The organism is Arthrobacter sp. NA-172 (genome assembly GCF_043952055.1).
Taxonomy (GTDB): Bacteria; Actinomycetota; Actinomycetes; order Actinomycetales; family Micrococcaceae; genus Arthrobacter.
Genome location: NZ_JBINOT010000002.1, coordinates 1 through 113906, shown reverse-complemented (window position 1 = coordinate 113906; position 113906 = coordinate 1). Strand labels below are relative to the sequence as shown.

Annotated in this window: 104 protein-coding genes and 10 pseudogenes (1 of these 114 running past the window's edge); 48 read left to right on the top strand and 66 right to left on the bottom strand. The window is 60.9% G+C overall.

Features of this window, described 5'->3' with window-relative positions:
- A protein-coding gene (locus ACF0H6_RS12910) for a carboxyl transferase domain-containing protein (RefSeq protein ID WP_395250055.1) crosses the window boundary here: on the top strand, positions 1–1095 show its 3' portion. Its footprint begins 504 nt before the window's first position; only the last 1095 of its 1599 coding nucleotides appear in the window; its start codon lies beyond the left edge, outside the window; the stop codon is at positions 1093–1095.
- A gap of 90 nt (positions 1096–1185) precedes the next feature.
- On the opposite strand, the gene ACF0H6_RS12905 is transcribed toward ACF0H6_RS12910, so the two are convergent.
- The 11 genes and pseudogenes from ACF0H6_RS12905 to ACF0H6_RS12855 form a co-directional block, all read right to left on the bottom strand.
- Positions 1186–2253, bottom strand: a complete 1068-nt coding sequence (locus ACF0H6_RS12905) for a quercetin 2,3-dioxygenase (protein ID WP_395250054.1) — start codon at positions 2251–2253, stop codon at positions 1186–1188.
- A gap of 1829 nt (positions 2254–4082) precedes the next feature.
- Positions 4083–4217: a hypothetical protein gene (locus ACF0H6_RS12900; RefSeq protein ID WP_395250053.1), complete on the bottom strand. Its 135-nt coding sequence runs from the start codon at positions 4215–4217 to the stop codon at positions 4083–4085.
- A gap of 777 nt (positions 4218–4994) precedes the next feature.
- Entirely contained in the window at positions 4995–5663 is a 669-nt protein-coding gene (locus ACF0H6_RS12895; protein ID WP_395250170.1) for a M20/M25/M40 family metallo-hydrolase, read from the bottom strand.
- The gene (locus ACF0H6_RS12890; protein WP_395250052.1) at positions 5660–6292 is read right to left on the bottom strand and encodes a M20/M25/M40 family metallo-hydrolase; all 633 of its coding nucleotides are present in this window, start codon (positions 6290–6292) and stop codon (positions 5660–5662) included. Before ACF0H6_RS12890 ends, ACF0H6_RS12895 begins: the two co-directional genes overlap by 4 nt.
- Positions 6273–6590: a hypothetical protein gene (locus ACF0H6_RS12885; protein ID WP_395250051.1), complete on the bottom strand. Its 318-nt coding sequence runs from the start codon at positions 6588–6590 to the stop codon at positions 6273–6275. The genes ACF0H6_RS12890 and ACF0H6_RS12885 overlap by 20 nt, the downstream gene beginning before the upstream one ends.
- Positions 6591–6763: 173 nt before the next feature.
- Positions 6764–7213 (bottom strand): hypothetical protein, encoded by a 450-nt coding sequence (locus ACF0H6_RS12880; protein WP_395250050.1) that lies wholly within the window; start codon positions 7211–7213, stop codon positions 6764–6766.
- 103 nt (positions 7214–7316) lie between these two features.
- Complete coding sequence (locus tag ACF0H6_RS12875) at positions 7317–8591, bottom strand: MFS transporter (protein WP_395250049.1); 1275 nt, start codon at positions 8589–8591, stop codon at positions 7317–7319.
- The gene (locus tag ACF0H6_RS12870; protein WP_395250169.1) at positions 8588–9178 is read right to left on the bottom strand and encodes a nitronate monooxygenase; all 591 of its coding nucleotides are present in this window, start codon (positions 9176–9178) and stop codon (positions 8588–8590) included. The genes ACF0H6_RS12875 and ACF0H6_RS12870 overlap by 4 nt, the downstream gene beginning before the upstream one ends.
- A complete protein-coding gene (locus ACF0H6_RS12865; RefSeq protein WP_395250048.1) occupies positions 9070–9579 on the bottom strand; it encodes a hypothetical protein in 510 nt (169 codons plus the stop codon). Before ACF0H6_RS12865 ends, ACF0H6_RS12870 begins: the two co-directional genes overlap by 109 nt.
- 456 nt (positions 9580–10035) lie before the next feature.
- Positions 10036–10797 carry an IclR family transcriptional regulator gene (locus ACF0H6_RS12860; RefSeq protein WP_395250047.1) on the bottom strand — a complete coding sequence of 254 codons (762 nt, stop codon included), beginning with the start codon at positions 10795–10797 and terminating at the stop codon, positions 10036–10038.
- 1126 nt (positions 10798–11923) lie between these two features.
- A pseudogene (locus ACF0H6_RS12855) lies at positions 11924–12524 on the bottom strand (TetR/AcrR family transcriptional regulator).
- A gap of 123 nt (positions 12525–12647) precedes the next feature.
- Between ACF0H6_RS12855 and ACF0H6_RS12850 the strand changes: the two are divergent.
- Positions 12648–14616: pseudogene (locus ACF0H6_RS12850) on the top strand (primary-amine oxidase).
- An 18-nt stretch (positions 14617–14634) separates the two neighbouring features.
- The gene (locus ACF0H6_RS12845) at positions 14635–15093 is read left to right on the top strand and encodes a hypothetical protein (RefSeq protein ID WP_395250046.1); all 459 of its coding nucleotides are present in this window, start codon (positions 14635–14637) and stop codon (positions 15091–15093) included.
- Between the two features lie 298 nt (positions 15094–15391).
- Here ACF0H6_RS12845 and ACF0H6_RS12840 read toward each other — a convergent pair whose 3' ends face one another.
- Positions 15392–15880, bottom strand: a complete 489-nt coding sequence (locus tag ACF0H6_RS12840; protein ID WP_395250045.1) for an Lrp/AsnC family transcriptional regulator — start codon at positions 15878–15880, stop codon at positions 15392–15394.
- Between the two features lie 596 nt (positions 15881–16476).
- On the opposite strand from ACF0H6_RS12840, the gene ACF0H6_RS12835 reads away from it, so the two are divergent.
- Entirely contained in the window at positions 16477–16914 is a 438-nt protein-coding gene (locus tag ACF0H6_RS12835; protein WP_395250044.1) for a hypothetical protein, read from the top strand.
- 374 nt (positions 16915–17288) lie between these two features.
- Here the strand turns inward: ACF0H6_RS12835 and ACF0H6_RS12830 are convergent, their stop codons facing one another.
- The 12 genes and pseudogenes from ACF0H6_RS12830 to ACF0H6_RS12775 form a co-directional block, all read right to left on the bottom strand.
- Entirely contained in the window at positions 17289–18725 is a 1437-nt protein-coding gene (locus tag ACF0H6_RS12830) for an aspartate ammonia-lyase (protein ID WP_395250043.1), read from the bottom strand.
- Positions 18725–20047 (bottom strand): dihydroorotase, encoded by a 1323-nt coding sequence (locus ACF0H6_RS12825; RefSeq protein WP_395250042.1) that lies wholly within the window; start codon positions 20045–20047, stop codon positions 18725–18727. The genes ACF0H6_RS12830 and ACF0H6_RS12825 overlap by 1 nt, the downstream gene beginning before the upstream one ends.
- Complete coding sequence (locus ACF0H6_RS12820; protein ID WP_395250041.1) at positions 20047–21408, bottom strand: Zn-dependent hydrolase; 1362 nt, start codon at positions 21406–21408, stop codon at positions 20047–20049. The genes ACF0H6_RS12825 and ACF0H6_RS12820 overlap by 1 nt, the downstream gene beginning before the upstream one ends.
- 138 nt (positions 21409–21546) lie before the next feature.
- A complete protein-coding gene (locus ACF0H6_RS12815; RefSeq protein WP_395250040.1) occupies positions 21547–22017 on the bottom strand; it encodes a hypothetical protein in 471 nt (156 codons plus the stop codon).
- Between the two features lie 134 nt (positions 22018–22151).
- Positions 22152–22589: an IclR family transcriptional regulator gene (locus ACF0H6_RS12810; protein WP_395250168.1), complete on the bottom strand. Its 438-nt coding sequence runs from the start codon at positions 22587–22589 to the stop codon at positions 22152–22154.
- Between the two features lie 174 nt (positions 22590–22763).
- A pseudogene (locus tag ACF0H6_RS12805) lies at positions 22764–22916 on the bottom strand (helix-turn-helix domain-containing protein); the annotation flags it as partial.
- A gap of 61 nt (positions 22917–22977) precedes the next feature.
- Entirely contained in the window at positions 22978–24513 is a 1536-nt protein-coding gene (locus ACF0H6_RS12800; RefSeq protein WP_395250039.1) for an amidohydrolase family protein, read from the bottom strand.
- Positions 24514–24555: 42 nt separating this feature from the next.
- On the bottom strand, positions 24556–25539 hold the full coding sequence (locus ACF0H6_RS12795; protein WP_395250038.1) for an ornithine cyclodeaminase family protein: 984 nt from the start codon (positions 25537–25539) through the stop codon (positions 24556–24558).
- A 3-nt stretch (positions 25540–25542) separates the two neighbouring features.
- Entirely contained in the window at positions 25543–26289 is a 747-nt protein-coding gene (locus ACF0H6_RS12790; RefSeq protein WP_395250037.1) for an SDR family NAD(P)-dependent oxidoreductase, read from the bottom strand.
- On the bottom strand, positions 26286–27044 hold the full coding sequence (locus ACF0H6_RS12785) for a hypothetical protein (protein WP_395250036.1): 759 nt from the start codon (positions 27042–27044) through the stop codon (positions 26286–26288). Before ACF0H6_RS12785 ends, ACF0H6_RS12790 begins: the two co-directional genes overlap by 4 nt.
- Positions 27045–27063: 19 nt before the next feature.
- Positions 27064–27807: an MFS transporter gene (locus ACF0H6_RS12780; RefSeq protein ID WP_395250035.1), complete on the bottom strand. Its 744-nt coding sequence runs from the start codon at positions 27805–27807 to the stop codon at positions 27064–27066.
- Positions 27804–28397 (bottom strand): MFS transporter, encoded by a 594-nt coding sequence (locus ACF0H6_RS12775; RefSeq protein WP_395250034.1) that lies wholly within the window; start codon positions 28395–28397, stop codon positions 27804–27806. Before ACF0H6_RS12775 ends, ACF0H6_RS12780 begins: the two co-directional genes overlap by 4 nt.
- A gap of 301 nt (positions 28398–28698) precedes the next feature.
- Between ACF0H6_RS12775 and ACF0H6_RS12770 the strand changes: the two genes are divergently transcribed.
- Complete coding sequence (locus ACF0H6_RS12770; RefSeq protein WP_395250033.1) at positions 28699–29175, top strand: hypothetical protein; 477 nt, start codon at positions 28699–28701, stop codon at positions 29173–29175.
- A gap of 696 nt (positions 29176–29871) precedes the next feature.
- Here ACF0H6_RS12770 and ACF0H6_RS12765 read toward each other — a convergent pair.
- The 5 genes from ACF0H6_RS12765 to ACF0H6_RS12745 form a co-directional block, all read right to left on the bottom strand.
- Positions 29872–30555: an amino acid permease gene (locus ACF0H6_RS12765; protein WP_395250032.1), complete on the bottom strand. Its 684-nt coding sequence runs from the start codon at positions 30553–30555 to the stop codon at positions 29872–29874.
- Positions 30456–30773 carry a hypothetical protein gene (locus tag ACF0H6_RS12760; protein ID WP_395250031.1) on the bottom strand — a complete coding sequence of 106 codons (318 nt, stop codon included), beginning with the start codon at positions 30771–30773 and terminating at the stop codon, positions 30456–30458. The genes ACF0H6_RS12765 and ACF0H6_RS12760 overlap by 100 nt, the downstream gene beginning before the upstream one ends.
- Before the next feature lie 22 nt (positions 30774–30795).
- Entirely contained in the window at positions 30796–31359 is a 564-nt protein-coding gene (locus ACF0H6_RS12755; protein ID WP_395250030.1) for an amino acid permease, read from the bottom strand.
- Between the two features lie 670 nt (positions 31360–32029).
- Positions 32030–33091 (bottom strand): pyridoxal phosphate-dependent decarboxylase family protein, encoded by a 1062-nt coding sequence (locus ACF0H6_RS12750; RefSeq protein ID WP_395250029.1) that lies wholly within the window; start codon positions 33089–33091, stop codon positions 32030–32032.
- Positions 33092–33638: 547 nt separating this feature from the next.
- The gene (locus ACF0H6_RS12745; protein WP_395250028.1) at positions 33639–35048 is read right to left on the bottom strand and encodes an aldehyde dehydrogenase family protein; all 1410 of its coding nucleotides are present in this window, start codon (positions 35046–35048) and stop codon (positions 33639–33641) included.
- Between the two features lie 493 nt (positions 35049–35541).
- On the opposite strand from ACF0H6_RS12745, the gene ACF0H6_RS12740 reads away from it, so the two are divergent.
- Positions 35542–37020 carry an APC family permease gene (locus ACF0H6_RS12740; RefSeq protein ID WP_395250027.1) on the top strand — a complete coding sequence of 493 codons (1479 nt, stop codon included), beginning with the start codon at positions 35542–35544 and terminating at the stop codon, positions 37018–37020.
- 60 nt (positions 37021–37080) lie between these two features.
- Here ACF0H6_RS12740 and ACF0H6_RS12735 read toward each other — a convergent pair whose 3' ends face one another.
- Together ACF0H6_RS12735 and ACF0H6_RS12730 are read right to left on the bottom strand one after the other, a co-directional pair.
- On the bottom strand, positions 37081–38040 hold the full coding sequence (locus tag ACF0H6_RS12735) for a helix-turn-helix domain-containing protein (RefSeq protein ID WP_395250026.1): 960 nt from the start codon (positions 38038–38040) through the stop codon (positions 37081–37083).
- A gap of 390 nt (positions 38041–38430) precedes the next feature.
- Positions 38431–38577: a hypothetical protein gene (locus ACF0H6_RS12730; protein WP_395250025.1), complete on the bottom strand. Its 147-nt coding sequence runs from the start codon at positions 38575–38577 to the stop codon at positions 38431–38433.
- A gap of 76 nt (positions 38578–38653) precedes the next feature.
- Here ACF0H6_RS12730 and ACF0H6_RS12725 point away from each other — a divergent pair, with 76 nt between their 5' ends.
- Complete coding sequence (locus tag ACF0H6_RS12725; protein WP_395250024.1) at positions 38654–39154, top strand: hypothetical protein; 501 nt, start codon at positions 38654–38656, stop codon at positions 39152–39154.
- Positions 39155–39187: 33 nt separating this feature from the next.
- Here ACF0H6_RS12725 and ACF0H6_RS12720 read toward each other — a convergent pair whose 3' ends face one another.
- The 6 genes from ACF0H6_RS12720 to ACF0H6_RS12695 form a co-directional block, all read right to left on the bottom strand.
- Positions 39188–39586 (bottom strand): heme-binding protein, encoded by a 399-nt coding sequence (locus ACF0H6_RS12720; protein WP_395250023.1) that lies wholly within the window; start codon positions 39584–39586, stop codon positions 39188–39190.
- A 231-nt stretch (positions 39587–39817) separates the two neighbouring features.
- Complete coding sequence (locus ACF0H6_RS12715; RefSeq protein ID WP_395250022.1) at positions 39818–40408, bottom strand: flavin reductase family protein; 591 nt, start codon at positions 40406–40408, stop codon at positions 39818–39820.
- A 71-nt stretch (positions 40409–40479) separates the two neighbouring features.
- Positions 40480–41946: an aldehyde dehydrogenase family protein gene (locus tag ACF0H6_RS12710; protein WP_395250014.1), complete on the bottom strand. Its 1467-nt coding sequence runs from the start codon at positions 41944–41946 to the stop codon at positions 40480–40482.
- Positions 41947–42217: 271 nt separating this feature from the next.
- On the bottom strand, positions 42218–42529 hold the full coding sequence (locus ACF0H6_RS12705) for a hypothetical protein (protein WP_395250021.1): 312 nt from the start codon (positions 42527–42529) through the stop codon (positions 42218–42220).
- Positions 42516–42893, bottom strand: a complete 378-nt coding sequence (locus ACF0H6_RS12700; protein ID WP_395250020.1) for a Rieske (2Fe-2S) protein — start codon at positions 42891–42893, stop codon at positions 42516–42518. Before ACF0H6_RS12700 ends, ACF0H6_RS12705 begins: the two co-directional genes overlap by 14 nt.
- 542 nt (positions 42894–43435) lie before the next feature.
- Entirely contained in the window at positions 43436–44365 is a 930-nt protein-coding gene (locus ACF0H6_RS12695) for a LysR family transcriptional regulator (protein WP_395250019.1), read from the bottom strand.
- Between the two features lie 67 nt (positions 44366–44432).
- Here ACF0H6_RS12695 and ACF0H6_RS12690 point away from each other — a divergent pair, with 67 nt between their 5' ends.
- The 6 genes from ACF0H6_RS12690 to ACF0H6_RS12665 all read left to right on the top strand — a co-directional run bounded on the left by ACF0H6_RS12690 (position 44433) and on the right by ACF0H6_RS12665 (position 51653).
- Positions 44433–44810 carry a Rieske (2Fe-2S) protein gene (locus ACF0H6_RS12690; RefSeq protein ID WP_395250018.1) on the top strand — a complete coding sequence of 126 codons (378 nt, stop codon included), beginning with the start codon at positions 44433–44435 and terminating at the stop codon, positions 44808–44810.
- The gene (locus tag ACF0H6_RS12685) at positions 44797–45108 is read left to right on the top strand and encodes a hypothetical protein (protein WP_395250017.1); all 312 of its coding nucleotides are present in this window, start codon (positions 44797–44799) and stop codon (positions 45106–45108) included. The genes ACF0H6_RS12690 and ACF0H6_RS12685 overlap by 14 nt, the downstream gene beginning before the upstream one ends.
- Positions 45109–45130: 22 nt before the next feature.
- A complete protein-coding gene (locus ACF0H6_RS12680; RefSeq protein ID WP_395250016.1) occupies positions 45131–46357 on the top strand; it encodes an amidohydrolase family protein in 1227 nt (408 codons plus the stop codon).
- A 506-nt stretch (positions 46358–46863) separates the two neighbouring features.
- A complete protein-coding gene (locus tag ACF0H6_RS12675) occupies positions 46864–48153 on the top strand; it encodes an MFS transporter (protein ID WP_395250015.1) in 1290 nt (429 codons plus the stop codon).
- 364 nt (positions 48154–48517) lie between these two features.
- Positions 48518–49984 (top strand): aldehyde dehydrogenase family protein, encoded by a 1467-nt coding sequence (locus ACF0H6_RS12670; protein WP_395250014.1) that lies wholly within the window; start codon positions 48518–48520, stop codon positions 49982–49984.
- Between the two features lie 1174 nt (positions 49985–51158).
- Positions 51159–51653 (top strand): transposase, encoded by a 495-nt coding sequence (locus ACF0H6_RS12665; protein ID WP_395250167.1) that lies wholly within the window; start codon positions 51159–51161, stop codon positions 51651–51653.
- A gap of 89 nt (positions 51654–51742) precedes the next feature.
- Here ACF0H6_RS12665 and ACF0H6_RS12660 read toward each other — a convergent pair whose 3' ends face one another.
- Positions 51743–52051 (bottom strand): hypothetical protein, encoded by a 309-nt coding sequence (locus tag ACF0H6_RS12660; protein WP_395250013.1) that lies wholly within the window; start codon positions 52049–52051, stop codon positions 51743–51745.
- 26 nt (positions 52052–52077) lie between these two features.
- Here ACF0H6_RS12660 and ACF0H6_RS12655 point away from each other — a divergent pair, with 26 nt between their 5' ends.
- Positions 52078–53553 carry an MFS transporter gene (locus ACF0H6_RS12655; RefSeq protein ID WP_395250012.1) on the top strand — a complete coding sequence of 492 codons (1476 nt, stop codon included), beginning with the start codon at positions 52078–52080 and terminating at the stop codon, positions 53551–53553.
- A 330-nt stretch (positions 53554–53883) separates the two neighbouring features.
- Here ACF0H6_RS12655 and ACF0H6_RS12650 read toward each other — a convergent pair whose 3' ends face one another.
- Positions 53884–54057, bottom strand: coding sequence for a hypothetical protein (locus ACF0H6_RS12650; RefSeq protein ID WP_395250011.1), 174 nt, complete (start codon positions 54055–54057; stop codon positions 53884–53886).
- Between the two features lie 558 nt (positions 54058–54615).
- Here ACF0H6_RS12650 and ACF0H6_RS12645 point away from each other — a divergent pair.
- Positions 54616–54846: a hypothetical protein gene (locus tag ACF0H6_RS12645; protein WP_395250010.1), complete on the top strand. Its 231-nt coding sequence runs from the start codon at positions 54616–54618 to the stop codon at positions 54844–54846.
- Positions 54843–55772: a DMT family transporter gene (locus ACF0H6_RS12640; protein ID WP_395250009.1), complete on the top strand. Its 930-nt coding sequence runs from the start codon at positions 54843–54845 to the stop codon at positions 55770–55772. Before ACF0H6_RS12645 ends, ACF0H6_RS12640 begins: the two co-directional genes overlap by 4 nt.
- A 337-nt stretch (positions 55773–56109) precedes the next feature.
- On the opposite strand, the gene ACF0H6_RS12635 is transcribed toward ACF0H6_RS12640, so the two are convergent.
- Entirely contained in the window at positions 56110–57519 is a 1410-nt protein-coding gene (locus ACF0H6_RS12635) for an aldehyde dehydrogenase family protein (RefSeq protein WP_395250008.1), read from the bottom strand.
- A gap of 499 nt (positions 57520–58018) precedes the next feature.
- On the opposite strand from ACF0H6_RS12635, the gene ACF0H6_RS12630 reads away from it, so the two are divergent.
- The 5 genes from ACF0H6_RS12630 (at position 58019) to ACF0H6_RS12610 (ending at position 63119) form a co-directional block, all read left to right on the top strand.
- Entirely contained in the window at positions 58019–59248 is a 1230-nt protein-coding gene (locus ACF0H6_RS12630; RefSeq protein WP_395250007.1) for a branched-chain amino acid ABC transporter substrate-binding protein, read from the top strand.
- Positions 59249–59326: 78 nt separating this feature from the next.
- Positions 59327–60346, top strand: a complete 1020-nt coding sequence (locus ACF0H6_RS12625; RefSeq protein WP_395250006.1) for a branched-chain amino acid ABC transporter permease — start codon at positions 59327–59329, stop codon at positions 60344–60346.
- Positions 60343–61545, top strand: coding sequence for a branched-chain amino acid ABC transporter permease (locus tag ACF0H6_RS12620; RefSeq protein WP_395250005.1), 1203 nt, complete (start codon positions 60343–60345; stop codon positions 61543–61545). Before ACF0H6_RS12625 ends, ACF0H6_RS12620 begins: the two co-directional genes overlap by 4 nt.
- On the top strand, positions 61538–62419 hold the full coding sequence (locus ACF0H6_RS12615) for an ABC transporter ATP-binding protein (RefSeq protein WP_395250004.1): 882 nt from the start codon (positions 61538–61540) through the stop codon (positions 62417–62419). Before ACF0H6_RS12620 ends, ACF0H6_RS12615 begins: the two co-directional genes overlap by 8 nt.
- A complete protein-coding gene (locus tag ACF0H6_RS12610) occupies positions 62412–63119 on the top strand; it encodes an ABC transporter ATP-binding protein (RefSeq protein WP_395250166.1) in 708 nt (235 codons plus the stop codon). The genes ACF0H6_RS12615 and ACF0H6_RS12610 overlap by 8 nt, the downstream gene beginning before the upstream one ends.
- A gap of 558 nt (positions 63120–63677) precedes the next feature.
- Here ACF0H6_RS12610 and ACF0H6_RS12605 read toward each other — a convergent pair.
- Both ACF0H6_RS12605 and ACF0H6_RS12600 read right to left on the bottom strand, forming a co-directional pair.
- Positions 63678–64166, bottom strand: a complete 489-nt coding sequence (locus ACF0H6_RS12605; protein ID WP_395250003.1) for a glutathione peroxidase — start codon at positions 64164–64166, stop codon at positions 63678–63680.
- A gap of 89 nt (positions 64167–64255) precedes the next feature.
- Positions 64256–64462 carry a hypothetical protein gene (locus tag ACF0H6_RS12600; RefSeq protein ID WP_395250002.1) on the bottom strand — a complete coding sequence of 69 codons (207 nt, stop codon included), beginning with the start codon at positions 64460–64462 and terminating at the stop codon, positions 64256–64258.
- 1084 nt (positions 64463–65546) lie between these two features.
- Between ACF0H6_RS12600 and ACF0H6_RS12595 the strand changes: the two genes are divergently transcribed.
- Positions 65547–66797: a pyridoxal phosphate-dependent decarboxylase family protein gene (locus ACF0H6_RS12595; protein ID WP_395250001.1), complete on the top strand. Its 1251-nt coding sequence runs from the start codon at positions 65547–65549 to the stop codon at positions 66795–66797.
- 121 nt (positions 66798–66918) lie between these two features.
- Here the strand turns inward: ACF0H6_RS12595 and ACF0H6_RS12590 are convergent, their stop codons facing one another.
- Positions 66919–67983: an IS110 family transposase gene (locus ACF0H6_RS12590; RefSeq protein WP_395250000.1), complete on the bottom strand. Its 1065-nt coding sequence runs from the start codon at positions 67981–67983 to the stop codon at positions 66919–66921.
- A 322-nt stretch (positions 67984–68305) separates the two neighbouring features.
- Between ACF0H6_RS12590 and ACF0H6_RS12585 the strand changes: the two genes are divergently transcribed.
- The gene (locus ACF0H6_RS12585) at positions 68306–69340 is read left to right on the top strand and encodes an IS110 family transposase (protein WP_395249999.1); all 1035 of its coding nucleotides are present in this window, start codon (positions 68306–68308) and stop codon (positions 69338–69340) included.
- A 176-nt stretch (positions 69341–69516) separates the two neighbouring features.
- Here the strand turns inward: ACF0H6_RS12585 and ACF0H6_RS12580 are convergent, their stop codons facing one another.
- Together ACF0H6_RS12580 and ACF0H6_RS12575 are read right to left on the bottom strand one after the other, a co-directional pair.
- Entirely contained in the window at positions 69517–70329 is an 813-nt protein-coding gene (locus tag ACF0H6_RS12580) for a bifunctional allantoicase/(S)-ureidoglycine aminohydrolase (RefSeq protein WP_395249998.1), read from the bottom strand.
- A gap of 531 nt (positions 70330–70860) precedes the next feature.
- Positions 70861–71456: pseudogene (locus ACF0H6_RS12575) on the bottom strand (enoyl-CoA hydratase-related protein); the annotation flags it as partial.
- Between ACF0H6_RS12575 and ACF0H6_RS12570 the strand changes: the two are divergent.
- Positions 71430–71645: a hypothetical protein gene (locus tag ACF0H6_RS12570; RefSeq protein WP_395250179.1), complete on the top strand. Its 216-nt coding sequence runs from the start codon at positions 71430–71432 to the stop codon at positions 71643–71645. The pseudogene ACF0H6_RS12575 and the gene ACF0H6_RS12570 overlap by 27 nt on opposite strands.
- 60 nt (positions 71646–71705) lie before the next feature.
- Here ACF0H6_RS12570 and ACF0H6_RS12565 read toward each other — a convergent pair whose 3' ends face one another.
- The 4 genes from ACF0H6_RS12565 to ACF0H6_RS12550 form a co-directional block, all read right to left on the bottom strand.
- Positions 71706–72845: a glycoside hydrolase family 15 protein gene (locus ACF0H6_RS12565; protein WP_395249997.1), complete on the bottom strand. Its 1140-nt coding sequence runs from the start codon at positions 72843–72845 to the stop codon at positions 71706–71708.
- A 330-nt stretch (positions 72846–73175) separates the two neighbouring features.
- Positions 73176–73529 (bottom strand): trehalase-like domain-containing protein, encoded by a 354-nt coding sequence (locus tag ACF0H6_RS12560; RefSeq protein WP_395249996.1) that lies wholly within the window; start codon positions 73527–73529, stop codon positions 73176–73178.
- A 390-nt stretch (positions 73530–73919) separates the two neighbouring features.
- Entirely contained in the window at positions 73920–74336 is a 417-nt protein-coding gene (locus ACF0H6_RS12555) for a hypothetical protein (protein ID WP_395249995.1), read from the bottom strand.
- A gap of 188 nt (positions 74337–74524) precedes the next feature.
- The gene (locus tag ACF0H6_RS12550; protein WP_395249994.1) at positions 74525–75286 is read right to left on the bottom strand and encodes a FadR/GntR family transcriptional regulator; all 762 of its coding nucleotides are present in this window, start codon (positions 75284–75286) and stop codon (positions 74525–74527) included.
- Between the two features lie 153 nt (positions 75287–75439).
- Here ACF0H6_RS12550 and ACF0H6_RS12545 point away from each other — a divergent pair, with 153 nt between their 5' ends.
- The 3 genes from ACF0H6_RS12545 to ACF0H6_RS12535 are packed head-to-tail and all read left to right on the top strand — an operon-like array spanning position 75440 to position 75975.
- Positions 75440–75673 (top strand): hypothetical protein, encoded by a 234-nt coding sequence (locus ACF0H6_RS12545; protein WP_395249993.1) that lies wholly within the window; start codon positions 75440–75442, stop codon positions 75671–75673.
- A gap of 6 nt (positions 75674–75679) precedes the next feature.
- On the top strand, positions 75680–75817 hold the full coding sequence (locus tag ACF0H6_RS12540; RefSeq protein ID WP_395249992.1) for a hypothetical protein: 138 nt from the start codon (positions 75680–75682) through the stop codon (positions 75815–75817).
- Complete coding sequence (locus ACF0H6_RS12535; protein WP_395249991.1) at positions 75814–75975, top strand: hypothetical protein; 162 nt, start codon at positions 75814–75816, stop codon at positions 75973–75975. The genes ACF0H6_RS12540 and ACF0H6_RS12535 overlap by 4 nt, the downstream gene beginning before the upstream one ends.
- 725 nt (positions 75976–76700) lie before the next feature.
- Here ACF0H6_RS12535 and ACF0H6_RS12530 read toward each other — a convergent pair.
- The 7 genes from ACF0H6_RS12530 to ACF0H6_RS12500 all read right to left on the bottom strand — a co-directional run bounded on the left by ACF0H6_RS12530 (position 76701) and on the right by ACF0H6_RS12500 (position 82647).
- On the bottom strand, positions 76701–77111 hold the full coding sequence (locus ACF0H6_RS12530) for a DUF6228 family protein (protein WP_395249990.1): 411 nt from the start codon (positions 77109–77111) through the stop codon (positions 76701–76703).
- A gap of 14 nt (positions 77112–77125) precedes the next feature.
- A complete protein-coding gene (locus ACF0H6_RS12525) occupies positions 77126–78088 on the bottom strand; it encodes a hypothetical protein (protein WP_395249989.1) in 963 nt (320 codons plus the stop codon).
- 493 nt (positions 78089–78581) lie between these two features.
- Entirely contained in the window at positions 78582–78932 is a 351-nt protein-coding gene (locus ACF0H6_RS12520; RefSeq protein WP_395249988.1) for a helix-turn-helix domain-containing protein, read from the bottom strand.
- Complete coding sequence (locus ACF0H6_RS12515) at positions 78925–79059, bottom strand: hypothetical protein (protein WP_395249987.1); 135 nt, start codon at positions 79057–79059, stop codon at positions 78925–78927. The genes ACF0H6_RS12520 and ACF0H6_RS12515 overlap by 8 nt, the downstream gene beginning before the upstream one ends.
- A 121-nt stretch (positions 79060–79180) precedes the next feature.
- Positions 79181–80248 (bottom strand): tyrosine-type recombinase/integrase, encoded by a 1068-nt coding sequence (locus tag ACF0H6_RS12510; protein ID WP_395249986.1) that lies wholly within the window; start codon positions 80246–80248, stop codon positions 79181–79183.
- A 424-nt stretch (positions 80249–80672) separates the two neighbouring features.
- Positions 80673–81080, bottom strand: a complete 408-nt coding sequence (locus ACF0H6_RS12505) for a hypothetical protein (protein WP_395249985.1) — start codon at positions 81078–81080, stop codon at positions 80673–80675.
- A 52-nt stretch (positions 81081–81132) separates the two neighbouring features.
- Positions 81133–82647, bottom strand: a complete 1515-nt coding sequence (locus ACF0H6_RS12500) for a DUF5597 domain-containing protein (protein ID WP_395249984.1) — start codon at positions 82645–82647, stop codon at positions 81133–81135.
- Positions 82648–82897: 250 nt separating this feature from the next.
- Here ACF0H6_RS12500 and ACF0H6_RS12495 point away from each other — a divergent pair, with 250 nt between their 5' ends.
- The 3 genes from ACF0H6_RS12495 (at position 82898) to ACF0H6_RS12485 (ending at position 86574) form a co-directional block, all read left to right on the top strand.
- Entirely contained in the window at positions 82898–84673 is a 1776-nt protein-coding gene (locus ACF0H6_RS12495) for a family 43 glycosylhydrolase (protein ID WP_395249983.1), read from the top strand.
- Positions 84670–85998, top strand: coding sequence for a glycoside hydrolase family 140 protein (locus ACF0H6_RS12490; protein ID WP_395249982.1), 1329 nt, complete (start codon positions 84670–84672; stop codon positions 85996–85998). Before ACF0H6_RS12495 ends, ACF0H6_RS12490 begins: the two co-directional genes overlap by 4 nt.
- 153 nt (positions 85999–86151) lie before the next feature.
- Positions 86152–86574 carry an alpha-L-rhamnosidase N-terminal domain-containing protein gene (locus ACF0H6_RS12485; RefSeq protein ID WP_395249981.1) on the top strand — a complete coding sequence of 141 codons (423 nt, stop codon included), beginning with the start codon at positions 86152–86154 and terminating at the stop codon, positions 86572–86574.
- A gap of 232 nt (positions 86575–86806) precedes the next feature.
- On the opposite strand, the gene ACF0H6_RS12480 is transcribed toward ACF0H6_RS12485, so the two are convergent.
- The 5 genes and pseudogenes from ACF0H6_RS12480 to ACF0H6_RS12460 form a co-directional block, all read right to left on the bottom strand.
- On the bottom strand, positions 86807–87106 hold the full coding sequence (locus ACF0H6_RS12480; RefSeq protein WP_395249980.1) for a DUF4193 family protein: 300 nt from the start codon (positions 87104–87106) through the stop codon (positions 86807–86809).
- Positions 87107–87153: 47 nt separating this feature from the next.
- Positions 87154–87356: pseudogene (locus ACF0H6_RS12475) on the bottom strand (cold-shock protein).
- Positions 87357–87675: 319 nt separating this feature from the next.
- On the bottom strand, positions 87676–88251 hold the full coding sequence (locus tag ACF0H6_RS12470) for a hypothetical protein (protein WP_395249979.1): 576 nt from the start codon (positions 88249–88251) through the stop codon (positions 87676–87678).
- Between the two features lie 95 nt (positions 88252–88346).
- Positions 88347–88619 carry a hypothetical protein gene (locus ACF0H6_RS12465; RefSeq protein WP_395249978.1) on the bottom strand — a complete coding sequence of 91 codons (273 nt, stop codon included), beginning with the start codon at positions 88617–88619 and terminating at the stop codon, positions 88347–88349.
- Positions 88620–89847: 1228 nt separating this feature from the next.
- On the bottom strand, positions 89848–90039 hold the full coding sequence (locus ACF0H6_RS12460; protein ID WP_395249977.1) for a substrate-binding domain-containing protein: 192 nt from the start codon (positions 90037–90039) through the stop codon (positions 89848–89850).
- A gap of 342 nt (positions 90040–90381) precedes the next feature.
- Here ACF0H6_RS12460 and ACF0H6_RS12455 point away from each other — a divergent pair, with 342 nt between their 5' ends.
- Both ACF0H6_RS12455 and ACF0H6_RS12450 read left to right on the top strand, forming a co-directional pair.
- Complete coding sequence (locus ACF0H6_RS12455; protein ID WP_395249976.1) at positions 90382–90714, top strand: hypothetical protein; 333 nt, start codon at positions 90382–90384, stop codon at positions 90712–90714.
- A 208-nt stretch (positions 90715–90922) separates the two neighbouring features.
- Positions 90923–91984, top strand: a complete 1062-nt coding sequence (locus ACF0H6_RS12450) for a YhcG family protein (RefSeq protein WP_395249975.1) — start codon at positions 90923–90925, stop codon at positions 91982–91984.
- A 1412-nt stretch (positions 91985–93396) separates the two neighbouring features.
- Here ACF0H6_RS12450 and ACF0H6_RS12445 read toward each other — a convergent pair.
- The 4 genes and pseudogenes from ACF0H6_RS12445 to ACF0H6_RS12430 form a co-directional block, all read right to left on the bottom strand.
- A pseudogene (locus tag ACF0H6_RS12445) lies at positions 93397–93779 on the bottom strand (hypothetical protein).
- Between the two features lie 1165 nt (positions 93780–94944).
- A protein-coding gene (locus ACF0H6_RS12440; protein WP_395249974.1) for an IS3 family transposase occupies positions 94945–96088 on the bottom strand; the annotation gives its coding sequence in 2 pieces (ribosomal slippage) (positions 94945–95821 and positions 95820–96088; 1146 coding nt in all).
- A 333-nt stretch (positions 96089–96421) separates the two neighbouring features.
- A complete protein-coding gene (locus tag ACF0H6_RS12435) occupies positions 96422–98656 on the bottom strand; it encodes a family 78 glycoside hydrolase catalytic domain (RefSeq protein WP_395249973.1) in 2235 nt (744 codons plus the stop codon).
- Between the two features lie 551 nt (positions 98657–99207).
- A complete protein-coding gene (locus ACF0H6_RS12430) occupies positions 99208–99834 on the bottom strand; it encodes a TetR family transcriptional regulator (protein WP_395249972.1) in 627 nt (208 codons plus the stop codon).
- 354 nt (positions 99835–100188) lie between these two features.
- Between ACF0H6_RS12430 and ACF0H6_RS12425 the strand changes: the two genes are divergently transcribed.
- The 7 genes and pseudogenes from ACF0H6_RS12425 to ACF0H6_RS12395 form a co-directional block, all read left to right on the top strand.
- Entirely contained in the window at positions 100189–101355 is a 1167-nt protein-coding gene (locus tag ACF0H6_RS12425; RefSeq protein ID WP_395250165.1) for an ABC transporter substrate-binding protein, read from the top strand.
- Positions 101352–102296 carry a carbohydrate ABC transporter permease gene (locus tag ACF0H6_RS12420; RefSeq protein ID WP_395249971.1) on the top strand — a complete coding sequence of 315 codons (945 nt, stop codon included), beginning with the start codon at positions 101352–101354 and terminating at the stop codon, positions 102294–102296. The genes ACF0H6_RS12425 and ACF0H6_RS12420 overlap by 4 nt, the downstream gene beginning before the upstream one ends.
- A gap of 175 nt (positions 102297–102471) precedes the next feature.
- Complete coding sequence (locus ACF0H6_RS12415) at positions 102472–103212, top strand: carbohydrate ABC transporter permease (protein ID WP_395249970.1); 741 nt, start codon at positions 102472–102474, stop codon at positions 103210–103212.
- Between the two features lie 39 nt (positions 103213–103251).
- Positions 103252–104595, top strand: coding sequence for a beta-galactosidase (locus ACF0H6_RS12410; protein ID WP_395249969.1), 1344 nt, complete (start codon positions 103252–103254; stop codon positions 104593–104595).
- Positions 104495–105379 carry a beta-galactosidase trimerization domain-containing protein gene (locus ACF0H6_RS12405; RefSeq protein WP_395250164.1) on the top strand — a complete coding sequence of 295 codons (885 nt, stop codon included), beginning with the start codon at positions 104495–104497 and terminating at the stop codon, positions 105377–105379. Before ACF0H6_RS12410 ends, ACF0H6_RS12405 begins: the two co-directional genes overlap by 101 nt.
- 75 nt (positions 105380–105454) lie before the next feature.
- Positions 105455–105679: a hypothetical protein gene (locus tag ACF0H6_RS12400; protein WP_395249968.1), complete on the top strand. Its 225-nt coding sequence runs from the start codon at positions 105455–105457 to the stop codon at positions 105677–105679.
- A 279-nt stretch (positions 105680–105958) separates the two neighbouring features.
- Positions 105959–106606, top strand: a pseudogene (locus ACF0H6_RS12395) (DUF4038 domain-containing protein); the annotation flags it as partial.
- A 59-nt stretch (positions 106607–106665) separates the two neighbouring features.
- On the opposite strand, the pseudogene ACF0H6_RS12390 reads toward ACF0H6_RS12395, so the two are convergent.
- Positions 106666–106815 (bottom strand): annotated as a pseudogene (locus ACF0H6_RS12390) (aldehyde dehydrogenase family protein); the annotation flags it as partial.
- On the opposite strand from ACF0H6_RS12390, the pseudogene ACF0H6_RS12385 reads away from it, so the two are divergent.
- The 9 genes and pseudogenes from ACF0H6_RS12385 to ACF0H6_RS12345 form a co-directional block, all read left to right on the top strand.
- A pseudogene (locus ACF0H6_RS12385) lies at positions 106815–106958 on the top strand (recombinase family protein); the annotation flags it as partial. The pseudogenes ACF0H6_RS12390 and ACF0H6_RS12385 sit on opposite strands and share 1 nt — an antisense overlap.
- A gap of 509 nt (positions 106959–107467) precedes the next feature.
- On the top strand, positions 107468–108118 hold the full coding sequence (locus ACF0H6_RS12380; RefSeq protein ID WP_395249967.1) for a TetR/AcrR family transcriptional regulator: 651 nt from the start codon (positions 107468–107470) through the stop codon (positions 108116–108118).
- A 628-nt stretch (positions 108119–108746) separates the two neighbouring features.
- Positions 108747–110063 carry an ABC transporter substrate-binding protein gene (locus tag ACF0H6_RS12375; protein ID WP_395249966.1) on the top strand — a complete coding sequence of 439 codons (1317 nt, stop codon included), beginning with the start codon at positions 108747–108749 and terminating at the stop codon, positions 110061–110063.
- A gap of 211 nt (positions 110064–110274) precedes the next feature.
- Positions 110275–111216: an ABC transporter permease gene (locus ACF0H6_RS12370; RefSeq protein ID WP_395249965.1), complete on the top strand. Its 942-nt coding sequence runs from the start codon at positions 110275–110277 to the stop codon at positions 111214–111216.
- A complete protein-coding gene (locus ACF0H6_RS12365) occupies positions 111213–111983 on the top strand; it encodes an ABC transporter permease (protein ID WP_395249964.1) in 771 nt (256 codons plus the stop codon). Before ACF0H6_RS12370 ends, ACF0H6_RS12365 begins: the two co-directional genes overlap by 4 nt.
- Positions 111949–112326, top strand: a pseudogene (locus ACF0H6_RS12360) (ATP-binding cassette domain-containing protein); the annotation flags it as partial. The gene ACF0H6_RS12365 and the pseudogene ACF0H6_RS12360, both read left to right, overlap by 35 nt.
- Positions 112327–112517: 191 nt before the next feature.
- Positions 112518–113012 (top strand): ATP-binding cassette domain-containing protein, encoded by a 495-nt coding sequence (locus ACF0H6_RS12355; RefSeq protein ID WP_395249963.1) that lies wholly within the window; start codon positions 112518–112520, stop codon positions 113010–113012.
- Positions 113012–113353 (top strand): ATP-binding cassette domain-containing protein, encoded by a 342-nt coding sequence (locus ACF0H6_RS12350; protein ID WP_395249962.1) that lies wholly within the window; start codon positions 113012–113014, stop codon positions 113351–113353. Before ACF0H6_RS12355 ends, ACF0H6_RS12350 begins: the two co-directional genes overlap by 1 nt.
- A gap of 7 nt (positions 113354–113360) precedes the next feature.
- Complete coding sequence (locus tag ACF0H6_RS12345; RefSeq protein WP_395249961.1) at positions 113361–113831, top strand: ATP-binding cassette domain-containing protein; 471 nt, start codon at positions 113361–113363, stop codon at positions 113829–113831.
- Positions 113832–113906: the final 75 nt, after the last annotated feature.

Below are 113906 nucleotides of genomic sequence, written 5' to 3'. Positions count from 1 at the left end.
CTGACCTTCGCCCAGCCCCGCGCGCTGCTCGGCTTCTTGGGTCCTCGCGTCTACGAGGCCTTGGAAGGCAGGCCGTTTCCCGCTGGAATCCAGACGGCGGAAAACCTCCAGCGGTGCGGGCTGGTGGACGGCATTGTCCCGTTGGACAGGCTTCGTCAGCTGCTGAGGAAGGTGCTCGACTATGCGTGCGGAGTCTCTGACGTTCCTGGTTTTGACTCCGGCGCCGAACCTCCGGCTGCACCTACGGTCGATCCGTGGGCGAGCGTCCTTCGGACCCGGAACAAAGCGCGGCCGGGGGTCCGGGAGCTCCTGGATTTCGCCGCCAGCGACGTAGTGCTGTTCGAGGGCGCGGCAGACTCGCCCGGTGACCCGAAGGCTCCCGCTGGACTTAGCAGCGCGGTGCTCTTGTCCTTGGCTCGCTTCGGCGGTGTCCGCTGCGTCGTCGTCGGGCAGGACCGCCGCGCGCAGGCGGCGGGCGTCCTCATCGGTCCGGAAGCACTGAGACGGGCACGGCGGGGGATGCGTCTCGCGGCCGCGTTGAAGCTCCCGCTGCTCACCGTGATCGATACCCCGGGAGCCGAGTTGAGCGCAGAAGCCGAAGAAGGCGGCCTTGCCCGGGAGATTGCGCGCTGCTTGGCCTACCTTCCAACTCTTCCGGTGCCAACTTTGTCCTTCATCCTCGGAGAGGGCACCGGCGGGGCTGCGATTGCCCTCCTTCCAGCGGACCGGACCGTCTGCTCCCGACACGGTTGGCTGTCTCCACTGGCGCCCGAGGGGGCCAGTGCCATCCTGCATCGCGACACCGCCCGGGCCCCCGAGCTGACCCGAAGCCTTCGGACCAGCGCCCAAGAACTCCTTGAAAGCGGGGCCATCGACATGGTGGTAGCCGAGGAACCGGACGCCGCGGAGGAACCGGAGAACTTCTGCCGTCGGGCGGGACGTGCCATTGAGCGTGCGTTCGTGGACCTGCTGGACGACGCCGGTGGTACCACTGGTGAACGGGTTTGGGGCGGTGAACGGATTTGGGACGGTGAACGGATTTGGTCGAGGGCGGCCAGATACGGTGCGGTATTCGGCGTCGGAACCTTCCGCTAGCGGCACGCCAAGAGGCCCGGGCTCCTGTGGGGAGTCCGGGCCTCGGTGCTGCCTTGGCAGCAGATGTGGGCGGGTTTACGGGTCAGGGGATCAGAGGTCCAGGGCCGCCCGGCGCTGCGGGGGAGGCCCGACGACGGTCAGGTCCATTTCTGTCTGGGCCCGGCCAAAGCCTTCCATGTCCATGTAAGGCTCACCGCCTTCGGTGTACATGTAGTCCTCCGTGGGCTTGTTGAAGTATTCGAAGAAACCGTTGAAGACCGACGGCGTCAGGAAGCCGACCATCTGGGTGTTGTGGGAGTCGAAGGCGAAAGAATGGACGGTTCCAGCGGGGGCATGGAGGAAATCGCCCTTCGTCAGCAGGACCTCGCGGCCGTTGGCGTAGAGCCACATGCGGCCTTCCGTGCAGAGGAAGTTCTCCGTGTGTTCGGAGTGGAAGTGCAGCGGAATGTATGGCGACTTGGCGCCCTTGGTATGGACTGCGAAGTAGTTGGCTCCAGTGTTCACCGGCCGCGAGAGGTAGCTGAACATGGTTTGGTAGCTAACCAGCCGCTCACCTTCGCCCGCGCTGAGGAAATATGGACTCAGCGACGACGGCAGTCCGGCGTTCTGTTGCAGCGATGGCGCTACCCGTTCCACGTCCGGGAAGGTTAAGCCGAACTCGGCGCCGACTTCGGCCAGCTCGCGCTGGGTCACTTTGCGCCCGGGCCGGACCGGAGGGACGTGCGAATCGATGGGAGTGCCGACCCTCTCGTAGTAGGCCTCTGCACCGCCCGGCGTCATCCAGTTAAGGAACCGGGTGTAATGGCTGGCCATGCGGTACGCGTGTGGGGTTCCTGGAGGAATGACGACCGAATCACCGGGAGTCAGGACGCGGCTTTCGCCCGGGAGCCACACCTCGAGGATGCCGTCAAAGACGTACAAAGTCTTGTGCTCGATCGAATGGGTGACGAAGGGAGACTCGGCGCCCATGCCGCCAGCGACGTAGGCGGCACTGAAAATCCCGCCGGTGTCTGCTGCCCGGGCGATAACCGTCACCAGTTGGCCATTGACTTCGTAGCGGGCTCCTTCACCAGAGGCCATATAGTAAGGCACGGCCTCACCAGGCAGAGCATTCGCCACCGGCAACTGCTTGTTCATTTCCTCAAGACTGAGGGACATGGTTCCTTCTTCCTGCAGACACTGAATACCGAGGTGCTGTCTAGCATGACTTTCACATCATGCACTTCGGTCCTCGAGTTTCAATCATTGGAACAATATTCAACCTGAACCGGAAATGGTATGGGCTCGGCCTCGAGGCGGGGCGCGCGGATCGATTCTCCTGCGCGTTTCAGCCGTTAAGTGTGGCTCACGCTACGCCTCTACCCAGGGCCTCCCCAGAAGCACCCCTTGCAAGGTCCTTGCTGGGGTCAAGTTGGTACCCTGGCAGCCGCGGAACACACATCCAAGTCCGTTCTCCTGCTCCAGGGGGCCGAATTGGTTTTGCAGCGCCACGCGCGTCGTCGTGAGATCAGCGAAGGGCTGGATTTTGTGATGACCCATGACGCTGAGCTGCTCACCGGTCTTGAAGACGCGTGACCACCTACCTGGACATTGAGGACACTCCAGGTTATTGACCGATAGGGCTTTCACATCCGCGACGTCGGACTGCTCGCCTCGGCTCTGGGCTTTGGGCTGCCGCGGGTGGTCCGGTAGTGCCGGGGAACGCGTGTCGCCTCGCGCGGTTGACCGCCTCTTAACGGAACCGCCTAGGTTGCGCGGAGGGCCGCCCAGCGGTAATCGAAGAGCAGAATGGCAAACAGCGATTCGTCCTGTCCGCCTGTTCGGTCGCCGGCCGCCACTTGGTCTACCCGAGAGCAGGGAAGGTCGCGCTTCGAACAAGTTCCTCAACGTTCTCCACTCCATCGTCAGCTATGCCCGTAGGCGTAAAGCAGCGGTTACCAGCGAGGGGCGTCGCCGAGGTCCTGTTCTTCACCCAGTAGGGAGCAGCCGGTAGTCCAGCTTGTCGACAGAGATGGGATACCCCCGAGATCGCCAGTTGTTTCGACGCCGGAGCGACCCGCGATTTAGGCTGTTCGCGCCGATTCCTGCTCGGCGGCTTCGCTGCGCTTCGCAATGTCATCAAGGAGCCGGAGGGTAGCTAGGCAAGGCCAGAAAACCCAGTCGAGGAACTCCTCCCCGTAGTCTTTCTGTTGAGATTTATCGCGATGGCGAAGATTGAATTGGTTAGCGATTCTGAACAGGGCGCTCTCGTCCGCTCGCCGGGATATGGCTATTACGCCGCGATTCCGCCTCAGGGCGACTCTGGACGCCGGAATCACCACCGTCCGGGACCTCGGCGGCATCCTGGAGACCGCGGGCTCTGTCTGCTGGGTGCGTTTTGCCAGTTCGGAGGTGGTGATCGATTCGCCGATCAGACCTCCGGAAACATCGGATTCGTCACGAGCCGGGAGTTTTCGCAGCTACTTCCACTCCCGTACTTTCAACGCCGATAACGGATGTTTCGTCAGCCAGGGGCGATGCGCTGTCCTGCCAAGATGCGCGCCCAACGAGAAGTGTCAGATTGACACTTAAGACCCTTGGCGGCATGTGTCAGTAAACGGCAAAATACACCCTAGCCTGACATCCCCGACTGATAATTCGGATGGCGGTTCTGACGTCAGGTTGGGGTATATCCTAACCCGACTGTCAGGATCCTCAGTCTCCTGAACAACGCGTGCGAACAGCATCGATGGTGCTGAGTACATCAATCAAATGCCCGGCTTGAACGAAGTGGTGGGAGCTGCTGCTCCGGCAATACCCAGGGAGCAAGGTGTGCGCCTAGTGGTTGCCGTTGATGTCACGTTCTTTTCCAACGACCGCGTAAACAAGATCATTGGCCAAGGCGCAGAGAATTCGACTCGAGTGTCACCAGTAAGCCATAGCGACGGACACCTGACAGTACGACGCAATCCGGGATTCGCCAATGGTCCATTCGAGCATGGCAGTGCTCATAGTGCGAAGGCTATGGGCGGGACGGTCTCCCAAGAGAAGACTGGGCCGTCGTTGCAAATCAGGGGGCTTTCAGCCCCTTCGCTGCGGGCTCCGGAGGCGCAACCGTGGCAGTAACCAAGACCGCAGGCCATGTGGGCTTCGACGGAGAGCCGTGGACTTTGGAGCCCCAGCGCTGGGCAAGGTCTTCGCACAACCGGATCAGGCGGTCCGAACCACAGGTCATGATGACTTCCGGCGGGTTTATGTCCAGGTCGGCGGTGAGAGTAGCGAACAGGGCTTCCGGGGTGCTGGTGCCTTCCAGGTCGGTAACCTCGTACACCTGAGCCCCGTGACTGCGGTAGAAGTCGGCCCCGATCAACGCTGAGCGCTCCCGAGCGCTGGTAACAGCGATCGTCTCCACACCTTTGCTGGCGTTGACTTGGGCAACGGTAGTTAGCGAGCAGGTACCAATGCCACGGCCAACGAGCAGAACCCGGCGGACACTGTGCTCGATCTCGAAGGCCCTTCCCAAAGGACCGACAACGAACATTTCCTGGCCAGCTTCAAAGGACTGCAACCGTTTGGTTCCTGAACCGACGACGCCATAGAGAATCTCAACAATCCCCGTCACGGCATCGGCTGAGTATATGGCCATGGGTCGTGGCAGTGCTGGGGTCTTTTCTCCGCGCCGGGCAGCTGTGAGCATGAGGAACTGTCCCGGTTGAGCCGCTTCGGCAATGGCCGGGGCGTAAAGTGTCACCGCCATGTAGCGGTCACCCATTGGACGGTGGAGAAGAATACGGTGGTGGCCGGCGGTAGCTTTTGGCCGGGTGTTTCGTGGGAGCTTAGTCAGCTCCCAGTTGCCAAGTCCTGCTTCTTTGTCAGGCGAGGCGGCTGAGTCGTCGGAGGGGGTGGGCATCGCTGTTCTCCTAGAAGTTGCTGCTGTGGGATGAGGCGTCAAGGTGACGGAGGGAGGCGGCCAGAAGTTCTACACCGACCGCCAGATCCTCGTACTTGGTGAGCTCATCCGGGGAGTGGCTTATGCCGTGGTTTTGGCCGGAGACGAAAATTATTCCGCCCGGGCAACCGTGGTTAATCATCTGGGTGTCGTGGCTGGCGCCGGAAGGTAGGACCCGGTAGTCGATTCCAAGGTCTGCTGCAGCATCGGTGATCGCCGTACGGATCTTGACGGGCAGAACGACAGGCGAGGCATCGGCCAGGACTTCAACGGAAATTCCGGTGTCCCGGGAGCCGGCTATTTCGCAGGCCCGGGCAATGAGTTCGGTCGTGGAGAGCCGCTGGCGTTCTGCGTCGGTATCCCGGATGTCGATGTGTAACTGGCAGTGGCCCGGGATGGTCGTGATCGAACCGGGGTGTACATCCAGTTTGCCGACCGTGATACGGGTGCCGTGGTGACGTGAATCCTTTGCGAGTTCCTCCCCTGCTAGAACTATCTGGGCTGCTGTAGCCAGTGCGTCGGCCCGCAGGTGCATGGGGGTGCCCCCGGTGTGGGATGCCCGGCCGGTGATGTCAATCCGTACCCGGGTGCTGCCGGAAATGAGGTCGACGACGCCGACTGGCAACCCGGCGTCGGTCAGGACGCTGCCTTGTTCGATGTGGAGTTCAACGAACCCGGCCCATTCCTCTGGGTTCCATGCGGCGTCGGAGACTTTGCCCGGTCGATGTCGATGGCACGCATGGCGTCGGCGAGGCTGACACCGTCTTTGTCCTGCAGCCCTGGAAGGTCGTTGGCTTTGGTCAGGCCGGCAATGATGCGGCTGCCGGTGCAGGCCTGCCCGAAACGTGCGCCTTCTTCGGCGGCGAATGCCACGAACCTGAGAGGGTGGCGGAGCGGCGTGCCGCTTGTTGTCATGGCTCGTGCAATGTCCATGGCGGCAACAACACCTGCGATTCCATCGAACGCCCCGCCGTTGGGCACGCTGTCAAGGTGGGAGCCCGTCCCGAGTGCGGGCAGGTTGGGTTCCGTTCCGGACAGTTCGGCGATGGTATTTCCCGCGGCATCAGTCTTGACGGCAAGACCAAGGCCTTCCATGTAAACGGAGTATTCGGCATGGGCTTCGCGCTCCAACGCGCTGTAACCGAGCCGGGTAACGCCGGACCCGCTGCCGGGCTCCGAGAGGATTGCGAAGCGTTCGATCAGTGTTCGCAATCGTTCGGCACTGGAGCCCGGCAAGGTGGCGGCCGCCTCAGCCGTGGTCGATGACATGGTCATCCTTTGGTGTCTTTGGTCTCTGGGGGTCGTCGGTCAGGATGTGGGTGGGGATGCCGAGGCCGGTCGCGGACTCAGGCCCGGCAACGACAGATCCGATGCCGGAAACCTCTGTGCCCTGGGACTGGGCGAATCTGACAAGGGCACCGAGCCCGTGCGCTTCGGTCCAGTCGTAGCTAACGACGACGGTCCGCGTACCGCCGGTGAGTTCGCTGGAGAGACCCAGGGAGCCTTCGACCGAGTAGGCGTAGATTAGGTCTGCATCGAGTTCCCTCGCTACAACATGGCCCAGCACCGCTGATTCGACCTGGTCCCAGACCAGAACCGTGTCTGGGTTGGTTGGGGCCAGGACCTTGGCGAGTTCCTTACCGAGGATTTCGGCAACTCCGGGCGTTTGCAGCGACGTGATCTCGTGGGAGTTCTCTGCCGTGGCTACCTGGCGGGCTATGCCCAGGAATTCGGGGCGTGTTATCGGTCATGGTCGTTCTCCTTCGTGGTGGTGGAGATCTCAGCGAAACTGAACAATGTGTGCCTCGTCAAGGATGTTTGCTGCTCGCCGCTGGCCTGACCCAGAACGTACAGGGCCAAGGATGGCCGGGCACCGGCGGTGGCGAGGACGGCCAGCAGCTCAAGCTCGCTGCTTTCGGGCTGGTAGCCCACGAGAACGGTTCGTTCGGAACGGTGAAGTTCACCGACCACGACGCCGTCGGGGAGGCCAATCAGTGCGAAGCTGATGCCGGTGTGAAGTGACAGGGCCGCGGCCAGAGTGCCGTCAGTTCCGGACCGGGCTACCAGCCGGTCGGTACCTGCCGGGATGCGGCGAGCGAGTGCGTCTGCGAGCCGGCGGAGGATCGCGGGCCGCTGGAGAGCTACAGGGGCGCCTGCGTGCCCGCCTGTAGCCGGTTGCAGGGCCTCCAAGTCGGCAGCCAGATGGAGGCGTTGTGCAGCTGGGTCCTGGATGAGGGCCGGTGGGGTTGCTGCAGAAAGCCCTGGTCACTGCGTGTCCTTCCAGAGACTTAGGTTAAACAAGCTCCGCGCCCTTGCGTTCGGGCACGAGGAACATTGTGAAGAACGCGAGGATGTAGATGGCTGGCAAGAGTGCCAGGGCGAAAGCAAATCCGTACTGTGCGGCAATGATTGCAATTACGATGGGTGCGAAGCCGCCGATTCCCCGGCCTATGTTGAACAGCACGTTCTGTGCGGTGGCCCGGGCCTCTGTCGGGTAGAGCTCGGCGATAAGTGCCCCGTAGCCGCCGAGCATTCCGTTGCCGAAGGCGCCCATGATGAAGCCTCCGGCCAGGAGGATGGTGGGGTCTGTGATTTGGCTGTAGGCCAACACGGAAGCCGTGGCGCCGATCTGGAAGATCCAGAACGTCTTTCGCCGGCCGATGCGGTCCGCCAGCTGACCAAAAACAATGATGCCCGTCATCATCCCGACCACAGTGACCGCGGTCCAGATGGATGAGCTCGTGAGGTTGAGGTGGAACTGGGTGCTGAGGTAGCGCGGAAGCCAGGTCATAATGCCGAAGTATCCGAAGTTCTGTACGGATGTCAGGATGATCAGGGCGATGGTGACCCGGATGGCTTTCTTGTTTCCCACCAAGAGGCGTAGCGCGTTGCCCTTCACCTTCGGTGTGGAACTCCCTGAATCCGTGCGTGCCTTTTCAAGGAATTTCGGGGACTCGTGAAGGCGCTTGCGGATGATAACGGCGACGATGGCCGGGAACGCGCCGACGACGAACAGCCCACGCCATCCGAACGCCGTGATGATCGGGGCGGACAGCAAGGCGGCAGCCATGACGCCGCACTGGAATCCGAGCGCTACCCATGAGGTGGCGCGGGCACGCATCTTGGCAGGTACAGCTTCGGCGGCCAGTGTCATCCCGATACCGAACTCACCGCCGATGCCGATACCGGCGATGAAACGGTAAATGGCCAGATCGGTGAAGCCGGTAGCCAAGGCGGAAAGCCCTGTGAAGACCGCAAAGAGGATGACCGAGTAGGTCAGCATCCTGACCCTGCCAAATCTATCGGCGAGAAGACCGAAGACGATGCCGCCGGCAACGGCGCCCAGGAGTGTACTGGTGGTTAGTGCGCCGGCCTCAGTGTCGGTGATATGGAACGTGGCGATGATTCCTGACAGGGCGAAACTGAGGATCAGCAGGTCGAAACCATCCAGACCGTAGCCGATGGCGGAGGCGAAAACAGCTTTACGTCCGTATCGTTCCTCCTCCGTGCGGCCCGAAGGCTTTCCTCGTTTGATTTCCGTTTGGGACGGCATGGGGTTGTTGGTCATGAGAGGCCCCGGGAAGGGATCGGGGTGTCCAAGGTACCGATAAGATCGGATATTTTCGACACGTTCAGACGGTGGCACAACGGTTCGAGATCGGCGATGATCTCACTCATTGCTGTGGGTCGGGTAAAGGTTGCAGTACCTATCTGAACCGCTGTAGCGCCGGCGATCATGAACTCTGCAACGTCTTCGGCTGTTGTGATCCCGCCACAGCCGATGACAGGAATACTGACAGCCTGGACAGCGTCGCGAACAAGCTTCAGGGCCAGAGGCTTCACCGCAGGGCCGGTGTAGCCACCGGCACCGCTGCCAAGAACGCTGGTCCGCTTGAAAATGTTCACGGCCAGACCGGAGAAGCTGTTCGACACGGTCACCGCTTTTGCTCCGGCGTCTTCAGCTGCTTTGGCTATTTCCCCGATGGAGCTCACCGTGGGCGTGAGTTTGACGAATAAGGGGCGGTTGGTGAATTTCCGGATTCCGGTCACAACTTCAGCGACCCGCTGCGGCGACGTACCGATCGCAAGTCCCCCGTGCTCGAGATTAGGACAGGAAACGTTGACTTCGAAAGCTGCAACGTCTTCCCCGCCCAGCTGCCCTCGGCGATCGTGTAGTACTCCTGCATGAAGAGACCACCAATGCTAACGACTACGTTGGTTCCGCTTGCCTGGTACTTCCGGAGCAAGCCATTGCGGAACCCTTCGCTGCCGGGGCTGGGTATGCCGACGCTGTTGAGCATCCCGAAAGCTGTCTCGGTGAGCCGGTGCGCCGGATTTCCTGCACGCTGTTCCGCGAAGACGGTCTTCGTCACCACCGCACCCAGTTGCTCCAATGGCAGAAGCGGTGCGAGCTCCGGTCCGAAACAACCTGAGGCGGGCATGATGGGGTTGGCCAGCGCCACGTCCCCCAGATTTACTGCCAGGTCTACCCGGGCGAAAACGTCATCAGGCGCGCTTAGTTCCTGCTCTTTATCGACCACAACTCCATTTTCCATATGGCGAACGTCCTTCATCCGTTTAGTGAATATATGTTCAGCATGAGCCGCGTCACAACACTCGTCAACAGCCGGGATTGGTCTCTCTCAGGGCACAGAACCGAGGCTGCCGCGAGGTGAATGGATGGTCCGTGTGTCTTCCATGCCATGCATTCAGAAACGGGAAAAAGGACTGCCTGGTGGAAATCAAAGACAGGAAAGTTCCTAAAGAAATATTTGGCGGATGCGCGGACACGGCCAACGTCGGGTCATTTGGACCAGTGCTCGGAAACAAGGGGTGTCCGGAAGCGTCGGCAGGCCACGGGTTCTGCTGAGGGCAGCGCGGAAGTCGGATTGCACGACGCAGTGCGGCAAAACGCTTTTGGCTTCAGATTTCGGTGAACCGGATTCGCCTTTTGAGGTCGCCGCCCGGAAACAGCCCGGGCGATCGGGGCATAGGTCTCGTGACTGACCCTGTTAGGCGCCGGCTGCGACCCATCCGAGGTCGGCGGCCATCTCGTCGGCGGCTGCTCGGATGATCCTCACGGCTTCGTCACGGTCGAATTCTTCCAACATTCGTTGACCGGGAGCGGCGAGCGTGATGGAAGCGACCACTTCCCCAGTCGAGGATCGAACAGGCGCAGACACCGCCCAGACGTTTTCATCGAGCTCCGACTCGCAGATGTCATATCCCTCGGAGCGGATTCTGGCCAGGTGGTCCATGACGGCATTGACAGTGTTAGGTGTGTCGGCGGTAAAGGCAGTCAGCTCAGTATTGGCAAGGAGCCTCTGGATCCTGTCAGGCTGCTGCCAGGCAAGGAGAGTCCGTGCTGCAGCTGCGGCATGAAGGGGCATTGTCTGCCCAACACGCACATACAGCCTCAGCGGGAACTTCGATTCCGAGAGCGCGAGACACACCACTTTGTCACCGGCAAACTCGGACAAGAACACTGTCTCACCGCTGAGCCGGCTGGCCTCCGAAACGGCCTTGTGCGCCGTCACCAGTGGCGACTCCCTGGAATAGTCCGACTGCACCAGCTCCCTCAACACGGGTCCCAGAAAATATCGCCTATTGCTGCTGGAGCGGGTGATGAACCGCTGCTGTTCAAGCACGACGGCGGTCCGATGGGCACTGGCCACCGGTAGACCCAACCGTTCACTGATCTCACCTAGCGTCATCCCCTTCGGCGCCCGCGAGAGAACCTTCAATACTTCCAAGGCTCTGACAACAACCTGCATGAGACAACCCCATTTTTCGTGTGACGGAAAGCTACGCTCCACAATAGGTGTCACTGACTTAAAAGTCATTCTTCGCCATGGTCATCCACGAACGCCACTGCGCCACAACATTGGCGACGTCTAAACCCACGAAACCCGTGGCGGAGGTGAGGATCTCGAGAGCTCGACATCGCTGGGATCATCCACGGCACAAACCTGGCACAGCAGTTCGCCGACGCCATTCCCAAGTAGGACCTCAGTGGTTTGATGATCTCGCCGGGAGCAACGGCTCCTTCCTCGGACGAACAGCTGGAGTCGGTTGAACACAAAGGGACCGAAGAAGGCATAAGCGATTCACCGTAACGGTCGAGTCATTGTTCGTGGCAGTTCTGTGTTTTTAGGTGTTGCTGCTGTGTGCCTAGCCGTGCCTTCGTGACGGGGCCCTCTGCTGCCGTAGTCCATTGTTGCGGGAAGGATGCTTTCATGATGCGTTGCATCGCAAGCTCTCGAATCGACAGCTCCTAAACCCTGGCGTCTCGCCGACTTCCCGCGAACAACTCCACTCTTGACCCCATCCTGGTCCTCCCGTGGTAGATCCAAAATGGATGGGGTCAACGTTCACAGGTGGGTGCCAATCAAGCCGTCCTGGTGGGCTCCGATCAGACTGAAATAGTCAGCCAATAGGCAGCCGCATGCCGGATAGTAGTCCCGTATAGAGGCGCGGCTGGGATACTCGTGAAATTCACTTCGTGGACGACGCCATAACACCGCACAACGTGCCCAAGCGGAGGAGTAGTGGCTCGCCCACCACCACCCCTAGCATCTGCGCGAACCGGTCTGACGCGTTCAATGCGTCCACGCGCACCCCGCACTTCGCCGCCCGAAAGTCTCCAGGTATATCGGTGCCAAGTTCTATCCCTGCGGCCGGCGGGTGAAGGCCGAGGACGTTCCCTTCCCTCCCAAGGATGACCGCAGCCCGCCGGCCAGTCCGTCGTCTTGGAATGCGCGCGCAGGGCAGGCCTTCCGCACTCACGCCTAGCCCATCCGCAGCAAAGTTCCGGTTCCAGGATGTCGATGTGCACCAGGAGGTCGGGCGTCTCGACGGCGGGTATGGATGCGCGTGCACCCTAAGTATTCCACGCTGCGTTTATCGAGCATCCGACTGGGTCAGGAGGGCCAGGTAGCCCTCAAGCTGACTGTCGTGGCCAAAGTCCGTGCGTCCGGCTGGGGCGAGGGCGGCTTCAATCTGGGCGCCGAGCAGCATGTTCAGGAGCTGGCCTACCAGGGCCTCATCGTCGACGGCGGTATTGACATCTCCGGCCTCCCGCTTCTTCGAGGTAGCGGCGGATTGTGGTGAGCCATTCGTTCATCGACTGTTGATAGATCCGCGCCTTTTGGGGATCGTTGACTGCTTTCTGCCAGAAGGGGATCACGATCCGTGCCTCGCTGGTGCGCTCCTCATCGAGGGGGAGTTCCTCAAGGCAAAAGGCCCGCAGAGCAGGAAGGCCGGCCCGGCCCACGGTTACCCCGGCGATCCGCTGATTGGTCCGGTTGAAGACGTGGCTGAAGGCGAACTCCAGCAACGTGTCCTTGGTGGGGAAGTACGGCTTCAGGGCGCCGTTGGCGAAGCCCGCATCCATTGCGATTTCGCGCAGGGTGGCGCCTTCAAGCCCATTCCGGGCGATGATGCGCCAGGTGGCATCCACCAGTCCCAAGCGCCGCTCGTCATGGTCAACAATTTTTGGCACCGCAGCTGCTCCCCGAAAAATACTTTTCCAAAACCCTTGTGATCCATCTTACGTAGAGCTTAGTCTCTACACCTATAGAAAATAAACCGGCCGACCTCGAAACGGTCCGATCAAAGGTTTCCCATGACGTTCGCACCAGTTGAAACAACCTCAGCATTTGGCCTGGCCACGGCCCCCGAGATCCTTGAGATCCGGTCTATCCTGCAGCAGGGGGGCCTTCTCGGCCCGCAGCACAGGATTGCCTACCTCGGCCTGTTGGATCCGGATCAGCGAGGCACGGACCGGGCGCAGGACCGGCGCTTCCGGGTCTATATCCACGATGTCTCAGGGCCTGCGCCAACCGACGCTATCGTCTCCCTCACGCACCAGAAGATCGAAGCCGCCGTCGTCCTCGATACCAACGTCACGGGTGAACTTCCCATCCTCGAGCAGGAGTTCGAGCTCGTCGAATCCCTCCTCGCCACGGACGAACGTTGGCTCGCCGCACTTGCCGCCCGCGACCTGGAGGTGGAAAAGGTCCGGGTTGCCCCGCTCTCCGCCGGCTCCTTCGACTACACCGAGGAGAAAGGCCGCCGCATCCTGCGGGGCCTAGCTTTCGTGCAGAACTTCCCGGGGGACAGCGCCTGGGCACACCCCGTGGACGGCCTGTTGGCGCACGTGGATGTGGTCAACAAGGAAGTCACGCAGGTCATTGACCTCGGCGTCATGCCAGTTCCGGCAGAGCACGGCAACTACACCGATCCCGAACTGACCGGACCACTCCGCACCAGCCAGAAGCCCATCAGCATCACCCAGCCCGAAGGTCCCAGCTTCACGGTCACCGGGGGAAACCACGTGGAGTGGGAAAAGTGGAGCGTTGACGTCGGATTCGACGCCCGTGAAGGAGTTGTCCTCCACAACATGGCCTTCCAGGACGGCGAGAAGAAACGCCCCATCATCAACCGCGCCTCGATCGCCGAGATGGTGGTTCCCTACGGCGACCCGTCGCCCATCCGGTCCTGGCAGAACTACTTCGACACCGGCGAATACTTGGTGGGCCAGTACGCCAACTCCCTGGAGCTGGGCTGCGACTGCCTGGGCGATATCACCTACCTGAGCCCTGTCATCAGCGACGCCTTCGGCAACCCCCGCGAAATCCGCAACGGAATCTGCATGCACGAGGAAGACTGGGGCATCCTCTCCAAGCACTCTGACCTCTGGTCCGGCATCAATTACACCCGCCGCAACCGCCGCTTGGTGATCTCCTTCTTCACCACCATCGGCAACTACGACTACGGCTTCTACTGGTACCTCTACCTAGACGGCACCATCGAATTCGAAGCCAAGGCCACCGGCGTCGTCTTCACCAGTGCTTTCCCGGAAGGCGGCTCGGACAACATCTCGCAGCTCGCGCCAGGACTTGGAGCCCCCTTCCACCAGCACCTCTTCAGCGCCCGTCTGGACATGGCCATTGACGGCTTCAGCAACCGCGTGGAGGAAGAAGACGTGGTCCGCCAGGCCATGGGGCCGGGCAACGAGCGCGGCAACGCGTTCTCCCGCAAACGCACCGTCCTGACCCGCGAATCAGAGGCCGTCCGGGAAGCAGACGCACGTGCAGGCCGGGCCCTGGATCATCTCCAACCCCGAGTCCCGCAACCGATTGGGGGAGTCCGTTGCCTACAAGCTCCACTCCGAGAACCAGCCCACGCTACTGGCCGACCCCGGTTCTTCCATTGCCAAGCGCGCCGCCTTCGCCACCAAGGATCTCTGGGTCACCCGCTACGCCGACGAGGAACGCTACCCAACCGGCGACTTCGTCAACCAACACACTGGCGGTGCCGGCCTTCCCGCGTACGTCGCCCAAGACCGCGAGATCGACGGCCAAGACATTGTCCTCTGGCACACCTTCGGCCTCACGCACTTCCCGCGGGTCGAGGACTGGCCGATCATGCCCGTGGACACAGTCGGATTCAAGCTGCGCCCCGAAGGCTTCTTCGACCGCAGCCCGGTCCTGGATGTACCCGCCAACAGTTCCGGCTCCACTTGCCACAGCGCTGCTGCTGGCACCACGGCTGGCGAAGAACACGGCGAGCCTGCCGGGCACTGCCACTAATAGCCACGGGCTACTGAGATGACAACCACCGCGGGACGGGTCCGCTCAGCCGGACCCGTCCTGCATCCCCGGATCTGCGCAGCCCTCACGGCGGTTTCATGCCTGGTGCACCTGTGGCTCGCAGCTTCCGGGCACCATGACGCCTGGCTTGGCCTACTCATGATCGGACTAGCAGCCGTGTGCGTCCCGTGCACCGTCCACATCTGGCGACACAGCAAGGTCGGGGCTCTTCACCAAGTGACGGCTGCGGCCTTGGTCATGGTTGCCCTGCACGCTGTGTTGCTGCTCGGAGCGGGCGGTGCGGGACACGCCCATGGCGGCAGGCCGGCGTCGAACGCTGTTGACACAGACGGCGCCTCCGGACTGTTGCTGGTCATCGGACTGGAACTCACGACGGCGTTACTCGCCGCAACGCTGGTAGCACGGCTCCGGCAGGCACGAACTATTGATTTTTTGGACACTTCACTGGGCTTCTGAGCCTTATAAGTTCTCGGTACTGAAAGTCGTCAATCTGCCTGAAGTCAGTGGAACCCGGGTCAGAGTAGCTCCTTGTTCAGCCTGAGCAAGGGCTCATTCCTTCGACCATCTGTGACAATGTCCACTACGGCTGCTTTGGATGCGCGAGGTACTCGCAGCCTGAATGATCGCCGTGTCAACGTCGATCCAAAGTACCCAGTCGAAGGTCAAGCGGGAGCGGATGCTGTCCCTTCCCTGACCTTCGACTGCGCACTCTGATCGGCGGAGACCCGTTCGCGAGCTTTCCGGCTCTTGGAGCTTAGTCGCTGGGTCTGTTGTCTGGGCTCTCCGGCTTCAGGGTCCCAGGCTGTACGACTGGAGCCCAGCGCTTGGGGGACGAGAAGATAAACGATGTCGCGGAGCTGCCCTTATCGTGGAGCGAGTCGATGAAAGGTTCCAAGTCCCGGACAGTTTCCGCGACCACACGCAAGATGTGATCGTCCTGGCCCGCCACCCGATGATCCTCAAGGACATACGGGTCGGCGATAGCTTGGGCCGCAACCCCGTAAGACTGCCGCTTGCCGCTACTTTCAATGTGAATGAAAGCCTCTACCGCGTATCCAGCAGCAAGGGGATCGACGCGGGCACTGTAGCCGGTTATCACCCCATGCCGCTCCAGGCGGCGCACTCTGCTAGCGACCGCAGGGGCGGATAACCCTACGTGCCGCGCGAGCTCTCTATACCCAAGGCGTGCGTCTTCCTGAAGCAACCGCAACAATTCCCAATCTAGATCATCCAGGGTCACCATGTCTCACATCCTAGCTGCCCGACTTTCCAAATGGATAGTTTTTGGATATCAAACTTTACAAGCATCCTTGCTTCGGTCATGGCCTTTCCTCAAACTCCCGGGTCCCGTTGTGCCAGGCAGCAAGCCAGATGATGCTGTTGTCCGGCATCACGGCATCGACGGTCCCGGTCCAGACGATTTGTTCGCCCTTGTGAATCTCGATTTGGGGGCCCGTGAGGCGGCGCCAGTCTTCGCATCGTTAGGTCGTCATGGCCGGTTCATTCCTCGTTGAGAGACACACAAGGCTTCCGACGGACAGTTGGTTGGTACGGGTTGCTGGTCGGTTTCGGGTCCTTAGCAAAGTGGCAATGGGTGAAGACCCGGGTGCCACCACCCTCGGAAGCGTCCAGATTTCCCCTCATGGAACCATCCTCGGGCCATGACGGGACGCTTGGCGGCCGCCCAACACATGCTCAGACAGCAACGCATCCCCAATGCCAGGAACTAAAAGCCTGACTTCATGCATGACGTTGACGGATGAGCCCAAAAGGGACTTCAGCATGGGTTTGGACTGTATACCTGCCCACGCCTACCCGGGTAACCATAATCCCAGTCCTATGTTCCGTAGCCAATTCGAGGAGTCTCGTGAACGCTTCATCGATGGCTTCGTCCAGATCCGCCGCCTTTTCGACTTTGACATCAACTACCCCAGCGGGAAAGTTCTCAGTGGCGCCGGGCTGGGTGCGGGCGCCTATCTGTGCAGAAACACCATCCGGAGCCTTCCCCATGTTCATCTAACTTTCCTCGCCGTTAGCTCGAACGACCGGAGCAAGCCGTCCTTAACTTCATTCGTCCGGATGATGCCCTCCCCTGCCTGCACCTTCTTCTGGGGTTTACGGTTAGTCTGCTGGTTAGTGCAGATGGAAGCGGGGAACAAGCTGGCGCTGCCCGCGGGGAACAAGCTGGCGCTGCCCGCGGGGAACAAACTGGCGCTGCCCGCGGGGAAGAGTTGTTCGGGGCTGAACCTGGCAGTTCCGCAAAATGCCTTGAAGTGACTGATTCGAATCGAGCAGCGCGTCATCCTGCGGGCGTTGCCGTGGCACGCAGGGACAGTTGTGGCGTGAGCACCATGGATTGCCGTCATATTTGATTTCCTCCTTGAACCTGTACGTTGTGATCACCGGAGCATGGGGACGCCTCGTCCACAATCTGACCCAGGTCAGGCAGTACTAGACTTGTCTGGCGCTGGGTTCGTTGATCTGACTTCCTGTCTTCATTGGGTTGCTTTTCGTTCCTCGGGCCGATTGCCCGGGCACCCAGGAGAGACGGATTGTCGGGATGCCGATGGTGGATCTACGGCCGACCTACGCGCCAAGGTGGCCGTTTGTTGCATAGCGCACCCGGGAAAGGCCAGACCGATTCCTCACGACTACTTAAGGGTTAGGGTGACTAGGTTCTCCGGGCTTAGGATCGCGTCGACCTGAGCCTGGGTCATTAGTCCCTTTGCTACGGCGAGTTCGGAGACGCCTCGCCCACCGAGTAGTGCTTCTTGGGCGACCTCCGTCGCGTTTTCGTATCCGATGATTGGCGCGAACGCCGTCACCAGGCCAATGGAGTCTGCGACTCGTTGCCGGAGCAGGTCCCTGTTGGCTGTGATGCCGTTGACGCACTTCTCGGCCAGTACGACGGCGGCCGCTGACAGGTGGTCGAGTGAGGCGAAAAGGCTATGCGCGATGATCGGCTCAAAAGCGTTGAGCTGAAGTTGCCCTCCCTCGGCGGCCATTGTAATGGTGAGGTCGTTGCCGATGACTTCGTATGCCACCTGGTTGACGACCTCGGGGATGACCGGGTTCACTTTCCCAGGCATTATGCTCGAGCCGGCCTGCCGAGGGGGCAGGTTAATCTCGCCAAAGCCTGCACGGGGGCCGGACGAGAGCAACCGGAGGTCGTTGCAGGTCTTGGATAGTTTCACTGCGATACGCTTCAGGACGCCCGAGAGCTGGACGAAAACTCCGACATCGGAGGTGGCCTCGACGAGGTGTTCTGCCGAGACGAGGGTGTCGATACCAGTCAGCGCCCGAAGGTGGGAGATCGCACGATCGCGGTATTGGGGGTGCGCGTTCAGTTCGGTACCGATGGCTGTGCCGCCGAGATTGATCTCGTGCAACAGCAGTCGTGCCTCCGAGAGCCGCAGCCGGTCCTCCTCCAGGGTCACCGCGAATGCGGCAAACTCCTGCCCGAGCGTCATCGGCACGGCATCTTGTAATTGGGTTCTACCCATCTTGATCACGTCGGAGAACTCCACGGCTTTCGCTGCAAAGGCTAAGCAAAGAACCTCCATTCTCGCGAGCAGCTTCCCGACGTATCCGTCCAACGCGACTTTCATGGCGGTCGGGTAAACATCGTTCGTGCTCTGGCTGAGGTTCACCTGCTCCAGAGGGTGCAGCCGGTTGTAGTCGCCCCGTCCGAAACCGAGGTGCTCGAGGGCGCGATTGGCGAGTACCTCGTTCATATTCATGTTCGTGGACGTACCGGCACCGCCTTGGATCATGTCGACGATGAATTGCTCGGTCAGCAGACCGGCACGGACGTCCTCGCAGGCGGCCACGATTGCGGCGGATTCCTCTGTCCCTATCAGGCCCAACTCGCCGTTAGCACTGGCAGCAGCCTGCTTCACCGCGGCCAAAGCGCAGACGAAGGTGGGATACATGGACAGTTGGATGCCGCTGATTGGAAAGTTGTCGACCGCGCGGGCGGTGTGCACGCCCCAGTATGCGTCGACAGGGACTGCCAGGTCGCCGAGAAGGTCGTGCTCCGTACGCGTCTCCGCGCTGGATTCGGACCTCTGGTCGGTGGTGGTGTTCATCAATTGCCTTTTGTCTGGTTCTGGAAGAGCTCAGCACCGTGGGTCAGCCGCCCGCCGATGGCGGTCGCGATGACTTTCTTGCTGAATACCGAGTTGAGGAAGGGTGTGTTGGCCGACTTGGAATACGTGTCGTCGGTCATGGTCCAAGAGGCTGAAGGGTTTACCAGGGTGAAGGTCGCTTGCTCGCCGGCGCGGAGTGGGCGGCCCGCCAGGTGAGAGATGCGACCTATGGCGGCGGGGGCTGTCGACATCCGTGCAGATACTGCGTCCCAGCTCAGCGCACCGAGGTCTTCAAACACCTGGGCCACTACGGCGAGGGCTGTCTCGATCCCGGTCATCCCGAAGGCTGCCTCGCACCAAGGTCGGTCCTTGAGTCGACGAGCGTGCGGGGCGTGGTCGGTCCCGACTGCATCGATCGTCCCGTCGACGAGCGCGTCCCGGAGCGCCATCACATCGTGGGTGTTCCTAAGTGGCGGGTTGACTTTGTAGCGAGTGTCGCCGAGCGCAGCGAGTTCGTCGGTCAGCAGGAGGTGGTGAGGGGTGACCTCGGCCGTTACCGGCCACCCTTGACTCTTGGCCCAACGAACGACCTCCACCGATCGCGCGGTCGAAACATGGCATACGTGCAGATGTGCGCCAGTTTCGGCGGCGAGGATCGCGTCCCGTGCAATCACGGTTTCCTCGGCGACGCCGGGCCAAGGCTGAAGGTTGGTGGTAGCCGAGGCATGGCCCTCGTTGATCTGGCCGTTGCCGGCTAGTTGCCCGTGCTGGGCGTGCTGGGCGATAACGCTATTGCTGCTGGCGGCCAAGCGCATGGCTGCGCGGACCAGTCCGGCATCATCAACGCACTTTCCGTCATCGGAGAAGAGCGTTGCCCCGGCCTCGGCGAGGGCTCGGATCGGAGTCAGCGCACGACCTTCCAGACCCATTGTGATCGCACCGACCGGGTGGACCCGGGCGGACGCCCCGCGGGAGGCCTCGACGACAGCTTCCCACCGCTGGACACTGTCGGTTACGGGGGAGGTGTTCGCCATCGCGAAGATGTCGGTGAAGCCTCCGGCCGCGGCGGCGCGGGTACCTGTGCTGATGGTCTCCGATTCCTCGCCTCCTGGCTCGCGCAGGTGGGTGTGTAGATCCACCAGACCCGGAAGCATTACGAGGCCACTGGCGTCCCAGACTGGGGTCTGAGGTGCCCCTCCTGGCTCCTCGATGGCGTGAATGCGGCCGTTGCGGATGACGACGTTACTGGGGGTCCCGTCGCCAATCCGGACGCCGGTAAGGGTGAGATCGTTGAGAGTCGCAAGCTCGTTCGTGGCGTCCATCAGTTAACAGCCGTCTTGTGGTCCAAGCGGATGAGACTTGCGGCGAGAAGGTCGGCGCCACGGGCTATGTCCTCGGCGTAGGTCAATTCGTCGGGTGAGTGGCTGACACCGAAATTCTCGCTGGGAACGAAGATCATGCCGCTCGGACAGATGTGGTTGATCATTTGTGTGTCGTGGCTGGCTCCGCTGGGCATGACCCGGTACGGGACCTGGAGGGCTCGTGCAGCGGTGATGATTTCGTTTTTCACAGAAACCGGGAGCACGACGGGGGAGGCGTCGCCGATGTACTCCGCTTCAATTCCCACATGGCGTCTGGTGGCGATCTTGTACGCCTCAGTGAGAAGGGCGGAGGCGCTTGCCCGTTGCCGGTCGCCGTCGACGTCACGGATGTCGATCTGCAAGTGGCACATTCCGGGGATTGTCGTGATGGAACCAGGGTGAACCTCGAGCTTCCCTACCGTGATCCTCGTCCCACGGTGGGCCTCATCGTTAGCCAGCATTTCAGCGTGCAGGACGATCTCGGCAGCAGCGGTCAGCGCATCGGCCCGCAAATGCATAGGCGTGCCACCGGTGTGGGAGGCGCGTCCGTGGAGCGTAATGCCCAGTCGTGTGCTGCCTGAAATGAGGTCTACGACCCCCACATCGATTCCCGCGTTCTTGAGGACGCTGCCTTGCTCGATGTGCATCTCAACGAACGCTGCCCACTCCTGGGAATCCCAGCGGGCTTCACCGACCCGATCAGGATCCATGCCGAGTTCCCTCATGGCCTGGGCGATAGAGATGCCGTCGGCGTCGTGGAGCCGCTCCAGGTCCGCGCCACTCAGGAGCCCGGCTGCCAAGCGGCTTCCGGTGCACGCCTGGCCGAAGCGGGCACCCTCTTCACCTGCGAATGCCACGAACCGCAACGCTCCTCGGGGACGCCAGTCTGAGGAAACCAGCAGGCGCGCGACCTCCATTGCGGCGACGACGCCGGCAATGCCGTCGTAACGACCGGCATTGGGCACCGAGTCGAGGTGGGAACCGGTACCTACGACGCGGAACGATCCGGGGTCGACAGAAGTATCACGTAACTCCGCGATGGTGTTGCCGGCGGCGTCGCTGTGAACTGTAAGGCCGAGGCCGCGCATCTCCTCCGCAAACAGCTGGTGAGCCTCTCGCTCCAGCGCAGTGAAGCCCAGTCGGGACACGCCAGGGCCGGGGACCGCGCTGTCGGTAAGTTCGGCGAATCTCGCGATCCAAGCGCTGCAGCGCTCCGCTGATGCCTTCTCGAGTGAGTGCCCCACCTCAGCGGACTGTCCGGGAGATTCATGAAGAGCGATGTCAGATGTTCCGACGTCGGTGACGCCTCGGGCAAATTTCACGAGTACTGTCCTTTCGAGTCGCGCTCGTCTTGAAGGGCTGCGCGGACGTGATGTGAGGGTGGCAAGACGCACTCCGGTGGGCGTCCCAAGGTTGGTGGATTCGTTGTAGAGATGATCGGCTGTCTGGTGCTTCGGCTTCTAGGGAACCGTAAAGAGAGACGATGACGCACCGGCGAGCCCCTCGGTGCCCTTGTTGAAGACGGTGGCCATAACTGTGAGCGTGCCGCCGGCATCGCGGACACCACGGGCGACGGCGTCATGGCTGGCCTCGGAGTATCCCACCCCTGCGACGTTTTCAGTGCGGTGCAGCTCCCCGATGCTCGTCTCGTTGCCGGCCATGACGACCAGCGGCACACCGGTGTGCAGCGATACTGCAGCTCCGATCAATGTGTCCTCCTGGATGCACACGATTCGATCAGTTCCAGGTGGGACGCAGCTGGCCAACAGAGCCCCAATACGTCCGAGGATCGCTGGTCGACTCAGAGCCTCAACGGGAGTGTGGCTGGAACGGTAGCCACCAGCTGCACGCAGGTCGGAAGCCAGGTCGGACAGCCGCTCATCGCGGCTCTGAAGCACCGCAGGTGGCGTCGTTTCGGTGAGAATAGTCATTTTGAATCTCCTAGAGTGGAAATATCGGTCACGGTCTGGGCCGCCAGTGCGGCCGCGGATTTTGGACGGGTGTGCGTCCACGAACCGGGTTTATTGGGGTTTGCACGCCTGGACCGGACCTTCTAGACTGCGGTCTAGGAGGGCGAGGCCTCGGTCCATCCCAGTTCTGTTGACATGCGGCGGGCGGCCTCCAGGACGAGTTTTTTGAACCCCTCCCGCGCCTGCTGGTCGCCCACCCGGGGCTCGGGGGCCGTGAGGGTCACGGACGCCACAACAACGCCAGCTGCGGTTCGCACCGGAGCCGAGACCGCCCACGCATTTTCATCAAGCTCAGCAGAACAAATGTCGTAGCCGCGGTCACGAATGTCTTGCAAGCGTTTCAATACCCCCTGCACGGTGCTGGGGGTGTCGGGGGTGTAGCGCGACAATCCCGCCGAGCGCAACGCGCCCAAGACTTCCTCCTCGTCCCGCCAAGCGAGGAGGACCCGCGCGGACGCTGCGGCGTGCAACGGCATGGACTGCCCCACACGGACAAAGAGCCGCAAAGGCTTCTCTGACTCCTCGAGTGCCACGCACACGACTTTGCCGTGCGTCCACTCACAGAGGAAAACTGTTTCCCCGCTAGCGCGCGATGCTTCAGTTAGCGCCGGGTGTCCAGTGAACATCGGGGCGTTCCGCAGCGGGGCACCCTCGTGCAACGCGAGGGCGGCAGGTCCCAGGAAATATTTGCGTGTAGCTGAAGACCTCGTCACGTACTGCTCGGTTTCAAGAACGGCCAGCATTCGGTGAACCGTTGCACCGGCCAGTTGGAGCCGTTCTCCGATTTCGCCTAATGTCAGACCCCGCGGCTCACGCCCCAGACAACTTAGGATGTTGAGGGCACGTACTACAACCTGCATTTCCTTCTCCTCTCACGCGAGCCGCGCGGCTGAATGTCCGGTGGTTTGTTACCGGTTCCCTTTAGACAGTAGGTGGTTCACCAAAGATACGGTGAGTCCCCACATCCTCTCCCCAGACTCGACGGTGCGCCTTGCTCAGGTAGGGGCGGATCTCCTCCACACGCGACTGCGCGGCACGGAAATCGCCCAGGAACCGGGGCATGATGTCGAGCAATTCGTCGCGGAGCCGTTGCTCATCAATTTTTGTGCTGCGGCCGTCATCGATGACCACGTCACCGTTGATGACAACAGTCTTTACGCCACGTCCTGATTCGGCGTACACGAGCTGACGAACAGCGCTATTGAGCGGCAGCCAGGAAGGGTCGGTGAGGTCAAGGAGGGAGAAATCGGCACGATAGCCGGGTTCGATCCTTCCGATGTCGTCGGCGCGACCGATCGCCTCTGCTCCTCCGACGGTTGCGGCCCGGAACACCTGGGCCGCTTGGTTGGGAAGTGGTGCATAGTCACTGACCGCGTTCAGGGTGGCAGTCAACTTCATGGCTTGGAACATGTTCTGGCTGTCGCTGCACGATGGGTTATCACACCCAAGGGAGTAGCTAATGCCTAGCTCCTGCACCCGGGAGATCGGCGGGATTCCACTCTTGAGTTTGAGGTTGCTGAGCATGTTGAAAACGACTCGCGTGTCGGTCTCCGCCAGAGTCTGCAGCTCGTGCTCAAGGAGCCACACGCTGTGCGCCAAGTTCACGCGCGGGCCGGTCATGCCCAGTTTGTTGAGCCAGTTAATGAGCGAGCCGTCGTACTCCTTGTAGTGTTGGCGTGCCTGGACCGCCATGCTCTTGGACTCGTAAATGTGGGTGAAGATCGGCAGGTCGTACTTTTCGGACAGCCCGACGGTCCTCAGGATCATCTCGTCCGAGCACGCCTCCGGAGCCGTCGGGGCGAGGACCCAAGTCACCAGCCCGCCGTCGTCTCCGCCGCGGAAGTACTCGGCCTCCAAGTAGTCGAGGATGTCGAAGTTAGGGTTCGGCTCTGCAAACGACTTGGCCTTGTCGCGGTGTTCGAGGGGAATCTCGTCGGCCCAGAACGGGCGGGTTTCAATGCCAGCCTTGTCGGCGTACTGCGGTCCGATGACGGCGCGCATACCAATTTCCCGGTAGGCGTCGGCCGCTGCTTCAAGCTGCTCGGGATCGAAGGGTGTGAAGGTCAGCATATCCTGGACGGTGGTGATGCCACCGCGCAGGCATTCCAACGCCCCGAGCAGTGTGCGCACGCGCACTTCTTCGACGGTGCGCGGCGGGAACGACGGCGGAAGCGCCAGCAATGCCCACCATTCAAGGATTTCCTCCTCCATGGTCCCCTTCGCCAGGACATCGTGGGAGTGGTAATGGGCGTTTACAAAGCCGGGCACCACCAGACGATCAGTGCCGTCGAGCACCTTCACGCCGGTGCGCTCACCGTAGGCGTCGCCGGCCCCAGGGCCGACATCAATGATCTTCGTTCCTTGAACCACGACATCCGCCAGGACGGGTGAGGACCCGTCCGCGTTGAGGACGCGAGCGTTGCGGACGATGAGAATATCGTTGTTTTGAGTACTCACTATCTACTTTCCTTCGAGTTTCATATGGATCGGTTTCCTTGACTATCGGAGTGCAACTTGAGTCCCGAGACCTCGGTCAAGCGCCGCACGGGCGATCATGCGTGCTGCGACGACGTCGGCGGCGCTGAAGCCAACACTCTTGAACACTGTCAGTTCCTCGGAACCCTGCTCAGGCGGGCTCTGTAGCAGGTGCCCGAGTTCGATGACGCTATCTCTTTCCAAACGCCCTGCTGCGATGGCGTTGGCAATGTCTCCGGCGCCGTCGACGCCACCCGGAACGGTGTCCACCACTACTCGCGATGCGCGGCCAACTGTGTCCACCTCGAGTTCGGATTGGTCGGGGGTATGGCTTCCGACGCTGCACACCAGCGTGTTCTTGCCGACCCACTCATCACGAACTACGGGGGCGGACGATGTCGTCGCGGCGATGATTACGTCTGCACCGCGGCAGGCACGACCAGGGTCGTCTGCCGGGATGATGTTCACCCGGGCCGCCAGTCCGAGGCCGGCCACCTCTGTGTTCAGAGTCTCACAGAAGCGGGTTCGGTTGTCCTCGGACCGTGAGTAGACGCGGACCTCGCGAACACTTTCAAGGGCGTGAAGGAGGGCAAGGATCTGCGTACGCGCCTGTATTCCCGCGCCGAGCACCACAACAGTGGTGGCCGACGACGGTGCCAGGTGTTGGGCTGCCAAGCCGGTCATCGCCCCGGTTCGGAGGTCCGTCACGACACCGCCTTCGATGAGGACTTCGTGCCCCAGTTCCGGGTCGATTAGCGTTATCAGCGCAGAAGACTCGGGGATATGGTGGCTCTGGCGACCCAGGGCGTACCAAATTTTCGTGGCGAATGTTGGGCCGACTGCGCCGGGCATCACCAGGAATTCTCCTCCCTCGTCCAGGGCCACTGGGGTCCTTCGGGGGGACATGGTACTGCCCTGTACATAGGCTATGGATGCCTCACGAACGGCTTGAAAGGCCATGTCCATGTCGAAAACCTGCCGTACGTCGCTTTCGCTCAAAATAATCATTACCTACCCCAGTGCCTGTCCGCCGTCGATAAATAGTGAAGCTCCCACCATGAACGATGCCTCGTCGGAGGCCAGGAAGACGACTGCTCCCGCGACCTCGTCGGTTTCGCCATACCTGCCGAGGGGGATGGAGGCTAGTCGCTTGGTCCGGAAGTCCTCATCCAGGGCATATGAGCGGTTGAGGCCGGTGACGATGGTTCCGGGCGCGACGCCGTTAACGCGGATACCGTATGGCGCCAGTTCCATGGCCATGCACCGCGTGAGCATCGAAATGGCTCCCTTGGACGAGCAATAGGCAGTGCTGCCTGCCAGCTGGCGCTCCCGGGTCGAGGAAACATTGATGATCGCACCTGCCCCGCGGTTGCTCATATGGCGAGCTGCCGCCTGGCCCACTGCAAAGTAGCCACTCACATTCGTGCGCATGACGCGCTCCCACTCCTCGAACGGCATAGTGAGGAAAGGCGATGTACTTGTGATTCCAGCGTTGTTCACGAGGATGTCCAAGCCACCAAGTTCTTCTGCTGCTCGGTCGGTCATGGCCTGCGCGGTTTCGAAGTCACCGACATCCCCAGTGACAATAACTGCGCGGCGGCCAAGGGCTCTCACGCGTTCGGCCGACTCGGTGAGGGCGTCCTGGTTGTTGCCGTGCAGGGCTACGTCGGCGCCCTCACGGGCGAGACCGAGCGCGATGGCTGAGCCCAGCCCTCCGCTGGCTCCTGTGACCAAGGCCTTACGTCCATCCAGCTTCATTGTTCGCTCAACCCCACCAATGCGCGTTCGTTGACGACCCTCGACAGGTGCCCGAGTGCGGCGGGCATTCCAAACCCCAACGACTGCGCGCACCAGGCGATGATCGCTTGGTTTGTGGTCAAAACCGGAACGCCCCGGAGTTTCTCAAGAACCGGGATTGCAGGGAGGGCGGCGAGGTTTGTCGAAGCAATGACCAGCGCCTGAGCCCCGGCCGTGTCCAACTCTCCCGCCATTTGAACGATGCGCTCAGGCGCGACGCGGTTGGTTAGATACCACTCGCGGCTTTCGCCGGACTCGGGACGGAAGTCGTGGTGGCGCGAGGACACAACCGCAACACCCGCGTCAGCGAGGGTTGCCTCAAGCTCCTCGCCCGAGCGAGAGGTATAGGGGGTCAACAGTGAGATCTTCGTCAGCGCCAGATCACGAAGGGCGGCGTTGAGTGCATCGGTCGCGGTGACGACTGGAAGGCCGGTCTCGCTGGCAATCTTGTCGCTCATCGACTGCCTGGTAGTGGCTCCGGCATTGAAGCTGGTCTCAGCGCACGCGTACACGACGGCGTCGAGTCCGAGTTCATTTACCACCGCGCTGCACTCCTGTGCCTGCTGGCGCATCGCTTCGTGGTCTGTGCTCATCAACCTGATGGCGTTAAATACGACCCCTTCGATCCCGAGTGCGTATAGTTCAGGCTCCATGACCACATTGTCGGCGGGCAGAATCAGTCCGATCCTGCGCGTTTTCGCGGTGTCAATTTGCACGGGTTTCTCCCTTTCGTTCTCAATTGGCATGGGGTGCATTCACACGGCCATGCAGTTCTGTCTCAGTCGGTGATATGGGGCGGGCTTCGGATTCGACGTTTCCGCTATAGCGTTCACGCAGGAAGAAGGTTCCGATCATGGATACGATCCCGATTCCACTCATGTAAAGGGCAATTGCCTGCCAGTCGCCGAACGCGCCTAGCAGGAAGGTCGCGATGATCGGGGCAAGGCCGCCAGCCAGTACCGCCCCAAGGGTGTAGCCCAAGGAGAGCCCGGTGTATCGGATGTGGGCTGGGAAGACGCCCACGAAGTACGCGGGCATAATGCCGTAATTCGCCGCGTAGGGGATTAGCAAGAGCGCGAACCCCAGCAGCATCAGCGGCCAGTTACCGGTTCCCAGCAGCGCGAACCAAGCCCACGGCGCTGCGGTCATGCCGACCAAGCCTGCGAAGAAAATGGCACGCCTGCTGATGCGATCGCTAAGCCAACCGAAGTAAATCATGCCTGCCATCACGATGCACACCGAGACCGAAATGAGCCCCAGCAGGGTGCTGCGCGACTCCCCAAGCTCTTTTGTGCCATAGCTCAAGGAGAATACGGTCGCTATGTAGAACGTGACTCCGGACGACAGATATGCCAAGCACATCAAGACCACGTATACGGGGTACTTGCGCAGCACCTCGGCAATAGGCAGCTTCTGGATCTCGCCGGTCTGCCGAGCCTTCTCAAAATCAGGGCTCTCCTCGAGCCTCAGCCTGATCACCAGCGCCGATACCGACCATGGACGATACTGGAGAGGAACGGCACCCGCCAGCCCCAGGCATAGAACGCTTCGTCGGAGAGCTGAGACAGACCCAGGAACACGATGGTGGCCAGCAGCAGCCCCCACCCGACGCCGGTGTTGACCACTGCGCCGTATAGTCCGCGCTTCCGGGGACCGGCGTGCTCCACGCTCATCAGAACCGCCCCGCCGTACTCACCTCCCAGTGAGAAGCCCTGCACCATCCGCAGCACCACCAGCAGTATGGGTGCCCAAATCCCGATGCTGTTGTAGCTTGGAAGGAGACCGGTCAAGGTCGTAGCCACGCCCATCATCACCAGAGTGATCACCAACATGGACTTGCGGCCCGCTCGATCACCAAAGTGGCCGAACACAACGCTGCCGATCGGCCTGGCGACGAAGCCGACGGCGAACGTCGAGAGCGCCAACAACGTCCCGACCACCGGGTCGAAGGCCGGGAAGAACAACTTCCCGAAGACGAGGGACGCGGCCGTCCCGTAAATGAAGAACTCGTACCACTCAATCGCGCTGCCGATCAGACCGGCTGCGAGCACACGACGCTGTTGACTCATTGCTATCGGCGTCCTTTCAAATTTTAGGGTGAGCCGAATGCGGCCCTTCCGGCAAAGCAGGTCGCCATTGACCAATGCTTGACTAGATTTCCGTCGCACGGAAATTCCATTTCCATCGCGTGATAAAAGGACTGTATAGTTACTTCATGAACAGTGTCAAGGGCCACATGCAACGTCCCGGGGTACGTTCACCGCCGCGCACTCTTGTGGAGTCTCTGCGCCTTCCCAGCGACAGAGTGACCGACTTTCCAGCCGCCGAGCGCAGCGTTTCATAACGTCCATCTCTCGTGAAGGAGTCTTTATGAGCCACCAGGAAATCTTCAAGATACTGATCGCAGGCGGAGCGTCAGCCGCTGACGTCGACAGTGGAGCGGTTCAGCCGGCCCGCTACAGCCCATTGGGTGATCCGCAGGGAGCGCGGCCATTGTGGGTGGCCATAGCAGGCGCTTTGAACGGAATGTCCCCTAGCCGCATAGTCGTCGGGGAGGACCTGGAGGACGCCCTCGTCGGCTACTCGCTTGGTCAAGAGCTCGGCGTACCCGTCACGCAGGTGGTTGAGTCCCAAGGCCAGCTTTACATTCTGGGGACGATTGAGGAGGGTGACATGGTTGTCGTTGCCGGCGTGGCCTTCGACCACGAAGACACCCTTCGCGCCCTGATCGCGGTGGTCGAGAACGGCAAGGCAACCGTCGCCGCAGTGACGGCTCTGGTAGAGTCCCGGGCCCTGCGAGCGGTTTACCCGCATGCAATCACGCTCTGGAGTCCCGGCCCCAAGTGATGGCCTTGGCTGGAGTCCTGCACGGCAAAAAGGCACGGAAATCCCTCTGGGCCTCTAATCAACCCCTGCCGTCGGGCCGGTACTGGCGGGGCTGATCCGTCCACGGCTGTTGCGCCAACTCGGGCTGTCCACGTCGGGAAAATGGGGGCTGCTGGATTAGCTTCCTGGCAGCAGTAGCGGTGGATCTCCTATGGAATTGCCCTTGGTTGCGGGCGGGCACAGACTTCTCGTTCGAACGTGGTTCCCTCGTTGCTCCGAGGGCCAGGTATCAATACCGTTTCGGGTCATAACTCCCCGCGCGTGACGGCTCAGCCCGCCGAACTGCCACTCTGGGACAGACCGCAGAACCGGCCACCACGGGCCTCACTCACGGACTGCGTCAGGACATGCACCCCGCCAGCTGTTCTTGAATCGTCGTGATGATGGGCATGTTTCTCTTGATGGCAGACCATCAACGCGCCCGAAGAAGGAACGGCAAACGGCCCCTACCAACGAACAGCTGGCCTGCTTGGTGCTGCACCTGGTGTTTCAGGACTGACCGCCCATGGGGACGAGACGTTTATCGGCGTCCTGTCCGCCCCCATCCGCAAGAGCAACACCAGAGATTACGAACAACCTCCTATGCTCACCCGGCCTCCGCTGTTGTCACTTTCCAGCTCAGTTCGTAGCCGAAGGCCGGACAAGAGATCTTCGATCCTAATTCACGTGCGTCACATTATCTGAACTACGTGATGCATGAGCATGCTTAATTTCTTCTGCCAGGGGGTCGTAGCGATCACCGCCGGCCTTGGTCCGCCTGTCGACGTAGAAATAGGCGCCGAGCAAAAGGCCGAAGAACGGCACTCCAGCCATCCAAGCCCACGTTAGGCCGTCGATGAAGCCGGTCGAAACCAAAACGGCTGCTATGAATAACGCGGCCAGGGTTGAAGTCACAGGAGCGCCTTTAAGCCGCGCCGGGGACGCCGGAAGGTTCTGGCGTGACCGAACAAATCGGAACCTCATGTGAGTAACGAGAATAAAAATCCAAACTACAAGCGCCCCAAAAACGGATATCCCGAACAGCACCAAATATGCACTTTCAGCTGCGACGACGGAGACAATGGCTGCGAGCAACAACCCGACGGAGCTGACCATCAAGGCCCTGGTTGGCGCTCCGCTCTTGCTCAGTTTTCCCGTCCACTGAGGTGCGTACCTGTGCGCCGCCAGAGAATGCATCATACGGGCTGTCGCATAGAGACCGGCGTTCGCTGCAGAAAGTGCTGCCGTCAGTACCACAAAATTCATGATTGCCGCGGCTGCGGGGATCCCGGCCTGCGACAAAACCAGCGAACGAAGGGACTGGCGGTTATGTCGCTTCCGACCTGGGCTGTCACCGTCCAAGAGACGACTGACAGAACGATAGTGATGGAGATTATGTAGAACAGAGCAAGGCGGAAAGCCATGGACCTGGTAGCGCTAACCACATCTCGACCCGGGTTCTCGGACTCTGCGGCAGTTACCGACACCATCTCAACGCCAAGGAAGCTAAAGATGGCGAACACCATTGCCAGCAATAGACCTTGAATGCCGTGGGGCATGAATCCTCCATTGGAGACCATGTTCCCGAGTCCCACAGCCGGCTCACTCGGCAGACCAAAGATCACCAAGGTTAGCCCCAGCGAGGATGAACGCAATAATCGCGCTTACCTTGATCATGGAGAACCAATACTCGACCTTGCCGAAGTTCTTTACGGCAGACGCATTTACGGCGAGAAGTGCGACGGAGAAAACGATGGTCGACAGCCACAACGGAATTTCTGGCCACCAAAAATTGACATAAATTCCTGCAGCGACGACTTCGCCACCGATCGTGACACAAATTACGGTCCAGTATGTCCAGCGAACCACGAAGCCCGCCCACCGGCCGATATAGGCATGCGCCAGAACGCCAAAGGCGCCGGCCGTGGGATGGACGACTGACATCTCGGCCAGGGCCCACGCCATCACGAGGGCCAATAGCCCGCACACAACGTAAGCAATGATGGTGGAGGGGCCTGCCTGCGAGATGGCCAGTCCGGAGCCCAGGAACAAGCCCGTACCGATTGCTCCCCCCAAGCCAATCATTCGTAGCTGGCGCCCGGTGAGTTTGCGCTGCAATCCTTGGGTATCGGCCTCTGGAGCGGCCGGTTGCTTGGGTATAGTCATTAGTAGTTACCCCTAGTTTTCAGAAGAAGTCATATTCATCTTTGTCAGCGTCGGATATCGGTTGACAGGCAGTACTTCTCAGCGTCAACGTCATTGCGACACCGAGTGAGTCAAGCTGTCCTATTCTCAAGTCCGTCCTCATGCACGACATTGCTTGAGGGCTAGCAGTCGGCCCTGATTTTCTGGTGCGCGCTACCAATTGCAATGAGGTAGGCCGTCCACGCCCTCGAGCCGATCGACGCGGCATGAAAATCATTCATGCTCTTTCGGTTGCCTTGCGCCATCCACGTGCGCCGGCTTAGTGGCCTCGAAGAGGAACCAATAGGGTTGCCGCACCAAATACGGTCACCTGAACGGGTGGTGAGATGCGTGCGCCGCACGCGCAAAAAATTGCCAGTCTTTTAACGCACATCATGATAGGTAACGAGCGCCCAACAGTGAGGCGGGCGGACACACGGGCTCCCCTGAGAGCCATCAGCACCGCGCCGACGGCGTATCAGGAACCTACGACCGCAAAACTGAGAGAAGCCATCTCAAAACTGGCTCCACCGTTAGCATGCATTCCTCCAGGCACAATCGCCCAGGTCCGACTCGAACACGCATTCCTGGCAGCCAAAAAATGTCACCATCATGGTGGTGTCCTGCGTCGTTCCTTGCAGGCATCAATCTTTCAATGCATCAATTCGAGAATCGCCTCTATGTCGCCAATGGTTGTCTTTGGGTTCAAGATGGCGAGCCGATAGCAGGGCTTTCCGGCATGCTGGGTCGGCGTTACGAATGCGACCTGATCGTTGAGCAGCCGTTCGCTCAGCGACGTGTAGTCGGATGCGGTCCAGCCGCGCCGTTCGAATAGCAGCACCGAAAGGTCCGGTTCGACCAATAGGTTCAGATCTGGATTGGCGCGAATGAGTTCAGCTCCTTGCCGAGCTGTGCGAAGCGTCTGCTCGACGGCTGCCTGGTATGCACCGACACCGTGCGCTGCGAGCGAGAACCACAACGGGATCCCGCGCGCCCGCCGTGTCAGATGCATGCCGAGGTCCGAGGGGTTCATCTCCTCAGCGTCGGCCAGGGGGTCAAGATAGCTTGCGTTCTGAGTGTGCGCGGCGCGACCCTGTGCACCGTCGCGATAGACGATCGCGCAGGAGTCATAGGGTCCAAACAGCCACTTGTGCGGATCGATAATCAAAGAGTCGGCACGATCGATGCCCCTGTAAAGGTCACGCTTTTCTGTCGCGAGGAGCCCCGCTCCGCCGTACGCCCCGTCGACATGCAACCACAATCGACCTTCCTCTGCCACGTCAGCGATCCCTTGGAGGTCGTCCACTGTGCCTGCATTTGTCGAACCTGCCGTTGCGACGATGGCGAACACGCCTGCCCGCGCTTCCGAGCCCATTGAATCCAATGTGGCGCGCAGCAACTTTCCAGTGAGGCGACCACGGTCATCGGCCGGGACCACGACAACCTCCACGCCCATAACGGATTCAAGCAGGTACCGGACCGATGAATGTGTGCCCTCACCGATGCAAACCTTCGCATTGCCCCTTGTAACCCCACTATCGCTCGAGAGCGCACGGTGACGCGCCGCGACAAGCGCTGAAAGGTTGCCGCTGGTGCCGCCCGACATGAACGTTCCACCTGCTGAGGCTGGAAATCCCGCCAGATCCGCAATCCAGCGTATGCACCTGGTTCTCAGCGCAGATCGCGCCTGCACCTTCCAACCAGGCCCCTGCATAGATGCTTGCGGTTCCAACAACGCCGTCAAACGCGGCGGCATATATCGATGGGCTATTGGGCATGAACGCGAGAAATCGCGGGTGGTCCGCGGTTAGGCAGGCCGGCTCGATGACATCGGTCCAAAGTTCAATTGCACGTTCAGCGCCGATGCCTTCACGGGTGATTGTGTGTTCCAGGCTTTGCTTCAAATCAGCTGCTCCGGGAGCACTTCCGATGGAAGGGGGCTCCGCAAGCCGCCGCCGCGACAACTCCCCGAGCGCCCGGACAACAGCGTCACTTTCCGGGGTGTATTCATGCATCAACGTCGCCGGGGTGCTAATCGGCTCATCGTTCGGGAACACGATGGAGGGCCCTTGGGCCCTCGAGTCATCGTCGGCCGGCAAAACCAGTCCGATCCCGCTCGTTTTCTCAGTGTCTTTTTCCAAGGGATTCTTCCTTTCGTCCACAGCTGGCACTCGCACTCGTGGCATTCACCCGGTCTAGCGTTTCTGCCACGGCCGTCGCTGCAGTGGGATGGGCATCGGATGATGAGGTAGGCCGTAGCCTCAGAGGTTGATGACTTGGGGGGTGCCGAGGGCTTTGAGGCCTTCGATGCCGAACTCGAGGCCGTAGCCGGATTGTTTGGCGCCGCCGAACGGAATCCGTGGGTCCACCGCGCCGTGCTTGTTGATCCACACGGTGCCGGCTTGGATGCGTGCCGCGACTTCCCGGGCGGCGTCACGGTTGGAGGACCAGACGGAAGCGCCGAGTCCGACGTCGAGCGCGTTTGCCTTCTCCACGGCGTCGTCCACCGTGCTGTAGCGGATGATAGGCAAGGCCGGGCCGAACTGTTCCTCTGCCACGAGCGGGTTGTCGTTCTCGATGTCCGCCACCAGCGTGGTGGGGTAGAAGTAGCCAGGCTGGCCGGCGTCGGGGTTGCCTCCGAGAAGGATGCGGGCTCCGGAAGCCCTGGCCGCCTCCACAAGGTTGGCTACGATGTCGTACTGTGCCTTGTTCTGCAGCGGGCCCAGGACATTGTTCTCGTCCAGGCCGTTGCCCATGGGCGCGGCCACGGCAACCTTCGTGAGTTCTTCGCAGACCGCGTCGTAGATGTCGGTGTGGACATAGAGTCGCTTGAGGGCAGAGCAGGTCTGGCCGGTGTTGAGGAACGCGCCCCAGAAGAGGTCCTGCGCGATGGCTTTGGGGTCGGCGTCGGGCAGGACGATGCCGGCGTCATTGCCGCCCAGTTCCAAAGTGAGGCGTTTGACCGTGTCCGCGGAGGACTTGATAATGGCTTTGCCGGTAGCGGTTGAGCCGGTGAACATGATCTTGCCGACGGCGGGGTGCTCGGCCAGGCGGGCTCCGACCGTGCGGTCCCCGGAGACGACGGTGAGGAGGCCTTCGGGGATTTCCTCGTTGAGGACTTTAACCAAGGCCAGGACAGACAGCGGCGTGTACTCAGAGGGCTTGACCACGACGGCGTTGCCCATCCGCAGGGCGGGCGCGATCTGCCAGATGGTGATCATCATGGGCCAGTTCCAGGGTCCGATGGCACCCACGACGCCGATGGGCTTGTAGTGCAGTTCGGCATACGTTTCGCCGTCGTCCACCAGGGTCTGGGCTTCCAGGGGTGTGGTGGCGGCCGCGCGGAGCCAGGCGACGCAGCCACCGACTTCGAAACGGGCGTTCAGGCCGTTCAGTGGCTTCCCCTGTTCGCGGGAGAGCAGATGGGCGAGTTCTGCGGCGGAGCGCTCGATGGCGTCGGCCGCTTTGAGCAGCACGGCGCTCCGGGCCTCGTGGCCAAGGCCGTCCCATGCCGGCTGTGCTGCCTGGGCGGCGTTGATGGCCTGCTCGAGGTCCTCAAGGGTGTGAATGGGTGCTTCGCCGATAGCGGTTCCAGTGGCCGGGTCAGTTATGGTCCGGGTTTCGCCGGACTTCGGGGTAATCGAGGCCAGCAGGGCGTCATAGGGTTCCATGGGTTACTCCGCTTCAGTTCTGTATATAAGTGGTGACGAGGGGCTGGTACTGGATTCGAGGCTTGGCACGCAACCAGGTCCGGGTCCTGGAGTGGGCCGCCATGGCGAAACCACGTGACGCCAGAACTCGAACGAACACTCCTGTGAAGGCACCGCTGCCTTCAGCGTCCAGGGCCAGCAGTGTGCCGGACTGCGAGTAGCTGGGTCGAGCGAGTCGATCAATCCATTGATTAAGTAGATTTCGGCGATTCTTGAACAACGCTAGGCCGAAGACGGCAGTGACCTTTGGGTTTCAGTGCTCCTTTGTTGATTTTCCGTGCAGGGCTCGAAACCGCCGTCAATACCGTCGCCCATGCACCTCAACTTCGCTTAGGCACAACAACTGATCACTCCAAGACAAAAAGCAGCCCCCGCCCGCTGCCATGCTGGAGCTCACGGTGCCGTGCCTCTGCGCGGCACCCCTCCCAACGCTCATGACCATTAGAAGGATCCAATGAGTATTTCGAATTCCGGTTCCCGGACCACTGAAGCCACTCGTCGCCAAGGGCATTCAACCGCCCTTCGCGCCGGAAGTATCGGCGTGATGGGCATCCTGTTCTTTGTCTTGTCCGCGCAGGCGCCCCTCACTGGGATCGTCGGCGCTTCACCCCTCGCAGCGGCACTCGGCAATGGTGCCGGGATTCCCGGGGCATACTTGGTGGTCGGCATAGTGATCGTGATCTTCGCCGTGGGGTTTGTGGCCATGAGCCGGAAAATCCAGGCGAACGGGGCTTTTTATGCCTACGTGACCGCCGCCTTCGGTCGAAAGGTCGGGGTTGGCGCGGCCTGGCTGGCACTGCTCGCCTATAACACCTGCCAGGCAGCGTTGTATGGACTCTACGGTGCCGCCTTCTCCGGTCTGCTGGCCTCCATCGGCGCAAGTGTTCCGTGGTGGTTGCTGGCCCTGCTAACGATGGCCGGCGTTCAAGTTTTAGGTTCGCTTAACATCGAACTCGGCGCCAAAATCCTGGCCGTGCTCGTGGGGCTGGAAGTGGCCGTCCTGCTGATGTTCGGCTTCGCCGTCCTGTTCCGCGGCGGCGGCCCGGAGGGCCTCAGTATTGCGGCGTCGTTCTCACCGGAAGCCATCGCCAGCGGTGCTCCCGGCGTGGCCATCATGTTCGCCGTGGCCTGCATGTTTGGCTTCGAGTCCACTGCGATCTACTCCGCCGAGGCCAAGGACGCCCACCGCACTGTAGCTCGGGCAACGTATCTGTCCGTCGGCGTCATTACCGTGTTCTTCTCCTTCATCACGTGGATGGTGGTCAGCTACTACGGCCCCTCCAAGGTCATTGATGCTGCCGGCGCCGCCTTGGAATCCGGGGACTCCACTGCTTTTGTGGTGACACCCATGGTGGAAATGTTCGGGCCTTGGGCCGGAATCACCACCGGCATCCTGCTGGTCACCTCCCTGCTCGCCGGAATCATTGCCTTCCACAACGGGATCAACCGCTACCTGCACTCACTGGCGCTCCGCGGTTCCTTACCCGCGGGTGTTGCCCGGACCAACCGATACCGTGCGCCCGCCGTGGCCGCCCGGATCCAGACCGCCACCGCCGTCGTACTTGTTGCGCCCTTCGCGCTGCTTGCACAGGACCCGGTCCTGACCATGTACTCATGGTTCAGCGGGCTGGCCGTTGCGGCACTCTTGGTGCTGTATATGCTGTGCTCCGTCGCCGTCGTCTGGTTCTTCCAGCGGGAACGTTCGGGCGGGCAGCTGTGGCAGACTCTCATCGCCCCGGTGATCGCGACACTCCTGCTGGCCTGGGTCCTGTACCTAGTGGTCAGCAACTTTACCTCGCTGATCGGCGGAAGTGCCGAGGTAGCCGCCGCTCTCCTCGTGTCCGTCCCGGTTATGTTCGTGGCCGGCGTGCTTGTGGAAGGGCAGGTCGAGCGCCGCCGCGGGGCTTCCACCCTGGGGCGCAGCATCGAGTAGTGGGTGGCCTCCCCGGGTTGCCGGGGAGGCCACTAGCACCCAAGTGCAAGGACAGTGGTCCTACCCGCTGCGTCGCCACTCGCGTGGCGAAACTCCGAAGGCATCGCGGAAGATCCTGCTAAAATGCGCGGCATCTAGGATGCCCCAGTTAGCAGCGATGACATTCACGGGTTTCCCGGCATGCAGCGGGTCTTTCAGCTCGCGCCGGGCACCGTCCAGCCGCCGGTTCCTGATCCAACTGGCCACGGTGGTCCCTGACTCCTGGAAGACGCTGTGCAAATGCCGGGTGGAAATGAAGTGCGCCGACGCAATGCTCGCCGGCGACAGTTGCGGATCGGAAAGGTTGGCCTCTATGTATTCGCGCGCGGACGTCACCAGCAGCATCTGCGGCTTCATCCGATCCGGTGCAATGTCCATTTCTGCGTGCAGCATCGTTGACACCAGGTCCAGCGCGTTGGTAACGAGCCGGGAGCCGCTTGGCCCGCTGAGCACTTCCAGATTCTCCGACAGTTGCCGGATGAAGTTCCCCACAATCCCGCTGAGGCCGGCGCCGCCGGGCATCCGTACGGCGGCCAGCTGGCCAACATAGTCGATAGGAAGCGAGAGGGCATCGCACGGGAACATCACCACTATCGAGCGCGCCGCTTCCTCAAACGCGAGGGTGTACGGGCGGTTTGTATCGTAGATGGCCAGGTCTCCCGGCCGCAGGAGGGCCTCACGGTTGTCCTGGACCAGGATTCCTGTACCCTCGAGCTGGAGATTGAGTTTGAAGTAACGCTCGCCGGCTTGGGCAATCAGTGCCTCTGTGCGGTGCACTTCATATGGGGAGCCGCTGACTTCGACAATGGACATACGGTCCAGTACCCGCGACCTCATCTGGCCGCGGAACCCGTCTACGTCCGAGGTCCGGGCAGCGAGTGGCACGAAGGATTGCGCCACAAGGTGTTTCCAGTGGTCGAACGACGATGCAACATTGGAAGTGACGTTCTGGCTGACAGGACGGTTTGCAGCTGCTGGCATGGATATTCCTGACGACGGCTAAACATCTCACTTTGGTTTCCCAGGGATGTGTCTTGCGACACAGTCATTAAAGGTTAACGCCGGATGAAGCGGTTTTTTCAACGTTTGGCGAAAAAAGACTTTAATTGTGGCAGTTGGTGGGCACGGATGACCCCTCAGAACGTATACCGCTGACTGTTGCACTCATGGCAGGCATCTAGGATGCGCTTGATGGAGTTGAGCTCCTCGCGGCCCGTCCCATCCGCGAGGGGGTGCCAGTTCATGGTTTCTGGTTTAGATTGTGCTTGTATTCGAGACCTCCCGAGCAAGTCTGGGCTTCCATCTCTCTTCGACCGGCCCGGTGATGCGTCGCCAATCAGGCAGGTCCGCGGGCAGCTTGTTGAGCGGGATTTATGGGATATCGAAGTTGATTTGTCTTGCCTGTATCACCCCGAACAGAACCGCTTCGTTTACTTCGACCGAGTAGGTGTCCGGCAAGATCTGGGAGACAAGGATGCCCTGCCGTCGTTCGAGGGCTGTGGGGATCAGCTGCTGCACGGCTTGGTCTAGGAGCAGAATTAACTCCTGTGGGTTTTTGACGACAACGTCAACGCGGAATAGCAGCGTAGCGCGTGTGGTCGGGGACATTTCTTCCGACCCGGCATTCAGCCCGAACGCGGATTTGAAATCATGCCTTCGTGTTGGTGCTTTTTTGAACAAGCAACTGGAGATCGCGGGAGACCTGAGCAAGGGCATTCCTCCTATCCACTCGATTTCTTCCAGGCTTGGGCGGGGTTGGTACACGTTGAGGTATCTTCAGCATTGGCAGTCGAAGGACATGTTCAATGTTGGTAACTTCCGCCAACGGGTCGTAGAAAGGGTTTTCGGGGGAGAAGGCGGGCCCTTGGTAGTCGTTCACTTCCAGTCCTTTCGCAATGGCGTCTTGAAAATTGAAACCCAGACACCTACCCGACTACTTACTATTTTTGTGGCTCCGGCGTCCAAGGTTTCTGGCCTCAGGATCGCGGCCTGCTCCTGGGTAAGTGGTCATTGCAGCGCAGGCAGCGAGTTGCGGGCGAGAGTATCCGGCGCGTGGCACTCCGCCATGGAGCTGGCCGACGGACGATACCGCTGAAACGATGCGTCCGGAGCCGATATTCACTTCCTGCTAAGGCTGGATGGTAGCTTTCAGTGCCTCCCTGAGGATCTCAATGTCCTCTTGAGAAGTTCCACCGGAAATGCCAACCCCGACCCTGTCGCCCCCTTTGAGACTGGTTGGTGCGCCACCCCCGAATGCGATGAGTTTGCTTCCTGAATTTACGGCGAGTCCATATAGTGGCTGGCCGGCCTGTACCTGGTCGGTGAGTTCCTCAGTGGCCACGTCGAAGGAGGCTGCTGTGTAAGCCTTGCGGAATGCCATATCCAGTGAATGCAGGGGTGCCCCATCCATTCTGTGCAGGAGGACCGGGTTTCCGTGCGTGTCTACGATGCTGACGACAATACTTAGATCGACGTTTTTTGCTGCTTTTTCAGCGGCTGCGGCGATTAGCTTTGCTTCTTCAATCATGTGGAGTTCCTTGCCGGGGTGGATGATCTTAAGGACACGGCCGCGAGCAGGACCGGGCCTGTCGGCGCTCCCGGCCGAGGCGTTTTGAGGGTTTCGGACATACCAGGCGCCCACAGTGCGTGCGACGCGACCCAGGCGGTGCCGTTGGCTGGGCGATCGACAAGACTGTCATTTCAAGATTGGTGTCCTTGTTGGATATCCAGGCCTAGATTTGTGGGATTGAGCTCGTCCCTAAAGGATCGCCGATTCGAGGCCGAGGCGATGCCATTTTCGGTCGACATAGGCGAGTGGCTCGCGGGAACCCATTTCGTTCAAGGTTGTCGCCGGAAGACTGCACTGCACCCCCTGCGCGACAATGACGGTTGAGTTCGCCAGAGTTAATCGCTCTTTGAGCTCTACCCGTATCCACACTGGAACCGTATGAAATACGGGTTCTCCGGTGTCCAACTGTGTCCAAATATTTGTATCCGCAAATCGATTAATGCCGCTGGTCGCGCCGAGCTTGGCGATCATGAGGTTGTCGGCATCGATGAAATGGATGACAGCTGTTTTTGTTGCAAGTAATGCGGGCGTACTTGAGGACTGAGCCGACACTGAGAACACCAATAACGGCGGATCTGCACTTACTGAGGCGACCGAGGTCGCAGTTAGTGCCACCGGCCCATCGGGGCCACACGCCGTGATCACTACTACACCGCCGGGATGACCACGGAATACAGCTTTGAACTCCTCTGATGAGAGTCCAGGGGAGCGGTAGTCCAGATCCGGGAGATCAAGAAAATGGGCTTCCGAAGGCCTGATTCGGTCAGTTTTACTTGGCATGAGAAATCCTTTCTATCGGTTCATCTCGGAGACCCCTACTATTTATGTGTCGTGGCGCCTTTGGTGGTTGCTCAGAATGGGTAGCGTTCGATATTGGATTGCATCGTGATCCATTGGGTTTCGGTGAACGAGTCGAGATTTGCGTGGACCCCGCCGAAGTGGCCTCCGGAACCCGAGCCTTTGGTTCCCCCGAAGGGATTGGTTGGCTCGTCGGCGATGGTCTGGTCGTTGATGTGGACCATGCCGGACTCGATCCGGTCGGCGAGTTCGAAGGCCGCGAAGGCGTTGCCTGTCAGGATGCCGACGGTTAGTCCGTACTCGCTGTCATTGATCAGCTCGATGGCTTCTTCGATCGTGTCGTAAGTGATGACCGGCGCGACCGGGCCGAAGATTTCCTGCCGGTAGGCCGGACTATCAACGGTCACGTCGGCGAGCACGGTGGGCCGGTAGCAGAGGTCGTCGTATTCGCCGCCCGTGACCAACCGGGCACCGTGCTCGATGCTGGCGGTGACGATCGAGTGCACCTTCTCACGCTGCCGCTCATCGATGAGCGGACCGAGGGCATTATCCGGGTCGGTGGGGTCACCTACCCGGATTTGCGCTGCCTTTCGGGCGAGGGTGCTGACGTACTCGTCGGCGATCGACGAGTGGACGATGTGCCGGCCTGCGGTCATGCAAATCTGGCCTTGGTGGAGGAACGATCCCCAAGCGCCGGCAGAAGCTGCTGCCTCAATGTCAGCGTCCGGCATGACCAGAAGGGCGTTGTTGCCGCCGAGCTCGAGGTGGACCTTTTTCAGTAGCGGAGCCGCTACTGCAGCGATCGCCCGTCCGGCGCCGGTGGAACCGGTGAAGGAGATGCACGGAATGCCGGGGTGGACGACGATGGCTTCGCCGACGTCGGCACCGCCAGGGAGAACGTGCAGGAGGCCCTCGGGCAGTCCCGCTTCGGTCAACAGGTCAGCGAGGGCCAGGCCTCCAGAGATAGGTGTACGGGGGTCTGGCTTGAGAATGACAGCGTTACCGACCGCCAGTGCAGGGGCCACCGATCGGAGCGAGAGGAGGGCGGGGAAGTTGAAGGGGGAGATCACTCCGACCACTCCGACCGGGATTCGCCGGGACATCGACAGCCGAGGCATGGTCGAGCGCAGCAGTTCCCCATAAGGTTGGGAAGCCAACGCGGCACATTCGTTCAACTCGCCGATCAGTGCCGATACCTCGAAGGCCGCTTTCCCGAATCCGGAGCCGGACTCGGGGATCAGCCATTTCCGGATCCGGTCGGGATCTGCTTCGAGCAGTTGAGCGGCTCTGCGCAGGACGGCAGCGCGCGTATCGTACGTGAGCGTGGCCCAGTCCTTCTGGGCGCGTGTGGCCGCCTCAACCGCGGCATCCACGTCCTGAACGGTGGCGGCGCGGACGGTGGTGAGCACTTCCCCAGTGGCAGGGGCGGTCACGACGATCATGTCGCCGTCGCCCACTCCCGCCGGGGTGTTGTTCCAGACGGACCAATCGGTCGTGGTGGGCTCTGCTGTTGTAGTCATGGTCGGGATCCTTTTCTGAGGGAATTGACGCCGTCGAAAATCACTTGAATCGGCAGCGGGTGCCGGTCTGGACCTAAAAAGGTAAGTTCATACGCTAATGTTTCCGAGCCATCCGGCCCCAACAGTCGCTCGCCACTGGCGAGATTGACGCCGGATGACATGGCGAGCAGGCGTTTTCCTGTTCGCCCATCGGTAGATTTCCACTGCGGCGTTTCGAAGTTTCATCAAGGAAGGGCAGCCCGGCGAACTATCTGGTCGCTATCCGTAACTCCTACGAATCGCTTCTTTGAAACCAAAGCGCAAGTTCGAACGGGGTGAGGTCGTGGGTTCGCAGAACTGCGGTCGCCACGATGACGGCATCGGTGGGCGAGAACGCGGTATCGTTCAATTCGATCCGCCCACCCAACACCAACGCCTGAGCCGCATATGCGATCAATTGCGACACGGCTTCGGGATCCGGGGCAGGAAAGTCGATCTGGGAGTCCGGGTCCTGGCCGGCAGCGCGAAGCGACCTTATTAAGGCGATCACGGCGTCCTGTTCTTGCTCTTGCTCTACGACATCGCTGGAGTTAGAGAGTGACATGAATCCTCCCATCGGTTTCGACGACTTCCAGGGCCCTCAACTTGTACGCTGAGTCGCCAGGATGGATACCATTTGTCACGTCGAATTCGAGGCCGTGCCACGGACACACGATGTGCATGACGTCCTTGTCGAATGACAATCCCTGGCTCATTTTCTGCTCGTTAAGATTCTCGCGAACTCTGTTGATTATGCGGCCCTGGCAGGCCGGCCCGCCCTGATGCGGGCAGATATTCCTGTAGGCATAAACCTGTCCTTTGAAGCGGAAAACCCCGACGGAGACCGACCCGATGTCGACGATGAGGCGGCCCTGTTCAGCGACTTCTTCGGAAGCGGCGATATTGAAAACTGTGGCTGTATCTGGCATGCCAACAGTGTGCTCCCCCCCACAAACAATTGTAAAGCTCAAGATACTCAGCTAAAAACATCATTCTATGAATGAATAGAAACCCAGCCCGCAAACACGACGCCGCGGTTCACCCTCAGCCGGCCCACCTACCTGATGGAACTCAGACGCCGGATCCTCACTGGGGGAGCCACTCCGTCCTCGCCTCGCCGCTTCCTCGGTGGGTCCGCCTGGTGAGCGTTGTCTGGACCGGTTGAATCTTGAGCAGCCCGCTCCGGGGTAGTTTTTAGGGTGTTCCCAGCGAAATAGTCCACCTGATCTGTAGGCGCCGCTTCGAGCTGATCGCGTGAGTTGGAGAGCGAATAGATGGACTTCCAGCATTGGAAGGCTGACGTCACTCACCATTTGACCGGACCCACCCATCGCCAGGGGCCTCAATACCGCGGCCTGTGATGGAGGCTGGTTTCCGATGTGGTCCGGGTCAAGCTACTCGGGTCGAGGTGGGTCGGTGAAATGACTATTCCTCGGTGATGAGGGTGTGGAAGCTCAGCCCCCAGTGCATCTCACGTTCGCGACATCTCACGACACACTTTGATGAAGGCACTTGTCGCGTTCGACACGGAAAAAAGAGGCGACAGTACAAGTACAACATCCAGGGGCTTCGCCGGATCGGAAAGCTTCAATGTTGCGACTGCTCGTCCTGTTCCTGTCAGGCGCCCCGGGGCACGTTGGGCCAAAAGGGCGTAGCCAAGGCCACGTCCGACGAGTGCTCGAGTCAGCTCGAGAGTCATAGCGCGATACCGAATCTTTGGCGTTACGCCCACCGCTTTGCAGATAGCCAGGGCGTTCTCGCTGGCGGGCGGCAGGTCGAGCAATATCATGGGTTCGTCCGCCAGTTCCTTGATGCTCAATTCCTGGCGGTTGGCGAGTGCGTGCGTTTCTGGCAACAGGATGTGAATCTCTTTACGTGAGAGCTTGATCCTTCGGAGCCCCTTGTCCAGGCCCAGGTTGTACATGATGGCGGCATCCAACTCTCCTGCGAGGAGGAGTTGGGTTAGACGATCCTGGCCCGCTTCGATCAACTGGACAGTCGATTCCGGAAAGCGACGGTCGAACTCGCTTAGGAGGTCCGGCAGCTCGCTCGGCGCCAGTGTGGTGTAGCAGCCCAAGTGTACGGTGCCCCGAACTTGAACGCCATCGCCGGGTAGCTCAGTCAACCGGTCAGCTTCGAGTAGAACTCGTTGAGCTTGGTCGGCGATCTTGCGGCCCGCGGGAGTAAGAGTCACTCCGTGCGCCCGCCTGCGCACGGTGAGTTGCACTCCAAGCATGCGCTCTAGCTCGCTCACCGCGACGGCCATCGCTGATGGCGACAAGTGGAGCCTAGCGGCGGCCGTGGCGAAGGATCCGGCGTCTGCGAGTTCCACCAGGTAGGTCAGCTGCCGGAGGGTGAACCGCGGCGTCATGTTCGCCGACTGGATCTTATCTTCATTCATAGAATGATGTTTATACCTGAGTATCTTGAGCTTTACAATTGTTTGTGGGGGGGAGCACACTGTTGGCATGCCAGATACAGCCACAGTTTTCAATATCGCCGCTTCCGAAGAAGTCGCTGAACAGGGCCGCCTCGTCGTCGACATCGGGTCGGTCTCCGTCGGGGTTTTCCGCTTCAAAGGACAGGTTTATGCCTACAGGAATATCTGCCCGCATCAGGGCGGGCCGGCCTGCCAGGGCCGCATAATCAACAGAGTTCGCGAGAATCTTAACGAGCAGAAAATGAGCCAGGGATTGTCATTCGACAAGGACGTCATGCACATCGTGTGTCCGTGGCACGGCCTCGAATTCGACGTGACAAATGGTATCCATCCTGGCGACTCAGCGTACAAGTTGAGGGCCCTGGAAGTCGTCGAAACCGATGGGAGGATTCATGTCACTCTCTAACTCCAGCGATGTCCTAGAGCAAGAGCAAGAACAGGACGCCGTGATCGCCTTAATAAGGTCGCTTCGCGCTGCCGGCCAGGACCCGGACTCCCAGATCGACTTTCCTGCCCCGGATCCCGAAGCCGTATCGCAATTGATCGCATATGCGGCTCAGGCGTTGACGTTGGGTAAGAAGATCGAATTGAACGATACCGCGTTCTCGCCCACCGACGCCGTCATCGTGGCGACCGCAGTTCTGCGAACCCACGACCTCACCCCGTTCGAACTTGCGCTTTGGTTCCAAAGAAGCGATTCGTAGGAAACTTTACAAGGAGAAATATATGAGCATCACGGCAGCTACGGACAGCGAGCAGTTGGTTCGCATCAGCCCGACTCAGGAGATCACGGTAAAAACCGATACTCGCGTGATCTTGGCGAATGCGACGAAAGACATTGAGAAGCATAACCTCAATGACTATTTCATAGTTGACGTCGACGCTCACCACGTCGAGCAGGATTCATGGTCGGAGATTGCAGAGTATCTCGAGAGCCCGGTGCTTCTGGACTCTTCGCGTCAAATGATGAAGAACTGGCCAAGAGCGGGTAATCTAGCCCTCTGGAACAATCAGCCCGGATTGACCATGCAGGATGTCAGCGGACGAATTCCCCACCAGGCGCAACTGGCTGAGGAGACCGAGGGGACCACGTCGGGCTCTGAACGCGACGTAACTCTTGTTCGTCGTGCCATGGACGCTATGGGCATCGACATCCAGATTGTCTTCCCGCAGCCCATGCTCGAGATCGGCCTGCACCCCAATCCTGAAATCGGCGTCGCACTCCTTGAGGCCTATAACCGCTGGTTCACCACAGAGGTTCTGCCGCGGGACCCCCGTATCAAAACGATGTTGGGACTTCCTTTCGAAGATCCGCAGGCATGCTTGCGGACAATTGAACAGTACGCGGATCATCCTGGGGTGATCGGTTTCCTCGTGACCAGTCAGCGGCACGCGGGCGTGCATGACAATCAGTACATGCCGGTCTATGCTGAGCTGGAGAGGCGTAATATGCCGCTGGGCTTCCATGCGGGGCCCAACTACACGGACACGATGACGTCCACAATGAACAAATTCCTCTCAGCTCACGCTATGAGCTTTGTGACGTGTAACATGACCCACCTGACGAACTGGGTCATTAACGGAATCCCAGAGCGTTTCCCCGGGCTCAAGGTCATCTGGATCGAGTCCGGTTTGGCTTGGATCCCATTCATGATGCAACGACTTGATCACGAATACTTGATGCGCCAGTCCGATGCGCCGCTGTTGACCAAGAAACCGTCAGAGTACATGCGAGAGATGTACTACACCACGCAGCCTCTCGAAGCGACTGACGATGACCTTCTGCAGTCAACGCTGAAAGCAATGGACGCCAAAAACACTCTGATGTACTCGTCTGACTGGCCACACTGGGATTTCGATGTTCCGTCCCGAATCGCCGGGCTCCCGTTCCTCGACGAAGAAGCGAAACGCAACATCCTGGGCGAGACGGCGCGCAAAGTATTCAACTTGTGACGTCCTAATTGACTCAGGCGTGAGGCCTTGGGGGGCACAGGTTAGGGTGGGGGCCCTAGTCTGGGCGGCTGAAATCGACCGATGGTAGCCATCGGTCAGCTCCCATGGCGGGTCTCTTCTTGTATTTTTCAAGAAGGGACCCGCCAGGGAGGCGCTGCAGAGACGATGATTCCGTGGGAGCATCCGTGATCAGGCCGACGGCGTTCGCGCCGGCTCCTGCCGTCGGATCAAAAAGTAACGCGCTTCGTTGCCTATCGAGTACTACGCGCGGATCGTTCTGCGTTCCAATCCAGTGACGTCCGCCCGAAAACTGTTCCTTGACATGCGCCACTGCAATCCCGCGTCTGTTTGCAGCACTCAACCGACGAGCTTCTCCTTGCAGCGGAAATCTACCAATGGGCGAGCAGCAAACTGCATACTCGCCAAGTCCCCACCGTATCCCCCTGGAGGTAGAAAAGATGGTACAACCCGTGGCCCCCCCGACCCGATCCAAGCAGGCGCGTATAGTGCTTGCAGCCGGCCTGCTCGGCAGTTCAATTGAATGGTACGAGTTCTACATCTACGGCACGGCAGCAACTTTGGTGTTTAACAAGCTGTTCTTTCCATCATTCGATCCCCTCGTCGCAACCATGCTGTCCCTGTCGACGTTCGCTGTGGGATTTCTAGCACGGCCAATCGGCTCGGTGATATTCGGACACTTCGGCGACCGACTTGGACGTAAGTCCATGCTAATGATTACGCTTATCTTGATGGGCGTGGCCACGTTCTGTACTGGCCTGTTGCCAACCTACGACCAAGTAGGGATCTGGGCGCCAATCTTGCTTGTGGCACTGCGTGTGGTGCAGGGCTTCTCGCTCGGCGGCGAGTATGGCGGCGCTATCCTCATGACGGTTGAACACGCCGGGCCACGACGCCGTGGACTCTTCGGCGCCGTCGTGAACACCGGCGTGGGCTGGGGACTATTGCTGGCCACCGTCGCCTACCTTGCCCTTTCTCAGCTGCCCGACAGTGCGTTCTATTCCTGGGGCTGGCGAGTCCCGTTCCTCGCCAGCTTCCTGCTCGTTGGCGTCGGCCTGTTCATCCGGCTCAAGATCGAGGAGAGTCCGGAATTCGAAACCGTCAAGCAGCAAGGCAAGCTTACGGAGCGGCCCGTTATAGAGGTGCTCCGCCGCTTTCCATTGCGCGTCGTGCTGATGTGCCTGGCGTATTTGTCCTCCGGCGTTACCTTCTATGTCGCGACGGTGTTTTCGCTCTCCTACGGCACGCTCGTTGTTGGGGTGTCTCGCACGCTCATGCTTACCGTGGTAAGTATCTCCCTTTGTGTTTCGATCCCGGCGATGATCTTCTTCGGCTGGCTTTCGGACCGGTACGACAGACGGAAGATCTTCTTGTTCAGCACCGTCGCTATGATGCTCGTGCCGTACCTCTGGTTCTCCCTGGTGTCAACGGGCACGCCATTCCTCATGCTGCTCGGATTCATTGCGCTGATCTTGTGCCACGCAGCAAACTACGGCACACTCCCCGGGTTCTTCTCCGGTGTCTTCCCCGCTTACATTCGATATAGCGGCCTGTCTCTGGGTTACACATTGGGTGCAGTGCTCGCCGGTGGTTTCGCGCCCATCACGGCCACGTATCTCCTTGACGTCACGCATTCGTGGGTAGCCATTGCCATTTATATGTCTGCCGTCGGCGTGCTATCGATCATCGGCACTCTTGCCTTGAAGGGCCGCAATGTCGCCGAAGACACCCTGCCCATCGAGGCGGACGGCTCCAAAGAGTCTCCAGTCAGCGCCTAAGATCCATCAAGCGTGTCCCAGCAGGCTGCTGGGACACGCACGGCGTTGACGTCAGGGGTTTCACTATGTGCCCGCAGTCAGCCATAGCGAGTTCTCACCCCAGACCTCGCAGTTGTAGTTCAGTGACCAAGTCTGATGCCGGTCAGAGGGTCGACGGAATCACTGACCTAGGACGCCCGCGGCCCAGCCATGCGTTTTGGCATCACACATCCGGCGTCAATCTCGCCAGTGGCGAGCGACTGTTGGGGCCGGATGGCTCGGAAACATTAGCGTATGAACTTACCTTTTTAGGTCCAGACCGGCACCCGCTGCCGATTCAAGTGATTTTCGACGGCGTCAATTCCCTCAGAAAAGGATCCCGACCATGACTACAACAGCAGAGCCCACCACGACCGATTGGTCCGTCTGGAACAACACCCCGGCGGGAGTGGGCGACGGCGACATGATCGTCGTGACCGCCCCTGCCACTGGGGAAGTGCTCACCACCGTCCGCGCCGCCACCGTTCAGGACGTGGATGCCGCGGTTGAGGCGGCCACACGCGCCCAGAAGGACTGGGCCACGCTCACGTACGATACGCGCGCTGCCGTCCTGCGCAGAGCCGCTCAACTGCTCGAAGCAGATCCCGACCGGATCCGGAAATGGCTGATCCCCGAGTCCGGCTCCGGATTCGGGAAAGCGGCCTTCGAGGTATCGGCACTGATCGGCGAGTTGAACGAATGTGCCGCGTTGGCTTCCCAACCTTATGGGGAACTGCTGCGCTCGACCATGCCTCGGCTGTCGATGTCCCGGCGAATCCCGGTCGGAGTGGTCGGAGTGATCTCCCCCTTCAACTTCCCCGCCCTCCTCTCGCTCCGATCGGTGGCCCCTGCACTGGCGGTCGGTAACGCTGTCATTCTCAAGCCAGACCCCCGTACACCTATCTCTGGAGGCCTGGCCCTCGCTGACCTGTTGACCGAAGCGGGACTGCCCGAGGGCCTCCTGCACGTTCTCCCTGGCGGTGCCGACGTCGGCGAAGCCATCGTCGTCCACCCCGGCATTCCGTGCATCTCCTTCACCGGTTCCACCGGCGCCGGACGGGCGATCGCTGCAGTAGCGGCTCCGCTACTGAAAAAGGTCCACCTCGAGCTCGGCGGCAACAACGCCCTTCTGGTCATGCCGGACGCTGACATTGAGGCAGCAGCTTCTGCCGGCGCTTGGGGATCGTTCCTCCACCAAGGCCAGATTTGCATGACCGCAGGCCGGCACATCGTCCACTCGTCGATCGCCGACGAGTACGTCAGCACCCTCGCCCGAAAGGCAGCGCAAATCCGGGTAGGTGACCCCACCGACCCGGATAATGCCCTCGGTCCGCTCATCGATGAGCGGCAGCGTGAGAAGGTGCACTCGATCGTCACCGCCAGCATCGAGCACGGTGCCCGGTTGGTCACGGGCGGCGAATACGACGACCTCTGCTACCGGCCCACCGTGCTCGCCGACGTGACCGTTGATAGTCCGGCCTACCGGCAGGAAATCTTCGGCCCGGTCGCGCCGGTCATCACTTACGACACGATCGAAGAAGCCATCGAGCTGATCAATGACAGCGAGTACGGACTAACCGTCGGCATCCTGACAGGCAACGCCTTCGCGGCCTTCGAACTCGCCGACCGGATCGAGTCCGGCATGGTCCACATCAACGACCAGACCATCGCCGACGAGCCAACCAATCCCTTCGGGGGAACCAAAGGCTCGGGTTCCGGAGGCCACTTCGGCGGGGTCCACGCAAATCTCGACTCGTTCACCGAAACCCAATGGATCACGATGCAATCCAATATCGAACGCTACCCATTCTGAGCAACCACCAAGGGCCTCGCATTCCGTTAGCAATCCCTGGGTTTGCGAGGGGGAGACGCCGCTGATGAGGTGAGTTGATCGGTCTGTCGGTGATAGACCACCTTCTACCGATCCTCCAGCGTTTCCTGGCTATCAGGAAGAGGCAATACTTCGCACCACCCCAGAATCCTGGGTCCGTGGGGCAGCCCGTGCCGGGGTAGACGATGCAAGTGACTGCTTGTGATGCACCCTTCAGAACTGCATTTGTACGGCAACAGGTATGCCGCAGTTCCTACGGAGGCACTACTACGCCCATGCCGCTAAAGTCAGCGATGACACAAGGAGAAGAGAATGGAAGAGCCACAAAGTCATCCCCTCGATTACAAGCAGTTCGTGGGTTCAGCGGTTGTCGCTGCAGTCTCCTATGGCGACCGATCCACCACTTTGCAGCTGAAGACTTTCGCTGGAGAAAACATCAGTTACGTCCTAAGCGCTATTCCCGACTCCGCCCGGGCGGAGGAATGCCGATGCGACAAATTCCGTCCCATCTCAGTCAAGATTCAGGACGGCGGTGCGCGGTGCAGTGTGATAGCACTGACACCCAATGGGCCACAATGCTCAAACGCTAGCCTGGGAGCCGCGCTGGCACTACAGAGGACCGGAGTTCGCACTGTCGTTGACGGCGGCCTTCAGACTCGGGTTCCCTGTGGCTAAGAACGAGGGAACTCCCATCGCCCAGTGGTTCTGGATCATTTTCGGGGCATGGGACGGTTTGGGGCCAGTCAACTTCCCCGAGCCAAGGAGACTACAGGGCGCACCCCCGAGTACAGGCGGAGCTCTGCGGTGGAAGCTTTAGACCTGCAGCGCAATCACAATTTTTGGTCTGTCGTAAAAGCGCGGTGACCGAATGGTGGCCGGGAGGTCCTGATATGGCCTTTCCTCTGGGTAGGGGCCTTGTTGTCTCATTGGAATACCTCCGGGAAGGGTGATTCGTTGCCTTATCTGAAATCCTCTGGCTAGTGGCATCGTCTTTGCCTGTTTGGGTATGCCAAGAGGCGGGCGTGTCCACGCGGTGTTGACGGGCCGGGCCGGCGCGGCTTTTGTCGGTGACGGTCGAAAAATGAGCCATTGTCACGGCTTGGCGTCTAGCGGTCGTTGCAACACCTGAGTGAATTAGGAGTTGCAATTGGCAGAGATGAAGAGGCCAAGGAGGTCCCGGGGCGCCCCTCCCAAGAACGCTGCCCGTGCTCATGATGATCAGCTGATGAAACAGGGAATGGGAAATTCTGAGGCTTGTCGAATCGTTGGAATCAGCCGGAGTTCCGGCACTCGATGGCGGCACGGTCATACGGTCGTCCTAAAGTCCGGAGACACGAGGAAGTACGCTCCGATTTCGCGGCAGCGGCCGGCCGTGATTTCCGCGCGGTTTCTCTCCGAGTCGGAACGGGTCACGATCGCGGACCTGTTGCATGCGCGGCTCAGCATCCGTGCAATTGCACTGGAGCTCGGACGGAGTCCGTCGACCATAAGCAGAGAGATCCGCCGCAACCGGCATGAGCCCCCTGGCAACTACCGTCCACGGACTGCCCAACGGAGTGCCGAGCGCAGAAGAACCCGTCAGCGAAACGGAAAGATCGCCGGCAACCCAGAGCTGCGGGAGTTTGTGCGGGAACACTTGGAACAACGCTGAAGCCGCCGCCAGATCAGCAACCGGCTGCGCGCAGGCTTCCCCGGGCGGCCGGAAATGCACGTCGTGCCCGAAACCGTGTACCAGGCCCTCTACGGGCGCGGATGCCTGGACTTGGCCGTGGATCCAGCCGTCTCACTACGGACCGGGCGCACGGTCCGCAGCAAGCGCGCCTCGAACTCGGCGATGTCGGCCGGCGTCTGCAGGTAGAGCATGAACGTGAGGTTCGCGCTACCGGGTGACTTCCGCGCAGAAGCGAAGTGCCTGTGGGCGCCGAGGAACGCCACAGCCTCGGGGATAGCCACAGGCGACGCCAGCACGTACCACTGGCAACTGATTGGACATCCTACAAGGTCCTGGGCCACCTCGCAGCGGAATTCAACGAGGCCCATGTCGACCACGGCCTTGAGGATGGCTCTTTGGCTGGATGGGCGACAGGATGGGCCGCAAGAACTCGATGATGCTCTCGATCAGCCTCGCGTCGCTTGGATCGCTCATCATCTCGGTCAGCCCTGGCTACGCGACAATAGGTGGCTGGGCCTCGTTCGTCCTCGTGGGCACTCGTCTCCTGCAGGGCCTTGCCCACGGCGGTGAGTTCCCGACGGCCCAGACGTACATCGCCGAGGTTGTGCCGGCCCCGTCCCGTGGTTTCTGGAGCTCTACGATCTACGTCTCGGCGACGGCCGGCATCGTGTTCGCGACGGTTCTGGGCGCGATCCTCTCTAGCTTCATCAATGCCGAGGCTATGGCGTCCTTCGGCTGGCGCGTCCCGTTCGCGGTGGGGGCGGTTCTCGGCATCTACACTCTCATCATGCGACGGCGCATGTCCGAAAGCGAGGCATTCGAGGAAAACAAGACTAAGGAGGCCACTCTGAAGACCAGCCTGTGGACCTCGGTCGCCCAGCACTGGCGCGAGGCCCTCCAGGTCATCGGCCTGACCCTCGGCCTCACGATCGCGTTCTACACATGGAACGTCTCCGCGCCGTCGATGGCCATCAACGCCCACAAGCTCAACCTGTCCGAAGCCCTGTGGGCCGGCACGGTCGCGAACCTCTTGTTCCTGTTCTTCCTCCCCTTCTGGGGCTGGGTCTCGGACAAGATCGGCCGCAAGCCCGTCCTCGCAATCGGCTTCCTAGGGGCCGCGGCCGCGCACTTCCCGGCCATCAGCCTCATCGACAACACAGGCTTGCACCTCGTCGTAGGCATGACGATCGTGACGTTCTTTATCGCCGCCGTTGCCTCAATCATCCCGGCAGTCTTCGCTGAGATCTTCCCGACCGCAATCCGCAATGTCGGCGTCGCCGTGCCGTACTCGATCTGCGTTGCGGCATTCGGCGGCACTGCGGCTTTCATCCAAGCCGGCCTCAATCAGGCCATGGGAGCGGCCTCAGGTGCGACCTTCTTCGGCATTTCAATTCGCAGTCTCGCTCCTCGTGAGCGCGATCACGGTCCTCTCGCTGCCCGAGACCCGCGGACGCAACCTCCACGACGTCGCCCGTCCGGCAGCCGCGGCCTCGACGACATGACCCCGTGGTGGCGAAAGGACTATCGTCACGCCAATCGCCGCCACGTCGGAACGAGCTCCTGCGCGGTCGCAGAGAACGCCGAAGCAGGGCAGCGTCGGCGCGATGGATGGGGACACCTCCGGGAGGGTGAAGACGGCGTTCTGCAGTGTAGCCGCGACGGCGGTCATCGTCACGTTCACCCTTCTGGGCGATCCAAGACGGCCCGGGCCCATGGCCCAGGACTTGACCCATCAACCAGTCCGTGGTTCCTGAGAAACGCCGGGTGTTTTCACTCAGCACTCTCAGGATCGCGGCGAGAACGCGCTGATCGTTTTGCCCGGCGAACGGACTTGCTGGATCAGGCGCCAGTCGACCAATCCAAGGGCTCCCTGCTCTAGATGAGCCCCTTACCAGCCGCTGCAGTTTGCTAAAGCTGAGAGCTCCACCCATTTCAAGGAATCCGCCGTGTTTGCCCAGTTCTCGCTGACGCAGCAAGCGGAGCCGGACATCATCAACACCGGCGCGACAGGATATGCCTTCGAGAACCGCGGTGACATGGCCTTCCACCACTGAACTGCGGTGTTCCCGACCGATTGGGGCAAACAATTGAGTTCGAATGGCGGGAGTGTTTTGGGCTGTTGTTGCCAAGGGTCGGATGTTGATGAAACGGACGACGGCGGGAAGATCCCGCCGTCGTCCGCTGATTTTTCCTTGGGGCGCTCGGACTATTAGGCGGTCCGGGACGAACTGCCGAGGACTGCCTCTGCGTTGGCCTTTTCGGCCTCGGTAGGCTGCAGGTCTGCTTCGAGGGCTGAGTTCTTGGATGGATCTTTGATCATGATGGTGGCTACGAGGGTGAGGGCGATGCAGCCGGTCACGTACCAGCAGAAGGTGGACTCCATTCCGGCCTGCTTCAGTGCGAGGGCAACGGGTTCTGCAGTACCGCCGAAGGTGCAGTCCTGCGACCAGTGCGTGGGGGAGGCCGACGCCCAGGGCTCGGACGCGGGTGGGGAACATTTCGGCTTTGACGATCGCTGCGCAGACTGTGTAGCCGGAGACGAAGACCAGGCCGAGCATCAGCAGGGCGAAGAAGCTGATGAGGGAACAACGTGAATCAGATCCTCAACCGCGTATCCAGCCACAATGGTGTCGAGGCGGGCACTGTGGCCGGTTATCACCCGTGCCGCTCCAGACGCCGCACTCTGCTAGCAACCGGGGGCAGGCAACCCTAGGTGCCGCGCTAGCTCTCTGTATCCGAAGTGCGTCTTCCTAGTCAGCCGCAACAGTTTGTTGGTCCGCCTCATTCAAGGTCTAAAGGTATCGATTTTGGGCATTAGACTTTTCAATTGAATATTCACTGGCTCGAAAACTTTACAATTTGCCTTCCTCTGCCGCTGGCCTTCTCCTTAGACTGGATGCATGTTTGGATCAATCTCTCTTGGCACCCCGGCGGGTGTAGCGTGAAAGCAAGTGCATGGGGGCTCTTTATCCTGGTTTCGATCTTTGGGGGAGTGCCTTACCTCTTCATCGAGATCGCACTGAGGGACATCGGACCTCTGGCAATCGCCGCCGCACGTGTACTCCTGGCGGCGCTCGTCGTGGTGCCGTTCCTGCTGCATCGACAGCGCTGGCGTGCCACCCAGCGCGAGTATGTGTGGGGCGACGGCGAAGCCGAGGGCGTTGCCATATGAACTCCTCGCAACGCTACGATACGCGCGCGTGGCTGCTATTCGCTGCGATGGCAGTGCTGTGGGGCACCCCCTATCTCTTCATCAGCGTTGCCGTCGAGTCGTACTCTCCGGCTGCGGTGGTGGCCGGCCGCACTCTCCTCGGCGGCTTGCTCCTCTTGCCGTTCGCCATCCGGCGGAAGGCATTGCGACCCGCGTTCGAGAAGATCGGCTGGGTGTTGCTGTTCGGCGCCATCGAGATGGCGGGGCCCTTCCTGCTCCTCGGTCACGCCGAACAGACTCTGCCGTCGGGGCTCACGGGTCTGCTCGTCGCGACGGTCCCGCTGTTTGCGGCGATCATCGCGTTCGGCGGCGGTGACCGTTCGGCCCTCAGCCCGGCGCGCAGCATCGGACTCTTCGTGGGTTTCGTCGGCGTGTTCGTGATGGTCGCCGGACCGGGCCTCGCAGTCGACGGGGGGAATGGTTCCATCGCCGTCGGTGAAGTCCTGCTGGTGGCGCTGCTGTACGCGATCGCCCCGTTCTTCATCGCGACCAAGCTGCGCGACGTGCCCTCGCTCGGCTCCATCACCCTCGCGCTCCTCGCGGTAGGGATCTTCTACACACCGATCGCGTTCCTGACGCAGCACCAGGTGCCGACCCTCAAGGACACGCTAGCGCTCATCGCACTGGCCGTCCCTTGCACGGCGCTGGCGTTCATCACCTTCTTTGCGCTGATCGCGCGAGTGGGCCCGGTGCGGGCGCCGCTGTTCACGTATGTCAACCCCGTCGTTGCGATCGTGCTGGGCACTCTCATTCTCGGCGAGCCGCTGACGTTCGGCCTGTTGATCGGTTTCCCGCTGATGATGGCCGGATGCTGGCTCGCCGCCACCGGCAGCACCGTACGGGCCCGCAAGGTCAAACCCGACCTGACGCCGAACGCCCGGAGCTGAGCCAGCCATACCTACGCCCGCCCGTCAATAGAATCGGAGTCGACCTCTGATACGCAGGGTTGCCCCGGTCGGACACCTTCACCTGCCGCCCGAATCGCTGCCGTCAGCGCAGCACTTCAACGATAGCGATCCACTGTCAGCAGCATCGCGGTGGGCCCACTCGTCGGTATCGATCAGCACCTCGAGCAGGTAGTCCTCGATCAGCCGATCGGACTTGGGGTTTGCTCTGGTGTGGCAATGAACTGCATGAGGTCGTCCAGGATGGCAAGACGCACGCCTGCTGGCCCAGCGCCAGCTTTCGGGCCGGGCCAGCGGGCGTGCGCTGGGGCACGCCAGGTTAGCCGTTGATGACTTGGGGGGTGCCGAGGGCTTTGAGGCCTTCGATGCCGAACTCGAGGCCGTAGCCGGATTGTTTGGCGCCGCCGAACGGAATCCGTGGGTCCACCGCGCCGTGCTTGTTGATCCACACGGTGCCGGCTTGGATGCGTGCCGCGACTTCCCGGGCGGCGTCACGGTTGGAGGACCAGACGGAAGCGCCGAGTCCGACGTCGAGCGCGTTTGCCTTCTCCACGGCGTCGTCCACCGTGCTGTAGCGGATGATAGGCAAGGCCGGGCCGAACTGTTCCTCTGCCACGAGCGGGTTGTCGTTCTCGATGTCCGCCACCAGCGTGGTGGGGTAGAAGTAGCCAGGCTGGCCGGCGTCGGGGTTGCCTCCGAGAAGGATGCGGGCTCCGGAAGCCCTGGCCGCCTCCACAAGGTTGGCTACGATGTCGTACTGTGCCTTGTTCTGCAGCGGGCCCAGGACATTGTTCTCGTCCAGGCCGTTGCCCATGGGCGCGGCCACGGCAACCTTCGTGAGTTCTTCGCAGACCGCGTCGTAGATGTCGGTGTGGACATAGAGTCGCTTGAGGGCAGAGCAGGTCTGGCCGGTGTTGAGGAACGCGCCCCAGAAGAGGTCCTGCGCGATGGCTTTGGGGTCGGCGTCGGGCAGGACGATGCCGGCGTCATTGCCGCCCAGTTCCAAAGTGAGGCGTTTGACCGTGTCCGCGGAGGACTTGATAATGGCTTTGCCGGTAGCGGTTGAGCCGGTGAACATGATCTTGCCGACGGCGGGGTGCTCGGCCAGGCGGGCTCCGACCGTGCGGTCCCCGGAGACGACGGTGAGGAGGCCTTCGGGGATTTCCTCGTTGAGGACTTTAACCAAGGCCAGGACAGACAGCGGCGTGTACTCAGAGGGCTTGACCACGACGGCGTTGCCCATCCGCAGGGCGGGCGCGATCTGCCAGATGGTGATCATCATGGGCCAGTTCCAGGGTCCGATGGCACCCACGACGCCGATGGGCTTGTAGTGCAGTTCGGCATACGTTTCGCCGTCGTCCACCAGGGTCTGGGCTTCCAGGGGTGTGGTGGCGGCCGCGCGGAGCCAGGCGACGCAGCCACCGACTTCGAAACGGGCGTTCAGGCCGTTCAGTGGCTTCCCCTGTTCGCGGGAGAGCAGATGGGCGAGTTCTGCGGCGGAGCGCTCGATGGCGTCGGCCGCTTTGAGCAGCACGGCGCTCCGGGCCTCGTGGCCAAGGCCGTCCCATGCCGGCTGTGCTGCCTGGGCGGCGTTGATGGCCTGCTCGAGGTCCTCAAGGGTGTGAATGGGTGCTTCGCCGATAGCGGTTCCAGTGGCCGGGTCAGTTATGGTCCGGGTTTCGCCGGACTTCGGGGTAATCGAGGCCAGCAGGGCGTCATAGGGTTCCATGGGTTACTCCGCTTCAGTTCTGTATATAAGTGGTGACGAGGGGCTGGTACTGGATTCGAGGCTTGGCACGCAACCAGGATCCGGGTCCTGGAGTGGGCCGCCATGGCGAAACCACGTGACGCCAGAACTCGAACGAACACTCCTGTGAAGGCACCGCTGCCTTCAGCGTCCAGGGCCAGCAGTGTGCCGGACTGCGAGTAGCTGGGTCGAGCGAGTCGATCAATCCATTGATTAAGTAGATTTCGGCGATTCTTGAACAACGCTAGGCCGAAGACGGCAGTGACCTTTGGGTTTCAGTGCTCCTTTGTTGATTTTCCGTGCAGGGCTCGAAACCGCCGTCAATACCGTCGCCCATGCACCTCAACTTCGCTTAGGCACAACAACTGATCACTCCAAGACAAAAAGCAGCCCCCGCCCGCTGCCATGCTGGAGCTCACGGTGCCGTGCCTCTGCGCGGCACCCCTCCCAACGCCCATGACTAGTTTCAAGAGGGAAGTTTATGTACCGAAAGAAAGTCTTCACCTCGTTTGCCACAGCGGCTGCACTCAGCCTGCTGCTGTCCTCCTGCGCCAATCAAGCAGGACCAAGCACAAACGGGCCCTCGTCAGCCGGAGGCAAGGTTGACGTTCACGCCATCTCCAAAGTGGACGTTCCCTCGGTCGCCGTCCTTCCTGCCGGAGATGGAAAAGCAACCTGCCCGGCCACCACCACCCTTGCCTACGCGGGTGCCGAGACGGGCCCCAACGCCCAGCTCGGTATTAACGTCTTCAACGGTATTCAATTGGCCATCAACCAGCACAACGAGGCCAACCCCGGATGCCAGGTGCAGTTCAAGAAGTTCGATACTGAAGGTGACCCGAACAAGGCCACAGGCCCTGTGACGCAGATCGTTTCCGAGCCGGACATCATCGGTGTGGTTGGTCTGCCGTTCTCTGGCGAATCCAAGGCCACGGGAAACATCTTCGAGCAGAAGGGCCTGGTTCACATCACGCCCTCCGCAACCAACCCCGGCCTGACCAAGAACGGTTGGACCACTTTCTACCGCGCGCTCGGCAATGACGCCGTCCAGGGTCCTGCGGCAGCAAAGTTCCTCACGGACAAGCTCGAAGCCAAGAAGGTCTACCTCGTCCAGGACGACTCCGACTACGGAATCGGTTTGGGAACCACCACGTCCCAAGCCCTTGGTTCCGCGATGGTGGGGTCCGACAAGGTCATCACGGGCCAGAAGGACTTCTCGGCCGTGATTTCCAAGATCATGAACGCCAAGGCAGACTCGGTCTACTACGCCGGCTACTACGCAGAAGGCGCTCCCTTCGATCAGCAGCTGGTTGCCAAGGGCTTCACCGGTGCCTTCGTGGGTCCCGATGGCGTGAAGGATGACCAGTTCATCAAGCAGGCTGGCGATGCATCGTCCAACTCGTACTTCACCTGCCCCTGCATCCCCGGCGAGCTGATCCCGAGCTTCGAGTCCGAGTACAAGAAGCTGGCCAACGCTGAGCCCGGAGCCTACTCCATCGAGGGTTACGACGCCGCGACGGTACTGCTCTCCGGTATCGACAAGGGCAAGCAGACCAGGGCCGACCTCCTTTCCTGGGTGAAGTCCTACGATGCAGACGGCCTGTCCAAGCACTACAAGTGGGACAGCACCGGCGAGCTGGCAACGCCTGATGTCTACGGCTACAAAGTTGAGAACGGCAAGATCGTTCCCGTCGGCGTCATCGGAAAATAACACCGAGCCCAGATGAATGCTGGGGGTTAGCATCCATGCCGACCCCCAGCATTTCTCTGATTACATCAGGAAAGTTCCATGATCAGTGAAGTAATTCCCACCCTGCTCCACTCGGTTCCCGTGGATGACACGTGGATCACCTTCGACGTAAATTCCTTTACCCAAAACTTTTGGAGTTCCACCTTTGATGGATTGACCTTCGGGGCAATTTACGCACTGGTGGCCCTCGGGTACACGCTGGTTTACGGCGTACTTAACCTCATCAACTTTGCCCACTCGGAAGTCTTTATTGTGGGTTGCTATGGCGTGTTCTTCACGCTCAGCGCCCTCAACTTCGGCCCCTCGGCGCCCAGGCTGGCTTTCTGGGCCATCGTGGGAAACCTCATCCTTGCGCTCGTCGTCGCCGTGGTGGCTTCCGCCCTCATGGCGGTCATTGTGGAACGCGTGGCCTATAAGCCGTTGCGACGGCGCAAAGCGCCCCGCCTGGCATTCCTCATCACCGCCATCGGTGTCTCTTTCGCAATCCAGTACACCATCTACTGGTGGCGGGGGCCCTCTCCGGAGGCTGCACTCACGATGTTTCGGCCCACGCCGATCTTTGACGTTTTCGGAACAATCATCGATTCCCAGCAGCTGGTCGTCATTGTCGCTGCGGTGATTCTGATGATCGCCACGGACCAATTCATCCGGCGCTCACGCACCGGCCGTGGCATCCGGGCAGTCGCCCAGGACCCGGACACCGCCACCTTGATGGGTGTCAACAAAGAAAAAATCATTGTTACCACCTTCGTCATCGGCGGCATCCTTGCCGGCGCAGCTGCCTTGTTCTACGTCATGAAGATCCCCTCCGGCGTCCAGTACAGCGGCGGCTTCATTCTGGGCGTCAAGGCGTTCGCCGCAGCTGTTCTTGGTGGCATCGGCAACGTCCGTGGAGCATTGCTCGGCGGACTGTTGATTGGCCTCATTGGCAACTACGGCCAGGTTCTGCTGGGAAGCTCGCAGTGGACCGACGTCGTGGCCTTCGTGGTCCTGGTGCTGGTCCTGATCGTCAGACCTGAAGGAATCTTGGGTAGCTCGCTCGGAAAGAGCAAGGCATGAGTACTACAGATGGCCCCACACTTATTCCGGACGAGTCCGCACAGCAGGCGATCGCAGACCGAGAGGCCAAGGGCAAGCCACGCAAGGGTTGGTTCAACGGCGTTGGTGACAAGTGGAGTGCCCTTCCCAGACAGACCCAATGGTTGTTCCTTATCGTCGTCGTGGTCATTGCCTACCTGCTCCCCATCATCAACCCTCCCTTCATCACCACCGAACCGGGCAACAACTGGCAAATCGCGCTTGCGCAAATGGCGGTTTATGCGTTGGTTGCTGTTGGCTTGAACGTAGTGGTTGGTTATGCAGGCCTCCTGGACCTCGGCTATGTGGCCTTCTTCGCAGTGGGTTCGTATACGGCTGCGATGTTCACCAGCCCCGATTCGCCGTACCTGCACATCCCTTACTTGTGGACGTTGCCCCTAGCCATGTCCATCACCATGTTCTTCGGCGTCATGCTTGGTGTTCCCACGCTGCGTCTTCGCGGTGACTACCTGGCCATCGTTACTCTCGGCTTCGGTGAAATCGTTCGCATCCTGGCCACCATCATTCCTGCCATGAAAGGCCAGGTTGGTTTCCAGAATGTGGGCCATCCTCCCGGGACGGATTCCGAGGGGCAGCCCATCTTCCTGAACTCCAACGGAACGCCTTGGTACTGGCTCACCCTGACCATCATCATCATTGTGCTGCTGGCGGCCGGCAATTTGGAGCGCAGCCGTGTGGGACGGGCTTGGATCGCGATCCGCGAGGATGAGGACGCCGCGGAAATCATGGGCGTTCCCACCTTCAAGTACAAGGTGTGGGCCTTCGCGATTGGCGCGTCCGTTGGTGGTCTCTCTGGGGCGCTGTTTGCCGGGCAGGTGGGCTTTGTGAACAACCAGAAATTCGACATTGCCACGTCCATCCTGTTCCTGGCCGCCGTGGTCATGGGTGGAACGGGCAACAAAGTGGGTGCCATCCTTGGTGGTGCCTTGGTTGCTTACATTCCGCTGCGTTTCACGGCGATCGCCGAGTTCAAGTATTTGATTTTCGGTGCTGCCTTGGTGATCATCATGATTTTCCGGCCCGGTGGTATTCTTCCGGCGCGTCAGAGTCTGCTGGCGTATGGCCGTTTGGCTTACAACAAGGTCAAGAACATCGCCGGACCCAAACCAAGTGGCAGGAAACTGGCCACTGAATCAGTAAAGGGGTCAAGCGATGAGTGAAGCGATCGAAATTGATGTGGAAGCACTCAAAGACCAGGGTGTGGATCTTGACGTCGCGGAGAAAGTAGCCCCCGAGCGCGATACTTCGGCCAAAATCGGCGAACCCGTGGTTCAGGTACAAAACCTGACCATCAAGTTCGGTGGCTTGGTTGCCTTGGACAACGTGACGTTCGATATCAACCGCGGTGAAATCCTGGGGTTGATCGGTCCGAATGGTGCCGGAAAGACAACATGCTTCAATGCCATGACGGGCGTTTACAAGCCGACATCAGGTGAGGTGTTGCTGGAGGACAAGTCCCTGAAGGGACTTCCGCAGCACAAGATCACGAGGAACGGCCTGGCACGTACCTTCCAGAACATCCGGCTCTTCGGAGAAATGACGGCCTTGGAGAATGTGGTGGTGGGCCTGGATGCCCGGCACCGCACCAGCGTGGGCGGGGCGCTGTTGCGTCTCCCAACCCATATCAGGGAAGAAAAGACGGCCATTGAGCGTGGAATGGCGCTGCTTGAATTCGTAGGCATCGCGGATCACGCCCACTTCCTTTCCCGACACCTTCCCTACGGATTCCAGCGTCGGTTGGAAATCGCCAGGGCCCTTGCCACGGATCCAAAGGTGCTGTGCCTGGATGAGCCGGCTGCCGGCTTCAACCCTGCAGAAAAAGAAGAGCTCATGGCCTTGATCCGGACCATCCGTGATGATGGCTACACAGTTCTGCTGATTGAGCACGACATGAAGCTGGTGATGGGCGTTACGGATCGGATCGTTGTCCTGGAGTTCGGAAAGAAAATCGCCGACGCCGAACCCAAGGTCATCCGTGACGATCCCAAAGTTATTTCCGCCTACCTCGGGGAGCCTGAAGATGACGTTGCTTGAGCTTAAGAATGTCTCGGTCCACTACGGCCGGATCCGGGCCATCCATGACATGTCGTTCACGGTGGACGAGGGCGAGATCGTCTCCCTCATCGGGGCAAACGGTGCGGGTAAGACCACAACCATGAGGACCATCTCCGGGCTGTTGAATCCTTCGTCGGGCTCCATCACCTTCGCTGGTGTGGACATCACCAAAATGAAGGCCCACATCCGGGTGGTCCAAGGTATCTCCCAGGCGCCCGAAGGCCGTGGCATCTTTCCCGGCATGACGGTGCTGGAAAACCTCAACATGGGCTCCTATGGGAGAAAGGACCGCAGCGAGGTCTCTAAGGACCTGGAGCGCGTCTTCGACCTCTTTCCCAGGTTGAAGGAACGCGTCAAACAGTTTGGCGGCACCATGAGCGGCGGTGAACAGCAGATGCTGGCCATTGGCCGTGCGTTGATGTCCAACCCCAAACTGTTGTTGCTGGATGAGCCTTCCATGGGCCTTGCACCGCAGTTCATCCGGCAGATCTTCAAGATCATCTCTGAAATCAATGCCCAGGGGACCACGGTGCTTCTGGTGGAGCAGAATGCAAACCAAGCGTTGGCACGGGCACACCGGGCTTTCGTCCTGGAGACCGGTTCCATTACCCACAGTGGAACGGGCAAGGAGTTGCTGGCCAATCCTGCGATTAAGGAAGCCTACCTGGGCGTCGGATAGCTGCACCGCCCGACCACCCTCACACAAGTGGGGGTGCCGGCGCACGGCGTCATGGAATTAGGAAAACGCGAAAATCGGTGGTCGTGGATTCCCCAAGCGTGTCACGCTCATCAACTAAACGTGCCTCCATGCACTGAGCTTACGCTCAGTGCATGGAGGCAGTTCGAACATGGCAACTCGTCCTACTTCAACACGTCCCACGGCCAGTCATCAGTCACCAGCGGGAGAAGCTCCCAAAGGCCCTCGTAACAGCAGACCCAGTTCTCAATTTCATAGCTCCACGCACCTATATCGAGCGGGCCAGCGTTCGGCTGTACTTTTCGGAGGGTCTGTCCGAAGCCTGCGTGAGCAAAGCATGCGGAAAGCAATCCTCCTGCAGGACTGTTTGATTCTTCTTCCCAGATGCACTCTGACTGGCTACTACCTTAACCAGCCTCATGCTTTTATGCTGGCCCTTCCTTGTATCAGTTACCAACGGCGGTCCTTTTTTGGGCGCAATAGGGCTTTGCCAAGGCGGGCGTTCGCACCGGGTGCAAGGCCTGTCGGTAGCCAGGGGAACTAGTTCAGTTCAGCCTCAATTGCAGCGCCAACCTCGTGAGAATCCGGGGTGACCTGCGGGGCGAAGCGCTGGACAACCTTGCCCTCGGCGCTGACCAGGAATTTTTCAAAGTTCCAGGTGACGTTCTCGGCCAGCTCGCCGCTGCGAAATTTGGTGAGCGCCGCGTACAGCGGGTGCCGGTCCGCGCCGTTGACATCGGCCTTCTCGGCCAGCGGGAAGGTCACGCCGTAGTTGATGCTGCAGAACTCTTGAATGTCCTCGGCATTGCCCGGCTCCTGTCCCATAAATTGGTTGCTCGGCACACCCAAGATGACGAAATCCTTATCCGAATATCTCCGGTAGAGTGCCTCGAGCGCCTCATACTGCGGGGTCAGTCCGCATTCCGATGCCACGTTGACCACTAGCACCGTCTTTCCTTTGAAGTCGCCGAAGTTGGCTTGCTGTCCACCGATCATGGTCAGCGGAATGCTGTGAAGTGTCTCGGTCATGGCCAGAGTCCTTTCGATTGTGGTTCAGTCCTTTTGGCAGTGGTGAAGATGCCGTTCTCTGCCAGAGCTGTCGGGTATGCGGTCGGCCGCTACACGGTAGTCCAATCCTGTTCGTGGATTTGGCATACCTCACTGTTGCAGGGCGAGGTAGAGGCGTCGTGCTGCTCGGTGATCATGCCAAGGTAGTGCCATGCGTATTCCGTGTATGCTGCCCAAAACTTGCGGGCGATATTCAGCACATAATTCTGGGCCAGCAAACCCTGTGGGGCAGTCGGACGGGCCTTTTGCGTTCGCACTTCTGATCCCTCTCCTGTCTGGTTTAAGTCTCTTTACGCTGGCCGGATTCGTCTGGGTTGCCGCCTCGTTTTCGATGGAGTGGCGCAGACGCTGTGTGAGTCAATGGGCGAACGGAACATGCTTCAGGTTCTGAGGGGATCGTCTTCATATCTGTGAACTCGAAAGCTCGGGTTTGACCCGGGGACCGTGCAGGACTCTGGCTAGGGGCCGTCAATTGGGGTTTGGGGTCCAGAGCGTGACTGCATCGGGGTAAAGGCCCTGGAGTCTACCAAGGCCGCTACCGCAGCGACGGTTTACTTGGTGTTCTCGACCACTGCGATCAGGGCGCGAGTCAGCGGCTGACGGCCCGCCTTCGATGAGTATCTTGCCGATTTCCCAGTGGCTCAAAGTGGACTCCTCGAATAGAGATGGACGTCAGGAAGCGCGGCGGTGGGCGGCAGGAAAGTCGGTCGCCGCTCTCGTTGGAAAGGCAGTGGAACCCCGGCGAGAGCGCGCGGCAATGAACGGCGGGGAACGTTAAGCAGTCACCCTTGACACGGTTCATGAAGCAACTATACAGTCGAATTGTCGAAAACTGGAAATCCAACTTCCGTGAGACGGAATACCATCGGGTGGTGATGAACGATCCCGAGGACCTTCGGTGCTGGAAGGCCACGTTCGCCTCGCCGCAGATTTTTGGAAGGACGCAGAGGCAAATGAGCCCACCGCCCTCTTTCCTGCGCGAGTGCTATAAGTGGAACGCATCATCCGATGCCCATCCCACTGCAGCGACGGCCGTGGCAGAAACGCTAGACCGGGTGAATGCCACGAGTGCGAGTGCCAGCTGTGGACGAAAGGAAGAATCCCTTGGAAAAAGACACTGAGAAAACGAGCGGGATCGGACTGGTTCTGCCGGCCGACGATGACTCGAGGGCCCAAGGGCCCTCCATCGTGTTCCCGAACGATGAGCCGATTAGCACCCCGGCGACGTTGATGCATGAATACACCCCGGAAAGTGACGCTGTTGTCCGGGCGCTCGGGGAGTTGTCGCGGCGGCGGCTTGCGGAGCCCCCTTCCATCGGAAGTGCTCCCGGAGCAGCTGATTTGAAGCAAAGCCTGGAACACACAATCACCCGTGAAGGCATCGGCGCTGAACGTGCAATTGAACTTTGGACCGATGTCATCGAGCCGGCCTGCCTAACCGCGGACCACCCGCGATTTCTCGCGTTCATGCCCAATAGCCCATCGATATATGCCGCCGCGTTTGACGGCGTTGTTGGAACCGCAAGCATCTATGCAGGGGCCTGGTTGGAAGGTGCAGGCGCGATCTGCGCTGAGAACCAGGTCATACGCTGGATTGCGGATCTGGCGGGATTTCCAGCCTCAGCAGGTGGAACGTTCATGTCGGGCGGCACCAGCGGCAACCTTTCAGCGCTTGTCGCGGCGCGTCACCGTGCGCTCTCGAGCGATAGTGGGGTTACAAGGGGCAATGCGAAGGTTTGCATCGGTGAGGGCACACATTCATCGGTCCGGTACCTGCTTGAATCCGTTATGGGCGTGGAGGTTGTCGTGGTCCCGGCCGATGACCGTGGTCGCCTCACTGGAAAGTTGCTGCGCGCCACATTGGATTCAATGGGCTCGGAAGCGCGGGCAGGCGTGTTCGCCATCGTCGCAACGGCAGGTTCGACAAATGCAGGCACAGTGGACGACCTCCAAGGGATCGCTGACGTGGCAGAGGAAGGTCGATTGTGGTTGCATGTCGACGGGGCGTACGGCGGAGCGGGGCTCCTCGCGACAGAAAAGCGTGACCTTTACAGGGGCATCGATCGTGCCGACTCTTTGATTATCGATCCGCACAAGTGGCTGTTTGGACCCTATGACTCCTGCGCGATCGTCTATCGCGACGGTGCACAGGGTCGCGCCGCGCACACTCAGAACGCAAGCTATCTTGACCCCCTGGCCGACGCTGAGGAGATGAACCCCTCGGACCTCGGCATGCATCTGACACGGCGGGCGCGCGGGATCCCGTTGTGGTTCTCGCTCGCAGCGCACGGTGTCGGTGCATACCAGGCAGCCGTCGAGCAGACGCTTCGCACAGCTCGGCAAGGAGCTGAACTCATTCGCGCCAATCCAGATCTGAACCTATTGGTCGAACCGGACCTTTCGGTGCTGCTATTCGAACGGCGCGGCTGGACCGCATCCGACTACACGTCGCTGAGCGAACGGCTGCTCAACGATCAGGTCGCATTCGTAACGCCGACCCAGCATGCCGGAAAGCCCTGCTATCGGCTCGCCATCTTGAACCCAAAGACAACCATTGGCGACATAGAGGCGATTCTCGAATTGATGCATTGAAAGATTGATGCCTGCAAGGAACGACGCAGGACACCACCCGTGACCCGAATCGGACCAAGGGAATACACCACCGAAACCGCCGCGGAAATCGCTTGCGGCTACACCGACGGTCCTATAGACGTCAAGTGAGTCCAAGGTCGGTTTTCAGGTCGTGGTAGACCTCCCGGGCAATGAAGCGTTTGAGGCATCGGAGCACGTCCTTCTTCGACAGTCCTTCAGCGAGACGTCGCTTGACGTAGTCGATGGTGGGCTGGTGGTAGCGCATCCGGCAGACCGCGATCATGTGGAGCGCGGCGTTGGCTTGACGATCACCGCCTCGGTGCAGGCGCATGCGGTGCGTCTTGCCGGAGGAGACCGGGATCGGTGCGACGCCGCAGAGTCTGGCGAATGCGGCCTCGGAGTGGAGCCGCTCAATGTTCTGCCCGGCGGTGATCAACAGCTGCGCGGCGTGCCCTGGCCCGATCGCGAGCTTGGACGTCAGCGTCGGCGCGGTGCGCTCGACAAGCTGTTTGAGTGAGGCGTCGGTCTCGTTGATCTCCTCATCGAGCATCTGGATCCTCCGGGCCATGGCGCGCAGTGCACGCTTGGTGGCTTGAAGCGGGTCATCAAGACGATCCAGATCAGGCCGCAAGCCCGCGCATCGTGCCACGAGCACGGCTGCGGACCGTTCCGTGAGCTGCTCCCGCAGCTGCGCAGGTGCTGTAACTAGAAGACTGCGCAGTTGGACGATCGTTCTCGTGCGGGAACGAACCGCGGATTCCCGGGCTAAGCGCAGCACACGGATCGACTCGACAACACCCGTGGTGACCTTCGGGATCGCGGTGGCCTGCCCCGAGAGCGCTTTGCGCGCGGCTGCTTCAGCGTCGATCGAATCGTCTTTGCCCCGGCGCGCTCTCAGGTGGGGGTGGGGCTGGTTGACTTCCACGACATCGACACCTGATTCGAGGAGGAACCGTGTGATGCCGGCAGCATACGAACCGGTGGATTCGACGCCGATCTTGTCAATCAACCCGAACTTTGCCAACCAGTCCAGCGCGTCACGATATCCGCGTGATGAAGCGGGAAAAGGGTGGTCGCCGAGTACCTTCCCGGTCGTATCGAGCGCGACGACATGATGAGTGTCGGCGTGCGCGTCGATGCCTCCGATGACGATCACTGCTTGCGTCGTCTGCGCGTTGTTGCTCATGCTGGTGGTGTCTCCCTTCGATGAGGGATGACCTCGCCAGGCCGGGCGGACACAACAATGACGAGTCATTGATCGAGCAAGGTCCTGACTTGTTCAATGGGTACTGGGTGCCGCAGGATCTGCAGTCTTGTAGTGTCCAGGGTGTCGGCCGGCACAGGTCCGCAAGCTCCTTGCCGCCGGGGCAGTCCAGGTTGGCTCACTTATAGCGTGCCGCGCCGCTGACACCCGCCCGGGGCGTGGCTCGACAGAGGCATGCAAAGACTTCAAGTCAGGGTGCCCGCCACGGGTGATCCATCACTGACGTCGGCGTAAGGACTCGGATATGATCGTCATCGGCATCGACCCGCACAAATCCTCCATCACCGCAGCAGCCATCGATCCCTCGGGCTGCCAGCTCGCGGTGCGGCGCTTTGTGGTCAACGCAGGAACCGCTAGAGCGCTGCTGGGCTGGGCCGCCCAGTGGCCCGAGCACCGGTTCGCCATTGAGGGCGCCAACGGTCTGGGCCGGGGAACCGCCCAGACCCTCGTTGCGCACGGGGAGCTCGTCGTGGATGTTCCCTCCACGCTGGCCATGAAGGTCAGGGTCCTCTCTACAGGCGGCGGGCGTAAAAGCGATCCTGCTGACGCGTTTGCGGTCGCCCTGACGGGGCTGCGGCAGGCGAATTTGCGTCCCGTTGCAGTCGAAGACCAGACTACGATTCTGCGCCTGCTGGCCGAACGCCGCGAAGATCTGGGCCACGAACGCGCCCGCCTGCTCAATCGCCTGCACAGGCTCCTGCGTGAACTCTTACCCGGCGGTGTCGCACCCGGCCTGAGCGCCGCCAAGGCCGGCGCCGCATTGCGGCGTGTCAGGCCGGCGACAGCCACTGATGCCCTCCGGCGGGATCTCGCCCGAGACCTGCTCGCCGATCTTCGGCGCATCGATTCCTCCATAAAAAGCAACGAAGCGCAGACCCGCTATGCCTTGGACGCGGCCGCCACCACCCTGCAGGAGATCCCGGGAATCGGCGTCGTGCTGGCGGCAAAGCTCCTGGGCCACGTCGGTGACATCGCCCGATTCCCCAGCGCCTCACATTTCGCCAGTTACACGGGCACCGCGCCCCTGGACGCCTCCAGCGGCAACCAAAACCGCCACAGGCTTAACACCGGAGGCAACCGACAGCTTAACTCCGTCCTGCACACCATGGCCGTCTGCCAAAGCCGCGATCCCGGGCCCGGCCGCGACTACTACCTCAAGAAAATCGCCGAAGGAAAAACACCCAGAGAAGCCCGGAGGGCACTCAAACGACGCCTCTCCAATGTCCTCTACCGCCGAATCCTCCACGACCAACAGCAAGCCCACCAAGCCGCCGCTTGACACACAGAGGGGGATCAACTCGACCACCACAGGAACGTTGAACTCGATCATGAGTGCCTGCGCCTTGTCGAAGGCAGCGGCGGGGTCGTTCGGATTCTCCGCAAGGGCGGCCTTGCAACCCAGGGCACTCGGCGACGGGCGGCCCTTGGCAGGGCCACCCGTTCAACTGGTCGCGTTTAGGTGAGGCTGACTTGCCGGTTCATGTCTTTGTAGAGCAGGTAGCGGAACTCGCCGGGGCCGCCTGCGTAGCATGCCTGCGGGCAGAAGGCGCGCAGCCACATGAAGTCGCCGGCCTCCACTTCCACCCAGTCGTTGTTGAGCAGGTACATGGCCTTGCCTTCTAGGACGTACAGGCCGTGCTCCATCACGTGGGTTTCGGGGAACGGGATGACGCCGCCGGGCTGGAGCGTCACGATGTTCACCTGCATGTCGTGGGCCAGATCGCTGGAGTCCGTGAAGCGGGTGGTTTTCCAGGCGCCGTTGGTGTCCGGAAAGGGCGTTGGTTCCACGTCCTTTTCGTTGGTGACAAACGACTTGGCTTCGTAGCCCTCGAGGCGTTCGTAGGCCTTGCGGATCCAGTGGAAGGAGACGACGTCGTCGGAAACGTTCTCCAAGCCCCAGCCCGAACCGGCGGCCAGGTAGGCGTAGCCGCCTTCCTCCAGCTGGTGCAGTTCGCCGTCGAGGGTGAGGTTGACCTTGCCGCGAGTAACGAACATGACGCCTTCAACCCCCTTCTCGAACTCCGCCTTCGGAGCACCGCCGCCCGGGCCGATCTCCACGATCAGCTGGGAGAAGGTCGTGGAGAAGCCTGAGATGGGGCGGGCGATGATCCAGGAGCGGGTGTTCGAAAAACCCGGAAGGTTGGACGTGACGATGTCGGTCATGACGCCCTTGGGAATCACAGTGTACGCCCCGGTCACAATCGCGCGCTCGGTGGTCAGGTGCGTCTGCGGCGGCAGTCCGCCGCTAGGAGAGTAATACTTGCCCATAAAGAGATCCTTACCTAGGAGTCGGAAGTTGTGGCCAGCCGCGGATGGCCCAACACGGTGAGGTCGATAACTCCGACACCGACCGACGCCAGTACTTTTGCAGCGCTCACGGCGCCGCACTGGACGCTGCGGAGAACGAAGCCGATTGAAAGTCCTCTCGGCTGGGCCAAGGGCGGATACGAAGGATTATTTCGTATTATGGATATTAATATCTATTCTATGGAAAAACAAGTCCGCCCAGCTGGCTCCAGTTGTGAGGACCAAGTGAGATTCGAAACCCTCTAAAGCATCGATAATGACCCGGACGCTTCACCGGCCGGGCAGAGCGCCAATGGTAAAGGAAGGTTCTATCCAGCCCCTCCCCGGCGACTCTGAAAGGCCGATAACGGAGATTCCGAAGCTGCGGACGCCCGATCGAGGTGGCGTCCGCAGCGGCACGGACTGCGCGGGTGTCAGGTTGAGGTACGCGCTACTTGAGCGGCGTCGATAGCCAGAACGCATGTTTTCGAGGACGTGGGACCGGAGGCTCATTCAATGGGCAGTCCGAACGAGTCGCAGCCTATTCGTTAACCCTTTCACTGATGCATGGACCCGCTTCTCGATGAAGGCACTCAGGCCTCCTTCTGATCGTCCGTGGTGAAGAGCGAGTGGAAAATTCGGCGCTCAAAGTAAAACGCCTTGCGCGAGGCCAGTTTCAAAGGCGGCGTTCACGGCTTCCTTGGCCATCATGGCCACGAGCTTGGACTTGAAGGCATAACTGCAGCAACCTTCAGTGCCTCCTCCAGCACATCACCCGCGGGTACGACTCGGGATACCAGCCCGCCCGCTCAGCTTCTTCCGCACCAATAGACTGCCCTAAGCGCCAGTTCCATTGTCTTGGATTTGCCTATGGCACGGGTAAGGCGCTGTGACCCGCCCATGCCAGGCAAAACACCTAGGTTGATCTCCGACTGTCCCAGTTTCGCGTTATTCCCGGCGATGATGAGATCGCACATCATGGCCGACTCACGGCCACCACCTAGTGCGAAGCCGGACCCGACGGCGATAGTGGGAATGCGCAGTCGGGCGAAGTCTTCCCAGCCGCGAAATCAATCGCCACCATGCATCTCCATATAACCCTGAGTGGCCGTTTCGCGGTCGCTGACAATGCTTCCTGCGGAGCCATCGCTGTAGGTTCCCACAACCTTTGGCTGGATCCTGCCGACCACCAAGCCCTCCTGGACGTCAGCTGCTCACTTGCGGAGAGCGTGACGAGCTCCTACAGCAACTCGAAGGCCGTGGCCTCCGATTCCCGACCGAGGCTGAAGTTGGCGTGAGCGCCGGATCGACTATGGAAGCAGTATGCCGGCGCAGCAATACCGATCGGGACTGAGGGATTAGGCTGGGGTTTCGGCGGCCAGACTAAGAAGGTCTACACCGTGCATGGCGTCCGCTGCCCGTACGAGTGCCAGGTGTGAGAACGCTTGCGGAAAATTGCCGGCCATCCGCATCTCCTTCGCGGCATACTCTTCACTTAGCAGGCCGAGTTCATTCGCGAACCCCACCAATTTGTCCATGAGTGTCTTCGCCTCGAGCATGCGGCCTGTGCGCGCGTACTGTTCAACGAGCCAAAAGGAACACGCAAGGAAGGGATGTTCCCCAGGGTCCAGCCCGTCGACGCCGGTCTCTGTACGGTAGCGCATCAACAGGCCGTCGTCGGTGAGGAGCTCTTCCTCCAGCCGCGCAACGGTTCCCAGCATGCGGGTATCGGTGTAGGGAAGAAAGCCAACTTGGGGTATCACGAGCAAGGCCGCGTCCGTGTGCCCTCCACCGTATGTCTGCGTGAAAGAATTGAGTTTCACGTCGAATCCTTCGCGCATGACCTCCTCGCGTAGCCGCTCGCGAAGGTGTTCCCAGTGGTCAACGGGTCCTGCCAAGCCATGGTCCCGCACCGCCCGGATTCCACAGTCAAAAGCGGCCCACATCATGACTCTTGAATGTGTAAAGAATTGAGGGTGACTCCGCATTTCCCACAGACCGAAGTCTTTGTCGTCGATGTGTTTCTCCACGAAGCCCAAAAGGATCTGCTGCAGCGCCCAGGAGAAAGGATCTTCCTTGCCCCCGGCCAGTCGCAACCTTTCCAGCGCTACCATGACTTCACCGACGACGTCGGCTTGGAACTGGGCGACCGCAGCATTTCCCACGCGCACCGGTCGTGAATTCTGATAACCGGGCAGATGGTCAAGGACGCGTTCCGGCAGATCCCGCTCACCGCCAATGCCATACATGATTTGCAGATCCTCGGGTTGGCCAGCGAGAGCGCGGAGCAACCAGTCACGCCACTGCAGTGCCTCTGTTTCATAACCGTGGGTAAGCATGGATTCCAGCGTCAAAGCAGCGTCGCGTAGCCAGCAGTACCGGTAGTCCCAGTTTCGTGGGCCGCCGAACTCCTCCGGCAATGACGCTGTGGGTGCTGCAACGATCCCACCGGTCTCATAATTCGTAAGCGCCCTCAGCACCAACAGCGAACGCTTCACCGGTTCTCCGTAGGCACCTTCTGAACGGCAGTGGCTGGCCCATCGCTTCCAATAACCCATGGATTGTTCGAGTGCCGCGTCGACGTTGACTGCTGGAGGAACAGTCCGGTGGGAAGGAAGACCTGGCCAGTTCAAAGTCGACGACCTCCCCCCTGGCTAAAGCGAATTCGCCCGAGTGCCCGTGCGCGTGTGCCTCAGGTAGATGCGGTCCTCGCAGCGAAACTGCATCCGGACCGGCTATAGCCAAGAGCACCATTCGATCGCGCCTTGAGCCGTCTTGAAGTCGCCTGACCCAGGGCACCACCGTGCCGTACCGGGGGCGGATAATGGTTAAGCTCGTGCATCTCGAGCGCTCCCGGCCAGTCCGGTAACGCGGCGCAGTATCGACGAACCTGTGTGTCCGACTGGCATGAAGTCCGTGGCGCGGATGAGGCCAGTGGGGGTCTCCCAGATGGTCTCCAGCACAAATGTTGAATCGACGTAACGCCGTTCGACCAACACGGCTTCCGGTCCCCTAGGAGCGAGCAGCCAACGGCCGTGGTCCTCACTTCCGAGAAGTGAACTAAATAGCGAGGGGGAGTAGGATCGGGGGAAGCAGAGCCAATCCACGCTGCCGGTCCGGGAGATGAGGGCCCCGGTTTGTAGATCCGACAGCAGCGCATAGTCCTCGATGGGCGCAGCCATGGCTTTACTAAAGCACAACTCGTCCCCCCTTATCAGGTGCCCAGCACAAAAATCTCCACCGCCAGAGAGGTCAACAATCACACAGGGAGCGTTCGTCAGCCCTTGGACGCACCCGAATGCGCACATTTTCTGATTCGGACGGCTGCCGCAATTCATCGCTAGGGAAGCTCTTTGGAGCACGTTCGCCGGAACTCCAGATAGAAGTCGCGGAAATTCCCCCGACGGACAGTCCCCCTCCACTCGACGCCGTGCCGGAGCGAGCTTGGAGGCTACCGGCAGGGAGCACGAAAGGAGCCGGCGACGGATTAGCGGGTCGAATCAGCGGCATTCTCCCCGGTGCTTACACCAAGGCAGAGGCTCCAGGGAAGCGAGCGGAGAGCGATTCTCCGTTCAGCCTGATGGGATGGGAAGAGGATTCCACCGACGAGGCTGGCCGTGTTGGTGGCGATAACGACGTCGTTCTGGTCGACGATGCACGTGTTTGGCGGCAGGGGCCGCAGGAGTGGGTCGAATTCGCTGGAGGCGGCTGACGAGGACGTCGGTGGCAGCTACGCCTGCCATTTTGCCCTCCCTGGTGACACATTTGGTGAAGGTGACGACATGCTGGTTGGTTCCGAGGGCGTCGATGTAGGCGTAGCTGGCGTGGACCGTGTCGTCGGCGTCGAATGCCGGCCACCACGGTGCTGTCGAGTAGTCATAGAACTCCGGATCCATTTCTAACCGTTGGGGCGCTTCCGGGCCCAACGGGAGGTAGCACCAGATGGAGCCCGGGTCGTCGAAGTAGGAGTTGTTCGGCGATGAATCCATTCCCGTACAGTTCCGGCATGGCCTTCAGATTCTCGCGCGCTACCTCGTAGACGTTCTCCAACTCATCCAGCCTGCCGTTCTTTGCGCGGTCAAGGCCCTCCTGGGCGGCTTCTTCGACGGTCCGGATCGACGCGGCCACGGCCCCTTCCAGCCTCACAGCGAACGACTCGACGGCGGAAACTGCGCTGTCAATGCCTTCGGTTCCAGGGAGGCGGCCCTGGCGGCGGAGAGTCCATGGACAACCGCAGGTCGATGAGGCGGTTCACGTCCCGGCGCACATGCTCTTCGGCGAGGCCTCGGGCACGGGCGGTGTCCCCGACCCGTATTGCGTCCACGATCATCGCGTGCTCTTGGGCCGCCGCGCGACTGCGGTCGGAAGCTCCGGCCCACACCAATGCCCCGACCTCGGCTTGCATCGCTATCTCCTGGCGGGTGAACAGGACGGATCCCGATGTGGCCGCAAGCTCTACGTGGAACCGGCTGTCCGCCCGCATCATTTCAGCGGGCGTCTGCGCCGTCTCGATCATCGCCGCCATCGAAGCGAGGCGCCCGATGGAGATCTGCTGCGATCGGCTCGCGGCCACCGTCGCGGCCGAGCCTGCCAGGAAGGCCCGGTATTCTCGGATGTCGCGCAGATCCTCGAGGGAGTACGCAGCAAGGGTGTCCCGTTGGGCTTTGGCGATGTCTCCGGTGTTCGCCCGCACGAAGCTTCCGCCGCCCTTGCCGCGTCGTGTTTCCAGAAGTCCCAGGTGACGGAGCTCGGCGAGGGCGGTTCGCAGGGTCATGGTTGAGACCCGCATCCTGGCAGCGAGCTCGCTTTCGCTGGGAAGCTGGGCGCCGTCTTCGAGTACGCCCAGTTCGATCGAATGACGGAGTCGAAGGGCGATCTCCTCGCCACGCTCGGCAGTCTCCAATGGTGCGAATGCGAGTTGCTCTCTCCAGCTGGACATGACACCTCCTGAAATAGTGTACCTAATTTCTAAAACTTTGACATCTAATCTTCAATGTCTATTGACATCTAACATTGTAGGTCTAATGTTAAGTGTATCAGAGGGAAGGGGTCGAATCCTTGACAACTTCCACCAGGTAAGGAGCCACCGGTCATGTTGGAAAGCGCGGATGTCGTCCATATCTGGCACAGCGCCGGCAACCTCACGCCCGTGGAGCACCTCAGCCTCTATGCCCAGGCACTTACAGCGGATTGCCCGATCGGCGCCTACCGGACATTGAACGATGCGCAGGAAGACAGGGCGATCCTCGCCTTGTTCCGCGTAGACCGTCCCCATGCGAGCATTACCTCCCTCCACCAGGTGCCGCCTCTGGCGCTGTCCGGCTAACACCAGTTGCTCCACGACCTGGCCCGCGAAGGGCTCGGCCCAAGCGATGGATTCAACGCCCAGGCCCACATGTTCGAGCATTCACCCGACACCGCACTCCGCCGGCGCGGGGACACCCAGGCTTTCAACGGCGGCGAACTGTGAAGCGCAGCAGCCCCGGAGCCACCACCGCCCCGTTCGCTCGCGGGGGTACAGTCTTCCAGACAGCCTTCCCTCATTTGCCGGAGCTGGCGCGACGCCGCGCCAACAACCCGGAAGCTTGGGATGCGCTCGTGCGGGAACTCCGCGCCGACTTCGCCTGAAGCAGCGCAATACTACAGAAGGAAAGACGAGATGACCCGCGAAGAAGCTTTTGCACGTTGCCCCTCGGACTCCTATGTGGAGTTCTACGGGAACCGATGGCTAATCATTCCGATTGAACCTGTCGCACAGCCCCACTTTTTTGTCTGCGCGCCAGGCGCCTAAGAAGCTTCCGGCCCCACCTCCGCCCAACGCGGAACCAGCTCGTAGCCGTAGCGTCAGCATTGCCCGACATCACGGCCCGAGACCGCGATACCCTGGATGCCGCAGTCGTTCAGAATGGACCTCTCGGCGCGTAGACCCGACTGCTGGGATGAACGGTCTTAGATTTCAACCTGACAGCAGTGGGATTAGCCCCTCTAAAATCATCTTCACAAATGACCAGAGACCAATGCCCGGAATCTCGCAGCGCCTCGAGGTCAGGCGACCTTCAGACGACGGAGCAGTCCAGCGTCATGAATTGGAACGTAGTCCTGGCCTTCGTTGATCCTTTGCCGGCTTCTTGACGTCCGCAGGACTATGGAATGTCCGAGGCACACTCACGCCTCCTGGCTCATTCAGGACAGAGCCATATCTCGCGGGCGTGATGTCATTCAACACCCCTTTTGCGGCCGCTCCCACGCAGATTTTAAACTTGCATGCACGGGTATTCGTGAGGCGGGAGTAGACGGTTTTCGACGGATGGCTGGAGTCAGCCTAAACCCGATGTAGTGCGTTTTCTGAATGCTTAAGTGCTCTGGGCAACCAGCATTTCTCGGAGTGACTCAGCTGCGGCAGTCAGTTCTTCGCCTGGATCCAAGGTGAGTTCTCCATTGGCTGTCCACGGAGTTGAGCGACCGGACTCTCTGAGTTCGAAGGCCAGGCGAATATGACCGTCGTGCTTCGCGGCCAGCCGGAAATCGCCCTCGATGGAGTCGAAGCTTTTCTCCCCGTCCCAGCCCCGCCAATTGCTTACGAGTTCCTCAAAGAAGGACAGCAACCCCGACCAACCGTCGAAATCCCAGACGTCCTTTGTGGCTTGGAGGCCGGGAAGCTGAGCGGTAACTCTCAGGTTCTCGATCAGCCCGTTTCGACTGCCGCGGGTATTCTCGACACGGAAAACGAGTGTGCCTTGATGTCCAATAGTCACCTCATTCATTGCTTTATTCTCCGTCATGACCGCCGTGCCGCAATGTATTGGGCGTAGGCGACAGCTGAGTCTGTGGCGTGGCGTTCGATGGTTGTGGGGGAGTAGCCGAGGGTTTCGGCGATGATGGCGACGGGTGCGAGTTTGGTGAGCTCGTGAAGTGTTCCCAGACGTGCGGCGCGGGTGTTGAAGAGTTTGCTGAGGCGGGTCGTGAGGTGTCCAGGATGAATGTGGCGTCCAGGCGACGCTCCGCGGAACACCCATTTGGTGTTGGGGTGCGCGGCGGTCAGCTCGTGGCCCGGGTTTGCGGCGAGCTCCCGCCAAGGTTGCGCTAACGGGTCTGGCAACGCGATCTGGATGCTGCCGAGCTGGACTGTGACTAAGTCGTCGGTGACGGTGACGTCGTCCCAGGTTATCCGTGCAATGTTTTCGGCTTGTTGTCCAAAGACGAGGACGAGGATCGCGGCGGCCTGATCGCGCGCCTCGAGTTGTCCGCCGGCGTGGAGCAAGCGGTTGAGTGCTTCGTCCTGTCCTGTCTTGTCGAGTTTGGGGCTTGTTCCACGACGATGCGAGGTGATAGTCAGTCCTGCAGGAGCGGCCTTGGCCTTGATGGCCCATTTCAGGAAATGTTCAGCGATCCGTCTGGTGGTGGGTCCTTCTGCCTGCCAGAGGTCGAGATGGGCTTGGGTCAGCCCGGCGAGGCTGGTGCCGTGGCTGGTGAGCCAGTTGAGCATGTCGATGGCGACGGTCACTTGCTGCTTGGCTCGGAGGAAGGTGCCGCGGGTGACTTCGTCCATCTGGTTCATCCTGCGTTGGTGATGCCAGCGGATGTAGCGGCGGATGATGTCGCGGCTCTCAGGGTCGCTGACCCGGTCTAAGGCCTGTGCTGACCAGTTCTCGTAACGCGTGTGGAGTTCGTCGTGGCGGGGCAGCACGCCGTGTTCGGTGAGGAGGCCGCGGACGTATTCGCGGGTCCGCGAGTCGGGCAACCCATCGAAGCTTTCATGTGTGTGATTTGTGGCGTGACGGCGAGGTTTCGGAGGAAAGCGGTGACGTGCTTTTGCCGGATCCAGGTGATGCCGCTGTTGGCGCGTTGCATCGACTTCAATGCTGCAGCAAGCGGAATCAATTCGGGCGCCATGATTCCCCGCGACGGGTCCGTGAGCAGGTCTTCAACAACTGTTGCGAGCACGCATTTCCAGCAGCGGCCGCCGCTGTGGAGTTCCTCTTCTGCTCCGCAGGCCTCGCAGTCGACGTTGAGTCGGATGCCTGAGCAGCTGCGGCATGCCGGCTGTTCATGGATGATTCCGGGCAGGACGCCTTCGTGGCCGCAGGCGCAGGTGCCACGGGTGCGTTTTGCTTGCTGGTAGCAGTAGCCGCAGACTCCGCCGTCGGGCCATCGAGCGACTGTTTGGTGGTGTTGGCCGCAGCGGCCGCAGGGGACCGGCCAGCGGGTGGGGTCCTCTGCTTTGCGTGGCCTACTCACTGTCGTCGGGAGCGACGAGCCGGACCCGTCGGGCGATCGGGTTGCCCTGGTTGGATGCCGAGGTCTTCGCTGCGCTTTGGGGCATTGGCTGTCGCTGCAGCGCGCATCTCAACGAAAGGCTCAAACAAGTCGTTGGGCGTGCAGTCCAGGATGTCGCAGAGCGCCGCGAACGTCATGGCCGGAATGCGCTCCGGCGTGGCCGTGACCAGCCGGTAAACCTGGCTTTCGGAGAGGGTGATGCCACGGGACTTCAGGAGCGGCATCAATTCGGTGGTCTTCCACAGGTTCCGCTTGCCCATCAGGGCTCGCAGGTTCCAACGGTAGCCAATCCGGCGCTGTTCAGGCATCTGGGTCCTCCAAGTTCGCGATGCGACGTGCAATCATCGGCTGCACGGTTTTCTGCTTGAAGTCCGACGATACCGATGTGTAGAGCCCGGTGGTCGAGGCGTAGGAGTGGCCAACATGGGTCTGCATTATCTTGAGCCTGTCAGGTAAGTGGGCCTCTGGTTCGGCGACCGCTCGACGTCGGTCAGGTAAGCCAGGAACCGCTCCACCGGCTCGAGGACACCAATGATCATCAAGCACAGTCCACGACTCAAGCGGCGAACCGGACACCAAAACTCGTTGAACCTGCATTAACCCTCCCGCGATCCCGTGTGATGGACAGCTTCAGATAAGCACCTCCATCACGCGCAATTGCACGGTTACCGGCCTCGTGCTGCACGTCAAAGACACCACAGATCCGGCCCCAGATAAGCTGCACGAATGCCGGGTCGTAACCGGCTTCGATCAGGTGGGTCACGTAGGAATGCCTGAGGCAATGCAGGCCTAACTCTTGGGGCAGGCCGACGGCGTCCCGTGCAGCTGCGAAGGCATCTCCGAAAGAGCCCAGCGACATGCGGGCGCCCCGCTCGCTCGGCCACATCGCCGATGGCCGGTCCGCTGTTGCGAAATTCGCCCGCATACCTCCTGACGTCCACGTATTCAGCTGGTCCACGACCCAGTCGAACTCCGGCACGGTCAGAACGGTGCGCCGCCTTGGCCCTGAACCAGCAGTGCCTTTGGCGAACGGACCTGGACGGCGCCGAACCGTCCGTAGTCGGAGACGTGGGGATTGGGGCCAAAGTCTTCCAGGTCCAGCATGGTCATTTCCCGCCGGCGAAGCCCATAGGCATAACAGAACCTTGAACGCCACCGAGTCGCGGAACAGGGGCAGCCAGCGCTTGCTTCCGGAGGCGTACTCCCGGTCAACTAGGTCATCGATGTAGTCGAAAAGCCGCTGCAGTTCCGCCTTGGTGAACGAGCGCTTACTCGCCGGGACGGCATCATCGGTTGTATGCCTGGGCATGTTGCACTCAAAGCAGATTTGGCTCGGAATATCACCGAAGGTCCGTTCGCAGAACTCACCCCACCCATAGCCAGGATGAGTCAGGAAAGAGCAGAACATCGCCACAGCATTGCTGTACGAACGCAGCGTTTTCAGGCTGATCGGCTTCTCACCCGAACGCAGATCGGCCAGGAAATCATCGACATCTGCCAGCCGCCACTGCCATGGAAACTCACCAGTAAACCGCTGAAACCGTTCCAGTAGTTGGCAGCGCTGCTTGATGGTGCCCGTCGTGAGCCCACGTGCGAACAACTGCGCCCGCCAGCCATCCAGCATGGCCGTGAAAACCCGTTCATCAGCCCTGAACAGCCCAATGTCCGGATCCACCAGCATCCGCGGGACGAAACCCGGAACGGCATCACTCATAACGACACCTAAACCATGGAAACATGCATTAGATGCAGGAAACCTATAGCTTTCGGCCCAAACGGATCAAATCCAGATGACGCGCCGTGATCATAAACGAATACAAACCTGCTTCTGACCTGCGGAAACGCCGAATTCCTCAGCAGACGGGAGTTCTTGCATCCACTTCTACTCCCGTTGTTTGAACGCCGATAATGCAGATTATGCCAAGTTGACGGTATGACAGGACATGAAAAGGGCCTAGTAAGGTTAGCATTTCCCGCCCTGACGGGTCCATGCCGGCCGTGTTGGAGGAGCAAGTTCGGAGATGGGAACGTCGTGGTGTCCTGTCATCTCACGGCAGCTCAACGCTCAATTGGATTGGCGTTTGATGAAGGAGGGACTGCTGAAGGTTTGATTGACACTCGGCCAGCACTTGGCTAATGATGCGTTCCCATGTCTGGGACATGTGACCCGCGATTTCTTCGGTGGCGCGCTGGTAATCCGGATCGGACATGCCTTCTTCGTCACGTCGCAGCGCCGCGACTTCTTGCCGCAGAGTATCGACGCGTTGCGCGGCATCCTGGGCCGTCCAGGGATGCTTGAGGGTGGTAAACCCTGGGCCGATCTTGCGCTTGCGTTCGATGCCGCGGGTCGCGAAGAGGACGTCCGCTGCTTCTGCGGTCTTGCGAAGGACCAGTGTGATCCTCGATCCGCCGGGCAAAAGCTCTGTATCGACGAGGTAATCCAAGCCCAAACTCACATCCGTGATGCCGTCGTGCTGCTCGCGGAATAGGCAGCCCTTAGCGGCGCGGCTACTTTCCGCGACGGAGCAGCTCGATGCGCACCGCGGCCAGTCTGTCTTTCGGGAACATCCAGTAGCGCTCGTCGCCGTTGAGGGTGCGTCCCGGAATCCACCGGCCCTCGACGAATACTCCCTCGGTGACGGTGTCGAGTTCGATGATCGAGTCAGGACGCGAGAAGCTCAGCGAGGTGCCGCGCGCGAGCACTAGGAACTCGTCTTCACCAGTGTGGATTATGAGGCCGTACCCGACGAGAACAGCCGCTTCTTCGCCCGTTCCGGTGCCGAACATCCCGCGGGTGTCGATCGGGCCCGAGATCGTTACGGTGTAGCCGCCGAATTCGATTTGGTCCTGCTCGCCGGTCACGAGACGGAAGCCATGGATGCTGCCGGTGGCCTGCGCATCGGTGATTACCGTCGACATACTTTGCATGACCGAGAAGGCGCGGAACAGGTCGTCGAAGTCGAGAACCGCGTCGATGCCGAACGGATGGAAGCCGATCGCGCGATATGCTCCCACCGCAACGAAGGCGAGGCCGGGGTCGGGGCGGGCCTCGGGGACAAAAATAGCGTTGCCGGCCACATCGTAGGTGGACAGCGCGCCTGCAAAATCTTCGATGTAGATGTCGGGCGAGAGGAAGTCGAGCGATGGGGCGCCGAGCTGCCAGATATCGATCATGCGAGAGACCGGCCCGCCGCTCGGGTAGAGCCCTGGCGCTTTAGCGTTCGGCTGAGGGCCGAGCCAGGCATTGGTGAACACCGGCAAGGCATGTTCTGCGATGCCCGCGCGGGCGACACGCTCGACGAAGCTGCTGAAACCCCAGCTCATGAACACTTCTTCGGCGAGGGGGTCGGTGCCGAACACCTCCGCCCACGTTCCTGACTCTAGGGAGCCGTTGCGCTGCCACAGCTCACGCACCCACTGCTGCAGTGCCTCACCGCGAAAGGAGAGGCCGCGCACCAACTCGGCCGGCACCTGCTCAGCCCACGCCGCATCGGCAAGCGCGCTGCGGTCGCGACTGTCACCGAGGAGTCCGACCTCGTTCTGCACCTGCACGGCGATGACAGTGTAGTCAGGATCGATGCCCCTGAGGTGACGCATCAGCGCGGCAAAAGCGCGCCCGTCGGCCTCGACAAGATTTTCGCAGAACACGCTGAGGATCGGGCCATCGAGGCTGAACCGTCCCGTCAGCAGTCGCTCCTGATCCCGCTCAGCCCGTGGGAAGCGCGCCTCGTCGCGGCGCACCCAGCTTGGGGCGTACGACGATTCGGCATTCTTGTACGAACCGAACCAGATCAAGACGAGTTTGATGCCGCGGGCTCGGGCCTGCGTGACCTGGTCGTCGACGGAGGTGAAGTCGAAGACTCCCTCTTCGGGCTCGACGAGCTGCCAGCTCGCGGCTCCGATAATTGAGCGCACCCCCTGTTCGGCGAGGCGGTCCCAGATCGGCGCCATAAATTCTGGGCTCGACGGGCTCGAGTTGTGCAATTCGCCCCCGAGCGAGAGGAACGGCACGCCGTCGACCAAGAGCTGCGAACCGTGTGGGGTACCCGACACTCGCGGGAGGATCGGGTGCCCGTCGGGGCGTCTGTCGCGTGCAGGAGTGTCATCCGAGTTCGTCATTGCGAGCCCCTCACGATAATTGGAAGACTGGATCAAACCGAGCTTGAATGAATGGCAATCGGTTGTCAACCTTGTACTGACTGTGCTTGAATACAATCGCCAACCGCGGGCCCGGAATGTTCGTGCCTGCATACCCCTCTAGGACGAGACGAATATGACGCGCATTTTGTGTAACCCGATGGATCTCGCATACCGCTATCAGGACGTTCGCTTCACCGGTGTGGTGGACGGTGTGAGCCTTGGAGAGCCGAGCCGCAACGTGCATCGTGAGGCCGCCGACCCTTCGCTTGTTCTCTACCGCGACAGGTACTACCTGTTCGTGTCGATGTCGCGAGGGTTCTGGCACTCCGACGATCTCTTCGAGTGGGTGTATCAGGCAACCGACAAGATCCCCCCGTTCGACTACGCACCCGACGTTCGTGAGGTCAATGGTGCGCTCGTGATAAGCGCGTCGCGCAAGGGCTCGAACTCGCCGTTCTTCCGCAGCGTCGACCCGCTGGCCGACGACTTCGAAGAGGTCGCGCCAGGCACGTTCTCGTTCTGGGACCCGAGCGTCTTCCAAAACGACGATGGCCGCATCTACCTCTACTGGGGGTGCGACAACGTTCAGCCCATCACCGGCGTCGAACTCGATCAGAGTCTCACCCCGATCGGCGAACCGGTCGAACTCATCCGGGCAGACACTGCAGGCCGCGGCTGGGAACGGCTGGGCGAGAACTACGTGGTCCCTGAGCCGAAGACCGAGCGCGAGCGGATGGCCGCCTCACTCAGCAGCGCGGACCCGTACATCGAGGGCGCATGGATGACTCGCTACAACGATCGGTACTACCTTCAGTACGCAGCCCCCGCGACGCAGAACAACACCTACGCCGACGGCTACTATGTGGGCGATTCCCCGCTCGGCCCCTTCACCTATTCCGCGGCCAGCCCGTTCTCATCGAAGCCGGGCGGTTTCGCCCCGGGCGCCGGCCACGGCAGCACGGTCCAAGATAAGCACGGCAACTGGTGGCACGCGGCGACGATGCGCATCAGCGTCAACGGCGTGTTCGAGCGGCGCCTGGGCATTTTCCCCGCCGGATTTGACGCCGACGGTGTGCTGACCTGCAACCAGAACTTCGCCGACTATCCCCTCGCTTTCCATGACGGACCGTTCGACCCGTGGGCGAAGATCACCCCCGAATGGATGTTGCTGTCCTACCGCTCGCCGGTGACGTCCTCGTCGGCGACAGACGGGCACGAGGGCGCGCTCGCGGCCGACGAAGACATCCAGACATGGTGGGCATCGGCCGGTCCGGGCGTCGGGGAATGGATTTTGCTCGACCTGGGCGCGGTCTGCAACGTCGCCGTCGTACAGGTGAACCTTGCAGATCACGAACTCGCGGCGACCGCAGTGCCCGTCGAGGAGGGCGCAGACGGCGGCCACACCTGGCGGGGAATCTACCCCGAGCACCTTCCGGCCCTCGTCGTCCTCGAAGGTTCGGTCGACGGGGAGACGTGGGAGACCCTTCACGACGGCCGGGTCGAGGGAGTCGACCGCCCGCACGCCCTCATATCGCTCGAAACTCCCCGCGAACTCCGCTTTGTCCGCGTCACCGCGGCGAGCCTGCCTTTCGACGGGGCATTCGCCGTCAGCGGTCTGCGCGTCTTCGGCCGAGCCGATGGCGCACTGCCGACGGCACCGACGCCGACGGCCGTGCGCACCGAGCCCCGCACAGCCCATGTCACCTGGCCGGCCGTCGAGGGCGCAATCGGGTACAACGTCCGCTACGGGGCGGGCCCGGAGGCGTTATATCGCAGCTGGCTCGTGTACGACCACAACGAGCTCGACGTGCCGTCGCTGAACGCCGGGGAGGACACCTGGTTTGCCGTCGATGCGTTCAACGGCGTCGGGGTAACCCTCGGCGAGCCGATCAGCGCAACGCGGGCATGATCGCTCAGGATCGCCCGATCGCCGTCAGCGAAAATGGGCGGTTTTTGCAACGCGTCGACGGCTCGCCGTTCTTCTACCTCGCCGACACGGCCTGGGAACTCCTGCACCGCTGCACCCTTGGAGAGGCCGAACTGTACCTCCGCGACCGCGCGGCCAAAGGGTTCACGGTAGTGCAAACGGTGCTGCTGGCCGAGTTGGACGGTCTGCGGGTTCCCGATCCGTCGGGCCGGCTCCCCCTGCACGATGAAGATCCCACGCGCCCGAATGAGGAGTACTTTGCCCACGTCGACGCGGTATTCGAGATCGCCGGGTCGCTCGGTCTCACGATCGGTCTGCTGCCGGCCTGGGGCGACAAGTGGAATCTCCTCTGGGGAATCGGCCCGGCAATGCTCACCCCGGAAGGCTCACGAGAGTTCGGTGAGTACGTAGGACGCCGGTTTGCGCACCGCGCCGTGATCTGGATTTTGGGCGGCGACCGTCCCATCGAGACCCCCGAGCACCTCGCGATCGTCCGCGCCATGGCCGAAGGCGTGCGTGCGGGCGATCACGGTCGCAACCTCATGACGGCCCACACGTGGGGTCAGCACTCGACGAGCGAGTACTACGCCGATGAGTCGTGGCTCGAATTCCACACCATTCAGAGCGGACATGGACGCAACTTCGAGAACTGGCGCATGATCGAGGCGGATTATGCGCGAACGCCGGTGATGCCATGCATGGACATGGAACCCGCCTACGAAGAGAGCGCCGATCAGATCGGTAATCTCGGGGGCGGTTTTCTCGACGACTACGACGTGCGCAAGAGCCTGTACTGGGCGCTGTTCGCGGGTGCCCATGGACACACGTACGGATGCTGGCCGGTTTGGCAGATGTGGGACGTCGGGCGTGTGCCGCGGATGTGGGTGCGGATGCCCTGGCGCGAGGCCCTGCAGATGCCGGGCGCGGATCAGGTCCGTCACGCCAAGAATCTTCTCCTGTCGCGCCCATACTTCGATCGAGTGCCGGATCAGTCCATGGTTCTCGGGGAACCCACGAGCGGCGTGCATCACGTTCGCGCCACCCGCGACCAGGAGGGAAGTTTTGCTTTCATCTTCCTCCCCGCCGGCACGGCGGTTCAGCTGACGCTGGAGAGCATCCGCAGCGAGTGGTACACAGCGTGGTGGTTCGATCCGCGCACGGGGGCAGCTCACCGGATAGGCGAGGGGAGCACGCTTGAGCCGCAGACCTTCACACCGCCGCACGGAGGGCCTGACTGGGTGCTTGTGATCGACTCGGCCGACGCCGATCACCCGGACCCCGGGAGCCTCTCCTTCTCGCGGCGTTGAACCTGCCTTGCATAAACATTCGAAGCGGGCCTCTTCGACGAGGACTGGACGTCCGCCTGGATCAGCCCGGTAGATGATGCGGCTGGGACGCCGGGGACCCGGCCGGCTCACGTCCTGAGCGCGACCTTCACAATCACCGAGGAACCTGCGCGTGTGTTGTACTCGACCGGACTCTGCGTGTATGAGGCCTTCATCAACGGCGACAGGGTGGGTGATGTCCAACTCGCACCCGGCTCAACCTCCTACGATCGGACGCTGTACGCGCAGGGAGCCGATGTTGCCGGTCTGTTGCATCTCGGCGACAACGCGATCGAAATCGTCGTGTCCGACGGGTGGTATCGCGGCCAGGTCGGCGCGTTCCGCGAACCCGCCGGTTGGGGCGATCAACTTGCCGCCCGGGCGGAACTCCACCTCGACTCCGACTGGACGACTATCGTCGGCACCGGGCCGGAGTGGACCTCTGTTAGCGGCCATGAAAAACTGCCCATAGCGCTGAGCGGCGCTGCCGCTCCGTGCCCATTGAAAATTTGCGCGAGTCTGACGTTTGACCGGTGGCAGTGTCCGGGCCCGAAGTGAAGGATGGAAGTGTCCGTCATGGTTTGAGTATTTGAGGCCCTGAGCGCCACCCGTTCGTGCGGTTGGACGCAAGGGGATCGTGCCAGAGAGCGCCAGCTGTCGCGTGGCTTGGCGCGCGCTTTCGCATGCGTGAATCGATGGGACAGCATTCTCACCGGTCCGGGATGGCCGCGACCGGTTCACTGCGAGGCTGCTCTCGCGTATGTCGGCTCGCGCCTGGAAGGTCGGGTCTTCAGGCCTCGCACTCGGTGCAATAGAGGTTCCCGCCTCTTTCGCGTGCGATCTGGGAGCGGTGGCGGACCAGGAAGCACGAGGAGCAGGTGAATTCGTCTCTGCCCTGGGGGACAACGTTAATGACAAGTTCCTCGGCCACGATCTCACCGCCGGGACCCTCCGTGTCGAGGTCATCGCTTCCTTCCACCTCAAGGACCGCACGCATCGGCGTCGGGGCATTCGCTGACTGCACAGCTTCGAGGGACCGCTCCTGCGCTTCCTTTACCTCCGGACGCAGGTCGTCATAATCGGCGGCCATGACATGTCCTCCTTTCCAAGGACCGAAGCGGATCCCGTACGGACGCGCTACAAATGCTGGACGTTCTCCGCCATCAACCCGGTGACTCCGACAACGACGTCGAACGCCACCCGCTGCCCGCCATCCAGAGACCGGCACCGCCGCCCATGACGGCCGAGTAGTGGACAAAAACATCCGGGCCCCCGTTATCGCGGCCGATGAAACCGAAACCCTTGTCCGGATCGAACAAGCTGATCGCCCCTGTGGGCATTGTTCCTTACCTCCGCGCCTTCGCCGGGCTTCCAAGACCGGAGGCCCCTGGGTGCAATGTGATCAGCATAATTATCAATTGCCCGGCGCCGATTCATTCCGGGGACCACCCGCAATATTGCGACACCGGCGACCGGCCTCGTACCGCTCTTTGGACGGCGGAACCAACCGTCGGAAACCCGGCAAATACGACGTCGGCGGGTTGCGCCGGCCTCCAACCCGTCGGCATTCTCAGTGAGGAATTCATGACCATGACCGGTGCGTTCTGATGTCCAGACGGTCGACCAGACGAAGCCGCTATTCTTCCTGACATATGCAATTTACCGGCGCATTTTGCTGTCATTTCCGGGTTTGTTGATGAAACCGCGCAGTGCGTTGGTAATCGGAACGGCGATGGTCCGATCGTCTGACACCCGGGCGTCTGTGCCGGAGGTTTCCCCGGCTCCCGGCGTGGGTGTCTCCGGCTTGGCGGGTGCATTCTGTTGTGTGCGTGTCGTCTGTGCCGGTGGGGGAGTGCGGCCCAATTCTGACCAGAGGTCATCGATGCGGGCCACGAGGTCTTCCAGCGCCTCAAGGTGCTGTGAAAAGATCAATGGCCATGGTTCTGCGGGTGCGGCGTGAATCAGGTCAGGAAGAGTCGGATGATCCGACAGGTTCCATGTCTCCGCAAGCTCTTGTGCTGCGATATCGCGGGCCAGACCCGCGAACTGGAGATCCGCGCGGATTTGCTGTAGCTCTTCAGGAGTCTCCAGGCCGGACCGGAATGGGTGCGTTGGTCCGGCGGCGGCTTCCAACGCGGAGAGCAAGGAACCGAGGTGGCCGCGTTCCTCCCAGATACGGATGGAAAGGTCGTTGGCGTGGTCGCCTGGGCGGCTCCCCGGTACTCGAGTCGGCATAGCCTGCTCCTCTTCCCTGAAGGGCGGGTGGATCCGCGCTTTTTCCGGATCCTGTGGCTCACGAGGCTTCTTCTGTCGGAGTCGACCTCTCGGTGCTAAATATTGGCGTGCATCCACTCCGTGACCTCCTTGCTTATGCCGTAACTGGCCCAGCCATTGCCGCCTATGGGAACCACGACGACGTCGTCGTTAGGATCCAGATAGGTCTTGGCACCATCACGGAGCTCCGAGGCGGAAAGCGCAGTCTTGACGAAAAAGCTGCTCTTGAGCGGTTTGGCCCACGATTGATGGGATTTCAAATAGTCGATAAGTTCCGAGTAATTCTGGCCGGTTTTGTTGAGATCGTAATTAACCCAGTGCACAGCCATGAAAGCTCCTGTCCAGCGCATACGGCAGATGTATGGTTCCGTTCTCAGTTCAGCATTGATAACGATGTTTGATTTTGGCTCAAGATTTGACAAAGAAACCGGCAATTCTTGATGGGTTCACGTGTACCGGCTCCGGTCAGTCGGCGTCATCCCATTCACCAGCGACAGCGGATCCCTCGCCCGGACCAGCACCGACGACAGGGGTGGGGGAGCGGGGTCACCGATCAGCTCGCTTCCGGGACCTTCGCTTGGCCTCCCGGGCCTGAAAAGGCTGTCAGCCCGGAGCCCTGGGGTACATGACTGCGATGGTGAGGGGCTGGGGCAGGGAAGCAAGATCCGAGGCCCGGCGGTGCGGCCTCTGAAAGTTTTTGGGATTTTCGCGTCACGATCCGTTTCCGGGCCGCGCTGTATCCGTAGGGAGTCTTTTACCCCGCAGCAGGCTGCTGGTGCCCGGCTGGGGTCAGACACCACTCGCCCGCGAAGTAAGCAAGGAGGACCGAACGCGGCCGGCGCGCCCTGAGTGGGTGGCGCACCGTGGCTCGGACCCAATTTCCCAAAGCGCTTTGGGCAATTGGGTTCCGTCCCCTTCCCGGGCCAACAGCCGGCTGCGCAATGTTCGATGCCGCTGCTGTGTTCACAGTGAGAGACCCGAGCCTGGTGTGCCTCGACATCCCCGCCCTCCTAATAGTCCAGATGGGGATCTTGCCCGAGGCCCTGTCGAGACCTGGGCTGGGGGCGGCCTTGTGTTCAATCATAGGCGGCCAGGGCGCGCAGCCGGACAAACTGAGCGTGATGATGGCGACCCCAGCGGCGTCGCGTAGCTGCATGACCTCCCCGTTGCGTCAGCGATGACGCATAAGCGCCACCGCTCAAGGCTGGAGGACGCAATGGAGAACCAGATTGTCACCGTCGCCGATCTCGTGGGGGCTATCATCGGTGAGATGGAGCGGCGTAATTACATGCCGTCTGTCATCACGCAGTACCGCATCGTGTGGGACAAATTGTGCAGGCACTCAGGCGCGATGCCAGTAGATGTTTCAGCGTCGAGCATTATGTCAGATCAGAGGACGGCGTGCTGATGAATTTCATGCATTGGTTCTTTCTTCGTGTGCCCCCGGGAGGGACGACTCCCGGACAATCAACTTGTGCGGAATGATGCAGTTTTCGTGCGATACGTTCCCCAAAAGGATCCTGAGAAGGAGCCCAAAAGCCTGCGCCCCGTATTCATTCATGTCGGTGCCCACGGACGTGATGGACGGCAGGATGAACTGGGCGTCGGGCACGTCTTCACAGGAACTGCAACGTCTGCGGGCACTCCGAATCCGGCCTCCTTCAGTGCCCGGATGGCCCCGATCGCCATCGGCGTATTCGCGGTCACGATGCCGTCGGGCCGGTAACCGCCGCCGAGAAGCCTGGCCATGGCCTTCCGCGCCGGTTCATGCTGATAGCGGCCGTTGACGATTTTCAGGTTGGTTTTCCCGCCGTCCGCTTCGCACTACACCAACGCGCTCAATAGCTCATTCATGTAGTTCATGAGGATATTCATCAAAGCGTCGCCGTGGCCATTGGTGCTTGCAGCACAGTCGGTATTTCACCGCTCCCAGCAACGAGACCTCTCCAGGCGTGTTGATCGTACTTTGAAGAGTCCATCAAAAATGTCCGGTTTCCGGTAAGGGCATCGTGCAACATGCCCGTCTCAGGCACGAACTGAAGTCCTGTTTCCGGTATTCGGCTTGACGTGGTGGGTGGCCCGTCTGCCAGTGTGCAGGAACGCCTGTTCCTCATCAGCCAGGACGGCATCAACGGGCCCGACATCGACCAGCTCCGCAAGGAAACCACCGCGAACATCAACGGCGCCGAGGACGCTCACTTCCAGGATCCCGCGTTCGTGAAAGCAGCCAAAGACCTGCACGAAGCCAGACTTCTGGCAGAGGGAGGCTTCACAGGCTCCGAACGAATGCCAACGGAGCAGCGGTACGAACGAGCCGAAAAGGAACTCTTCGCCCGCATGGAACGCTTCGGCTGCCGCCGACTACGGCTCAGCGGAACGCCAGGAATCCTTCGCCGCATCCCTGGCCGGAACCGGAGCGAATGAAACCCCGATACGCGGACGCCTCGCCGCAGCGCGCAACGACGGCACCCACCCCAGCGCCGTGACGATGGGAAAGGGCGCCGCAAAGACCAGAAAGTCACGCACAGGGATTTCGGCCGGCGCGGAACGCACCAAGAGCGGTCCCAGCCGCTAAGCACTTGACTGGCGGGGGAGAGGACCCGGACGGGCTCTGGTCGATAGGATCAAACCCATGACTGATGCCCGTGACCTTGCTCTTCCCTCCGGTTACACCGACCTTCTCAGGGCGCTCAAAAACCGGGTAAGAGCTGCACGCACCGAAGCGATACGGACTGTTAACACCCAGCTCATCGACCTGTACTGGTCCATCGGAAAGACCATCCTGGAACGTCAAGAGGTCGAACAGTGGGGGAGCGGGGTCATCGGCCGACTCGCCGAAGACCTGCGGGCAGAGTTTCCGGAAATGAAGGGACTGTCGCGCCGCAACCTCTTCTATATGCGAGGGTTCGCGGCGGCCTGGTCGGAGTCAATCGTGCAACAACCTGTTGCACAATTGCCCTGGGGCCACATCACCGTCCTGCTGGACAAAGCGGGAACCCCGGAGCAGCGTTCTTGGTATGCCGCGGCGGCCGTCGAGTATGGCTGGTCCCGCAACGTGCTCCTGAACATGATGATGAATAAGACTATGGAGCGGACCGGGGCCGCTCCGTCGAACTTTGTGCAACAGCTTGTTGCACAAGATTCTGAACTTGCCCAACAGGTAGCCAAAGACCCCTACAATTTCGAATTCCTCGGCCTCACCGGCGAAATTGCGGAGCGCGACCTCGAGAACGCTCTCACCAGTAGAATCACCGAGACCCTCCGCGAACTCGGCCCCGGCTTCTCCTTTGTCGGGCGCCAAGTTCATTTCGACGTCGACGGCGACGACTTCTACGTCGACCTGCTCTTCTCCCACATCGAACAATCCCGCTACGTCGTCATTGAGCTCAAGACCGGTAAGTTCCAGCCCGAGCACGCCGGCAAGCTCAACTTCTACGTCGCTCTCGTCGATGATGTGTTGCGGCGGGACCACCACAACGAAACTATCGGCATCTTGATCTGCGGCAGCAAGAACGACCGCAGCGTCCGGTACAGCTTGGGACGATCCACCTCACCGATGGCCGTCGCCGCCTACACCTACGACAAACTCCCCGCTGCCGAACAAAAGGTGCTTCCCGACGAAGGACACATCGTCGCAGCCCTCGAATGGGCCGAACCCGACACGCAAGCCGATGCGGATCGCGGGGGCGTCTAGGCGCCCCGAAATTATTGGGTTACACCGGATGCGATTCGCCGTATTCCCCGTGTCATATGCGCTGTTATCGGCGTTCAGGCGCAGATACGGTGGAAGCGGCGGCCGTGAGTGTGGCCGACGCTGGCATCAGCTATACGAGCGCGACCGTGCTCCTAAGGTGTGCATATGTGCGAACCCTTATGCCGATTCTGCCCCCTACGGGCGGATCGAAAGTGTCAGGTTGAAATCTGAGGCCCGGACGGAGGGGTGTCAATAAATAATTGCCACCACCCTATCCTGACGGGACCTGCCGGGGAGCCCTGACGTCAGGTTGGGGTGTACATCTACCGGGCGCGGTGCTGCCGGTAGACCATCGTCTTGATTCACACTCCCAGCCTTTTGCGGGAGCTGAACGACCCTTTCCGAACTGGGTAGAGGCTAAGTCCCCCACCACAGGAGCGCGGGTGCGGGCTTCCAAGTCAGCTAGGCGTTCGGCGTCTTTAGGCCGGCGAAACCAGATAAAGAAGGCTGTGAAGACGAGCACAAGTGCAGTGGCCATTATGGCACCAGCCGCCTACGCCCCCCGCCGCCCTCGAGGTCCCCGCGGGCATCCACGAGCTCAACCTCGGCGTGCCGGTTGAGGTTCGTGTCGCGCACGCGGGTCGCCGGCCGTACCTCGCGGGTCGGGTCGCGGAGTTGACGACGCTGGGTCCCGTTGGCTGACGATGTGGTGACGCGCCATGCGCCGAAATGAGCGGGGGACCGGGTCGCCGCAACGCAGTCCCTGGTGGGTCCAGATGGCGGACATGGACACCGAGGGTTTGTACTTCGTCAGCGGGTTCCGATGGATGGCGTCCGCGTTCGAGAATTTGCTGCGAACGCTCGGGCACCCGCTGCTCACGACTGTGGTTGTGAACGCCGTCAGCCCCGGAGTGATCCGCACACCGCTGCCACCGGAGCAACCTCCTGGCTGCCACCATCCTGAACATTCGTCTTGGCCGGCCATCCTCGCCCTTTCAGCGGCTTCGAGCAGGCGCAGCTCGTTCTGGTCCGCGGTGCTCGCCCGGACGCAGCCATCCGCTGACCATTTACGACGGCCTCCAATCCTGACTGTAAGAACGAGTGTCAGCCTCTTTGCGGAGGAGGTCACGACATCCGCAGACAGGGTCTGGGCCGAAACCGCCGGAGGACACGGCCTGACCCGCATTGCCCTTCGTCTGGGGAACAACCCGGAGCTGGGACCCCCGATCACTTCGACGCTGCTTTACGGTCGGGCAACCCCTCACGTTGTCAGACATTACATGTGGGCAAACGTAGTCGACGGCGGGGCCATCTATCACGTCTGAGGCAGTGGCCCCGGAACAGCGAATGGCTTCTGCCTAACGAGCATGATCATGGTGAGAAGCCGTTCTGCGGTACCCACGTCCTTGAGGTCAGTCGTGGTCGACCGACTGCTCAGCTGAAGCCGTCTCTTGGTCGGCGGTCCAGTCACCCAGGATGCGCAGGGCGTCTGAAGTCGGAGACTCGGGGTCTACGGTGTAAATCAATAAATCATGGTCGCTGTCCGCGATCGTGAATGACTCGGAATCGAAGACCAACTCGCCAACGAGGGGGTGCCGGTAGCGCTTCTTTCCCTGGCGGTAACGGTACGAAAGAATTCGCTCTTGGACGACAGCTCGCCAATTAGGGTGAATAGTTCTGTGTCTTCGCGATCTCGCCCCGAGGCCTCGCGCAGCAAAGCAACGCCATTACGAACGGTGAGATCCCAGTCGAGGTAGAAGTCCTGTGCCCGGGGGTCGAGGAGTTGGAAGCGCATGAGGTTAAAAAGCGTACCGTTGCTGCGGGCAACGAATTGTTCGGCGTGGGGAAGATCTTCCATCCGATCCGGTTCGGGATCTCCCTCTGCGGCACGTATCGTCACAGCACTATCCTGCCAGTCCCAGCGTGTGGGCGAGTCTGTCCGGGCCCGCAATGGCTATCGCAGGTAAGAGGCGTAGGCGGCCCAGGTGTTTACCCGCTTGTTTGGGATGATAGCGGTATCGAACTCCCTCTAATTCGCACGAGATGCGACCCGCCGGGTTCAGGCTGACATCACGCGTCGGTTATCAGCATCTGGCTTTGGCGGGGTATCTATGACGGCCGTCCGCAGCGTTCATGCTTGAACCAGGACATATCCGCGGCGTTTGCTTTCCTGAAACCCGTAGCGCAGTTCCCGTTGTGCCTGTTCTTCAAGGTCGGTTGGAACCGGGCAGCCTGTGCCATGGCCGGCGCCAAAGCTCTAAGGTTGCGACGGCAGGCACCATACTCACCGAGGATCTACTCCTCCGGATCTTCCGCAGCGAAGCAACAGCGAGCTAAGGCCGTATCGCTGTGGCAGAAGTGCTGCAGTGAAGCTGTCCGCGCGGCTTCGGGCGTTGTCCTGCAGTGCGCTGCGGCAGGCCAGATGCCAAACTGAAAAGTGCATTAGTTAAAGCGTCAACTAACTTAGCTTATGGACTTGGTAAAATCCAAAACTGGAAGGCGAAGTGAGATTGGACCACGGACCTTTACGCGGGGTGCTACGAACTCCGCAGGAGGAGCGGCCCCTCTCCCGTCTTGTGGCAGAGTTCAACTTTGCGGGGAAATCCGTCAATCTTGATCGAGGTGGGAGTGGACTTGGGGTGCCCGCACCCCAAGTGTGTGGGGTCGAAGTTGCCTCAGATGTTCTAGCGTCCCACTGAGGTCATGACCGAGATACCCACCATCATGGTCCGAATCAAGCCAGCAAAGCTCCAATCGTTCGCCAGAAGCACGTACGAAGTCGAAATCAACCATGATATTCCCCGGGAAAGGGGACCTAACTTGATTCGATTGTTGACTGAATGACACACCCGACAGCATCGAGGGCTCGCCGCAGGTCAGTACTACCTAACGGCTCGCAGCAGTTGTGATCCGCTCCAGATTGGCAACGGGACTGCCCCGGCTTTTGTTGACTCGGGGTCTTAGGCCGCTGTGAGCGCGGTCCGGTTGATTGTTTCATATTCGATGGGCGTGAGTTTGCCCAGTCGTCGTTGCCTTCGCCGACGGTGGTAGGTCCTTTCGATCCAAGTCGTGATGGCCAGCCGGAGGTCTTGCCGGGTGAGCCACCGCTGGCGGTCCAGGACGTTCTTTTGCAGCAGCGAGAAGAATGATTCCATCGCGGCGTTGTCCGCACACGCACCGACCCGGCCCATCGAGCCGGCGAGCCCGTGGTGCCGGAGCGATTCAACGAAGCGGCGTGATCGGAATTGAGACCCGCGGTCGGAGTGGACCACCGTTCCGTCCGGGTTGCGTGCCCGCACCGCGTTCTCCAGTGCGGCAACGGCCAGGGAGGATTTCATTCGCGAATCCATCGAGTATCCGACGATTCTTCCGGAGTAGACATCCTTCACTGCGCAAAGGTAAAGCTTGCCCTCGGCGGTGGGGTGTTCGCTGATGTCGGTCAGCCACAGCTCGTTGGGAGCCGCGGTGGTGAAGTCCCGCTCAACCAGGTCGTCGTGGACCGGCGGCCCTGGTTTGCGGTTCAGGCCACGTTTTTTCGAGAACACCGACCAGATGCCGTGGTCCCGGCATAACCGTTGGACCCTGTTCTCGCCCGCCGTGATGCCTTTCTCCGGGAGTTCGTCGGCGATGAACCGGTACCCGAAGGCCGGATCGTCAGCATGGATGTCCAGGGAGGCGTTGACCAGGTGCGCATCGACCCAGTCACGCTCCGTCACCGGGTTGGCTCTCCACCGGAAATAGCCTTGCTTGCTGAATCCCAACACCCTGCAGGTCACCGCCACGGGAACACCATCGGCGGCAAGGTCCGTGACCAGCGGGTAAGTCATTTTGGGTTGATGTCCCGGCCAAATAGGCAGCCGCCCGGCGTAGGATCTCGTTCTCCTGCTCCAGCAGGCGGTTGCGCTTCTTCAGCTCCCGCATCTCGGGCGACTCTGCCGCTGCCGGGCCGGCCGCGGTTTCCTTTCGCTCGGCGATGGCGATCCAGCGCTTCAACGTCGTGATAGACAGCCCGAAATCCTTCGCGATCTGCGCCAGAGGCGCCTCACCCTTGCGGGCCACATCAATAACATCCTGGCGGAACTCCGCCCCATAAGCCGTGGGCATGGTCAACATCCTTCCACGAGCACAAGCTCGCTAGGTCAAGGAGTCAACAAAACCGGGGGCAGTCCCCATTGCGACCGCCCTTACAGGAAACCGGGTGTCGGCGTCCGACCACCGACGTCAGTCCAAGGGGGCCGCTACCTCAAAATCGAACAAGGCACCGGGATAGTAAGGGCCGACGGAGCACCAGGCGAAGGTGCATCTCGATCACAACACGCCGAGCGCGCGCCACCCCCGCTCGATTGGACCCTCTGGTGCGCCGTGCGGGGGCATTGGCAACGCCATACTGGCTTCTACGACGGTGAAGCTACCGCTGCATTGTTGACGCTCGGATAGTCAAACGGCGCTGGTTACACTGAACTCGCCAGTCCCTACAGTCGTCGCGGTGCCGTCGGGCAGCAAAATCGTTCCTGTGGTGCCGACGGGAACGCAGCCGCTCACTTCTATCCGGCCGTTTTCAATCCGCCAAGACGCATGGATGGTGCCCTGCGGCGTCAAATATGAGCCCTCGGCCCACGTCACACCGCCACCGGGTACAGGACTAAGCACGAAGGATTCCCATGCGGCGGAACCGGGGGCCTGGTCGAGCCCGAGGAGATGCGTGTGAAGGAAGCGGACGACGGCTCCCTTCGAGTAGTGGTTGAGCGATGCGTGTGCCGAGCCGTTCTTATCAACTCCGTCCCAGTCCTCCCAGATCGTCGTCGCGCCACAATCCAGCATGCGCAGCCACGATGGCGAGGTGCGCTGGAAGAGCAGTTCATAGGCGACATCGGCGTGGCCGACTTCGACCAGCGTCGGTAGTAGCTCCGCTGTCGAAAGGAATCCAGTGCCGAGATGGGTTCCGGCTGTGCGAATCAGCTCAAGGAGTCGATCGGCGGAAGCCCGACGTAGTTCACCAGGAATCAGGCCAAAGCTGAGCGCGCGTACGTAGGCAGCCTGGGTGTCCTTCGCCGTTCGGCCGTCGGGAGCCAGGAACTCAGTGCGCCACGCAGCGAGGACCTGCTCGGCGATTCGCTCGTAGTGGTCCGCATCCGCCGTACGCCCCAGAACCCGGGCGATCCGGGCCAATTCCGAGGCCGACCGATAGAAGTATGCGGTGCCGATTTCTCCCTTGTCCTCCGTTAACCAAGCCGTTGGGTCGTTCTGGACCGGATCGACCAAGTGGCCCTCCGGGGTGCGGAGCATGGGCTCGCACCACTCGCCCCAATGGAACGATCCGTCCCAGAGGAACTCCTCGTGCGGTAATGGTTCTGCCGACCGTTGGATCCGTGAGAGGTGACGTTTCGTCGCGGAGATTTCTATCACCCAATCTAGCCACCGGGTCATGGCGTCCCAGTTTGCGGCGAGCTCATCGCGGTCACCGTAGGCTTCGTACAGCACCCACGGCACATGGATTACGGCGTCGCCCCAGCCGGCTGAACCAGTCATCTGCGCGACCTGTAGCTCTGGGTGGTGCTTAACCTGGCGGCCGTCGGGGGAGAAGTTTGCGATCCGGCCGTCGGCGAGCTGGTCGTCGCGAACCGACTGTAGCCATTTGCGGGTAAACCCGTGGACGTCGAAGAGCCGCACGGCGGTCGAGGCGAACACCTGGTAGTCGCCGGTCCAGCCGATTCGCTCGCGTTGAGGGCAGTCGGTTGGGATGTCAACTGCGTTGCCGAGGAAACTCCAAGCGGCGACCTCGTGCAGGCGGTTGAGGTCGTTGTCGCTACAGCGAAACGAGCCGGTCCTCATGAGATCGGTGTTAACGACCTGCATCGTAAGGTCTTCCGCGGCGAGTGGAACATCGCCACGGGTGATCCGCGCGAACTGGAAGCCATGGACAGTGTGCCGCGGCTCGAATATCGCGCCAGGCTCCCCGCCGGAGACGACCTCGTCGCGTTGGTCGAGCACCACCAGCCCGTCACCTTCGCGTTCGGAGTCGAGATGCGACATGTCAAGGTCTCCGAAGGAGTCGAGGTGCTCGCCGTGTTCAATAGTGGTACGCGTGCCGCGTGGTCCCAGATCAGCCAGACGGGTCCAACCCGAGGCGTTCTGACCGAAGTCAGCGATCCATTGGCCGGAAGGCAGCCGCAGCAGAGACGTGGGCTTCAACTCCTTGACCCGCCGCAGCGGCGGGGCTGGTGACCACGAGATGGGAGGCGCCGAAACGGCGCCGACGCGGACAGGGCCCATCTCGACGGGCTCGACCGTCAGGTCGGTGGTCTGGCCGTCCATAAGGCCGGCCCGCCCTACCGGAGAAGTCCAGTTGGTCCAACTCCCGTCGGTACGCAGAATCCACTTCGACCCGTCATCGAACTCGACATGTAACTCTCCGCGGGCGGCGACCGTCTCTCCTCCCCATGCCGCTGGGGCGTGGAAGGCCCCGACCTGCCCGAGATACCACCCGTCAGTCACTAGGAACTGCAGGGTATTCTGCCCCTCCCGCAAGGAGGCCGTGACATCGGCGGCCTGTGCATAGACCGTCCGGTCGTACGACGTGGTCCCGGGGGAGAGCTCGGAGGTGCCCACGCGCTCATCGTTAATAGACGCTTCGTAGACCCCGAGCGCGGTCGAGTAGAGACGGGCCCGCACGACCGGTCGACCCAGCGCGAAGTCACGTCTGACGAGGTGGCCCGGGCGCTTGCCGTACTCTCCCTCACCGGATGCTACGGGTGAGATCCACTCGGCAGTCCAGTCCGCATCTAAGAGACCAGCTTCGAAGGAGGCTACCGAACTCCACGCACCTCCGACGGCGCGCACCCGCCAGGTAACCCGCGCTCCACTCTTAAGGGGACTCCACGGCCATGCGTTTAAACGGTGACCTTCAACCGCCTTAATCTCCTGCCGCCGGCCGTCCACCACGGCCTCGATCTCGTACCGCTCCGTCGTCGCCGGTCGCCACGAGAGACGACAGTTGCCCGAGACAGGGAACTGATCGCCTCCAGAGTCAATTCGGAGCTCATTGGGAGCCAATTCGGTCATCGGCGTCTTCGCCTCCAAGTAGATTCTGAAATATTCTTTTGTGGCAATTGCTTGCCAATTATGCAGTCCGCCGCTACCCTTTCCATCTGCCCGCGCAGTGACCCGTCGTTATCCATGTTCGGCAGTAGGCTTACCTGCTGGCGCGGGGCGGCAACCCAGTGCTAATTTGGCATCGCGGCGCGGTCAATGTCCCCCATTGTGAGTCCGAGGATGGACTCAATGAGGGCTTCCAATTCCTCGGCAACGTCGAAGTTTTGGTCGGCCAGCCACTGCAACTGGAGGCCTTCCCAAGCTGTATGAATCCAGCGTGAAACCCGGTATGGATCGATATCGGCGGCGACGATCCCTGCCCCTTGCAGGCGCTTTATGCTCTCGACCATGAGCTGATCTCCGGCGCGCCAGCGCTCCTTGAAGTACTCGTGCGCCGGATGAGATGGATCACTCGATTCGCCGAACATCGCAGTATGGAGACGCACGACATTGATTCGGCGCAAGCTGTCAGCCGCGCGTTCGGGGGCGCGCCTGATCGATTCACCGGGGGGCAGCGTCGACCATTCATACTCATCCGAGAGCCGGAGAGCGGCCAGCAGCAGATCATCCTTGGTTGCATAGTGATACAGAACGCCTGGCTCACTGAGCCCCGCGCGCTGTGCGACGTCGGCTGTGATCAGAGACCGATGACCCTTCTCGAGCACCAGTTCAAGCGCGGCCTGCGCGATAGCCCGACGGCGCTCCTTCGTCTTCGCATAGCTCCCCCTTGGGCCGCGCACGCCGGTTGCATTGGTCATGTCCAAAACCTTAAGCCTAGAAGGCTGCAAAAACTAGTAGCGACTAGGAATTGACAGCGTTCAAGTGAGATAGGTAACATTTTTCCCGTAACTCTATAAAGGACTCAGAGTTAGAAGGGGGTCGAAGCGTGACGGGCCCTACAACCTCTTCCACTGCCTGAGGCTCCGCCTCGGATTTTCAAAGGTGAAAAGATGCATCCTCAAAAGTTGAAACAATCCAATATTTCCCGTCGGGCCGCCGCCACGATCGGTGCTGCTTTCGTATCTCTCTCCCTCGTGCTGACAGGCTGCAGCTCTGGTGACACGTCTGCGGACCCGAACCCAACCGGCGAAAAGGACGTTCATTTGACGTTCATGAATCAGTCTCGAGGTCAACAGGCTGCCCTTGAGAAGCTCGCCGCAACATATGGACAGAAGACCGGCGTCACGGTCACCATCGACACGGTCGGACCTACCGACTTCCTTCCCAAGCTCCAGGCGGATGCGCAGTCGAAGCAGATGCCTGATATCTACTCGGCATTCGTCCAGACTTCGATGGCCTCCTTCTACAAAGCCGGCTGGGCAATGGACCTCACGGATAAGCTCAAGGGCGACTGGGGTAAGAACTTCACTCCTGAGGTGATCAAGCTCTCGACGTTCGAGGAGGGCAACAACCTTGGTGTGAATCCGGGCATCTACACGGCCCACTGGGAGACGCAAGGCTACGGCATCGTAGCTGACGATAAGACATCTGGACTGGACGCAAAGAATCCTCCGAAGACGCTCAACGAACTCGTGGACCAACTGGCTGCCAGCAATAAGTCCGGCAACGGGGGTTTCTCGGTTGCGGCGTCCGTAAGTCCTTACTTGATGCAGTACGTTGCCTCGAACTGGCTTACCGATGGGCAGATCTCTGACACCTTCGCTGGCAAATATAAGTGGACGTCGGCGGGCTGGAAGAAGGCCTTCCAGCTCCTGGCCGATTTGCAGAAGGCCGGAGCTATCTCCCACAACACCCTTCCAGGCGGGCAGAACGACAACCCGACAGTTGAAAGCAACTTCTTCACTAAACGTAGTGTCGGAGCCATTTTCGACGGTGCCTCGGGTGTCTCGGTCGGCCACAAGACCTCGCCCGACTACACGACCTACTTCTCGCTCGCGCTCCCGAAGGCATCGGACGCCAATTACACTCCCCGGTCACCGGGAGTCCCGGGCAAGGGTGCCGTCATCAACCCCCGGGGCAAGCATGTTCAGGCGTCCCTGGACTTCGTCAAGTGGCTAACTGAGCCCGCCCAACAGGAGGTCTTTTCCAAGGAGGCCTTCATCATCCCGACAAGCCCCTCTCTTCTGGAGAGCCCTAACCTGCCGCCTTCCCTCGCCGGTTTTGCTGACGGCATCAAGAACCAGCAGGTCATCTCCAACACGTTCAGCGCTCCAGTGACGGACGCGATCAGCCGTGACGTACAGCGGCTGGTCCTCGGTCAGATGAGCGTCGACGAATTGGTCGCCGACGTCCAAGCCGCACAGGACAGCAGCCAATGACCAGCTCCTTCAGTACCACCACCCCTGTGCGGCGCCCCTCCCGGGCGCCGCACAGGCGGCATAGCATTGGCGGTCGACGCAGCCTGACCGCTTATCTGTTCCTAGTGCCGGCGATCGCGCTGATCGCCGTGTTCACGTTGGTGCCTTTCGTCGAATCCATCATCCTGAGTTTTCAGTTGTGGGACGGTGTCAGCCCCGACACTCCATGGGTCGGAGTTCGGAACTATCAGGCCGCGCTCAAAAACGTCGCTTTCTGGGAATCTATGAAGAATGTCCTGATCTTCGGCGTAGTCGGCTTCGTGGTGGGCAACGGCGTCTCGATGATCATGGCTCTAGCCGTGAACGCCGTCCGCAAGGGCCGAACCTTTTTCCGTACCGTGTATTATCTGCCCAGCGTCCTCTCCGTGGTCGTCGTCGGCATGGTCTTCTCCGCAATGCTGGACTCTCGGTCTGGTGTCGTCAATAAAGTGCTGGGCTGGACTGGGCTCTCGTTCCTCCAGCACGATTGGCTGAACGATCCCAACGTCGCGATCCTAGCGGTCATCGGCGTGTTCCTATGGCTCCACTGGGGATTCGGCTTCATCCTCTTCCTCGCCGGGCTCCAGGACATTCCGAAGTACCTTTACGAGGCCGCGGAACTCGACGGGGCACGCGGCTGGGCGAAATTCCGGTACATCACCTGGCCCCAGCTTGCGCCGGTCACTACAGTCGTGAGCCTCCTGACCTTGTTGGCTGCGCTGCAGATCTTCGGAACGGTCCAGGCCCTGACGAACGGCGGACCGGGTTACACAACGATGGTACCGACGCTTCAGATCTTCACGCAGGCTTTCACCTACAACAACTACGGCCAAGCTGCCGCTATGTCAGTGCTCTTCGGTGGTGCGCTGATTTTATTGTCGCTGTTCCAGCTGGGACTTTCGCGTCGACGCGCCAACCGCTGATCTACCGGGAGAAACAACCATGACAACGACAACGACAACGAGCGACACAGTACGCCGCCGGGAATTGAAGCCTCATGAAGCACGATCCGCTCGAGGTCCAATGCAGCCGGCACGCGTGGCACTATACGCATTACTCACCGCAGCGGCGTTAAGCGCGCTCTTCCCAGTTCTCTGGATGATCTCCGGGTCTATGCAGACGCTCCCGGAGTTACTCAAGGGTGATTCGCTGCTTCCCCAGAACCCTCAGTGGCAAAACTTTGTCACGGCCTGGGCGAAGGGCAACCTGGGCATGTACATGACGAACAGCATCATCTACACGCTGTGCGGAGTAGCCGGGATCCTTCTCGTGTCGAGTCTCGCCGGGTATGCGCTCGCGCGGATCGAATTCAAGGGGAAAGGTGTCTTCACCGCTCTGATTCTCGCGGTGATGATCATTCCCGCCCCGGCCATGTTCCTAGCCCAGTACAAGGTTCTGCTTGCCCTCGACCTCGCTAACACGCGACCGGGATACATCCTCATCCTGATCACCTCCGGCCTTCCGATTTCCACTCTCATCATGCGCAGCTTCTTCGCGTCGCAGCCGCAGGACCTCGAAGAGGCGGCAGCGCTCGACGGCTCGTCCGCGCTGGGGACCTTCTTTCGAATCATGCTCCCCCTGGCCAAGCCCGGCCTTGCTGCGGTCGCCGTCATTCAAGCGTTCGCCGTCTGGAACGAATATCTGATGGCGCTGGTCATCTTCAACGACAATTCGCTAATGCCTGTGCAGCGCGGATTAACCAGCTTCGTCTCGGCCGAGACCCCGCAACCGCAGATCCTTCTGGCCGCGACGCTGATCTCCATCGTCCCGGTCATCATCTTCTACCTTTTCGCGCAGCGGCAGATTGTGGATGGCGTCAGCGCCGGAGCTGTCAAGTAACTCCCAACATCGTTGGAACAGAAAGGAACCTCTTACCTCATGCGATCCGTTTTTGCCGACACCCCTTGGTTCGGCGGCGACTACAACCCAGAGCAGTGGCCCGAGGCGGTGTGGGACGAAGACGTCGACCTGATGCAGCGCGCAGGGGTAAACCTCGTGACCGTCGGCGTGTTCGCATGGTCGCTTTTAGAGCCGGAAGAGGACCGCTTCGAGTTCGGTTGGCTCGACCGTGTGCTCGACCTCATGCATAAGAACGGTGTCAAGGTCGACCTGGCGACGGCGACCGCTGCCCCGCCGCCATGGTTCTCGCACACTTACCCGGAATCGCTGCCAGTGACACTCGACGGTGTGCGTCTCTCGCCGGGGTCGCGACAGGGGTATTGCCCGAGTGCGCCTGCTTATCGGCGCAGTGCCGCAAAGCTAACCAGGGCCCTCGCAGAGCGTTATGCCGGCCACCCCGCTGTTGTGATGTGGCATGTCAACAATGAGTACGGCTGCCACGTCCCGCGATGCTATTGCGATGAATCAGCTGCGGCCTTCCGCAGGTGGCTCGAGGCCAAGTATGCGACGATTGCTAACCTCAACGACGCCTGGGGGACCGTGTTCTGGTCGCAGTCGTACTCAGGGTTTGCTGAGATCCTGCCTCCTCGGGCGACCCCGGCTCATCCGAATCCGACTCAAACGCTCGACTTCGAACGGTTCAGTTCTGACGAAATGCTCGCCTGTTACCTCTCGGAGAAGGCCATCCTGCGCGAAGTCACACCGGATATTCCGGTCACCACGAATTTCATGGGCGTGTTCCGTGGCGCAGACTATTGGAAATGGGCGCCTCACGTCGATGTAATCGCAGACGACCTCTACCCTGACCCGGCGAACCCTGACGCGGCCCTCGGTGCGTCTATGGCACGAGACTTGATGCGATCCCTGGGCGGAGGTAAACCGTGGATCCTCATGGAGCAATCGACGAGTGCCGTAAACACTCGTCCCTCCAATGCTCCGAAAGCCGATGGGGAGATGCGGGCTCTGTCCTATCAGTCCATTGCTCGTGGTGCGGACGGCATCCTCTTCTTCCAATGGCGTCAGTCCTCCATCGGGGCAGAGAAGTTTCATTCGGGAATGGTCCCGCATGCCGGTACGAACTCCCGCGTCTGGCGTGAAGTGGAGCGGCTCGGAGCAGAACTCACAACACTGGCCGACGTGATGGGAACGAAAACCCAAGCGCAAGCTGCGATCGTATTTGACTGGGACAGTTGGTGGGCCATCGAACAAAGGGGGATGCCAGCTGAGTCCAGCTACCTCTCCCTGGTCCTCACGGTGGCACGCCGCACTGACCGAGGCTGGCCTGACGGTCGATTTCACGCGTGGCGACGAGAACCTGAATAGCTACTCGATTGTGATAGTACCGAGCCTGTTCGTCACGACCGATGCCCAGGCCCAGGCTATCGATGACGCCGTCCGTGCCGGCTCCAGTGTCCTCGTGACCGATCAGACCGGTATCGTCGACGAGAGCCTGAGGGTTCGGCTCGGCGGATATCTTGGCGAGTTGCAGTCGACCCTCGGGGTGTGGATCGAAGAGTTTAGGCCGTTGGCGGGCGCATGGGCACGTCCTGGCGCCATCCCGGTCTCCGAAGAAGCGTCAATTCCGCCGGTGGTGACGCTCCGAGGCGACGTTTTCACCGGCGGGACCGCGACCGGCACCGAATGGAGCGAGACCGTCCATGTGCGCGAGGCTGACATCCGGGCGGTCTTCGACGGAGGACCGCTTGGCGGGTGGCCCGCGCTGACGCGCAGGGCGTACGGACAGGGGGCAGCGTGGTATCTTGCTACGCGGCCAGATGCCGCAGGTCGCGCCGAGCTGGTCCAGACCCTCATAGCCGAAAGCCGCCTGCGCGTCGATACGGTCATTGATGGCGACGCCGATGGATTCGTGGAAACCGTTCGTCGAGGGGAACTTCTGTTCGTCATCAACCATGGGCGATCGACCGTATCGCTTGCTGTACAGGGCCGCGATGTGCTGACAGGTCAGCACGCGGAGGGGCTCACCCTCGCACCGAACACTGTTGCCGTCGTCTCGCCCACGACACAAACGACGGCTCAAGCCGCAACTTTGCCGAGCGGCGTCAAAACGGAGGGCGTAACGGCGAGCCACGTGACGAGCGTCGGCTAACCGCAGATCGGGCAAGATTGCCATCCCGTCCCCGCGGTGCTGCGGGTAGAGAGCCGCCCTATTAAGGAGTCACAGGTGATTACGAACGAAAATGAGACCCCCGGTATAGCGCCAAAGCCTTCCGAAGGCGCTGACCTGTCAGCGATCCCGCGCGTCGTGCGCGCAGGCTCCACGTCGCACCTGCTGGTCGACGGCTTACCGTATCTCGCCGTAGGGGGAGAGCTTCACAACTCCAGTCCCTCAAGCCCGGCGTACATGGCGCCGATCTGGGATCGGCTCAAACGTAACGGCGTTCCCTAATCGCCGGTGGAGCGCCGACCATCTCACACTAATCAACCCTTTTTAAGTCGCAGGAGGAAATGCAATGCTTAAGCCCCCGCCCCACCACGTCCGGTATGTCCGGAGCCTGGAAAAGCTCTACCACAGCTGGCTCGTCCAGAAGGCGACCGGGCTCGCGGTGCCGTCGCTGGACGCGGACTAGGCCTACTTCTTCTCAGGGGGCTCCTTCAACCAGAACGGCATCGCGGCCGGAGTGGTCATCGCCGTGGCCAATGACAGCGCGATGGAAGCAGGCAATTGATGGCTGACCGGCTCATCAGAGTGGATCCCAGCGGTCGGTACCTCCAGCGTGACGACGGGTCCCCGTTCTTCTACCTCGGGGATACGGCCTGGGAGCTCGTTCACCGGTGCACGGGAGGTGAGGCCGAGGCCTACCTGCGTGACCGTGCTGCGAAAGGCTTCACGGTAGTCCAGACGGTGCTCCTCGCCGAGATCGACGGGCTACGGACGCCCAACGCCCAAGGGGACCTGCCGTTCCTCGATGCGGATCTCGAGGTGCCGAACGAGCGCTTCTTCAGCCACGTCGATGGCGTGTTCGACATGGCCGAGTCGCTCGGGCTGACGATCGGCCTCCTCCCGACCTGGGGCGACAAGTGGAACCTCAAGTGGGGCGTCGGCCCCGAAGTGCTCACCGCGGCGCGCGCCCGACGCTTCGGAGAGTTCGTGGGGCGGCGCTACGGCAGTCGCGACGTCATCTGGATCCTGGGCGGCGACCGCCCCGTCGAGAAGCCGGAGCACCTCCAGACGCTCCGCGCCCTCGCCGATGGACTGCGCAGGGGGGACCGTGGCCGGAACCTCATGACCGCACACGTGTGGGGACAGCATTCCACGAGCGAGTACTTCGCGGACGAAACCTGGCTCGAGTTCAACACGGTCCAGAGCGGCCACGGCCGGAACTTCGAGAACTGGAGGATGATCGAGGGCGACCATGCCAGTTCCCCGGCCAAGACGGGGAGGGGAACGTTGATGCCCACCATGCCGACCGTCACCGCGCGCTGGAACTTCCGGGCGTTGGCGCCGGAGGAAGTGAAGATGGCCGTGCCGTTGCCGTAGGGGTTGGAGTTGATCAGCTTGATGCCTTCCTCCAGGTCCTCGACTTGCGGACAAGCTAGTGATCGCGCCGGACGCCCGGGCGAAGGGACGCACCGCGGAAGACTCGGCCCACCTCGTCGGCTGGAGCCGTGCCACTCTCTACCGCCACCAGCAAGCCCTCGCCACCCGCGAGAGCACCACGATGTAGGTGTTCTTATACGGCGAAGAGGGCTGGAAAGTCCTTCGCGGCGCATAGCCGGGGGTCAGCGAACGTCTTAGTCCACACGGAGAACGATTCGTTGGATGCAATCGCGGCGTCTTTACGCCCCGAACATGAGCGAGGGCCGTTAGCGCCGGATCCTGTTCCATTGTTCGTGACGGGCCGAATCCTTCCGCAGGGCGGCTGCAGACATTCGCGTATCCGGCAGGGCTACTCACGGCCTACGAATAACCGTGCATGCCAGTTGCGCCTAGGGTCGGCGGCGCATCCGTACAACACCCGTCGTGAGAGGTTAGGTGTGGCGGGACGGGACCCGCCTCGATAACGCCGGGGAAACAAGGTGCTTCGAACCATCAGCATCCTTAACCGTCCGGCCACAACACTAATATCGAGCAGGGCTTTGTTTTCGTGTTCCGATTTGTTCGCAGGACTGCACCTGGAAGATGAATTTCTGAAGACTATGGTGTGTCACTCGGTTTTCATGTAATCTACAACACATGGAAGCGACTACGCGTACACGAAGGACTTACGGCAAGACGGTGGAACGTCGTCTTGCCGTTGCGCGTGCCGCTCTGGAGATCGTTCGTGAGAAGGGTCACCGCGCCCTGACGACCGCGGAGGTGGCTTCGCGGGCATCTATGAGTGAAACTGCCATGCTGTATCACTTCCCGTCGCGCGATCATATTCTGGTGGCCGCCATGGAGTTGGCCGACCGGGACAGCCGGACTTTGCTGACAGAGCAGTTCCAGGGTAGCCGTACACTTCGCGACGCGTGGCCCCCGCCTGAGCTTGCCCGCCTGAGCGGGGAGGATGAGTCGATAACCCGTCTCTTCCTTGCACTGAGTGCTGAGGCCGTGAATCCGGAACATCCGGCACACGCGTATTTGAAGGACCACCGCGAAAACGCAGTCCTCGAATTTGCGGAGGGGGTTAAGAGGCGGCAAGCCATCGGATACGCCCTGCCTGGATTGGACCCAATCAGCGTTGCCCGCCAAATGGTCGCTCTCTGGAGCGGACTACGCATGCAATGGCTTGTCGATCCATCCTTCGACCTTGCCGCGGAAGTGTCTCAAGGTTTTCGTGCACTGACAGGTCAAGCGGCCATGGAAGCCAAACAGAAAATTGGTGACCTCATATCGAAAATCTGACCTATTGTTCTCCAAACGTCACCGACTAGTCGATAAGGGCATTCTGTAAGCCATCGGTGTGCCTATTCGATGCAAATGAATGGGCATTTCAGGGCAACCTGCGCTATTGCGTCGCCCGGTCCAATTTTGTTCATTCCCCGCTTACGCTCAAGTACGGTATTTTCTTAAAGCTGACTCTGTTCGCTTTTACGCGCCCTCTCAAAAGTTCAAAGCCCCGGTAATTTATGGTGACCCTTTGAGGCAATTTGTGGCAACCGGTTGTTTTATCGTTTCAAAAATGCTTTGCTTGTGATGCTGATCACCAAGCGGAGCGAATTGCGGATTCAGCCCAACGCATATCAATGACTATTTTCATATTCCCGACCCGACAAAGGAGTCTACCCAAAATGATTTCACTTTTGCCACGAGCCAGATCACTGACGCGTGCGGCGGCGGCCTCCATGGCTGTTGCAGCACTGTTGGCTACAGCGGCCTGCTCATCCCCGGCACCGGACACGGCGCCCGGGCAGACGTCATCGCGCAATGAGGAGCTCAGCATCGCCGTCCAGGCGCCGCCGGCGTCCCTGGACCCGCGCAGCTTTCCGAGGGGCAGCAGTCCTACGTTTGGGCATCGATCTTTGACACCCTGTTGCTGGTTGACAAGGATGGGAAGGTTCAGCCGAACGCGGCTCAAAGCTGGCAGTACTCCAAGGATCTGCGCACTCTCACACTCAAACTTCGCCGGGACTTGAAGTTCAGTGCGGGGGGTCCTGTCACATCGAAAGACGTTGTCGCAACTTTGGAACGGACACGGGCCACGCCCGGCCAGCAGCAGGCCAAGCTCGCCAAGGTGACGTCAGTTTCGGCACCTGATGACTCCACCGTCGTGATCCAGCTGGCCTCACCCGAGCCGACGCTGTTGAACTATCTGGCGCAGGCCACCGGCGTCATCGGAGATGCTGCCACCTTGACGTCGGATAAGACCAAACTTCGCCCGACCGGGTCAGGACCGTATGTTCTTTCAGATTCCACCGTGGACGGCACGGAATATGATTTAGTGCGTCGTGACGATTACTGGAACGCGGCTGCTTTTCCCTTCAAGACGGTGAAAGTCAAGGTTATCCAGGACCGGACGGCGCAGTACAACGCGCTCCAGGCCGGAGAAGTCAAGGCCGCTTTAATCCAGGCTCCGCAGCGGAAGCAGGCAGAAGGCGCCGGCTTCAAGGTCAAGGAGGTGCAGTCTGTTGCTGCACTTGCTCTCATTCTGGCTGACCGAAAGGGCGAAATCGTCCCCGCGCTTGCAAATGTCAAGGTCCGCCAGGCAATCAACATGGCATTCGACCGCGAGCAAATCGTCAAAGCACTTCTCCAGGGCGTCGGCCGGCCCACGGTACAGGTCTTCAACCCGAACGGCGACGCTTACAACTCCGCGCTTGAGGGCACCTACCGCTTCGATCCGGAGAAGGCACGCAAACTCATCTCCGAGGCAGGCTATCCGGACGGTTTCTCCATGACGATGCCCAGCACGGTCATCTCGAAATCCTTTGAACCGGTCATCACACAGGCACTCGCGGACATCGGCGTCAAGGTGACGTGGGAGCCGGTGCCACCGCAGAACACTGCAGCGTCTATATCTTCCAAGAAGTATCCGGCCGTGCTGTGGTTCGCAGGCCTCAACGACGCGGGACGCGAAGTAGGCGACATGTACACGCCTGAAGCATTCCTTAACCCCTTCAAGTGGCAGGACCCTGATTTCGATAAGTTGCTCCAGCAGGTTGCCAACGAGCCGGACCAGGGAGCCCGTGCGGAGCTTTACAAGAAAGTCAGTGAATACACGGTCAAGCAGGCTTTGAACGCCCCGATCGCCTACACCGGTACGCTTTGGGCGACTGCGCCCGGAGTTGAATTCATTCCTTCGGTTGTTGTATTGCCCACGGTCCGGGACTTCGGAGTAACCCGCGGCTAGCCGGGGTAAAGGGTGGAAAGCCCGACGTTTCCTGTTGGGCTTTCCACCACTCTGCTCTTGCCCCGTCCTCGCTGTACCCGTTGCAGGGGCAGTATCTGATTCACGCCCTGGTTAAAGGGTGTATCGCTCACACAGCAGCTAGCGCCCCCGCCGGGGGACCACTCACGATAAGGATTTTGAAGATGCCAGAGGAAATGTCACGGGGACGCTCATGATCATCTATGCCCTCCGACGTCTTGGCGCGGGCATCGTCCTCGCGCTGCTCGTCACTATGATCACGTTTTTCCTCCTCAGCGGCTCCCTGGAATCTGTTGCCCGCGAACGTCTGGGGAGTGCAGCGACTCCCGAGTCGGTGAAAGGCTTGATGACCAAGCTCGGTTTCGACAGGCCAGTCATCGTCCAGTACCTGGATTGGCTCGGGTCCGTCCTGACTGGTAATTTCGGCACCTCGCTCTTCACGAGCCAGCCCGTTGCTCCGGCGGTAGCCGCCCGGCTGGGCGTCACCCTTTCGCTGGTCGTTACCGCGCTCATTATCACGGTAATCATCAGCGTCGCCCTGGGAGTGTGGGCGGCGTCACGCGGCGGCGTGGCCGACAAGGTGTCCCAGGCCCTATCGCTGGTGGGACACGTCATCCCGGGCCTGCTCGTCGCGATTGTCCTCGTGACGGTACTGGCTGTGAATTTGAAGCTGCTGCCGGCGACCGGTTTCACCCCCTTCGCCCAGAACCCCGGGAAATGGGCGGCATCTATCACTATTCCTGTCATCGTGCTGGTAATCGGCGGGGTCGCGAATATGGCTGCCCAGGTACGCGGGTCGATGATTGATGAACTCCGGAAAGACTACGTGCGTACTCTGCGGACCCGCGGGATCCCGACACGCTCCATCGTGCTCCGTCATGCGTTGCGGAACGCGGCGAGCCCTGCTCTGACCGTGCTGTCGCTTGAGTTCATTCAAATGCTGGGCGGAGCGCTCATCATCGAAAACGTGTTCGCACTTCCCGGTTACGGACAGTACGCATTCAACGCATCCCTCCAAGGCGACATCCCCATCATCATGGGCATCACACTGTTCGGCGTCATGCTCGTTGTGACAGTGAACCTCATCACCGACGTAGCAAACGGCTGGCTCAACCCGAAGGCGAGAATCAATTGAGCATCGAAGAACTCAGCGTCGATCCCGGGTTGGCAGCCCCGCCCAGGAAATCACCGCTGCGCAAACTCTCCAGGGACCCCCAGGCACTCATCACCTCCGGGCTGTTGCTGGTCCTCATCGTCCTAGGACTTCTCACGCCCTGGATCGCCCCGCATGATCCCAACGAGGCACAACTCAATGCCATCAACGCCGGGCCAGGGACTCCCGGTTACCCACTGGGCGCGGACCAGAACGGGAGCGACATCGCCTCCCGGCTCCTCCATTCGATCAACACGAGCATGATCGCAGGCCTGATTGGTGCCAGTGTTGCCCTCGTCATCGGGGTAACCTTTGGCCTGATTGGCGGCTACTTCGGGCGACGGCTGCGCGGCGCAACTGAATGGGTCTTCAGCCTCATCATGACCTTCCCCGGGCTGCTGCTGCTGATTGTCCTCATGCCGGTCACCAAGGGTGACTACCGGATGACCATGCTCATCTTCGGCGTCCTGCTTTCACCCGGAATCTACCGTATCGTGCGGAACCTTGTTGTCGGCGTGAAAAACGAGCTCTATGTGGACGCGGCACGGGTGTCCGGCCTGTCCAACCTGCGTATCCTGGGCCGCCACGTTCTCTTTGTCGTCCGCGGCCCCATCATCATTGCCGCTGCGTTCCTGCAGGTTCCGCCATCAGCCTCCAATCCGGCCTTGCCTTCCTTGGCGTCGGGTCAAGCCTGTTCTTCCCAGCTTCGGTGCCATGATCGCGGACGGCTTCACCAACCTTTATGTTGACCCAACGCAGTTCATCTGGCCCAGCGTCCTGCTCGGCACGCTTACTTCTTCCCTCGTCCTGCTGGGCAATTCCCTCCGTGACGCATTTGAAGGCGTCAAACTGAAACCGGCAAAAATAGCTGCATCGAAAGTAGCGAGCAGCGTTGGGGGACCGGGCGAGGATGGTCCGGCAGACCTGTTGTCCGTGGATGACCTGGTGATCGCGTACCCAACGCCGTCAGGACAGCTGAACGAGGTCGTGAAAGGTGTGACCCTTGACCTTCGGGCGGGCGAAACGCTCGGCCTGGTGGGGGAGTCCGGTTCCGGCAAGACCCAAACCGCCTTTTCGATCCTTGGGGTGCTCCCGTCGGAGGCTGTGGTTGTGCGCGGCTCCATCAGGTTGGAGGGACGGGAGCTGTTCGAGCCTCCGGGAGCAGGACCTGCGCGCCCTGCGAGGCCGCGAGATCGCGTACATCCCGCAGGAGCCCATGTCGAATCTCGACCCCTCCTACACCATCGGCGCCGAGCCGTGGAAGGCATCCGCGCCTCTGCCGCATGTCCGGCGCGGATGCCAAAGCCCGGGTGCTGGCACTGCTGGACCGCGTGGGAATCAGGTATTCCCAGCGGACCTTCGATTCGTACCCGCACCAGATCTCCGGCGGTATGGCCCAGCGTGTCCTGATTGCCGGGGCGGTGGCAAGCCGTCCCAAGCTCCTCATCGCTGATGAACCCGCAACCGCACTTGACGTGACAGTCCAAGGCCGAAATCCCCCCCCCCCCCCCCTTGACCTGCTGAGGGATCTTCAGGCGGAACTGAACATGGCTGTCCTGCTCGCCGTGACGCACAACTTTGGTGTGGTTGCCGACATCTGCGACCGGATCGCCGTGATGCAGAACGGGCAGGTCGTCGAGTCCGGTACGGCGCTCGAGCTGTTCCGGGAACCGAAACACCCTTATACACAGATGCTCCTGGGTTCGATCCTCGACGAGCACACCGTACGGACCGACCCGCCCGTGCCAGTCGCGGCGGCCATTGGGGAGAAGAACTGATGAGTACACCACTGTTGGACGTGACCGACCTGCGCGTTGCCTTCACCGGCCGGGGCTTCCGTCCCAAGGCAATCGAGGTTCTGCACGGGGTGTCTCTGAGTATTGGCGAGGGCGAGACCCTGGGCGTGGTAGGCGAATCCGGGTCAGGTAAGACCACCATCGGCCGGGCGGTTCTGGGGTTGGTAAAGCCCAGCGGGGGCCGCATCACCTTCAGAGGTGCCGACATCACCCACGCCAGCCCCAGGGACCGCCGGACACTGTCCAAAGACATCCAGGTGCCGTTTTCAGGACCCTTACACCTCACTGAACCCCTCCCTCACTGTCGGGGACACACTGAGTGAGCCGCTCGTGGTGCAGGGTGCCGCAGCGGGTGAGGCGAGAGCCCGGGTCCAGATGCTGCTGGATCAGGTCGGCCTCCCACGGGACGCTGCAGAGCGTTTGCCGCGGGAGTTCAGCGGCGGGCAGCGTCAACGGGTCGCCATCGCCCGCGCCCTCGCCCCTAAACCCAAACTCATCGTCTGCGACGAGCCGGTCTCGGCACTGGACCTGTCCACGCAGGCCCGGGTGATGGACCTTTTCATCGACATCCAGCGCAGCACCGGGGCTGCCTACCTGTTCGTCTCCCACGACCTGCAGTCGTCCGCCACATCAGCCACCGCGTCAGTGCCGTCTACAAAGGCGACATCGTCGAAACCGGACCCGCGGCCCTGGCGGACGTCCACGCCCGAGCACCCATACACGCAGAAGCTCCTGCTGGCAGCACCAATCGCAGACCCAGTTGAAGCGGCGCACGAAAAACGCGAAAGCGTTTCACGATAAATGCGAAAACTCCGATTCTGCATCTTTCTACCCTGGTTAATATCGGCTCTTTCAACAAATGAACGAAGTAGGTTA

What these genes read in the sequence shown, in the direction of transcription:
- ACF0H6_RS12905 (WP_395250054.1), bottom strand. Translation starts at nt 2,253, where the DNA reads ATGTCCCTCAGTCTTGAGGAAATGAACAAGCAGTTGCCGGTGGCGAAT.
- ACF0H6_RS12900 (WP_395250053.1), bottom strand. Translation starts at nt 4,217, where the DNA reads ATGGCCTGCGGTCTTGGTTACTGCCACGGTTGCGCCTCCGGAGCCCGC.
- ACF0H6_RS12890 (WP_395250052.1), bottom strand. Translation starts at nt 6,292, where the DNA reads ATGTCATCGACCACGGCTGAGGCGGCCGCCACCTTGCCGGGCTCCAGT.
- ACF0H6_RS12875 (WP_395250049.1), bottom strand. Translation starts at nt 8,591, where the DNA reads ATGACCAACAACCCCATGCCGTCCCAAACGGAAATCAAACGAGGAAAG.
- ACF0H6_RS12865 (WP_395250048.1), bottom strand. Translation starts at nt 9,579, where the DNA reads ATGGAAAATGGAGTTGTGGTCGATAAAGAGCAGGAACTAAGCGCGCCT.
- ACF0H6_RS12860 (WP_395250047.1), bottom strand. Translation starts at nt 10,797, where the DNA reads ATGCAGGTTGTTGTCAGAGCCTTGGAAGTATTGAAGGTTCTCTCGCGG.
- ACF0H6_RS12845 (WP_395250046.1), top strand. Translation starts at nt 14,635, where the DNA reads ATGACAACCACCGCGGGACGGGTCCGCTCAGCCGGACCCGTCCTGCAT.
- ACF0H6_RS12840 (WP_395250045.1), bottom strand. Translation starts at nt 15,880, where the DNA reads ATGGTGACCCTGGATGATCTAGATTGGGAATTGTTGCGGTTGCTTCAG.
- ACF0H6_RS12835 (WP_395250044.1), top strand. Translation starts at nt 16,477, where the DNA reads ATGTTCCGTAGCCAATTCGAGGAGTCTCGTGAACGCTTCATCGATGGC.
- ACF0H6_RS12830 (WP_395250043.1), bottom strand. Translation starts at nt 18,725, where the DNA reads ATGAACACCACCACCGACCAGAGGTCCGAATCCAGCGCGGAGACGCGT.
- ACF0H6_RS12825 (WP_395250042.1), bottom strand. Translation starts at nt 20,047, where the DNA reads ATGGACGCCACGAACGAGCTTGCGACTCTCAACGATCTCACCCTTACC.
- ACF0H6_RS12815 (WP_395250040.1), bottom strand. Translation starts at nt 22,017, where the DNA reads ATGACTATTCTCACCGAAACGACGCCACCTGCGGTGCTTCAGAGCCGC.
- ACF0H6_RS12795 (WP_395250038.1), bottom strand. Translation starts at nt 25,539, where the DNA reads ATGATTATTTTGAGCGAAAGCGACGTACGGCAGGTTTTCGACATGGAC.
- ACF0H6_RS12790 (WP_395250037.1), bottom strand. Translation starts at nt 26,289, where the DNA reads ATGAAGCTGGATGGACGTAAGGCCTTGGTCACAGGAGCCAGCGGAGGG.
- ACF0H6_RS12775 (WP_395250034.1), bottom strand. Translation starts at nt 28,397, where the DNA reads ATGAGTCAACAGCGTCGTGTGCTCGCAGCCGGTCTGATCGGCAGCGCG.
- ACF0H6_RS12770 (WP_395250033.1), top strand. Translation starts at nt 28,699, where the DNA reads ATGAGCCACCAGGAAATCTTCAAGATACTGATCGCAGGCGGAGCGTCA.
- ACF0H6_RS12760 (WP_395250031.1), bottom strand. Translation starts at nt 30,773, where the DNA reads ATGGTCTCCAATGGAGGATTCATGCCCCACGGCATTCAAGGTCTATTG.
- ACF0H6_RS12755 (WP_395250030.1), bottom strand. Translation starts at nt 31,359, where the DNA reads ATGACTATACCCAAGCAACCGGCCGCTCCAGAGGCCGATACCCAAGGA.
- ACF0H6_RS12750 (WP_395250029.1), bottom strand. Translation starts at nt 33,091, where the DNA reads ATGCAGGGGCCTGGTTGGAAGGTGCAGGCGCGATCTGCGCTGAGAACC.
- ACF0H6_RS12745 (WP_395250028.1), bottom strand. Translation starts at nt 35,048, where the DNA reads ATGGAACCCTATGACGCCCTGCTGGCCTCGATTACCCCGAAGTCCGGC.
- ACF0H6_RS12740 (WP_395250027.1), top strand. Translation starts at nt 35,542, where the DNA reads ATGAGTATTTCGAATTCCGGTTCCCGGACCACTGAAGCCACTCGTCGC.
- ACF0H6_RS12735 (WP_395250026.1), bottom strand. Translation starts at nt 38,040, where the DNA reads ATGCCAGCAGCTGCAAACCGTCCTGTCAGCCAGAACGTCACTTCCAAT.
- ACF0H6_RS12720 (WP_395250023.1), bottom strand. Translation starts at nt 39,586, where the DNA reads ATGATTGAAGAAGCAAAGCTAATCGCCGCAGCCGCTGAAAAAGCAGCA.
- ACF0H6_RS12715 (WP_395250022.1), bottom strand. Translation starts at nt 40,408, where the DNA reads ATGCCAAGTAAAACTGACCGAATCAGGCCTTCGGAAGCCCATTTTCTT.
- ACF0H6_RS12710 (WP_395250014.1), bottom strand. Translation starts at nt 41,946, where the DNA reads ATGACTACAACAGCAGAGCCCACCACGACCGATTGGTCCGTCTGGAAC.
- ACF0H6_RS12705 (WP_395250021.1), bottom strand. Translation starts at nt 42,529, where the DNA reads ATGTCACTCTCTAACTCCAGCGATGTCGTAGAGCAAGAGCAAGAACAG.
- ACF0H6_RS12700 (WP_395250020.1), bottom strand. Translation starts at nt 42,893, where the DNA reads ATGCCAGATACAGCCACAGTTTTCAATATCGCCGCTTCCGAAGAAGTC.
- ACF0H6_RS12695 (WP_395250019.1), bottom strand. Translation starts at nt 44,365, where the DNA reads ATGAATGAAGATAAGATCCAGTCGGCGAACATGACGCCGCGGTTCACC.
- ACF0H6_RS12690 (WP_395250018.1), top strand. Translation starts at nt 44,433, where the DNA reads ATGCCAGATACAGCCACAGTTTTCAATATCGCCGCTTCCGAAGAAGTC.
- ACF0H6_RS12685 (WP_395250017.1), top strand. Translation starts at nt 44,797, where the DNA reads ATGTCACTCTCTAACTCCAGCGATGTCCTAGAGCAAGAGCAAGAACAG.
- ACF0H6_RS12680 (WP_395250016.1), top strand. Translation starts at nt 45,131, where the DNA reads ATGAGCATCACGGCAGCTACGGACAGCGAGCAGTTGGTTCGCATCAGC.
- ACF0H6_RS12670 (WP_395250014.1), top strand. Translation starts at nt 48,518, where the DNA reads ATGACTACAACAGCAGAGCCCACCACGACCGATTGGTCCGTCTGGAAC.
- ACF0H6_RS12665 (WP_395250167.1), top strand. Translation starts at nt 51,159, where the DNA reads ATGAAGAGGCCAAGGAGGTCCCGGGGCGCCCCTCCCAAGAACGCTGCC.
- ACF0H6_RS12655 (WP_395250012.1), top strand. Translation starts at nt 52,078, where the DNA reads ATGGGCGACAGGATGGGCCGCAAGAACTCGATGATGCTCTCGATCAGC.
- ACF0H6_RS12650 (WP_395250011.1), bottom strand. Translation starts at nt 54,057, where the DNA reads ATGGAGTCCACCTTCTGCTGGTACGTGACCGGCTGCATCGCCCTCACC.
- ACF0H6_RS12640 (WP_395250009.1), top strand. Translation starts at nt 54,843, where the DNA reads ATGAACTCCTCGCAACGCTACGATACGCGCGCGTGGCTGCTATTCGCT.
- ACF0H6_RS12635 (WP_395250008.1), bottom strand. Translation starts at nt 57,519, where the DNA reads ATGGAACCCTATGACGCCCTGCTGGCCTCGATTACCCCGAAGTCCGGC.
- ACF0H6_RS12630 (WP_395250007.1), top strand. Translation starts at nt 58,019, where the DNA reads ATGTACCGAAAGAAAGTCTTCACCTCGTTTGCCACAGCGGCTGCACTC.
- ACF0H6_RS12625 (WP_395250006.1), top strand. Translation starts at nt 59,327, where the DNA reads ATGATCAGTGAAGTAATTCCCACCCTGCTCCACTCGGTTCCCGTGGAT.
- ACF0H6_RS12620 (WP_395250005.1), top strand. Translation starts at nt 60,343, where the DNA reads ATGAGTACTACAGATGGCCCCACACTTATTCCGGACGAGTCCGCACAG.
- ACF0H6_RS12615 (WP_395250004.1), top strand. Translation starts at nt 61,538, where the DNA reads ATGAGTGAAGCGATCGAAATTGATGTGGAAGCACTCAAAGACCAGGGT.
- ACF0H6_RS12605 (WP_395250003.1), bottom strand. Translation starts at nt 64,166, where the DNA reads ATGACCGAGACACTTCACAGCATTCCGCTGACCATGATCGGTGGACAG.
- ACF0H6_RS12590 (WP_395250000.1), bottom strand. Translation starts at nt 67,983, where the DNA reads ATGAGCAACAACGCGCAGACGACGCAAGCAGTGATCGTCATCGGAGGC.
- ACF0H6_RS12585 (WP_395249999.1), top strand. Translation starts at nt 68,306, where the DNA reads ATGATCGTCATCGGCATCGACCCGCACAAATCCTCCATCACCGCAGCA.
- ACF0H6_RS12580 (WP_395249998.1), bottom strand. Translation starts at nt 70,329, where the DNA reads ATGGGCAAGTATTACTCTCCTAGCGGCGGACTGCCGCCGCAGACGCAC.
- ACF0H6_RS12570 (WP_395250179.1), top strand. Translation starts at nt 71,430, where the DNA reads ATGCATCTCCATATAACCCTGAGTGGCCGTTTCGCGGTCGCTGACAAT.
- ACF0H6_RS12560 (WP_395249996.1), bottom strand. Translation starts at nt 73,529, where the DNA reads ATGGCTGCGCCCATCGAGGACTATGCGCTGCTGTCGGATCTACAAACC.
- ACF0H6_RS12555 (WP_395249995.1), bottom strand. Translation starts at nt 74,336, where the DNA reads ATGGATTCATCGCCGAACAACTCCTACTTCGACGACCCGGGCTCCATC.
- ACF0H6_RS12550 (WP_395249994.1), bottom strand. Translation starts at nt 75,286, where the DNA reads ATGTCCAGCTGGAGAGAGCAACTCGCATTCGCACCATTGGAGACTGCC.
- ACF0H6_RS12545 (WP_395249993.1), top strand. Translation starts at nt 75,440, where the DNA reads ATGTTGGAAAGCGCGGATGTCGTCCATATCTGGCACAGCGCCGGCAAC.
- ACF0H6_RS12530 (WP_395249990.1), bottom strand. Translation starts at nt 77,111, where the DNA reads ATGAATGAGGTGACTATTGGACATCAAGGCACACTCGTTTTCCGTGTC.
- ACF0H6_RS12520 (WP_395249988.1), bottom strand. Translation starts at nt 78,932, where the DNA reads ATGCCTGAACAGCGCCGGATTGGCTACCGTTGGAACCTGCGAGCCCTG.
- ACF0H6_RS12515 (WP_395249987.1), bottom strand. Translation starts at nt 79,059, where the DNA reads ATGCAGACCCATGTTGGCCACTCCTACGCCTCGACCACCGGGCTCTAC.
- ACF0H6_RS12510 (WP_395249986.1), bottom strand. Translation starts at nt 80,248, where the DNA reads ATGCTGGATGGCTGGCGGGCGCAGTTGTTCGCACGTGGGCTCACGACG.
- ACF0H6_RS12495 (WP_395249983.1), top strand. Translation starts at nt 82,898, where the DNA reads ATGACGCGCATTTTGTGTAACCCGATGGATCTCGCATACCGCTATCAG.
- ACF0H6_RS12490 (WP_395249982.1), top strand. Translation starts at nt 84,670, where the DNA reads ATGATCGCTCAGGATCGCCCGATCGCCGTCAGCGAAAATGGGCGGTTT.
- ACF0H6_RS12480 (WP_395249980.1), bottom strand. Translation starts at nt 87,106, where the DNA reads ATGGCCGCCGATTATGACGACCTGCGTCCGGAGGTAAAGGAAGCGCAG.
- ACF0H6_RS12470 (WP_395249979.1), bottom strand. Translation starts at nt 88,251, where the DNA reads ATGCCGACTCGAGTACCGGGGAGCCGCCCAGGCGACCACGCCAACGAC.
- ACF0H6_RS12465 (WP_395249978.1), bottom strand. Translation starts at nt 88,619, where the DNA reads ATGGCTGTGCACTGGGTTAATTACGATCTCAACAAAACCGGCCAGAAT.
- ACF0H6_RS12460 (WP_395249977.1), bottom strand. Translation starts at nt 90,039, where the DNA reads ATGGCCAGGCTTCTCGGCGGCGGTTACCGGCCCGACGGCATCGTGACC.
- ACF0H6_RS12450 (WP_395249975.1), top strand. Translation starts at nt 90,923, where the DNA reads ATGACTGATGCCCGTGACCTTGCTCTTCCCTCCGGTTACACCGACCTT.
- ACF0H6_RS12430 (WP_395249972.1), bottom strand. Translation starts at nt 99,834, where the DNA reads ATGACCAATGCAACCGGCGTGCGCGGCCCAAGGGGGAGCTATGCGAAG.
- ACF0H6_RS12425 (WP_395250165.1), top strand. Translation starts at nt 100,189, where the DNA reads ATGAATCAGTCTCGAGGTCAACAGGCTGCCCTTGAGAAGCTCGCCGCA.
- ACF0H6_RS12420 (WP_395249971.1), top strand. Translation starts at nt 101,352, where the DNA reads ATGACCAGCTCCTTCAGTACCACCACCCCTGTGCGGCGCCCCTCCCGG.
- ACF0H6_RS12415 (WP_395249970.1), top strand. Translation starts at nt 102,472, where the DNA reads ATGATCTCCGGGTCTATGCAGACGCTCCCGGAGTTACTCAAGGGTGAT.
- ACF0H6_RS12410 (WP_395249969.1), top strand. Translation starts at nt 103,252, where the DNA reads ATGCGATCCGTTTTTGCCGACACCCCTTGGTTCGGCGGCGACTACAAC.
- ACF0H6_RS12380 (WP_395249967.1), top strand. Translation starts at nt 107,468, where the DNA reads ATGGAAGCGACTACGCGTACACGAAGGACTTACGGCAAGACGGTGGAA.
- ACF0H6_RS12370 (WP_395249965.1), top strand. Translation starts at nt 110,275, where the DNA reads ATGATCATCTATGCCCTCCGACGTCTTGGCGCGGGCATCGTCCTCGCG.
- ACF0H6_RS12355 (WP_395249963.1), top strand. Translation starts at nt 112,518, where the DNA reads ATGTCCGGCGCGGATGCCAAAGCCCGGGTGCTGGCACTGCTGGACCGC.
- ACF0H6_RS12350 (WP_395249962.1), top strand. Translation starts at nt 113,012, where the DNA reads ATGAGTACACCACTGTTGGACGTGACCGACCTGCGCGTTGCCTTCACC.